Raw genomic sequence first — 115,343 nt, forward strand, 5'->3', positions numbered from 1 at the left:
GGTCCCGTGCGTCCAGGACCTCGCAGTGTTGGTGGAGTTGCGCGGCCAAGCCGCCCTGGCCGCCGTCGTCCGCAATTCCGATGTCCGTACCATCCTGGCCGGTCACCTGCATTACTCCACGACGGCGGGCTTCGCCGGCATCCCGGTATCAGTCGCCTCGGCGACGTGCTACACGCAGGACCTCGGCGTGCGCGCCGGAGGACAGCGGGGCCGGGACGGTGCCCAGTCCTACAACATGGTCCACGTCTACGAACACACGATCGTGCATTCGGTGGTTCCCATGTCCGGTGGCGTAACTGTTGGCGAGCCGGTGGACGCTGCCGAAGTGCAGCGCCGCCTCTCGGAAGCCGGCATCCGGATTCCGAGCCGTTCGCGGCGGGTACCAGTCCCGGCGTCGCAGGAACTCGTCTCCCAGTCGAACAACCGGGACTGACCCAGGCTTTCTATTTCTCCCAGGGGGCTTTGACGGGGAAGTATTTCTCCAGGAAGTCGGTTACCAGCTCCGCACGTTCGTCCGCTTCAACCTCCGGGAAGCTGCCATCGTTGAGGCAGAAGAGATCCATGTGCCGTTTGGCCAGCAGCTTTGGAAGGTAGTGCAGTCCGGACCACTGCGTTGTATCGACGTAGCGGACCTTGGCGTTGGTCTGGGTCACGGCCTTGCCAGTGAGCAGCGCGTAGTAGTGGTAGAACGAGTTGGTTACTGAGATGTTGTCTGCAGCGCGGAAGCGGCTCGCCGCGGTCTTGGAGAACTCAGCCGGGAATTCGTGCTCCATCTGGGCCACCACGCTCCGGCGCAGGGGAGCGGCCGTGTGTTCCAGGTGCCTGGTGGTGATCCGTCCGAAGCGTTCCCACAGCAGCTTGCGGTTGACGCGTGCAGCGTTTTCGAAGCCACTGCGTTCGGCATCGTTCTCGCCGAGCCCAATCCGGGTGTCAGCCTCGATGAACTTGGTGATTCCGCCGGGCGTGAAGAACATGTCCGGGCCAACGGGCCTGCCGAAGAACATGTCGTCGTTGGAGTAGAGGAAGTGTTCGGACAATCCCTCGATATGGTGCAGCTGGCACTCCACTGCTTGCGAGTTGTGGGTGGGCAGTACTGACGGATCGGCGAAGAACTCTTCGCTGCGCACGATCGTGACCGAGGGGTGGTCGGCAAGCCATGACGGGGTGGGCGAATCGGTGGCAATGAAGATCCGACGCACCCACGGTGCGAACATGTGGACCGAGCGCAGTGCATACTTCAGCTCGTTGATCTGCCGGAAGCGTGCCTCATGGTCATCGCCCTCGCCCAGGACTGCCCCAGCCTGCTGGGCGCGCCTCCTGGCGATGTATTCGGGGTCGCTGCCGTCCACCCACGAGAAGACGATGTCGATGTCGAAGTCAATGTCGCTGGCATGGTCCGCGAACATGTTCTCGATGGTCGGCCAAGTGAGGCCGTGGCGCTGCACGGTACCGCGAACGGCGTCCTGGCGCAGCATGGTGCGCCGGGTCAGGGAATTCTCCACGGGGAGTTCAAGGTGGTCGCCTTCGAACCTCCACAGTTCCAACTGGACACCGAGGGCAGGGCCGTACCAAAGGCCGCCGCCGAGTTCCACCCTGGGCCGGTACAGGCGGAAGATCCGTGCCTTCCGGTTGGCCGAGAGTTCGCCGTCTGCAACCAGGACAGAGGTCTTCTTCTTGGCGTCGACAGTCATGGAGTAGAACGGCTCATTGCGGAAGGCAGCAACCAGTGCCTCGCGAACGTCCTTGCGTGACTCCCAGTCGATGGCGATGACCGGCCTTTCGTCGTTGCCACGCACCAGGATGAAGTCCACGCCGGCGGCGTCCAAAGCGGCGCGGATGGCCAGCAGGTCCGCAACCATTGCCTGTTGGGGCGTGAGGTCACCGTTAAGGAGGGCGTACCGCCCGCGGTGACGGACGACGTCGGACCTGTGCTTCAGGTGGGCAACGACGGCAGGTGAGACCGCCTCGGCGATCGCATCTTCCTCTACGGTGGGGCTGCCGTGGTAAATCGGATCGACCTGTGCTTGCGTGATGGCTTTTCTCCGTACTGTTGTGAGTCGTTTCTGGGGAATGCGGGAGTCTAGATGGCGAGGGCCTCGCGCCAGCTGCGCAGGAAGGCTCCGCCGGCGTCGTCGTGAATGACGTCGTCCGCCAGCTCGAGGTCGGCGGCGGTGAGAATGGTGTAAGGCTTCACCGGAACGCCGTCTGCGGGCCGGACGTCCACGTGCTTCACATCGTGGTCGTTGTGGTGAAGCCAGTCTGCCATGGCGTAGTCCGTACGGGAATCACCCACGGTGCGCCAGGAGAGCGGGGTGATTCCCTGCGCGGCCAACATTTCCACTGCCCGGCTGGCGCCAAGGTCCTTGCCCAAGCGGACGGATTCGATGTCCGTGGAAATAATGGTGGGGTCCAGGCGGTAGTCCACCGTGTCATCGGACTCCGGGGCGTGGTGGTCCAGGATGGCTGCGTTGAGGCCGTGGCGGCCCATGATGTTCAGGGCATCTGCGTCGAAGAGTTTCTGCTCGGCCAGGTAATCCTCGCTGGCCACGTCAAGGTGCTGCTCAACGGAGACCATGGCGCGCTTGGTCTCATCGAAGAACATGTGCGCGGAATAGTCCTCGGCGACGAGCCTGCGGATGTCATCCCCGTAGGGCCTTGGGCACGGCGAGCTCGTGGTCCACGTGGATGGGTCCGGGGCCGGCAGCTGTGTAGCTGAACCAGACGGCGCCCTTCTCGCAGATGGCGTGGATGATGGTACCGGCCGGCATGCCGGCCTCGATCATCGGCCCCATGACCTGTTCGCTGATGAACGCGTCCGAGCGGCCCGTGTTGAAGATGACGGGGATGCCGGCCGAAGCCAGCGCGACGAGGTCCGCGATGATATCCGGCTTGACGTCACGCGTTACAGGGCTGGCGATGGGGCCGTCGACGTCCAGCAGCAGCGCGAGGGCTGGGGCCGTGTGGGCAGCGGTCCGGTCGGTACCTTGGAGCGATTGAGTCATGCCCCTATTCTGTCAGTCCCCGAGGTGTGCATCACAGCTATGACGCCTGACGTCGGATAGTCACCGTTTGGCCACAACCTGCGTGTGCCGGGGGTCACAAGTTCCGTTAGCGCAGCATCTTCCATAGGCTTGCAGGGTGATCTTCAAAGCTGTGGGCGAGGGACGCCCGTACCCTGACCATGGATATTCCGCGCCGCGTGACTGGGCTGCCCTTCCACCGCGGCCCGTTCGCCTCGATGAACTTGTTACCACCAAGCGCACCCTGGATCTGGAGGCATTGCTCGCAGAAGATTCAACATTTTTTGGGGATTTGTTCCCGCACGTGGTCCAGTACCAGGGCGTTCTGTACCTCGAAGATGGGCTCCATCGGGCAGTCCGGACCGCGCTCCACCAGAGGACGGCCATTCACGCACGCGTATTGGTAATCGATGGCTAGGCAGGGCAAGCGTCCCAAAGATGTGACGCAGTTGCACGGCCACCATGTGGTGACCGGCCCTGAGCTTCGCGCCACGTTCGCCGAGGACGCCCGTGCCCAACGCAGCCGCTTCCGGCGCCGCGTCTTCCACGCCATTGTCCTTGTCCTGCTGGTCGGCGTCATAGCAGCCGGAGCAGTTGGTGCCTGGGCCATCATGAATGGTGTCATCAGGATTCCCACGGCGATCGCCAGCAAAGCGCCAAGCAGCCTGTGCCCCACCACTACGTTCGACTACGTGCCGAACGAAACCGTGAACATCAACGTCTTCAATGCCACCTCGCGGGCAGGGCTGGCTAATACTGTCGCCGACGAGTTCACAGCACGGGGGTACAAGGTCCTTTCCGTGGACAACAGCGACACCGCGTACTCGGGAATCGGGGTGGTGGTCTCGGGAGTCAAGGGCCAGGCAGCCGCATTCAACGTCCAGCGGAATTTGGCCGGAACGGATTACTTCCAGGACAACCGCGAAGACGAATCAGTGGACGTGGTCCTCACCCGGGGCTTTCAGGGCTTGGTTGAACCGCAACTCGTGGACCAGACTCCGGGCAAACTCAGCTGTCCGCGCGAGGACCTGAGAATCGCGGACAACTCCCGGTGGCCGATCATCCCCACCCGCCCCGCGCAGTAGGTCGCAGGCCTGGTAGTTATAGCGTCAGTGCATCCAGGCGGACGGGCTTGCCCGCTTCGTCGAACTTCGCTCCCGCACCCAGTTGGATGAATCGAACCGTTTGCGCCGTCTGGGGCTCGACGTCGGAGGCTGGGGCAGGCGGGGGAGTCTCGCCGTCGGGCGTTCGGTTGCGTCGTGCGGCACTGGCAGACAGTGTGCCGTGAATGAGCCGCGCCAACTGGGCGACATCAGTGTCCGGGAGATAGCCCTGCTGGACGCCGTCAGTGAGGATGTCCTGGAGGAGGACGTTGAGCTCCCCTACGTGATCCGCGAGCTTCGCGAACGAGGCCGGGGAAAGAACGGCGGCCATCGCTGGCCCTGGCGGTAGGTGGCGGCGGCTGAGGTCCTCCACCTGGGCGCGGACGTAGAGTGCCAGCCTGTCCACTGGATTTTCAAGGGCTGCCAGCGAATCCCGAAGGTCCACGATGAAGCGCTCGGTTTCATCCAGCGCGTACGCGATGAGCAACTGCTCCATGTCTGCGTAGTAGTTGTAAACGGCGGTGCGGCCAACGCCTGCGTGGCGCGCGACGTCGGTCATGGTGAGGCCGGGCAGCCCGTGGGTGAAGAGGAGTTCACCGAAGGCGGTCAGAATACGGCGTTGGGTCTCGGCGCGTTGGGCAGCATTCGTGGCGGCCGTGATCCTGGGCATATAGACACTTTACAGTGATGTGTCACCAAGTCCTGCCAGCTTGTGTACGTGTATCCCGAACATGGGGGCCGGGTCTGAATGGACGGTAGGCGTGGCTACAGCTGTGCTGTAGCCACGCCTACCCAACCAGGAAAAGAATGATGGCTCTTAGCTCCTGCTCAAAGTCACCGCGCAGTCCGGGTGTCAGTGGGAGAAGTCTGCTGAGATCTCCGCGAGGGTGCGCCCCTTGGTCTCAGGCGCGAGCCATTGCGAGAGGGCTGCGCCGAGTAATGCGACGGCGGCGGCTATGACCATGGTTGCGCCCATGCCGATGTTGGCGATCGCCCAGGGCAGGGCGAAGGTGCCGAGTGCGGCTCCGATGCGGCTGAAGGACGCGGCGAAGCCCATGCCGACGCCACGCAGATGGCCGGGGAATACCTCGGCCGGATAGACCTGGGTCATTGTGGTGTAGCCGGCATTGAAGAAGGAGAAGGCGAGAAACAGGACGAGCACGAGGATTGCTGGTGCGTCCGCCCAGACTCCGATGACCAGCAGGATGCCCGCGCAGAGCCACTGCCCGGGCACAGTGAGGATTCGGCGACCGAGCTTGTCAATCAGAAGTACGCTGGTGACAACGCCCGCGACCGCAAGTGCGGACAGGCCGACTCCACCGGCCCAGCCGCCGCCGAAGCCGAATTGGTTGAGCACCTCGTCGGCGAAGGTCGCGATTGCGAAGTACGGAGTGACCGCGCAGAACCAAAAACCTGCAGTGAATACGGTGGCGCGCCAGTTCTGCCTCGAGAACAGCATTCCGAAGGAGGCGTTCTTGATTTTGGTCCCACTCTTCGCGGCTTCGGCCTCCTGGATCATCCTCAGATCCATCTCTCCGGTGATGCTGTCGTGCATCTGGGGCGATTCGACGTATCTGCGTGCGATCGCGAGTGCTTCCTGATGCCGGCCCTTCGTAATAAGCCAGCTCGGCGATTCGGGGAGGCCCATGCGGGCGAGGAACAGGACGAGTGCGAGTATCGTGCTCGTGCCGAGTACCAGGCGCCAGGGGGTGCCGGCGTCGTGCAGGAGCGTGCCGATGATGAATGCCATCATGAAACCGACGTACCAGGCGACCAAGGTCAGCCCGAGCAATCGCCCGCGGAGCTTCGGAGGGGAGAACTCTGATAGCAACGGCCCACCGATTGAGTATTCGCCACCGATGGCGACGCCCATGAGGAACCGGATGGCGGCAAGCTGGATCACGGCCCCGTCCCCGGAGGTTATGAAGAACTGGGCTGCTGAGGCGAACAGGAACAGGCCCATGTCCACGAGGAACATGGGTTTGCGTCCGAACTTGTCAGTAGCCCAGCCGGCCAGCGGGGAGCCGACGAAGATACCAACCAGCGGACCTGCGGCGATCATGCCCAGCGATAGTGCGTCGAGCTGGAGATCTGACCGCATGAGTCCGGTGACGGGGCCGATAATTCCGAGAATGTAGCCGTCGAGGAACATCCCGCCGATGAAGACCGCGACAAGCCGCACCATGAAGCGGCGTTTGAACTTGGAGCTGGTCTCTTTTGGTATGGGGGTGTCGACGGAGGCCGTCGTCCTGGTCGGATGGATCATTGAGATTTGTTCCCTTCTGGTTCAGCGCAGACCGCTGACGGCACCAGAGCGCCGTTGCTTAGATGCTCGGACAGCCGCAGCCCTTAGCGCCCGGTGGACGATACCGGCTGGCTCGATGCCAGCCGGTACGGCCGCAGGACGCGAGATGATTTCGGCGTCGTCATGTATCACTGCTCTTCGAGATGCATATGCCAAGGCCGTCGTTACCGGCACCCTCGCGCCGACCCATCGAGATCAAAACCTGGAATCGAGGTCGGCGACGTGTGACATATGACTCATATATCAGAAAACTCTAAGGGCGCGACCCGTCCCGGTCAAGAGCCTGAGAGGTTAATTCGTTGTATCCGTTAACTCACCGTGGTCTGCATGAATCCGGGGCAGGGTCCGGACCGCCGTCATACGAGTTGGGGGGGGAGCGTAGCGGACCGCCTGCGGAGAATCTTTGCGGAGGACAGGGCCGTCATTGGGCCCCATTGACTGGGGTGGGTTCGGCGCGGCAGGCTGTGTTGACATCCAGGGCAAGGGGGAGCACGGTGAAGTACTCGCCGTACATGGTCACCGTGGTGGCTGTGCTCGGGTTCGCCCTCGCTTGGTGCCAGCCGGCCGCCGGGCCGCCCGCAGTGGGGTCGTCCGAATCCGTGCCAGGCCCGTCGTCGTCCGAGCTCGCGGCCATCATCCAGGCTGCGGTCGAGGATCGAAACGGCACAGTCCTCGACACTCCCCCCGCCCCGCGCCTTGCCGAGGGGCAGATGACGGCGGCCTACCGGTCCAAGCGCGATCGGGACCTCGAAGTGGTGGCTCGGTCAAAGGCCGGATTCAAGTCAATGGGCTTCTGGTACACGTCCTTTTCGACGAAGGTAACGGTGGAGTCGGTCGAGGTGACCGGTTCGGAGGCAAGCGTCCGGTTCAAGGAATTGACCGAGGAACACCAATCCTCGACAGCGAATGGGCCGAGCAGCGTCCCATCGGGCTACTCGCTGCCGCAGATCGCGACATTCCGGGTATCTGGGGACGGCTGGCAGCTAGATAGCATCGCCCCTACCGTGCATGGGGGCGGCCTGCCGATGTCCGTCGTTGACGGATGAGAACAGCCCGCAGGCTGAACGCTGAGCGGGCGGCTGAAGGAGTGCCGCGTTGACCCGCACCAGTCATCCCCGAGCTGGCCATTTACGATGTGTGCTCATAGCAAATCGGTTGTGACCGTCGTTGGAACCCGCCCGTCCCCGGCGCATGAGGTATACGCAGACTCGCGTAACATCGTGTGAACCGGACACTAAATTCATGAGGGGGACTGTTGCGGGCAACGGTCAAGGATGTGGCGCGCCGCGCGGGAGTATCGCCGAAAACCGTCTCGAACGTCATGAACGGAATCGTGCCGGTCAGCGCTCCAACGCGGCTCAGGGTTGAGCAAGCAATGCAGGAGCTCGACTACGTGCCCAACCTTTCCGCGCGCGGACTCCGCAACGGCCCGCTCGGGTGTAATCGCCTTGGCCTTGCCGGATCTGGCCACCCCGTTCTCGGCTGAGATAGCCCAGAACATTGTGGAAGTAGCCCATGAGCAGGGCTGGAGCGTCCAGATCGAGGAAACAGGTTCGGATCCGCAGCGCGAGCATGAGCTGATGACCCGTGCGCGCTCCAACCTCATTGACGGCCTGATTCTCAACCCGGTGGTGCTGGATGAAAGTGCCGTCAAAGTTGGGGTGGCTTTGCCTCCTGTTGTGCTGTTGGGCGAAGTGACCCAGGAGCTTGCGGACAGGGTTTACGTGGACAGTTTCGCAGCGGCGCGAGATATGACGCTTGCCCTGGCCAAGCCCGGACGCCGGCGCATCGCCGTGCTGGGCATCAACAAGACCAGGCAGTCTGCCACCTCGATCCAACGGAGACAGGGTTACGAGGCTGCGCTTGCGGAGTTGGGGATTCCGCTGGATGAATCCTTGCTGATCTCCTGCGGTCAATGGACTCCTGGCTCCGCCGCCGAATCCCTGATGCATTACCTGGAATCCAACCCGCTGCCTGAGGCGTTGTTCTGCTTCACGGATTCGCTGGCCATTGGCGCCCTCAATGCGCTGTGGAAGAAGGGCGTCCGTGTTCCTGACGATATAGCGGTGGCTGGTTTCGACGACGTCATGGATGGGCGCTACGCGGTTCCCTCCCTGACCACGGTGTCTTTCGATAAACGAACCATCGCCACCGAAGCCCTGCGCCTCCTCACCGAGCGAATGGCGGACAGGGGCCAGGGGCAACGTGTTGTCACCGTTGACTACAGCATTGTGGAGCGGGACAGCAGCCGCTGAAGAGGCCTTCCACATTAAACTGTTCGCGCTAACAATTTTCTCTTGCCTCCACTATTACAACGATGTAATGTGAGAGCCGCGTCACCCCCGGGCCACCCTTTACCCGGCAGTGGGGATGCACCGAAGCCGGATTTTGCGCAGCAGTTGTGTCCTTTTCAGCCACCCTTCCAAAGGAGTTACGGGTGAAGCAGTTTGAATCATTGACCGGGAAACAGTTGTCCCGGAGACAGTTATTGACTGGATCGGCCCTCCTCGGCGGCGGGCTTCTGGCCACCAGCCTCACAGGCTGTGGAGGCGCGGCCCAAGCCGGCGAAGTCAGGGAGATCGGCTTCTGGCATCTCTTGTCCGGCGGCGACGGTACCAAGATGCAAGCGATGATCGCCAATGCCAACCAAGCCAATCCCGGTTTCAAGGTGCACCCCACCGTGTTGGCATGGGGCCCGCCCTATTACACCAAGCTGGCCATGGCATCTGCCGGGGGCCGGCCTCCAGAAGTAGCCATTATGCACGCCAGCCGAGTTCCCGGATATGCCCCGGGCGGCCTCATTGAGCCCTGGGATCTGGGGCTGCTCGCGGAGAATGGCATCACGCCGGAGAACTTCGCGCCGCGCATCTGGGAAAAGGGCCAGCAAGACGGAAAGGTCTTCTCCCTGGCGCTGGACTCGCACCCGTTCATCATGTTTTATAACACGGACATAGCCGGCAAAGCGGGTCTCCTGGAAAGCAACGGCCTCTTGCAGGAGGTGAATTCACCGGACGCATTCAAGGCCATGGCACTGGAGATGCAAAAAGTCACCAAGGCCCACGGTCTTTCCCTTGGATACCTGAACCTCGGCGCGCAGATGTGGCGGCTGTTCTACACCCTGTACAAGCAGCACGGCGCGGAAATTGTGCTGACTCCCGGCCAACCCATGCAGGCTGATCGGGACGCTGCCATAGAGTCACTGGAATTCATGGCCTCCCTCTTTGATGACACCATCGCAGCCAAGGGCAATGACATCAATACCGGCATCGCAGAGTTTGTCCGGGGCGACTCGGGAATGCTCTTCAGCGGGGGCTGGGAACTACCCACCATGAAGAAAGCGAAACTGCCTGTCGACGCTGCCACCATCCCCACCCTTTACGGGACACCGGCTTCCTACGCCGACTCGCATTCCTTCGTCCTTCCGCGGCAACTCGTGATGGATGAAGAGAAGCGTAAAGACGCATATAAGTTCGTCAGCGACATCCTCAAGGGTTCGCTGTTATGGGCTGAGGCAGGCCACATCCCGGCATACCAGCCTGTGGTTCAATCGCCGGCCTACGGGGAGCTCACGCCCCAGATCCACTACGCCAACGCGGCGGACATCATCAACTACGATCCCGAGGCCTGGTTCAGCGGATCCGGCTCGGACTGGCAAAACTATTTTGCCGAGTACATCCAGAACGTACTTCTGGGACGCACCAAAGCAGCTGAGGGGTGGGACGGCTTCGTGGCCCGCACCAACGACCTTCTATCCCGGCCCAATCCGGTCTGACCGGCACAGCACACCGAGCGACAAAGGAGTCCTTCATGAGTTCCTCTACACTGTCCCGGCAGACCAGCCAACCACGGACAACACGCAGCCCAGGCATCAAGGCCGGGCTATCTCTCCGAAGAAGCCGGGACACCCTGAACGGGTGGGCATTCGCAGCGCCCTTCCTGATTTTCTTCCTCGTATTCCTCATTTGGCCTATTCTGTACGGCTTTTACATGAGTCTCACGGGCAAATCCCTGACAGGCGCCAACGACACCCTCATCGGATTTTCCAACTACGCCGAAGCCTTTGCCGACGCCGGGATGTGGCGTTCACTGGGCAACACGTTGTACTTCACAGTCATCAGCACAGTTCCCCTGGTGCTGATTGCGTTGGTGATGGCGGCCCTCTTGAACATCGGCCTTCCAGCCCAGTGGCTGTGGCGGCTCTCCTACTTTGCGCCGTTCCTGCTGGCATCCACAGTTGTGTCGCTGTTCTTTGTCTGGATGTACAACCCGCAGCTCGGCCTGATCAACGATTTCCTGTCAAAGTTCGGCATAGCAAAAGTGGGGTGGCTCAACGATCCCAATGTGGCCATGTGGTCGATCGTGATCGCGACACTCTGGTGGACTGTTGGCTTCAACTTCCTGCTCTACCTGGCGGCAATGCAGAACATCCCCGTCCAGCACTATGAAGCAGCGTCATTGGACGGCGCAGGCGCTTGGCGGCAATTCTTCTCCATCACGATGCCGCAGCTCACGCCCACAACCGTGATGATTGTGTTGCTCCAGATCCTGGCTTCCCTGAAAGTCTTTGACCAGATTTACCAGATGACAGGCGGGGGTCCGGGCGGATCTACCCGTCCCGTGGTCCAGTACATCTTCGAAACCGGGTTCACCGGATACCGGCTGGGATATTCCGCAGCTATCTCCTACATCTTCTTCGGACTGATCGTGCTGGTTTCCGCGCTGCAGTTCGTCATCACCCGCCGCAGGAGCGTATAGCCATGGCAACCACCACCCTCACCCGTTCGACCCCAGCCAGCGGTAGCCGCCAAGTCATACGGCAGCCGCGCAAAAAGCTGACAGTGGGCAAGATCGCGGCAGTCACAGTGGCCGCCTTCATTGCGGTCCTCTGGCTGATTCCTTTCGCCTGGGCCACGGTTACTGCGTTCAAGTCCGAAGCTGATGCGTCAGCGTCCAAGGTCAGCTGGTTCCCGCCGTCGGGCTTTACCTTTGACGCTTTCGTCAATGTGTTCCAGGCAGGGAACATCCCGCTCTGGACGTGGAACTCGCTCTACACTTCCGCGGCCATCACGGCAATCACACTGGTGATCTCGGCTCTTATTGCTTACGCACTCTCCAGGATCGAGTTCAAAGGCAAGAAGGTCCTGATGGTCGTGATCATCGCAGCCATCATTGTCCCGCCACCCGTGCTGATGATTCCGCTCTTTTACCAAATGCTTGCGTTCAAAATGATCGATACCTCGTGGGCCATCATCCTGCCGCAGGTGATTCACCCCGCCATGGTGTTCGTGCTCAAGAAGTTCTTCGACCAGATCCCGCATGAACTTGAAGAAGCGGCAGTGATGGACGGTGCCAGCCGTCTCCGGATCTTCGTGCAGATCGTCCTGCCGTTGTCCCGGCCCATCCTGGCCGCCGTCGCGATCTTCGTGTTCATCGGTGCGTGGAACAACTTCCTCTGGCCGTTCATCTCCACCAACGACGACTCCCTGCTGACCCTCCCCGTGGGCCTGCAAACCATCAAGAGCGCGTACGGCGTCCAGTACGCGCAGAACATGGCGTCTGCCTTGCTGGCAGCTTTGCCGCTCATCGTTGTCTTCCTGTTCTTCCAACGCCAGATCATCAAGGGCGTCGCGACGACGGGACTCGCCGGAACCTGATCCGGCACCTTCGCCAACCAACTGTTTCAGAACACAACCAAGGAGATAAATGTCCCGCGCACGCATCACCCTCGATCGAGATTTCACCATCGGCGAGGTACCCAGGCGCCTCTTCGGCTCCTTCGTGGAGCACATGGGCCGCTGTGTCTACAGCGGCATCTACGAACCCGGCCACCCTGAGGCCGACGAGAACGGCTTCCGGCAAGACGTCCTGAAGCTGGTCAAGGAACTAGGTGCCACTGTCATCCGGTACCCCGGCGGCAACTTCGTCTCCGGCTATAACTGGGAAGACGGCATCGGCCCGCGCGAAACCCGGCCCCGCCGCCTGGACGGAGCCTGGCACACCGTCGAAACGAATGCTTTCGGCCTGCACGACTTCGTGGACTGGTCCAAGCAGGCCGGCACGGAAATCATGGAAGCCATCAACCTGGGCACCAGGGGAGTGGATGCTGCCCGCGAGATCGTCGAGTACGCCAACCACCCTGGCGGCAGCTACTGGTCCGATCTCCGCGCCAAGAACGGCCACAAGGACCCGTTCGATATCAAGCTGTGGTGCCTGGGCAACGAAATGGACGGTCCTTGGCAGATCGGCCACAAGACCGCCGAGGAGTACGGGCGGCTTGCCCAGGAAGCGGCCAAGGCCATGCGCTTCGTGGACCCGGACATTGAATTGGTGGCCTGCGGCAGTTCCAACTCCCGGATGCCTACGTTCGGTGCCTGGGAGCAGACGGTCCTCACCCACACCTACGACGAAGTGGATTACGTTTCCCTCCACGCCTACTACTTCGAAGAAGAAGGCGACGTCGGCAGCTTCCTGGCGTCCGCCGTCGATACTGACTACTTCATCGAGTCAGTGATCGCCACCGCGGACGCCGTTCGGGCGAAGGGCAAGCACAAGAAGCACATCAGCCTGTCCTTCGACGAATGGAACGTCTGGTACCAGCGTGGGCGGGACACCGAGGACCAGTTGAGCAACATCGTCAAGGCCCCGTGGCGCGAGCACCCCCGCGTTATCGAGGACAAGTACAACGTGACAGATGCAGTGGTGGTGGGGACGCTGCTCAACTCGCTGCTCCGCCACGGCGACCGCGTCAAGATCGCCAACCAGGCGCAGCTTGTCAACGTGATCGCACCGATCCTCTCGGAAGAGAACGGGCCGGCGTGGAAGCAGACCATCTTCCACCCGTTCGCCCGGATGGCCGAGCTTGCCAAGGGCCAGATCCTGCGGCTTTCCGTGGACTCGGACAAATACGAGAATGCGCGGTTCGGCGGCACGGACCTTGTGGATGTCAGCGCCACGTGGAACGAGGAAACGGGGCGCGTGGCGCTGTTCTTCGCCAACCGTGGGCTGGAGGAAGCGGCCGACGTCGAGGCAGCCCTTCGAGGTTTCGACGCGCGCCAGGTGCTCCGCGCCGAAGTCCTGGAGATCCCCGAGGGCGGTGACAGGTTCACCATCAACACGCAGGACCAGCAGGGTCGGGTCGGCATGAAGCCGCTGGAAGGCGTCAAGGCGACTGGTTCGGAACTCCGGCTGACGCTGCCCGCATTGTCCTGGGCCGTCGTCGAGCTTGAGGTTGTGAAAAACTAGCCGCTTAGAAACAACGCGGGGTCACTTAGGGCCCATGTTGACAGCCAACATGGGCCCTAAGTGACCCCGCGTTGCGTTAAATGCTGCAGCCGTCCGGGCCGCAGGCTTCGGCGTCGGATGCGCCCACGGGGATCAGGGGATTGGCTTCCTGCCACGCCTGGTTCAGCGCCTCGCTGAAGAGCTCCGCCGGCTGGGCTCCGGAGATGCCGTACTTGCGGTCGATCACGAAGAACGGAACACCGGTGACGCCGATGGCGCGGGCTTCATTGATGTCCTCGTTGACGGCGTCCGAATATTTGTCGGTGGTGAACAGCTCTGCGACCTCGTTGGGCGGCAGTTCCAGAGCGGCGCCAAGTTTCGTGAGGTATTCCTGGTTGCCGATGTCCTCACCGTGCTCAAAGTGATCGCTGAGCAACCGTTCCTTGGCGGCATCCTGGCGGCCATGGGCTGCGGCGAGGTGGATGAGGCGGTGGGCCGTGAAGCTGTTGGCAACTACTACCTTGTCGAAGTGATAGTCCAGGCCCTCGCCCTTGGCGGTCTCTGTAACGTGGGCGAACATCTGCTTGACCTGCTCCGGAGCCAGGCCCTTGCGTTTGCTCAGGTAGTCCAATTCCGTGCCGTCATAGTGCCCGGGGATTGAGGGATCCAGCTGGTAGCTCTTCCACTCGATGTCTACGGAATCACGGTGGGGGAACTGTGCCAGGGCAGTCTCAAAGCGGCGCTTGCCGATGTAGCACCAGGGACACGCGACGTCGGACCAGATCTCAATCTTCATGCTGTGGTCAACTTCGAGGGCCTCGCGCGCATTCCGGAAAAGTCTGTTATTTTCGTCACCCATTGCCGGGGCTGGCGTGCCCAGCCTAATGTGTGAAGCAGGTTATGCAGTCAGCCGGTGGGGCGCTCTTCGTCCCGAAGAATCGCGTGTGTCTGGGGCCGCGATGAACACGAGGTTGAACCCCGTGCGCGGGTTCGCATATTTGTGGAGGCCTTCAGCATGCGCGTTGGACTCATCGTTGGACCATGGTTCACAGTGCCCCCGGAACGGTATGGCGGCACGGAACGGGTTGTGGATGCCTTGGCCCGTGCCTTATCCGATGCAGGGCATGACGTACTCCTGGCGGCGGCGTCTGACAGCACCTGCCCAGTTCCGCTGCTGCGGGGCTTCGGGCCGAGCGAGCCTGAAGAGCTGGGGCTGACGCTCAGCGAGTTACACCACGTCATCAAGGCTTATGCCGGCATGAAGGACGTGGACATTATCCACGACCACACCCTTGCCGGACCTCTCTACGCCCACCGGCCGCCGGGTGTTCCCGTGGTGACCACCGTCCATGGCCCGCTGACACCGAGGTATGCAGGGCTCTACCGGGATATGGCCCAGGACACCGCGATCATTGGCATTTCGCATGATCAATGCAGCCGCATCTCCGACCTTCAAATTTCGGCCGTCATCCACCATGGCCTGGATCTGTCCACCGTTTCCGTCGGCGACGGCGCCGGCGGATATGCATGCTTTGTCGGACGCATGTGCCCGGACAAGGGCTTGCTGGAGGCGGTGGCTGTTGCCCGTGAGGCCGGGGTGCCGCTCCGCATCGCTGCCAAGATGCATGCCAAGGATGAGCAGGATTACTTCCACGACGTCGTGGAGCCGGTCCTTGGTTCCCAGGAAGAATTCCTGGGCGAACTCTCAGACCCGGAGAAGTACGAACTGATGGGCGAAGCGATGGCCATGATCAACCCCATCCAATGGCATGAACCGTTCGGGCTGGTCATGATCGAGTCGTTGGCCACCGGAACACCAGTACTGTCCACCCCTATGGGCGCGGCACCGGAAATAGTCCGGCATGGCGTCACAGGATACCTGGCGCAGACCAATGAACTCGCAGGGTTCGTACAGGACGTGCAAGGGCTTAGCCGTGCAGAGTGCCGGCGTACCGTGGATGAGTATTTCAACGCAGCACGGATGGCGGCGGACCATCTGGAGCTTTATGCCACGGTCATCGAAGAATTCAAGGCCGGAGGCCTTCCCGGCAACGGCAAGTTGCAAGACAATCAGAGGCAAGCCCCCATCAACCTGTGATCGATAAGCAGGACATTTCCCGAGGAAGGCTTCGTGGGCCATGACTGCTTGGAACGCTGATACGGAGGCAGGCGCTTCCGAGCTGGGTGCCGTGACCGTCGTCGAAGGTTCATCCTTTTGCATCTCCTCGCATTCCGGTGACATCCACGGCGGCGGCTCCCAGGGCACTTACTACCAGGACACCCGGATCGTCTCCCGCTGGATCCTGAGGATCAACGGAGCCCTCCGGGAGCCCCTGGTCACCACCAACCGCACCGCCTTCCAAGCCGAATACGTTGGCCGGGCGTGCTCCAGCGATGGTCGTTTTGACAGTCCCCTGGTGGTCCAGCACCACCGGCATGTGGGCGCTGGCCTGCGCGACGACCTCACTATCAGGAACTACTCGGGCCAGCCGGCGCCGTGCGAAATCGAGTTGCTCATCGACGCCGACCTCGCCGACCTTTTCGATGTCAAAGGTGGCCGGGCAAGCAGGGCAGGAGCCACCGAGAAAACGGCCCGCAAAAAGGAACTGCACATCGAGGCCGTGCACGCGAACGGGGAACGTCGCGGCGTGGCGTTCCGGGCTTCGGGAGCCAAAGCGAACCCGGAAGGACTGACATTCCACGTCACCATCCCGGCCCGCAGCCAATGGAGCACCAGCGTCATTGCCATTCCCCTGATCAATGGAAAGGGGCCGGACGAGCCGTTTACGGAAACCACGGCCCTGCACCACACGATTGGCGTCCGCCGGCATATGGCCTGGGCGGAGCACGTTCCCCGGATCGCCGTCACGGACAGGAATGTGGAGGAAGTCCTTGAACGAAGCCAGAGCGATCTTGGTTCGTTGCGGATCTTCGACCACGAGCACCCTGGTCGTGCTGCCGTCGCAGCAGGGGCGCCCTGGTTCATGGCGCTCTTTGGACGCGACTCGATCATGGCGTCCTACATGTCACTCATGGTGGACCCAGGACTCGCGGCCGGTTCGCTGCAAACACTGGCCGGGCTTCAAGGCAGCAAAGTGGACGCCGACTCCGAGGAAGAACCCGGCCGCATGCCCCACGAGGTGAGGCTGGGAGTCACGGCCGGACTCTCCTTGGGCGGAACCGCCTACTACGGAACCATCGATGCAACGCCACTTTTCGTCATGCTGCTTGGCGAGCTCAGCCGGTGGGGTCTGGGGACGGACATCATCGATTCCCTCCTTCCCCACGCAGACCGTGCTATCTCCTGGATGGAGAAATACGGCGACCGGGATGGCGACGGGTTCATCGAATACCAACGCCCCAACACCCACGGCCTGATCAATCAAGGGTGGAAGGACTCCTGGGACGGCATCAACTTCGCCGACGGCACGATCGCAGAAACACCCATCGCTTTATGTGAGGTCCAGGCTTACGCCTATGGAGCCTACGTTGGGCGTTCGCTGCTGGCGCGCGCCGCGGGCGATACCGCCGTCGAACGCCGTTGCGCGGACCGGGCGGAAGCGCTCAAGGAGGCATTCAACGAGTCTTTCTGGCTGCCGGACAAAGGCTATTTCGCCCTTGCCCTGGATAAGGACAAGAAACCCGTGGATTCCTGCACGTCCAACATGGGCCACTGTCTGTGGACGGGCATTGTGGACGAGGACAAGGCTGCACTTGTGGCCGAGCGGCTGATGTCACCTGAAATGTTCACGGGCTGGGGGATCCGCACCCTTGGTTCGGACATGGGTGCTTACAACCCTGTCAGCTACCACAACGGCTCGGTCTGGCCGCACGATACCGCGGTCGTGGCCACCGGACTCATGCGCTATGGCTTCGTGAAGGAAGCCAGCCGCGTGGCGAGCGGATTGTTCGACGCCGCGGAGCACTTCGGCGGTCAGCTTCCGGAACTTTTCTGCGGCTTTGACCGCTCGGACTTTCCGGAGCCGGTGCCGTATCCGACGGCGTGTTCCCCCCAGGCGTGGGCGGCTGCGGCCCCTATTCAGCTGGCTCGCATCCTCCTGCGGTTCGACCCCGATTTCACCAGGAAAGTACTCCACCTGGCGCCCATCCTCCCGGACTCGTTTGGGGAGTTCAAGGCAGAAAACGTGCTGCTGGGGCGCTCGCGGCTCACGATCCAGGCGTCCTCGGGAAACGGCACGGTGACGGGATTGCCAGCCGGCCTGCAGCTGCGCTCCGACCCCCGGCCGCCACTGGCTGGTGACTTGTTCGGCTAACTGCCCGGGTGCTGGGTATTGCCCGGCTGCTGGCTAGAACGGGTGCTGGCTAGAGCGTGTGCTCCATGACGAAGTCATGTTCCACGGTGTCGCCCAGTTTGAAGGACTTGGTGCCCACCCTCTGGAAACCGCTCTTTTCATAGAAGCGGATCGCCTTGGCGTTTTCACTGTTCACGCCAAGCCAGACTCCTGCCGCACCCCTTTCCGCAGCGTCCGCGACTGAGGCCTTCATGAGGCGGGATGCGGCTCCCTGGCCGTGGTGGTCCGGGTGGACGTAGCACTTGCTGAGTTCCGTGGAGGGGAGCGCCGAGAGCACAGAGGCTACATCCGGGTCGCTAGCAGGCTTGGCAATCAGCATGGTGTACCCGTTGAGCTGACCGTCGTCGTCGAGCACCAAAACCGTGATGTGCGGATCGGCGAGGTAATCCAGGAAGTTCGCCTCGGCGAGCGTCTTCTCGAGATGGGCCTGGATGTCAGCTGGTGAGGCGCCGGGCGGGCACGCCAGCGGGAAGGTGACGGCCGCAAGCTCGGCCAGCTTGCCGGCGTCGTCAGTTGTTGCTGTGCGGATGGTCTCGGCCACGTGGTCCCCCTTGGAGTTGTGTATAGCTAATGCCCCTAAGAACGAATCTTAAGGGCATTAGCCGGCACAATCTTCTGGTTTACGCTTAGTCTGCTTTCACGGCGAGCACAGGACAGTCCGCCTCCAGCAGGATCCTCTGCGAGACACTGCCCATAATCAGCTTGCCAACCGGGCTGCGGCGGCGGAGGCCAATCACAATCAGCTCCGCGTTGTGCTCGTCGGCCGCATCCAGTACCTCAGCAGCGGCATCATGGCCACGGACGGGCTGCTTGATGATGTGCTCGATGCCTTGGAGGGCAAGGCGTTCCTCGATGGTCTGGATCTCCGGTTCCTGGGCGTACCTGTTATCCACCAAGGCGTCCCCTTTGGAAGAGTTGATCACCAACAGGGTGTCGTTGTTTTTCTTCGCTTCGGCAATGGCTTGGGTCAATGCGGCTTCGCCCTCGGGCGTGGGGACGTAGCCCACCACGATGGTCATGGCTTCTCCTTGTTGTGGTGGCTGTTGTGGTGGATCCGGGTACTGTTTTCGTCAGCTTGGATGGCGGCGTCCTCCTTGAGGAGCACTTCGCTGGGGTGGGCCGGGACCACGCTGGCTGGCACCGGACGGTTGCGGCGGACCAGCTTGAAGAGCAGCGGCCAGAGGATAACGATAGCCACGATGATGTAGACGACGACGGCGATCGGCTCGCTCCACAGCCCGGCGGGGTCACCGGCGAACAGCTGGAGAGTCCTGCGCAGCTGGCCTTCGATGCGCGGACCGAGGATGACGCCCAGGATCAGGGGCAATACAGGTAGCCCGAAGCGCCGCATCATGAATCCCAAGGCTCCGAGCACCAGCAGGATCACCAGGTCGAACGCCTGCAGGTTCACCGAGTAGGCGCCCAACGTTGCGAAGAAGAGAATGCCGGCGTAGAGGTAGGGCCTGGGAAGCTGCAGCAGTTTTGCCCACAGGGGTGCCAGTGGCAGGTTGATGAGCAGGAGCAGCAGGTTGCCGATGAAGAGGCTGGCGATGAGCGCCCACACCAGGGGACCTTGGCTGGAGAACAGCTGCGGGCCGGGCTGGATGCCGTACGAGGTGAACGCTGCGAGCATGACGGCAGCTGTGGCGTTGGTGGGCAATCCGAGGGCAAGCATTGGGGTCAGGGTTCCGGCGGCTGCAGCGTTATTGGCTGCTTCCGGGCCCGCGACGCCTTCGATGGCTCCCTTGCCAAACTCCTCCGGATGCTTTGTCAGCCGTTTCTCGGTGACATAGGAGAGGAACGTGGGGATCTCGGCACCACCGGCGGGAAGTGCACCAAACGGGAAGCCGAAGGCCGTGCCACGCAACCAGGGTTTCCAGGAGCGGGCCCAGTCCTTCTTGCCCATCCAGGGCCGTCCGACAGGAATGATGTGAAGCGGTGAACGCCGCAAGTGCGCGGCGACCCACAATGCTTCACCCACGGCGAAGATGGCCACTGCCACCACCACGATATCCAGGCCGTCGGCCAGCATCGGCTGGCCGAATGTCAGGCGGCGCTGGCCGGTAACGGAGTCAATGCCCACCAAACCGATGGCCAGCCCCAGTCCCAAGGAGGCAAAGCCCCTGAGCCGGGAGGAACCCAGGACCGCGGTGACGGCCAGCAAGGCGAGGATCATGATGGCGAAGTAACTCGGTGCGCCCAGGCTCACGGCGAACTGAACCACCAACGGTGCAAGTCCTGCCAGCAGCGCCGTACCGATGGTGCCGGCAATAAAGGAACCAATGGCCGCAGTCGCGAGCGCTTGGGCTGCCCGCCCGGCTTTCGCCATCTTGTTGCCCTCGATGGCCGTGACAACAGACGAAGACTCGCCGGGCGTGTTCAGCAGGATGGAGGTTGTTGAGCCGCCATACATGCCGCCGTAATAGATGCCGGCGAACATAATGAAGGCGCTGGTGGGCTCAAGGGCGGCCGTAACCGGAAGCAGCAGTGCCACAGTCATGGCCGGGCCGAGCCCTGGCAGAACGCCAACGGCCGTTCCCAGGAGCACGCCGATCATTGCGTACAGAAGGTTCAGGGGGGTGAGGGCGGTGGCGAAACCGTCCATCAAAGAGGACCAGACGTCCATCAGAGGATTCCTTCCAGGAGTCCGGCCGGCAGTGCAATGCCAAGGCCAAGGTAGAAGCCGTAGAAGGTGGCCAGGGCCAGCGCAACGGAGATGATGCCGTCGCGGACATAGTGCCGGCTGCCAAGTGCCAGCACGCTGACCCAGAACAGGACAGTGCCGGAGATGACCCAGCCCGCCCAGTCGATGAGCAGGATATTCAGGATGAAGGCTCCTGCAAGGGGGAGCACGGTCTTCCAGTCGGCGGGGTGTGCGAGGTCAATGTCCTCGCCGCCTTCCACTTCTCCTTTGCCGCCACGCAGTACGTTGATGGCCAGCAAAATTGCGCAGACCACCAGAAGACCGGCAACGATGAAGGGAACCGCCTTGGGCCCTACGGGGTCCGACTTCGAATACGGGGTTACCAGGCCGTTGGCGTCAAGGAAGACAAGGACGCCTACCGCGCCGAGCAGGAGGGCTACCCCCAGCTCGGCGCGGCCTTTCAGGCCTGTTGCTATAGTGCTCACGCCAAGCCAAGCTTGGTGAGCACGTCCGCCACCCGCTTGTCCTGGTCCGTAAGGAACTTCTGGAACTCGTCACCGGTGATGAAGGCGTCGGTCCAGCTGTGGGTCTTCAGGGCCTCTTTCCAGCCAGCGGATTCGTGCATCTTCTCCAGGGCGGCAATCAGCGACTTCTTGTCATCCTCGCTGATGCCCGGAGGGGCCACCATTCCACGCCAGTTGGTGAAGACCAGATCGATGTTGGACTCCTTCAGGGTGGGAGCGTCAACACCTTCCAAACGCTTCTCGCCACTGGTGGCCAGGACGCGAACTTCACCGGACTTGATCTGCTGCAGGTACTCGCCTGCACCGGAAGCCGCGAATCCAAGCTTGTTGCCCAGGATGGCCGGAAGAAGATCTCCACCGCCGTCGTATGCCACATAGTTGACCTTCGTGGCGTCAATTCCAACTGCGCCCGCCAACTGCATGGGCAGGAGGTGATCAGGACCACCAGGCGAGGAACCGCCACCCACGGAGATCGAGCCGGGATCTGCCTTCCAGGCCTTCACGAGGTCATCGATGGTCTTGTACGGGGAGTCCTTGCTGACCATGATGGCGCCGGGCTCTTCAATGAGCCGTGCCAGCGGGGTGGTTTCGGTCAGCTTCGACTCGGACTTGTTGGTGTAACTGGCACCCACAACGCCCAGGCCCATGAGCATGGCGAGGTCCCCGTTGCCCTTTTCGTTGACCACCCGGGCCAGGCCCACTGTGCCGCCTGCACCTGCGAGGTTGAAGACCTCCGTGTTGTTGGCGATCTTCTCGTCGTCGAGGACCTTGGCGGCGGCCCGTGCCGTGGTGTCGTAACCGCCACCGGGAGTATTGGGAACCATGATCTGGAGGCCGGTGATGGGTCCGGCTGCGGCGCCGGAGCTGGACGAAGCAGTGGAGCTCTTACCTGTGGCGCCGCAACCGGTAGCCATCAGGGCGATGCCGGCGGCAACGGCGGCGATTCGCAATGCGCGGATCTGGCGCATGGTGTTCCTCTTCTCAGTATGGAAATTCTGTGCAGGGCGCTCAGCGTTGTGCCCCGTGAATTGATGCTAGGTCCCGGCGTGACGGTGATCACTCTTGTGTTCGCAGTGATCTTTAAGTTCATTGCGTTCACGCCTTTGCCGTCTTATGGCACCCGGCCCCGAAGGTGCTCAGCGTGCTTAGGGTATAGTTCCGATACGCCAAGGCGGACTGCTTTTGAAGCTGTTAGCGGCCCTTGCATAGTGGAATCACCAAAGGATCCAAACAGTGACTCGAAGAAGAGGAATGTCCCTGGCCGGGCAGTACCTTGTGCTGCAGTTGTTGATCGTCCTGGCGGTCCTGGTGGCTGTCGTAGCTATCTCCCTGGCCCAATCTGCCGCTGCATTCGAACGAACTGAAGGGCGCCGGGCCTTGTCCGCCGCGGAGGCCTTGGGCAACAACCCCACAGTGCGCGCCCTGTTGCCCACTGCCGAACCCCGAAACGGCTCCTCCCTCCCCGCCGTGGCCGAATCGATTCGGACTGTCTCCGGTTCCTCCCACGTGGCACTCGCTAAGTTGGACGGCACAGTGGTGACCTCCTCGGATCCCAGCCAGCTGGGCAAGCAGCTTCTGCTCGGTGACAGCAGGGTCAAGGAAGGCCGGGCATGGACCGGAGTCCTTGCCGGCAATGAAGGCAAAGTTCTCTCAGCACACGTACCAGTGCTCGACGACTCCGGAACCATGATCGGCATCGCCTCCATCAGCAGGAACTATCCGTCCGCCCTTGAACGGCTGGAAGACGTGGTGCCAAACCTCCTCACCTACCTGGGCGTTGCGAGTGTCCTGGGCGTGGCCGGCTCCCTCCTGCTCTCCCGCCGCGTCAAACGGCAAACCCTGGGAATGGAGCCCCGCGAGATCACCGGTCTCGTGGAAAACCGTGAAGCGATGCTGCAAGGCCTGAAGGAAGGGGTGGTTGCCCTTGATCCTCACGAGCGGATTACCGTGGCAAATGAGAGCGCCCGCCAGCTCCTGGGACTGCCCGCAGACTGTGTGGGCCGGAAACTAGCCTCACTTCACGTGGACCGTGCGCTGAAAGTGGTACTCACCCGGGAACAATCAGACCCGGACCAGTTGGTGCTCGTGGGGGACCGGTTGGTGGTCATGAACAGGGTGGCCCTCCGCTCCCGCGGGCGTGACATCGGATCGGTGACAACGCTCAGGGACCGCACCGAGTTGTCGTCCTTGGAACGTGAACTCGGTGCCACCAGAACGGTGACGGACACTTTGCGTGCCCAAGCCCACGAGTTCGCCAACCAACTCCACGTCATTTCCGGCCTGATCCAAATTGGCGAATACGATTCCGTGGTGCAGTTCGTCAACGGCGCCACCGTGGACCGGACCCGGCTCAACGACGAAGTGACCAGCCGCATCCAGGACCCTGCGCTCGCAGCCCTCCTGATAGCCAAAGCCAGTTTGGCCACCGAGCGCGGCGTGGAACTGCAGATCGACCCGCAGTCCGGGCTCCCGCGCGTCAACGAGGAACTGTCCCGGGACCTCACCACCGTGGTGGGCAACCTGGTGGATAACGCGTTCGACGCCGTTACCGGGCTGGTTGGGGCGGCGGTGAGTGTGTTGGTGGTCAACTCAGCGTACGGTGTTTCAGTCACCGTCCGGGATAACGGTCCAGGTGTGCCCTCCGACGCCGCTGAGGACATTTTCCGGCAGGGCTTTTCCACGAAGGAGCCAGGACCTGGCGATGCCCGCGGTTTCGGCCTGGCGCTCTCGCGGGTGATCTGCCGTCGGTCCGGTGGCGACCTGACAGTAGCGAACGATCACGGGGCAGTTTTCACCGCACGATTCAACAAGCACGATTCGGATTTCGAAGGGGCAGCGCAGCCGTGATCAAAGTACTGATTGTCGATGACGATTTCATGGTGGCCAAGGTCCACGCCGGTTTCATCCAGCGGACGCCTGGGTTCGGCGTCGTGGGTGTAGCGCACACCGGCGCCCAGGCCATCCTTGAGACGCAGCGGCTCCAACCGGACCTTGTGCTGTTGGATATCCATCTCCCGGACATCAACGGGCTGGACCTGATGCATCAGCTCCGGGACGTCGCCCCGGACCTTGACGTGTTGGTGATCAGCGCGGCCCGTGAAACCGAGACGGTGCGCAAGGCACTTCGCGGCGGCATTGTCCATTACCTGATTAAGCCTTTTTCGCAGGCTGATCTTCAGGAGCGCCTGCAGCACTACCTGAATGCCTACCAAGGGTTGGACGCCTCCAAGGACGTGGCTGAGCAATCGGATGTGAACAGGGTGTTTGGGCTCAGCGTATCTGAGCGCACCCTGCCCAAGGGCTGCAGTGTAGAGACGCTTGAGTTGGTGGAAGCTGCGCTGAAATCGGCTCACGGCGATGTCTCCGCTGCCGAAGTTGCCGAGCAATTGGGGACCTCCCGGGTGAGTGCCCGCCGTTACCTTGAGTACCTCCACGATGAAGGTGCGTTGGAAGTCAGGCTCAAGTACGGCGTCGGGCGTCCCGAAAGAAGGTATGTGCTGAAGGGGAGGTGACGAGTGCGGGCCCCCGGCAGCCTGGCCCAGGTGTCAATTGATAAACTGGATGCACGTCCACGATCAGGTTTTCTGACAAAGGAGCGTGAGTACTATGCCCAAGACCGGCAAGAACGATCATGCCCGCAAAGACGAACTTCCATCCACTCTGCAGCGCTCCGAGCAGAAGGCCCAGGATACTTTCGCCAAGACCTACGACTCCGCCATGGAGACCTACGACAACGATGAGAGTCGTGCGGCCCGCACCGCCTATGCCGCGCTGAAGCACAGCTACGAGAAGGTCGGCGACCACTGGGAGGCGAAGGAGGAACGGGGTCCTTCTGACCAGCACGCGGCAGAAGGCATTGAATCAACGAAACCTACCGCCGGGGGCGTGGACGCCAACGCCTCCAAGGAACATCTCTATCAGCGTGCCCGGGAAATGGACGTCAAGGGCCGTTCGAAAATGAGCAAGGACGAGCTGGTCGGAGCTCTGCAGAAAGCCAACGACGCCGCGACCCGGAAGGCGCGGGGCGGCTAGTCTTCGCCGCAGAAGTGCTGGCTAACCATGGCCCTCCATCAGAATTCGGCCCGGAAACGGTCATCGCACCTCGTCATCGGGACATCTCGTCATCCGGCGGCTTTCCACCCCAAGGCGGGCCCCAGGTTTGCTGCGATGTCGGTGAGGATCTGCACGTAGTCCTCATGTTCAAAGCTGAACGGCAGTGCGAAAGCTACCTCGTCGACTTCCCGGAACCCAGCATGGGCGTACAGCTGCTCGGCAATTTCAGCGCTGGTCCCGATCACATCCGGGGCGAACAGCATGCCTTTCGGCCCTTGGGGCGCCCGCGTCCGGGGAGTGCGTTCATCAACGTACTGCTGGTACTTCGCCCGCTGGGCGCTCGTAGCAGAATCGATGGGGATCACCACCAGGCCCTGTGAGACCCGGGGAGTGTTTCCGGACGCTGCGGCTGCCTGCCGGTATGCACGGATCTGTGTCTGCTGGACCTTGGCAAAGTCCGGTACCTGGTTCTCATCCGGGAAAATCACGCTGCTGGACAGGAGATTGAAGCCCTTTGCCCCGGCCCAGACGGCCGACTTCATGCTGCCCGCGCCGTACCAAAGGCGGCTTCGCAGGCCGGGAGAGTGTGGCTCCACCCGGTTGGAGAATTCCTCCACAACACCTTGCTTGCCGGAGAACTCCCGAACCTTTTCGCCGGCGACCAAGCGGGCAAAGCGCTCCACGCGGCTATAGGAGAAGTCCTCTGTTTCTGAGGAATCCGGGAACAGCTCATGCTTCACGGTGTCGTAGTGCATGGGTTCGCCCACGCTAAGCCCTGGATTGATCCGTCCCCCGGCGAGCAGATCCACGGTGGCCAGGTCCTCCGCAAGGCGCAAAGGATTTTCCCAACCCAGCGGGGTGACCGCGGTGCCAAGCTCGATCCTGGACGTGCGCTGGCTGGCGGCGGCCATCACCGCGACAGGGGAGGAGATCCCGAACTGCAAATGACGGTGCCTCAGCCACGCACTGTCGAACCCCAACTGCTCACCGAGCTCGATGATCTCCAACGTTGACCGGTGCCCCGCAGCCGGATCGGCGGGGTCGAAAAGGCCGATAGTGAGAAATCCAAGTTTGCGGAGGGGGAGTTCGGGGCTGGGCATGGACTTCCTTCGCGATCGATCGGCAGTTACTGCCCAGAATAGGTCCCGGTACCGGGGACGACGGCGGGACGTTACCTTTTGTGATGGGCTCGCTGAGGGTGCGTGCGCGGCAGGCCTGCGAAGACCTTTAGACCCACAGGCGGAGCCCCGCCGGAAGTCATCGGCCGTTCCGGGCTTCTGGACGAGTTCGAGTAGGGGTTGGAGCTCGGCTCGGCGCCGGGTTTGAAATGCGGTAGCAGGCGATTGAATGTGCGGGGCCGGGTGTGGGCATGGTATCCCCTGGCGGCTCATATGAACTAAATCGCCGCAACCAGAGGCTAAGCGGTTGGGGACTCGAAGTCCACAGCCAGAATCGCCCGGGACAAGGTGACGGCACGGTCCGCCAACTCTTCAAGCTCGGCGTCGGTGCAGTCGCGGGGGGCCCAGCGGGTGGCGCCCTCAAGCAGGGTCATGACCACCCTGACATGCTCCTCGGCGTCGGGGCAGCCTATATCGCGTGCCGCGGCCACATACATCTGTTCATGGAGCGTGACCCAGTTATCGACTTGGGCGCGCAGCTCCTTGGGGAGAACTCCGGCCATCCTGTCTGTCGCAACCAGGAGGTCCCACAGGTTACTTTCCGGCAATCGCACCTGCCGCGTGAAGTGGAGTTTGACCATAGCGTCCCAAAATTCGTCCGCGTTGCGGGCCGGCTCTATGGCTTCGAGCAAGGCTACGCCGAAACGGTGGAAATGCCAGCGGAGCGATTCGGCAACGATTTCGTCCCTGCCGTCAGGGAAGTGCGAGTAGAGGCTGGGCGGCTTGATGTTGACGGCGTTGGCGATGGTCCGCATCGAGACGGAGTTGAAACCGTTGGCGATGGCGAGCTGCAGGAAGGCCTCAAGGATGTTCTGGCGGCCCACCTTCTGGCCCGTCCAGTTCCATTCCTTCAGTTGCGATTCGAAGGCGCGGGAGGCGGCTTCGTAGGACGTCACGCTCATAATTCGCCATCCTAACACTCGTTAGGTAAATTGCCTCCAGCACTTCCCTAACGTCTGTTAGTTAGGTAGTCTGGAAGTGGCGCGGAGCACATGCACCCACCATCCCAATTCGTTTGAGCGGAGAGCAAGCAATGGTCACCGAAAACACGAGCCTGGGGGCCACTCGCAACAACAACGTCATCCTCGGAAGCGGGCTTTCCGGAATGGTTGCCGCGTACATCGGCGCACGGGCGCTGGAGGACAACGCGTCACTGATCGAGAACTGGAGCGCACGGCAGGCATTCCGTCCAATGCTGCCGCGGCGGCGCCCACGAAAGATCAAGCCAGGCGGCACCGGCCCGGCACTGGCATCCTGACCCGCATATACAAAGGGAGAACCTGCCCCAATGTCTGCAGAAGTACTGTCACCGTGGCCGAATGAAACCCCACGTGAAACCAACCGCGTCCGCGAGCTTTTCCTGATGCAACCCCACGCTGACCTCAGCGGTATCCGCCCCATCATCGCCCGCTCCTGGTACCGCAGCCGCGCTGCCGGCGTCGATGCATTCGCCGACCGCGGATTCTTTGACGAGGGACGGGTGGACGAGTACACCATCGTAGCGGCCGGCCCTCACCTGCAGAAACTGGATGAAGTGGCTGCCGACCTGGGCGGCTACGTCAACATCACGGCCCCGAACGGAGTGCTGGTCAAGGCCAATTTCCTGCGGGATGACGGGTTCCCCGCCGGGTACTCCCTGCTGGAGGAGAGCTGCGGAAGCAACGGCGAAGGACTGGCATTGGAAGAAGGGCGTGGTGTCTGGCTAGCCCCGGAAGAACACTTCAGGGAGGACATGCGCGGCAACTGGTGTTTCGCATCCTTGGTGCGGGATCCGTTCCATAACCGCGTTCGGGCGGTCATCGGACTGACGCTTCCTGCTAACCGGGTCAGCACCCTGGAACCTTCCTCCACGCTGCTCATGCTCGAAGGCGTTGCCTCACGGATCGAGCGCGACATTGAGGTGCGAACCTCGTCCAGGGAGCGGGCACTCCTCAGCGAGTACCTCAGGATCTCGCGCCGCAGGGGCAACCGGGCTGTTATCGCCGTCGACGGCAAGAACTCGCTCCAGAACGCTTCGGCGACAGCGACGTTGGTGGATGGCGATTTCTCCATTGTCTCGGGCTACGCCAAAGCCGTGATGTCCTCCGGCCGGGAGATGAATTGTGAAGTCATGCTGGAGGGCCCGGGACATTCTACGTTGGAAATTTCACCAGTGACGCTGTCTGCTGCAAACGTCGGAGCCATTGTTGTTGTTCGACCCCACGCTCCCGCCAAAGGTCGCACCGTCGCTTCCGGCAGCGCCCCGCTCCTCCTGGCATCATCGCCGGAAGGAACCGCTGAACGATTGCTGAAGCACGTGGATGGCACCAGCACGGAGTTCAAACGCACACTCAACCTGGCGCGTAAAGCCGTAGACCAGGACAGGTCCGTGGTGATGATCGGTGAGCTGGGCAGCGGGAAGCTGCGTCTGGCCGGTGCCATTGCATCGCTGCGTGGTGGACAGATGGTTGTGGACGCCCGCAACGGAGACCTCAGGAACGCCACCTTTAACGATGTCCTGCACAAGGTGGCCACCGAGCTTCCCGCGACGCTGATCGTGGAGCACGCCGATGAGCTCTCCCAGAACGAAGCCAGTGATTTTGCCCGCGACCTTCACGGCAACTCCGCAACCAGGATCATCTTCACCGTTACACGTCCCACGGATGCCACGTTGCTGTTGTCCGAGGCATTCGATGTTCTCGAGATCTCCGTGGCACCCCTGCGCAACCGGCGGGAAGACATCCCGCAACTGGCCAACGCCATAGCGCAAGAGTTGGGGGAGCGGCGCCTATCCCGGAGGCTCATCACCACCCTCACCCACGCCGACTGGCCACGCAACATCGACCAGCTTCGCGCCGCCGTCTCCAACGCCGTCGAACGTGCGGAAGGCGCCGAGGTAACAGTCGACGACCTGCCACAAGGGTTCCACCGCGCCCTGACGAAGGGCAGGCTCTCCCGCCTGGAAGACGCAGAATTGAGCGAGCTGCGCACTGCGCTGCAGGAAGCAAAAGGTAACCGCAGCCTGGCCGCGGAGACCTTGCAGATCGGGCGTTCCACGCTGTACCGGCGCATGGATTATTTCCGCAGCCGCGGCTTCGACCTCTGACGCCACGCAGGCAGCAGCAGCCGACCTCCAAAGGGGGCCGGCTGCTCCGCGCTGCCCGGCGGCGAACGCCCAGCCGACGCAACAGCGTGGGACAGTGTCCCACCCCGGTGTCTCGATATGGCACGGATGGCGGTTCCGATATCGCGTTGTACTGGAAATCACCCGACACCGGCACCCGTCCCAAGGAGTGTCCGGCAGCGACCGAGGGTACGAAGACGAACAGGACGACTGACTATGACCCGCGATGCCCAGGGAACCATTCTTGTGGCCCCCCACCATTTCCCGGACCTGGACCGTGAGCACGCGCTCGCGGAGGAGTTCGGCTACACACTCAACCCCGCGGCAGACACCGACGCCTTCCGTGAAGGGCTTCCCGAAGCCGACATTGTGATGATCACGCCCTACGCCAAGCTCACTGCCGCCGACTTCCCGCTGATGGGCAAGTGCCGGGCAGTGATCAGGTACGGAATCGGCTACGACAACATCGACGTCGCCGCGGCCACCGAAGCTGGCATCCCGGTCTCGATCGTTCCCGGCACCGCGTCGGAGGAAGTCGCCTCCCATGCCTTCGCGATGGGCCTCGCACTGGCCCGCCGCCTGCCCGCCGGAAACGCCGCCATTGACAACCTTGGCTGGGCCGGAACCATCGGCTACGACACCCCTGTCCTGTCCGAGCTTGAGGTCGGCGTCCTGGGCATGGGCCGCATCGGGCAGCATGTGGCCCGCATGTACTCGGCTGTAGGAGCCCGCGTCCGTGCCTATGACCCCTTTGTCACGGAGAGTTTCGTGGAGATGACCGGGCTGCAAGACATCCTGGAGAATTCCGATGTCGTTTCCCTCCATCTGCCGCTGAACGATGAAACGGCGAACCTCATCTCCACCGACGCGCTCGCGAAAATGCGCAAAGGCACAGTGATCGTCAACGTGTCCCGCGGCGGCCTCATCGATGAAGCCGCGCTCGCCTCGGCGCTGACCTCGGGTCACATTGCAGGCGCCGGAATCGACACCTTCGCCCAGGAGCCGCTCGGGGCTGATCACCCCCTGCGCACGGCACCCAACGCCATCCTCACGCCGCACATCGCATGGCGTTCCAACCGGTCAACGGGTGCGCTGCAGGACGGTGCCGTAGAGCGGGTACGCCTCGCGCTGACCGGCCAGCCGCTCATCGACCTCGTGAACTGAGAAGACTCGTCACCTGAAAAGACTTGTGAATCAACAGACTGGAGAAACCCGACTTGGCTACCACCAACCATTTGGAAGACCTCGCTGCATTGCAGAACCCCGCAGAGGATCCGCACCTGCGCCGTGGGCCGCGCGGCTTCCCGCTGCTGCCGGGCGGCTATGGCCGGTCAACCTATTACACCGGCGCACCGAGCCCCTACGCCATCAAGGGCGAGGGCTACCGGGTGTGGGACGACCGCGGCCGTGAACTGATCGACGCGAACAACAACTTCACCTCCTTGATCCACGGCAACGCCCACCCGGAAATCACCGAAGCCGCCACCAAGGCCCTCACCACCGGTGCCAGCTGGGGCATCCCAAACCTCTACGAATGGGAACTCGCCGAACTCCTGCTCGGCCGCCTTCCCGAGCTGGACCAGGTCCGTTTCGCGAACTCGGGCACCGAAGCCGTCATGTCCGCGATCCGCATCGCCCGCGCCAGCACCGGCCGTGAGCGCGTCATCGTCACCAAGGGCGGTTACCACGGAACGTCAGAGGTAGCCCTGGTTCCGGGCGGACCCTCCTACCAGCGCGGCGTGACCCGCGGCGTGATCGACGACGTCACAGCGGTGCCGCTGAACGACGTCGAATTCCTGCGCCAAGCGGTTGAATCCGCTCCGGACGCCTACGCCGCCATCATCCTGGACCTGCTGCCCAACCGCGCCGGCCTCCTCACGATCAACGAGGAATTCGTCCGGACCGCCAGGGAACTCGCCACCCGCTACGGCATCGTGCTGATCATCGACGAGGTCATCAGCCTCCGCCTCGGCTACAACGGCTTCAGCGGTGAATACGGTGTTTCCCCGGACCTGCTGACCACGGGAAAGCTCATCGGCGGCGGATTTCCCGTCGGAGCGGTCTGCGGGAAGGCCGAGCTCATGGCCGAAGTGGACCCCACCCGCCCGGGCAGCCTGCCCCACGGCGGTACGTTCTCCGGCAACCCGGTCAGCATGGCCGCCGGTTCCGTGGCCCTTCGCCTCTACACCGAGAATGAGGTCAAGCGCCTGAACCAGTTGGGCGACACGGCCCGCGAAACGGTCAACGCCAGGATCGCCGACGCCGGCTGGGAGATCCGTGGCATCGGCTCGCTCCTCCGCGCGGTTCCGGCCGGAGCGGAGAAGGTGGACGAGCACACCCAGCACAAGCTGTGGTGGGCCTCCTACGAGCGCGGACTGCTGGGCTCTCCGGCCAACCTGCTGTCCCTGTCCACGCCTATGGACGAAAAGGTGGTCGACGACATAGCTGATCGCCTGGCCGACGCCGTCCTGGCAGTCGCCTCGGAGGCTCCCACCACGGAAGGCGCAAACTAACCATGAAGATCGTTTCCTACGAACACGAATCCGGTATCCGCGGCGGCGTCCTGATCGACGACACTGTCTATGACCTGGAACTGCTGCTGCAGGGCTCCAGCCAGGCAGTGCACGGAGCCACCACCACCGTCCGGGAATTCCTGGAACTCTACGGCGACCGGCTTGAGGCCCTCTCGGCCGAGGTCAGCGCACTGGCCGGCCAGGACCCGGAAGCCCACGTGGGTGCCCGGGCCGATATCCGGCTGACAACACCTGTGCCCAATCCCTCCAAGGTGCTCTGCATCGGCCTGAACTACAAGGACCACGTTGCCGAGACCGGCCGCGCATTCCCGGAGTACCCGGACGTCTTCGCCAAGTTCGCCTCCACCATGGTCGGACCAGAGGACGAGATCGGCGGTGCGAAGGTCAGCGAGAACCTCGACTTTGAAGGTGAACTCGCTGTGGTGATCGGGCGCAAGGCCAGCGAGGTCCCCGAAGAAGAAGCATTGAACTACGTTGCCGGGCTTGCACCGCTGAACGATGTCACCGCCCGGGACCTGCAGTACCGCGGCACTCAGTGGCTGGCAGGCAAGGCCGTTGACGGGTCAACCCCGTGGGGCCCTGCACTGGTCACCTTGGACGAAGTGGGCGATCCCCAGAACCTGGACCTCGCCACTCGCGTGAACGGCATCGAAGTGCAGCGCTCCAACACGAGTTACCAGATCTTCCCGATCGCCCGCATCGTCTCTTATCTTTCAAGTTTCCTCACCCTGGAACCAGGCGACGTCATTGCCACGGGAACCCCGCAGGGCATCGGTGCCAAGCGGAACCCGCCTGTCTGGCTGGAACCGGGAGACACGGTGGAAATCGAGATCGACAAGGTTGGACTCCTCCGCAACACCGTTGGCAAACCCCAGCTCTAATCCCTTGCAAGCCCTACGAAAGTAATGAAGACCCATGAGTGAAGTACAGACACAACCAGGTGAGGCCCGGTACCGCATTGCCGTCGACACCGGCGGTACCTTTACCGACGTCGTGGTCGGTTCCAACAGCGGCGACATGGCGGTCGGCAAGGCGCTGACCACCTACGACCGCGTGTTCACCGGCTTCGAAGCGTCGGTCCGCCGCGCTGCCGAGTCCGTTGGCTGGAGCGGTGACGACGTGCTGCGCAACGCAGACGTTATTGTCTACGGCACAACCCACGCCACCAACGCAGTCCTGACAGGCAAAGTTGCCAAGACGGCGTTGCTGACCACGGACGGCTTTGCCGATACGCTTCTGCTCCGCGAAGGTGGACGTCGTGACGCCTTCGACTCGAAAGCCGCGTACCCGCCGCCCTACATTCCCCGCTACCTGACCTTCCAGATCACTGAACGCATCTCCTCCGAGGGCGACATCCTGGTGGCGCTGGACGAAGAGCAGGTACGGGAAGTCCTGGGTTCCTTCAAGGAACAGGGCATTGAAGCTGTGGCCGTCTCTTTCCTGTGGTCGATCATCAACGATGCCCACGAGAAGCGCGTTGCCGAGCTGATCCAGGAGATCCTGCCCGGCGTTCCGTACACGCTCTCCAATGCGGCAAACCCCACCATCCGTGAATACCGCCGCTCCTCGGCAGCCTCGATCGATGCTTCCCTGAAGCCATTGATGGCCGACCACCTGGGCAAGCTCCGCTCCGACCTCCAGAAGTACGGCTTCGCCGGCGACCTGCTGGTGGTTACCTCCGAGGGTGCCGTCCTCGACGTCGCCGATGTACTGGACCGCCCGGTACTGCTGCTGAACTCCGGCCCCTCCATGGCTCCACTGGTTGGCGCGGCGGCGGCTCCGGACCACGACACAGTGGTTGTCTGCGACATGGGCGGCACCACCTTCGATGTGTCCCTGGTCGAGAATGGCGTGGTCCGCCACACCCGTGAAGCCTGGCTGGGCGAGCCGTTCGTCGGGCACCTCACTGGCCTGTCCTCCGTGGCAGTCTCGAGCATCGGCGCCGGTGGCGGCAGCATCGCCTGGATCGACGGCGGTGGCCTCCTTCGCGTAGGCCCGCAGAGTGCGCGCAGCACCCCCGGCCCGGCAGCCTACGGCCGCGGCGGCGAAGAGCCGACTGTCACCGACGCCTGTGTGGCCCTTGGCTATCTCGACACAGAAGGCTTTGAAGGTGGGTTCACCTTGAACCGCGAGGCCGCCATTAAGGCCATCGATACCCGCATTGCCGGTCCCTTGAAGATGGACACTCTTCAGGCCGCCCAAGCCATCCTTGATGTCTCCGCCAACCACATGGCTACCGCCATCCGCCAGTCTGCTCTCGAACAGGGCGTTGACCCCCGGGGTGCGCTCATTGTTGCTGGAGGTGGCGCAGGCGCCATGGTCGCAGCGATCATCGGCAGGCTCCTGGAAGCCGACACCGTCCTGATCCCGGCTACCGCCGGCGTCCTGGCCGCCTACGGCGCCCACCGCGCACCGATCGCTACCGAGTTCCTCTCGCCGCTGCACAACGACACCCGCAGTTTCGACGCCGGTTCGGCCTCCCGGGCAGTCGAGGACCTGACGGCCAAGGCTGAAGTCTTCGTGAAGCGGTTCGACGGCGTGGGCGAAGCACCCAAGGTCACATACTTCGTGGACGCCCGTTACCCCGGGCAGGCCTGGGACCTCCGCGTCTACCTCGACGCCGCCCCGGACACCTCCGGCGATGCGGCAGGCATCATCGAGCGCGCCTTCCACGAGGAGCACGACCGCCGCAACGGCACCCACGATCCGGACAGCCGCGTGGAGATCATCACCTGGGGTGTCCGCGTGGAAATCCCCCGGTCGGAGCACACCAAGTCCGAAAGTGAACTCAGCCGCACCGCGGAAATCCACCGCACGGACAGCATTGTTTTTGGCGGCGAACCCTTCAGCACCCAGCGCTACCGCGGCGTGACGCTCGCCCCGCGCGACAAGATCGTAGGACCGGCCGTCATCGATCAGCCCACCACCACCATCGTCGTGCCGCCGGAGTGGGACGCCACGCTCGATGAACGATCCAACATCTACCTCACCCGTAAGGAGGCGTAACCGTGACCCGCGAATTCGATCCCGTAAAGCTCTCGGTCCTTGCCAACGCATTCGACGGCATTGTCCGCGAGATGACCAGCGGCCTGCTCCGCTCCGCCCGCTCATCCGTCATCAACACGGCCCGCGACTTCTCCTGTGCCGTGCTGACCGCGGACAACCAGCTGCTCGCTGCCGCCGAAGGTGTGCCCGTGCACGTCTTCGGTGCCGGCCCCCCTGGGCGAAGACATGGTTGAGCTGCACAAAGACATCAAGGAAGGCGACGCGTTCCTGCACAACGACCCCTACATGGGTAACTCGCACGCTGCAGACCACGTGATCCTGGTACCCATCTTCATCCAGGGACGCCACCTCTTCACCGCCGTGACCAAGGCCCACCAGGCCGACTGCGGCAACTCGCTTCCCACCACGTTCTTTGCCACCGCGCGGGACGTCTACGAGGAAGGCGCACTGATCTTCCCCTGCGTGCGGATCCAGCGCGACTACACGGACATCGACGACATCATCCGCATGTGCCGGTCCCGCATCCGTGTTCCCGACCAGTGGTACGGCGACTACCTGGCATCCGTTGGAGCCTCGCGCATCGCCGAGCGCCGCATCCACGAACTCGCTGAAAAGTTCGGTGTGGATGACCTGGTGGACTTCGTGGACGCCTGGTTCGACTACTCCGAGCGCCTGACGGCCAGCGCGATCGAGAAGCTGCCCGAATACGTCCTCCACGGCACCTCCACCCACGATCCCTTCCCCGGCACAGGCCCGGACGGCGTGCATTTGCAGGCAACCCTTGAGGTGAAGCCAAAGCAGGGCAAGGTTGTGATCGACCTCCGCGACAACCCGGACAACCTGCCTAACGGACTGAACCTCACCAAGGCAACGGCCACCGGCGCCGCGCTGGCCGGGATCCTTTCCGGCATCCCGGAGAACCTGCCGAGCAACGCCGGAACCTTCCGTCGCGTGGAGGTGCTGCTGCGTGACGGCTGCGCCGTGGGTGTTCCCAAACACCCCTACTCCTGCTCGTCGGGCACCACCAACCTCGCGGACCGAGTGGTCAACATCGTCCAGGCCGCTTTCTCCCAGATCGACGACGGTTACGGCACCGCCGAGGGCGCAGCCGGCCAGGCGCCTGCCAAGTCGGTCATCTCCGGGACGGACGAACGCAACGGCAACCCCTACGTCAACCAGATCCTGGTAGGCGGCGTCGGTGGTCCGGCCACCCCGTACGTTGATGGTTGGCCCACCTACCAGCGACCCGTGTGCGGGGCCCTCCTGTACCACGACAGCGTGGAAGTGGACGAGCAGCGTTACCCGATTCTGGTCCACGAACGCACCCTGGTGGCCGACTCCGGCGGTGCCGGCCGCCAGCGCGGCGGACTTGCCACGCGTGTCACTATGGAACCCCGCAGCGAGAGTGTCACCCTCACCTACGGCATCGAAGGCAAGATCAATCCGCCCAAGGGTGTCCGTGGCGGCCACGATGGCGCCGAGCCCTCAGCCTGGGTGGAAGACCTCAAGACCGGCGAACGCCACGAAATCCCCGTGGTGGGCCGCTACGACCTGCAGTCGGGCGAGAAGGTCGTCTCCATCACCCCCGGCGGTGGTGGCTACGGCGACCCGCTGGAACGCGACGTCCTGGCAGTGCTCGACGACTATCGCGAATCACGCGTGACCCTCGAAGCCGCGGCCGCACACTACGGCGTGGTCATCACCGACGGCGCCGTCGACGAAGCAGCAACGGCCCTGACCCGCCAGGAACGCCTGGCCGGCTAGCACCGAGCTATCGCCACTAGCACCGGCCTATCGCAACTCATCCCGGGGCGAGGTATATTCCTCGCCCCGGGATGTTCCAACAATCATTAAACGGAGATTCACATGGAACCCATTCGAGTCGGCATCATCGGCGTCGGAAACGTCCTCAACCAATACCTGGACAAGATCGGCGTCCACCCCGACGTCCAGATCGTGGCGCTCGCGGACGTGAACCCCGAGGCAGTCAGGAAGCGCGCTGCCGAGTACGACGTTCCCAAGGCTCTCACCCCGGACGAGCTACTGGCAGATCAGGACGTTGAGTTGGTCCTCAACCTCACGCCGCCCAAGCTCCATGCACCAGTCACGCTCCAGGCGATCGCTGCCGGCAAGCACGTCCTTTCCGAAAAACCCTTCGCAACCTCCCTTGAAGAAGCGAAGCAGATTCTGGACGCAGCCCGGGAAGCCGGCGTCAAGGTAGGTTCCGCGCCCACCACGTTCCTGGGTTCCGGCATGCAGACCAGCCGCAAGCTCATTGACGACGGCTGGATCGGCGAGCCGGTGGCAGCCTTCGCCTCGTTCGCCTGCCGCGGCTATGAGCACTGGCACCCGAACGTGGACCCTTTCTACAGCCCCGGCGCGGGCCCCATGCTGGACATCGGACCGTATCTGATCACCAACCTTGTGAACTTTTTCGGCCCGGTGAAGCGGGTTTCCGCGACCACGCCCCGTTCGTCCGAGACTCGTCCCCGCCCGGGCAAAGAGGGTGAAGTCATCCAGATCCAGACCCCCACGCACGTCACGGGCACCCTCGACTTCGAGTCCGGCGCTGCTGCCACCGTAATTGTCAGCTGGGACATCTGGAACCACAACCTGCCGCACCTGGAGATCTACGGCACCGGCGGCTCCCTGGCCGCGCCGAACCCGGACCACTTCTCCGGCGCTCCAGTGCTGCGCCGCGGCGAGCCGGGCGACCTCGCGCTGGACATGACCCCTCCCGGCGGTGGCGACTGGCGCGAAACGCCCATCACCCACCGTGACGACGCCTACCGCGGCATCGGCCTGGCCGAATTCGGCTACGCCATCCGCAACGGCGTGGAGCCCCGGACGGGCGGCGACTTCGCCTACCACGTGCTGGAGGTCCTCCTGGCCTTCGAGGCATCCTCGGAGCAGGGCAAGCACATCGAAATCGAAAGCACCTGCGAGCGTCCCCGGCCGCTGCCCTCGGTCGGCCCGCAGGAGCCTTACCGCTTCGACTAAGACAACAACTAAACAGCAGCCGACGGCGGTACTTGCGTGCCGCCGTCGGCTGCTGTTTTTGCGTGTCCGGGCAAAGGGGCTGCGTCCCAAACTGGGACACAACTTTGCTTCCCCACGGTGAAAACCTGATGTTCGGGCGAATCGGTTTGCAAATGCCGACGCACCTACGAATTTAGGAGAACGCATGACTAGCACAGCCGCTGCTGATCTCGGCACCGAGGTCAATATCGCAGCCGATAAAAAGGCCGTCCGCCGCCGCACTGTCGCACAAGCGATCGTCGAGTATTTGCAGGTCCAGTACAGCGAGCTGGACGGCGAGAAACGGCGCCTGATCGCCGGCATGTACGGCATCTTCGGCCATGGCAACTCCGTGGGCCTGGCCCAAGGCATCGACGAATACGGCGTGGACTTCCCGCACTACCAAGGAAAAAACGAGCAGTCCATGGTCCACGCGGCCATCGGCTTCGCCAAGGCTTCCAACCGAGCGGCCACGCTGGCCTGCACGGCCTCCGCCGGACCGGGATCCACTAACATGATCTCCGGCGCCGCCACAGCCACCACCAACCGACTCCCTGTGCTGCTGTTCCCCGCGGACATCATCAACAACCGGTTCGGCGACCCCGTGCTGCAGCAGATCGAACACCCCGTTGAGCGCGACGTGTCCGCCAACGACTGCTTCCGTCCCGTCAGCCGGTACTTCGACCGGATCACCCACCCGGCCCAGCTGCTGTCCACCCTCCCCGAGGCCATGCGCGTCCTCACCGATCCTGTGGAAACCGGCGCCGTGGTGGTTTGCCTGCCGCAGGACATCCAGGGCGCCGAATTCGACTTCCCGGAGTCCTTCTTCACCCCGCGCGTCTGGCACATCCGCCGGCGTCCCGCCGTCGAGGATGAGCTCCGCGACGCCGCAGAAATCATCCGCAACGCCAAGCGACCGCTGCTGATCGCCGGTGGCGGCGTCCGCTACTCCAAGGCACAGGAAGAACTGGCACGCTTCAGCGCCGAGTTCGGCATCCCGGTGTCCGAGACCTACGCCGGCAAGGGCAGCGGACCCATCACCGACCTTAACGTCGGGGCATTGGGTGTGACCGGAACTGTGGGCGCCAACGAGATTGCCGACGGTGCGGATGTTGTGGTCACCGTGGGCTCCCGCCTGCAGGACTTCATCACGGCCTCGCACTCGCTGTTCCAGAACCCGGACGTGAAGTTCGTGAACCTCAACGTGGGTTCGTTCGACGCCCACAAGATGGGCTCGTTCCCCGTCATCGGTGACGCCAGGCTGAACCTGGCCGCCCTGCGCGAGCGGCTCGCCGCCGTCGGGTACTCGACGTCGGACGAGTTCCGCAGCGACGTGGCGGACGCACGCAAGGCCACGCTGGAAGTTCGCAAGCACGATCTCCAGGATTTCGCCGGTGAACTGATGAGCCAGGCACAGGTGATCGACGTGCTCAACAGGCGCACCACCAACGAGGACGCCCTTATTTTGGGCTCTGGCGGCGTGGTTGAAGGCATCCACAAGGCGTGGGATCCCTCCAACGGCACCGAAATTCACTTTGAATACGCCAACTCCTGCATGGGCCATGAGATCCCGGCCGGCCTCGGCTACCGTTTGGCCCGTCCCGATGCGCCGGGCGAGGTATATGTCCTGATCGGTGACGGTACCTACTTCATGCAGCCAACCGAACTGGTCACGGCTGTCCAGGAACGCAAGAAGATCATCACCATCGTCATCGACAACCGCGGACACCAGTGCATCTGGCCCCTCCAGGTTGCCAAGGGCGGTCCGGGCCGCGAATTTGGCACCCAGTACCGGGAACGCAGCAAAGAGTCCGGCCGACTGGACGGGGCCATCCTCGACTTCGACATCGCGGCCAACGCGGCCAGCATGGGTTGTGCTGCTTGGTCCACGACGACGATCGAGGAGTTCTCGGCCGCCCTCACCGAGGCGAAGGAAGTCGAAGGTCCTGCTGTGATCGTGGCCCGGGTGGAGCCGTGGCGCTATCTTTCCGGCAACGGCGCCTTCTGGGACGTTGGAGCTCCGATGACCTCGGAGCGACCCGACACCCTGGAGGGTATCGCCAAGCACCTCAAGGGCCGTGAGCGTCAGCGCTTCTACGCTGCCACCACCGCACCTGAAACGCGCTAAGCGCACCGGGCGGGACCGCTCCATCCGGCGGTCCCGCCCGTCTCTTTTACGGGATTTATTGACCAAGGAGCATTCATCATGAGCGCATTTGCCGTTACTGATCCGGCCACCGGAACCATTCACGCCGAGTACCCCGCAGCCACCGACGCAGAAGTCGAGGCCGGACTCAGCGCAGCCCAGAAGACCTACCAGGACTGGTCACGCACCACTACGGTCGCCGAACGCGCGGCCATGGCCAAGCGCCTCGCGGACCTGTTCGTTGCGCGCAAGGACAAGCTTGCCGCCATCATCAACCGCGAAATGGGCAAGCCGCTGCAGCAGGCCGTAGGCGAAGCGGAGTTTTCCGGTTCCATCGCTTCGGCCTTCGCTGAAAACGCTGAAGAATGGCTGGCCGATGAGGAACTCGAGGTTGCTGACGGGCTGAGGAGCTTCTTCCGTTACCAGGGCCTCGGCGTGATCCTGGGCATCATGCCGTGGAACTACCCCTACTATCAGGTGGCACGGTTCGCGATTCCAAATATCATCCTGGGCAACACGGTGATCGTCCGCCACGCCAGCCAGTGCCCGGAGTCGGCGTTGGCCTTGGAGGAACTCTTCCGCGATGCAGGCTTCCCGGAGGGTGCCTACGTCAACCTCTTTGCCACGCACCAGCAGATCTCGGACATCATTGCCGATGACCGTGTGCAGGGTGTCTCGCTCACCGGTTCCGAGCAGGTGGGAGCGATCGTCGCTGAGCAGGCCGGACGCGCGTTGAAGAAGTGCGTCCTCGAGCTTGGTGGAGCCGACGTGTTCCTGGTTCTGGACACTGACGACGTGGACCTCGCGGTGAAGAAGGCCGTCATGGGCCGCATGGGCAACACGGGGCAGTCGTGCAACGGTTCCAAGAGGATCGTGGTGCTGGACAAGTACTTCGACGAGTTCTCGGAGAAGTTCAAGGCCGCCATTGCTGGCCAGTCCTACGAGAACGGCGATTTCGGCCCGATGTCCTCCGATTCAGCCACCAAGTTCCTGGCTTCCCAGGTGCAGGGTGCGCTGGACCAGGGCGCCGAAATCCTGGTGGGCAACAATGAGCCAAAGGGCAACGTGTTTACCCCGACGGTGATCACCAACATCACCCCGTCCATGGACGTCTACAGCGAGGAACTGTTCGGTCCCGTTGCACAGCTCTACAAGGTCAGCACCGACGATGAAGCGATCAAGCTCGCGAATTCCTCGCCGTATGGCCTTGGTTCCGTGGTGATTTGCGACGACGTCGACCGCGCCGAGCGCGTCGGCAATCAGCTCGACGTCGGCATGGTGTTCGTAGGTGCCTACGACCTCAGCGGTGCGGACGTGCCATTCGGTGGAGTCAAGAAGTCCGGTTACGGCCGGGAACTGGGCAAGGTGGGCATCCTGGAGTTTGCCAACAAGAAGCTGTTCCGCTTCGCCAAGTAGTTTTCAGCGCACAAGTTTCAGCGCAGCACAAAGGAGGCCGGATCATCGCGATCCGGCCTCCTTCCTGGCTTTTAGCAGCAAGCTGCCTTATTGCTCCTGCTCTGTGTACGGCATAGTGCCAGCCTCCATCGCTGCCAGCTGCAGCGCAAGCAGTTTGGAGTAGAACCTGCCGTCGCCGATGCCGAGGGAAACCATGAACCACAGCTGGTCCACCGCGGTTCGCCGCCACAACCGGCCATATTCGCGGTCCGCACCCACCTTGGCGAACTCTCCGACCCGGTCAGCGATGTCATCACCGAGGACCTGGCGGACCACCGATGGAGCACCTTGGTAACCAGTAGCGAATACAACGACGTCAGCCTCCAGGCTGCGATCACCGTCCAGCAGGACCCCGCTGGAGCTGAGGCCCTCCACGCTGCCGTGACGCAACTTGATGGTTCCATCGATGATCAGTTCGGAAGCGCCGGCGTTGTAGTAATAGCCGGTTCCGTTAAGGCCAAAGATCAACCCCAAGACTCCTTGTCCGTCCGGGCCGTCGCTCAGTTCGAAGCCGGCTTCAATCAGGCCGTCCAACAGTTCCCGGTCCATCGCCTTGACCAGCTCAACATGTTTAGGTCCGTGTGCGGGGAGTGCTCCGAAAGGCGTTGAAGCGTTGATGAGGTCGGCTTCTTCGGTGCTGTATTTTCCGCTGACGTGGTTCGCATGCATCACCTTGTGGAAAGTGGAGGTGTTCATGACAAAGGTTCCGGACCGCTGGATCATGGTGACGTCGACGCCGTGCTCGGCCAGATCCTGTGCGATGTCGTGCCCGCTGACGCCGGAGCCGACAACCACGGCACGCTTTCCCTGCCATTCTGCATGGCCCCTGTAGTCCACGGCGTGCATGACGGTGCCTTCGAACTCCGATCGTCCGGGTACCTCCGGAATGTTTGGTGCAGCGTTCATCCCGGTGGCGAAAACCAGGTGCCTGGGGTTGATCCTGCGCTGCTTCCCTTGCCGGTTGAGGTCGACGATCCACCGCCGGGATGGTTCATCGAACTCCGCGGCGTCTACTGTGGTGCCGGTCCAGACGGCCAAATCCAGGAGTGTCGCGTAGCTCTCCAGGAAGTCTCCCAACTTGTCCTTGGGAGTGAAGCGGGGCCACGTCGATGGGAATGGAAGATACGGCAAATGGTCGGAAGCCAGCGGAGTGTGGAGCGCCAGCGAACTGTACCGTTTACGCCAGTTGTCCCCAACGCGCTCGTTCGGTTCCAGAACCAAGGCGGGAATCCCAAGGGCCCTCAGGCGTGCTGCCAGCATGAGCCCGTTGTGCCCTGCGCCGAGGATGACAACGTCAGGCTCCTGCTGGGTGAACTCGGGGTCGAGTCCGTCCTGCCAGCCAACGCGGTTCCGGACCGGCCCGTGGGTTTTTCCGCTCGGTCGGGCGTCGAGATGGCACTCGGGGTGGCTGTCCACGGCGTCGAGGGCCAACACGAGGGTCGCCGCGAGCCAGGTTCCGTCGTCGTCCTGCTGCACCAAGCGGACGTGGCCGAACCCGTTGCCTGCGCTGTTCCTGAACTGCAGGAAAGCGGAGATGGCGCCGGGAGTTCCCTCCTCGACAACCACCGATGCGTTGCCCGGCCGCACCTGGATCGACGTCGGCCGGTCTGCTGCGGGAACGGTGAGGCAGGTGGAGATCTCCTGGTGTCCGATTGCATTGCGGAAATCCCAGGACAGGGCCAGGAGGTCACGGACAACGCCGTCGGGCAGGAAAAGGTCCGCAGCGGCGGCGACGTCCTGCGAGGACAAAGCATTCGTGAGCTGTCCCACCCATTCATGCACGATCATGCGGGGTGTTGTGGTGGAGCCCGGCTCCATTGCCGGGGCTATGGCTACATCAGTCATGAGTGCCGATTCCTTTGTGTGTGTCATGTGTATGGTCTCTTTCACTGTGGCGTCCGTAGACGAGCCGCCCTCATTACTGCGCGGTGTATCCGCCGTCGATCAGCAGGTCCGCCCCGGTGATGTAGCTGGCTTCGTCGCTTGCCAGGTACAGGACGCCATAGCTCACCTCTATGGGCTGAGCGGCCCGCTTCATGGGGGTAGCGTTGCTGAACTCCTTGTTGGACTCCTCGCCCTCTTCCTCAGCCATGGGCGTCATCACAAGTCCCGGCGAAACGGAATTGATACGCACGCCACGGTGCGCGTATTCCATGGCAGCGGCACGGGTCATCATCTTCACGGCCCCTTTCGAGGCCTGGTAGGAGAAGCCTCCGGGGTTGCCGACGGTGCCATTGATGGAGCACGTGTTGACGATTGCGCCGCCGCCGCTTCGCTCAATCGCAGGTGCACCATGCTTAAGGCCAAGAAAGACGCCCTGTTGGTTGATCGCGGTGGTCTTGGACCAGCCGTCCAGGCCTTCATCTTCGACAGACTTCATGGTTCCGACGATTCCGGCGTTGTTGATCAGGATGTCGACGCGCCCCCACCGCTCTTCCGCTGCCGCTACTACGGATTTCCATTCGTCTTCGGAAGCAACGTTCAGATGCAGGTAATGGACATCGTGCCCGGAGTTTCGGAGATCATTGGCTACTGCCTCGCCGACGTCGTCCAGCATGTCGGTGACGAGTACCGAAGCGCCTTCTTGTGCGAAGAGGCGTGCGTGGGACTCGCCCTGTCCTCTGGCGCCGCCAGTGATGATGGTTACCTTGCCTTGCACACGGCCCATGAGTCTCTCCTTTGGTTTGGATGATGTGAAGTGCTTCACGCTTGGGAAGACGTTACTGCTGCCACTTGACGGGATTTGTGTCAGAAAGAGACATTTTCGCCTCAGGATCCGGGCAGGGCATGGCGACAGTGCGCGCTCTGGCGGGCGAGGGGCAAATGTCGTTGCGGCAGACATTGATGAAGCCGGGCTGGATCGACTGGAAAGAGAGAACGTGCAAATCTCCACCCATCGTTGTGACATGAGCAAACCTGCTGACGTGGAGCGGCTCGTTGCCACGGCAGAAGAGACATTCTGGGGCTCGGTCAACTCGATGGTGGCCGAACCCGACATCGCCGCATATTCCGCATCTAAAGGAGCGGTGCTGATGCTCACTAAATCCGTGGCGGTCGAATACGCCAAGGACAACATCAGGGCTAACTGCCTGTGCCCCGGCGGCGTCCGTACTCCCATGGTTGCCGGTTTTTTCGACGAGGAGTTCCTCAAGGACGAACAAGCCCAGCGCGCCTACCAGCCGCTCGGCCTGATCAGCCCGGAGGAAGTAGCGGACGTCGCAGTGTTCCTGGTTTCGGACGAATCACGAAAGATGACGGGTTCTGCCGTCATGGTCGATGCGGGCTATAGGCCATCTGAACAGATGTCCCACCTTGGGACAGTAGGCGCTGCCCTGGCTGCGTAATCTCGACAGAACCATCCCGCCCGTCGGGGCGCAAACAATCCATAGAGGAGCAATCACGCGATGACGATTGACCAGCAACAGGCCTTCGCAGCCCGGATGACGGAACAACGACGCAGCCGCCACACAACAGTTCCCCACGTCATCGCGGGACAGGAATATTTTGAAGGCGCGCTCCTGCAGCGGGAAGACCCCAGCAACCCCAGCTCGGTGGTCAGTGCCTGCCACGACGCACCGGATGAACTCGTCAAGCTGGCTGTTCAGTCGAGCCGTGATGCCCAGCGTGAATGGTCCCGGGTTCCGGCCGCACAGCGCATTGAACACGTTCGTCGGGCCATTCCCTTCATTGAGGAGCGCCTCGAGGAGTGGGCGGTCCGGGTGGCCCTTGAGATCGGCAAGCCCTACGCGGGTGCAAGGGCCGAAGGCGCAGAAGTTCTTGAAATCCTCCGGCAGTACGCCGATTACGCGTCGGCTCCAGGAGCCTTTGAGGATCAACGCGAAGACGACTCGTCCGGACTGGCCAACGAATCCGTGCTTCGGCCCTACGGCGTGTTCGGCGTCATCACACCGTTCAACTACCCGATTGTCCAGGCTGCAGGTCCAGCCATTGCTGCGCTGATCGCGGGCAACGGAGTGGTGGTCAAGACATCGCATGATGGTCCGTGGTCCGGGCACGCCGTATATGAGCTCTGCGAGGCAATGGGACTCCCTCGGGGGTTGGTGAACGTGGTCCACGGAGGCGACAGTCCCGGACGGGCGTTGGTCGCCTCGGACATCGACGGCATCTGCTTCACGGGTTCGGTGGTCGTAGGGAAGTCGATCCTGGGGGACTTCGCCTCCGGGCCGTATCCCCGCCCCGTCATTGCCGAAATGGGCGGCAAGAATCCGGTAATTGTCACTGATACGGCTGATTTGGAACAGGCCGCCGACGGCATCGTCTTCTCGGCATTCGACCTCAGTGGGCAAAAGTGCAGCGCGCTGTCCCGGGTGTTGGTTACCCCTTCCGCCCACGACAAACTGGTGGAGCTCGTAGGGGAGAGAGTCAGGGACCTGAAGGCCGGCGACCCTGTGGATGCAGGTGTGTTCGCGGGTCCCGTTGTTTCTGCCGAGGCCGTGGATCGCTACGCCGGACTGCTGGCAACGGCCCGCGGTGAAGAATTCCACGTGGAGACCGGCAAGGCCCAGGATGGCGGCTACTTTGTTCCGGCCACTGTGGTCTCCGGAGTGCCCGCAACTCATCACTTGGCCACCAAGGAGCACTTCCTGCCCTTCCTGACCATCAGCAAGGTGCCCACTTTCGAAGCGGCCTTGGCGGCCGCCAACAACACAGAAATGGGTCTGACGGCGGGAATCTACACCGGTGACGAGGCAGAAGCGCGGGAGTTCCTTGACCGTGTCGAGGCCGGCTGTGTGGACGTGAACGTCCCGGGCCATGCCACGACCGGGTGGTGGCCGGGACCGCAGACCTTTGGCGGTTGGAAGGCGAGCGGTACGACCGGGAAACAGACACTCGGGAAGTGGTACTTCCAGCTGTTCGGCCGCCAGCAGGCGCGGAAACTTCCCGCTCACCTGCAGCACCTGCTCCAGCACTGACATCAGCCCAGCCACTATCGGGAAAGCAGGCACGGCATGGCTTCGAAGGACGTTTCATGGCTCCCTACGGCTTCTTCGCTGCGCGTGGGCGGGACGCCCAACGCGGAAATTCAGTCGCTCAGGGAACGTTTCCTGACAGAACCCGGAGCGACGGACCTGAGCAGTCTGAGGCCGGTCATTGCCAGATCCTGGCAGCGGAGCCTGGCCTGCAATGTAACGGCCACCTCGCCGTTTCTGCAGGCTGCTGTCCACCAGGCCGACGAGCAGTTGCTCGCTGCTGCCGAACCCGTCCTGACCGAACTCGAACGTCTGTGCAGCGACTCCGGGGGGCTGGTGGTGCTTACTGACGCAGAAGGCACATTGGCCGTCTTTCGCGGAGATGCCACAGAACGTCGAAAGGCGGAGCTGTTGTTTCCGAGCCTGGGAGCGCAGATGGCCGAGGACCTGATTGGAACCAACTCCGACGGAACTGTCCTTGAGGAAGGCGAAGCAGTACAGGTCTGGGGCGCCGAACACTTCAATGAGGCGCTCCAGAACAGTTACTGCACGTCTGCTCCCATCCGTGATCCGATACGCCGCTCCGTCAGGGGTGTCCTGGGCTTGATGTTGCCCGAGAAGCTGGCACGCAACACGGACCCCGGCTCTGTTCTCCTGACCGTCCATGGGGCGGCCGCGGACATCACCAGGAGGCTGGCGGAACGACTCGCGGCGCGGGAGCAGGCGCTGATGTCCGAATACCTGAAGGAGATCCGGAAACGCGGAGCAGATGCTGTGGTGGCGATGGATGAACGCACCACCATCGCAAGCCGGAGTGCCCTGCGCATGCTGGATCCCAGCGATTTCGCGGTACTCGCGGCCCTGGCGCGGGAAGCCGAACAGCGGGACGGCCTGTCCCAGCACCGCCTGAATGTCAGCACTGGCAGGGAGGTGCAGCTTCACATCCGTCCCATGGATTTCCGCGAATCAGGCTCTGGCGGAGCGTCCGTGATGCGCGTCCAGGTGCCGTCCGTCTCGCTAGGTGTGCGGGCGGCGCCAACTGCCCGTGAACCCCAAGCGCAGTTCGACGGGATGGTTGGAACCAGCCGGGCCTTCAAGAGGGCCCTTGGTGCTGCGGCTGCAGCCGTGAGCAGGCGGATGCCTGCTCACATCATCGGCGAACAAGGAAGCGGTAAGCGAACTTTGGCGGAGGCCATGGCCGGTCGCCTGTCGAGGGAGACGCGAGTATTCGACTTTACCCAAAGGCCTGCCCGGGCCACTGTTGACGACGTTGATGCTGCCCTTGAGCAAGGGGCGGCGGTTATCCTCCACAGGGCAGACAAGTGCCCGCCGCATTTCCTGGACGACTTGGGAGGTCTGCTCCACGTCCTGGAGCAACCCCAACTTATCCTGACTGCCGGCGCCGTCGGCGATGATCTCCTGCCGGTGCTGTCTGCGTTGAGAGGCATTGAGGTTGCCATGCCACCTCTTCGTGACCGGCGTGAGGATATCGTCGGGCTGGCGTCGCATCTGCTAAGGAGAGCGGTCGGCAGGGAGGTCCGAATGTCACCGAAGTTGCGGGATGCACTGGTGGCCGCGGACTGGCCGGGCAACGTGCGGCAACTCCGCGACCTGGTTGAATCCGCTGCCTCACGGTCCCTCAGCGGAGAACTGCACCTGTCGGATCTCAACGCAGTGCAGCTGCGTGGACTCGGCACCATGCCGCTTACCCGTTTGGAAGAAGCGGAGCTTCAGCAGATCAGGGCCGCGCTCGCCGAGGCATCAGGTAACCGCGTTCGGGCCGCCTCACTGCTGGGGATCGGAAGGTCCACGCTTTACCGCAAGATCGAGTCATATGAAGCCAAGGGGTTCGATCTGGCGCTGGGCTGATGTCCCTATCTGACGGTTGCGTGGTCCGGAATGCATCATCCTGGCACAGTTCCAGTGCCGTTCGAAGATCACAATCTAGGAACTGACCCGAATCCGGTTGAATCTACCCTCTGGTCATAGCAGCACGGCCAATCGGCCGCTCTTTCACCCAACACAGCGCGAGTCAACGGTGACTCCACTCCTCCGAGGAGAAAACACGTGAAACAAGAACTCCCCGTCCAACGCGAAGCAGCGGACGAACCAGAAGTCAGTGAAACCCGATCGTCGACATATCAGCTCAGGGGCCGGATGGGAACCACCGGACTCCTCTTCACAGTGCTGGCCTTCACAGCTCCCCTGGGCGTCGTCTTCGGCTTTGTCTCTGTGAACATCTCCTTTGGGATAGGAGTCCCGATCGCTTTCGTCGCGGTCGCTGTCCTGATGGCACTATTTGCGATGGGATTCACTGGAATGACCAAGGCCATACCGCGGCCTGGAGCTTTTTACACCTACATCCGCGAGGGTTTGGGCCGTCCCTTCGGCTTGGGGGGATCTTTCCTTGCACTGGTCACCTACGGCTTCAACGTGACATCCTGCATTGTTGTTTCCGGCATTGCCGTGAACAACCTGCTTGGTGCTTTCGTCGATGGCGTGTCAACGCCGTGGTGGCTGTGGAGCATGGTGATGTTCGGCATCGCTTGGGTGCTGAGCTACTTCAATGTGGAGCTCTCCGCCAAGGTCCTCTCAGTCATCCTGGCCGTCGAAGTCCTTTCGGTAGCTGTCTTTGACATCGTCATCATTTCCAACGGAGGACCAGAGGGCCCGTCCTTCGAACCTTGGAACCCCTCCAACCTCTTCACCCCAACCATCGGCGTCCTCCTGTTGTTCAGCATCGGAGTGTTTAACGGGTTTGAAGCCACGGCCATCTACAGGGATGAGGTCAAGAAGCCGGCCATCACCATTCCCCGGGCCACCTTCCTGGCCGTTGCCTTCCTGGGAATCTTCTACGCTGTTTCAGCCTTTGCCCTCATCCTGTCAGCGGGAACATCACAGGCAGTGGCGGTCGCTGGGGCGGACCCCACGGCCATGATGCCAGACGCGCTACTGCGCTACTTCGGAGCCTTCGCCAACCAGGTCATCGCCATCCTGCTGGTCACCAGCTTCTTTGCCTCAGGCCTGTCCCTCCAGAACATCCTTTCCCGTTACACCCACTCCCTTGCCGTCGATGGCATCTTTCCGAGGTCCATCGCGGCAGTGCACCTCAAGCATGGGTCTCCGCACCGCGCCGCTGTGACAGTTGGTGCCGTTCTCCTGCTTGTCCTGCTGGTCCTGGTCCTCTCGGGCGGTGACGAGAATTCCCTGTATGCCGCGGCGGCCGGCGTTGCGTTCTATGGGATGCTGCTTTTGCTCTGCCTGACGGCCATTGCGGTCATAGTGTATTTTCGCAGGAACAAGTCCTCGATGTCGTTCTGGCGGACGCTGATCGCCCCGATCGTGGCGCTGGCAGGGATTGGGTTCGCTTTGTTGACAGCTTCCTTCAATATGGAGCTGTTAGTGGCCGGGGATCCGCTCCTGCTGACGGTTCTGCTTCTGATCCCCTACGCGTCGATAGTCGCCGGGATCTTCCTGGCGCTGGTCCTCAGAAGCCGGAAGCCGAATACGTACGTTCGGATTGGACGCGCTCTGGACTAAGGCGGCCCGCCCTAAACAGGCTCGAAAAACTTAATCACAAGAGGAGGCCGGATCATCGCGATCCGGCCTCCTCCTTGTCCCAGGGGCTTAGGCTCCGTAGGTCGTGTTTCCGGAGACTTCCGGAATCTCCACCCAGTCACCGGAACCGGCGCTCTTCAGCGAGGCATCCACCAGTTCGGATGCCGACCACCCGTCAGCCACCGAGGGGCCTAGCTGCTTGCCTTCGGCCACGGACCGCAGGAAGAGCGCGGGCCCTCGATGGTCTTGAGGTCGTTGAAGCCAATGCCCGGACCGGGACCCGGCTGGAAGCGCCCGAATTCGCCGTAGGACGGCGGAGTCATGATGGTCCGGTATCCACTGCGGTCCGTGGCGAGTTCCAACTGGTTCATCCGTTCGAAGTTCCAGCGCAGCGAGCCCTCCGTGCCATACACCTCGATGATGTACTCGGCGTGCGGGCCAATGGCTACACGGGTGGATTCGAACATGCCGATCGCGCCGCCTTCAAAACGGGCCAGCATGGCGGTGTAGTCCTCGTTCTCCACTTCGCGGGTCACGTCCGAGGCCTTGCCCATGTCGAAGGAGTTGGAGGAGTTGCCGTCGGGCAGCGGGCGATCCTTGATGAATGTTTCGGTGACGGCGTTGAGCGACGTGATCCGGCCCACCAGGAACTGCGCCAGGTCGAAGCCGTGGCTCAGGACGTCGCCGAGGACTCCCGAACCGGCCCGAGCCTGCTCGTAACGCCACGTGAACACCTGCGTGGGGTCGGAGGCATAGCCGGTGAGCAGGCGGATCTGCACGTTGGTGATACGGCCGAGCGCGCCGGAGCGGATAAGCCGCCTGGCTTCTGCCACCGCAGGCGCATGCCGGTAATTGAAGCCCACCGAGGTGATCAGCCCAGCGGCTTCTGCGCCCTGGGCAATTTCGCGGGATTCCTGGGCGCTCCGGCCCATGGGCTTCTCGATCCAGAAATGCTTGCCAGCCTCGATGGTGGCCAAGGCGATTTCGTGGTGCAGGAAGTTCGGGGAACAGATCGAAACGACGTCAACGTCCGGGTTCTCGAGCACCTTGCGGTAGTCCGTGGCCGTTTCCTTGTAACCGAGCGCGTCCTCGGCGTGGTGACGGCCGGCGTCGTCGGGGTCTGCGGCGATCACAAGCTCAGGGTGGCGTGGCAGTTCAGGGAAGAACTGCTTGGTGGCGAGGTAGGCGCGGGAATGCAGGCGCCCCATCCACCCCACCGAGATGAGGCCAACGCCAATGCGGTTCTGGTCTTTCAAAGTGGACTCCTTAGTTTTGCCGCTCTCCGGCGGTGCTGTGCCGCACAGAAAGGCGGCATCTGCGCATCAGCCTATGGAGGCAAGGTGTTTGTGCTGTGTCTCAATCTGAGACATCCGGCGAGGGCCTACGGCTGTTTGAGTAGAACGTATAGTCCAGCAACGCCAACCAAGAGGAGCCCGTCGACGATGATGGACCGCAACAAACGGATTCGGACGGAACCCCTGCGGGTGCTCGTCACGGGCGCAACGTCCGGCGTCGGAGAAGCGACCGCAAAACTCTTCGCAGCGCGGGGCGCGCGGGTCGCACTCATAGGGCGTCGCGCCGGCGAGCTGCAACGGGTTGCGGACGCGATCGACGGCGTTGCGCACCGGGTGGTCGCCGACGTCGCTGACGCCGAATCAGTCCGGAACGGCGTCCGGGGAGCGATCCACTCCCTCGGTGGCCTCGACGTGGCCGTCAACGCCGCCGGGGTTGCCGGTTACGCGCCCCTGGAGGACCTGGACGAGCACCGCTGGAGCGAGGTGCTGGACACCAACCTCTCCGGCACGTTTTACGTTGCCCGGGAAGCGGGCCTTCATATGCGCAGAGCCGGGGGAGGGGCAATCGTCAACGTCGCCTCGGATCTCGCAACCATGGGCGTAGCCGGGCTGGCCCATTACTGCGCAGCCAAGGCCGGCGTCGTGGGGCTTACCAAGGCGCTCGCCGTGGAGTTGGCGCCCCATGTCCGCGTCAATGCTGTCTGCCCTGGTCCGATTGATACGCCCATGCTGCGCTCGGGCCTGGAGTCCGAACCGGACCCCGTCCTGGCCCTCCAGCAGAAGGAAAGCACCGTCCCGCTGAACCGCCTCGCCGATCCGGAAGAAGTGGCAGCGGCTATCTACTTCCTGGCGGTTGACGGCACCTTCGCCACCGGCACCAGCATGGCGTTCGACGGCGGCACTTCCGCCGCGTAGCTGCCTCACCCACGACCTCATAAAGACAAACAAGCCAAGGAGCTTTGAAGGATATGTCCGAGTTGAACTACAACGATCTCCGCAGCGCACGCTGGTTCGCGCCGCACGACCTCACCGGATTCGTGCACCGCACCGCCATCCAGGCCGAAGGCTTCTCGCGCTTCGCCATCAAGGACCGTCCAGTGATCGGCATTGCCAACTCCTGGTCCGAACTGGTCAACTGCAACATCCACTTCAAGCTGCTTGCCGAGGCCGTGAAGCGTGGCGTCCTGATGGCCGGGGGATTGCCGCTGGAGTTTCCCACCATCTCCTTGGGCGAGAGCCTGATGAAGCCCTCGGCCATGCAGTTCCGCAACCTGATGGCCATGGACGTTGAGGAATCCATCCGGGCCTACCCGCTGGACGCGATCGTGTTGCTCGGTGGCTGTGACAAGACCGTTCCGGCCCAGCTCATGGGCGCGGCCAGCGCCGACATCCCGACCATCATGCTTACGGGTGGCCCGCAGGAGCCGGCGCACTTCCGGGGCAAGCAATTGGGCGTCGGCACGGACACGTGGAAGTACGCAGACGAACTGCGGGCGGGCAAGATCACCGAGGCGGACTTCGACGAACTCGAGTCCGCTGCCAAGCCCTCCGCCGGCCACTGCAGCGAGATGGGTACGGCTTCCACTATGACGTCCCTCGTGGAGGCGTTGGGCATGTGCCTTCCCGGCACTGCGTCCATTCCCGCCGTCGATTCACGCCGCGGGCAGGCAGCGGAAGCCACCGGACGCCGGGCGGTGGAAATGGCGTTGTCAGGTCCGAAGCCCAGCGAGATCCTGACCAAGGAAGCGTTCGATAACGCCATCACGTTGCTCATGGCCGTGGGTGGCTCGACTAACGCAGTGGTTCACCTTTTGGCGTTGGCCCGCAGGGTTGGCTACGAACTGGAGTTGGACCGCTTCCACGAAATTTCGCAGCGGACGCCGCGGATCGTTAATGTCCGTCCTTCCGGCGAGTACCTGGTGCAGCAACTGTTCCAGGTCGGTGGGATTCCCACTGTGCTAAAAGCGTTGGACCCGTTGCTGAACAGGAATGCCGTCACGGTCACCGGCCAGTCCCTCGAAAAGGGCTACAGCTCGGCACCCGAGCCGGACGGCGTCGTCGTGAGCACGCTCGAGGCGCCCTTCGACGCCTCAGGCGGCATCGCCGTCGTCCGTGGTTCCCTGGCCCCCAACGGTGCGGTGATCAAGCGGAGCGCAGCCTCCAAGGACCTGCTGCAGCATAAGGGATCGGCAGTTGTCTTTGACGACATTTACGATCTCGGACGACGGATAGACGACCCGGACCTGGACATCACCGAGGACTCGGTCCTGGTGCTCCGCAACAGCGGCCCCGTGGGTGCGCCTGGTATGCCGGAATGGGGCATGCTTCCCATTCCGGAGAAGCTGCTGCGCAGGGGAATCCGCGACATTGTGCGCATCTCCGATGCGCGAATGAGTGGCACGGCCTTCGGCACCACAGTCCTGCATGTTTCGCCGGAGGCTGCGGTGGGCGGCCCGCTGGCCATTGTCCGCGATGGCGATCCGATTGTGCTGGACGTGGAAAACCAGCGCCTTGACCTCGATATTCCTGAGGAAGAGATCGAGGCCCGGCTCGCTGAGCTCAAGCTGCCCGAGCCGAAGTACCGCCGTGGCTACGGACGGCTCTTTATCGACCACGTCAACCAGGCACATGAAGGTTGCGACTTCGACTTCCTCAAGGGCCTGCCGGACGAGGAGCCCCAGCGGCTGCCCTACGGCCTGATGAGCGGTTGGCAGGGCGGCTGGTAGGCCGCGGCGAGCCCTAAGCACGGATGGTGGGGCCGTTCCCGTCTGGGAGCGGCCCCTTGAAAGGAGAAGGTGTGTCACGACCCAAAGTAATTGCAATTGTCCAGGAGGGCCGCCCGGTTCCTCCCGTGGAACGTCTGGAGGCCGAAGCCGAAGTGGTGGTGGTCCGGACGGCGGATGAGTTCCGGGCAGCGCTGCCGGGAACGGAGATCCTGTTCCTCAACGATTTCCGGACCAAACTCCTGCGCGAAGTGGGCCCCGGGGACTTGCGCTGGATCCACACCTCCAGCATTGGCGTGGACAGTCTCATGACCGAGGAGATCATCAACAGCGACATCGTGGTCAGCAACTCCCGTGGAGTGTGTGAACGCCCCATCGCTGAATGGGTCCTGGGCGTGCTGTTGATGTTCACCAAGGACCTGCGCCGCACCATCGAGTTACAGCAGGCACGGACTTGGCAGCACCGCGAGACCGAACCGCTTTTGGGCCGCAAGGTGCTGGTGGTCGGTCCGGGCCCGGTGGGGCGCGAAACTGTGCTGCTGTTGCGGGCAGCGGGCATGGACGTGACCGTCGTCGGCAGGTCTGCCCGTGAGGATTCCCAACTGGGCGCGATCGCCTCCTTTGACGAACTGGACGTGCTCCTCGGAGAAGCCCAGGACGTTGTGCTGACCGTGCCACTCACCGAGGAGACCCGCGGTCTGTTCAACGCTGACCGCTTTGACAAAATGCGTCCGGGTGCCCGCTTGGTCAATGTTGGCCGTGGAGCGGTTGTGGTGGAGCAGGACCTCCTTGATGCCATCGATGCGGGCCACTTGGGTGCAGCGGCCTTGGATGTCTTCGAGAACGAGCCGCTGGCGGCCGAAAATCCGCTGTGGAGCCGCAACAATATCCTGGTCTCGCCCCACGCATCCGGAGACCTGATCGGATGGCGTGGCCGGGTTGTGGACTGCTTCGAGAGGAACCTGCAGCGGTGGAAAGCGGACCAGCCGCTGAACGACATTGTTGACCTGAAGAAGTTGGGCGGAACCGCTCCAAAGCCCGTGTCTCAGGCTGGTACAGTACTCCCACAATCCGCGTCGGTAGTGTGATTCAGCACTCTAAATTTCGCGACGAGGATTACATGTCTAGCTCAACAAAAGGGAAGCTGATAACGCCTACCCAGACCCAGGAACACAAGCTCAGCGGCAACATGGGGGTCGGCGAGCTCGTGATGAACGTGCTCGCGTTCTCCTCCCCCCTGACCACCGTTGCGGGCACCTTACCCGTGATGCTTCTTTTCAGTGGCCACACTGCTCCGGGGATTTATCTCCTGGTCACTCTGATGCTGCTGATTTTCTCGGTGGGGTTCGTCAAGATGAGCCGGAGCGTCGAAGCTCCCGGCGGCTTCTACTCCTTCGTCACGGCAGGCCTGGGCAAGCCGGCCGGCTTGGGCGGGGCGCTCCTGGCCTTGGTTGGGTATGTGTTCATCGGCTTCTTTGCTCCGTCACTGTTCGCCCTCACGCTGCAGAACTTCGTGGTCAATACCCTGGGCGGTCCGGATATCCCGTGGTACTGGTACGGCCTGGGCATCATTGTCGTCACCACGTTGCTGGCCTACAACCGGATCGATCTCTCCGCGAAGGTGCTGACGGTGGTCATGCTGCTCGAGTCGACCGTCGTCATCATCTTCGATGTCGCGGCGTTCGTCTCAGGTGACGTCTCACAAGGCGTCGGTTTTTCGATGCCGTCGATTACCGACGCCGGGTTGGGCCTCGCGCTGCTGTTTGCCGTTGGGAACTTCTTCGGTTTCGAAGCGACGGTCATCTACCGCGACGAGGTCAAGAGCCCGGACAGGACCATCCCCAGGGCAACCTACCTGGCCGTGGTGGGCATCGGCCTGTTCTACGCGGTGGCTGCGTGGGCTTACACCGCGTTCCTGGGAGCGGACAACGTCCAGGAAGCGGCCAAGGCCAACACCGTGAACTTGTTCAACGACGGCGCCACGGCGCTGGTGGGCAAGATCTTCGCTGACATCGGGGTAGTCCTGCTCATCACCTCGATCCTGGCCTCGATGCTCTCGATCCAGAACATCGCGGCCCGTTACAGTTTCTCGCTGGCCGCTGATGGGGCACTCCCCAAGGCTTTGGGTCGGGTGCATCCGCGGCACAAGTCCCCCTACGTTTCAGCAGTAGGCGTTGGCTTGCTCTGGGCCGTGGCCACGGTGGTGTTCACTGTGGTGGGGGTTGCTCCTGAAGCCCTCTACCCGATCGCCAGCGGAAGCGGCACTTTCTCCGTCCTGCTCCTGATGTTCATCACGAGCTTCGCCGTCCTGGTTTACTTTGTCCGCCGCCGCAGTTTCGCTCCTGAATCTGTGTGGAAGACGATTGTGGCGCCCATCGTCAGCGTGATCTTCCTTGGCTTGATTACCTACCTGGCCATCGCGAATTATCCGGAACTGATCGGCGGATCGGCCGTTATGACTGCCATCTTCATGACCTTCACGTTCGCGCTGTTCTTCGGCGGGATTGTTTATGCCTACTTCCTGCGCTCAAAGCGTCCGGATGTTTATGCCAGATTGGGCCGGCAAAAGATCGACTAAAACATCACTTCAACATCTGGAGACCTGCAATGACGCAACAGATCAGAGTTGGCCTGTTCGGGACCGGCAGGATCGGTCAAGTGCATGCCATGAGCCTGGCAACCCTGGAAGAAGCGACGTTGGCCTGGGTGTGCGACCCCTTTATAGAGGGTGCCAAGCGAACAGCCGCCGAATATGGTGGGCGTGTGAGTGACGACCCGGAAGAGGTTTTTGCCTCCGGGGAGGTCGATGCCGTTATCGTGGCGTCTCCCACGGCCACTCACGTGGACCTCATGGAGCAGTCGATCGACGCCGGGATCCCGGTTCTGTGCGAGAAGCCGATCGACCTGGAAATTGCGCGGGTTGATGCACTCCGGGCCAAGGCGGCTGCTACGGATATCCCGATCGCCCTGGGCTTCAACAAGCGCTTTGACAGGCATTTCGTGGAGCTCAGGCGGCGTGTGGGGGCTGGCGAGATCGGAGTCTTGGAGCAACTGGTCATCACCAGTCGCGATCCCGGGGAGCCGCCGGCGGCCTATCTGCCCCAGTCCGGCGGGATCTTCCGGGACATGACTATTCACGATCTGGACATGGCCCGCTACTTCATTCCGGACATCGTGGAGGTGTCGGCCACAGGCGCGAACGTCTTCAGTGACGGCATCCTGCAGGCGGGCGACTTCGATTCGACGGTGGTGACCTTGCGGGGTTCGAAAGATGAGCTTGTGACCATCTTCAACTCGCGGCATTCCGCATATGGCTATGACCAGCGCATCGAGGCCTTCGGATCCGCGGGCTTGCTTCAGGTGGCCAACAAGAACGACAGCCTGGTCCGGCACTGGGGTGCCAGGACGGTGGAGGGGATGGGGCCGTACCAGAGCTTCTTCCTGGAGCGCTACGCGGAGGCGTACCGGCTTGAAGTCGCAGAGTTCCTGCGCGCTGTCCGCGGGCTTCCCTCGCGGAGTCCTGGCTTCGAGGACGGCCGTGCTGCCCTGATCCTGGCTGACGCGGCAGAGAAGTCCGCCCGGACAGGTGCTGCGATAGCCGTGGAGCTGTCAGCGTAGCCCTTTGACTGCCCGGCCCGGGCACGGATTATTTCGCAACAATCCGTGCCGGGCCGGGCTTTGTTTTTTAAGGGAAGGGAATTGTGTCCCGCGGCAACAATTCACGTCAGGTTGGTGTTTCAAAGTGGCACATCTCCCGCATTCTCCAATCCGCCAAAGTTCAAGTAAGTGAAACAGTGTGGCGAAGGTCACGCAGTTGCGGGACTTTCTTCGAATTGCCCCGGATTCTGCAAAGTCAAACAACGTTGTTTGATGGCCCATCGCTAAAGGTGTTTCACCGGTTCATTTGCATGGCCCTATCAAACGAGGATGAGATGACCGACGCACCACCGGCGACAGCTCCACTGGTCGCCCTTAAGGACATACACAAGACATTCGGGGCGGTGTCCGCATTGCGCGGAGTCAGCATCGATGTCATGCCCGGCGAAACCTTCGCTCTTCTTGGAGACAACGCCGCCGGCAAATCCACGCTCATGAAAGTGCTGACGGGCGTCTACCAGCCCGACCGTGGCGCGATCGAGCTGGACGGAAAGAAAACCGAGTTTCCCACGCCATCTGCATCCCGGGACCAAGGTGTCGAGATGGTCTACCAGGACTTCGCCCTGGCCGACAATCTCGATGTCCGGACCAACATCTTCTTGGGCCGCGAGCCCCAGAAGAACATCCTGGGTCCCCTGTTGAGGATCATCGACAGGAAGAAAATGGAAGCGGAAACCAAGCGCGTGCTGGAACGCCTGGACATCCCCATCAACCCGCGCCTCAAGGTCAAGCGGCTCTCCGGCGGCCAGCGGCAGGCCGTGGCAATCGGCCGGGCATTGGCCTTCGATGCCCGCTTGATCATCATGGACGAGCCCACCGCAAACCTCTCGGTGGCCAAGGTGGACAAGCTTATTGAAGTAACCCAGCGGCTCAAGGACCTGGGCATCGCGGTCATCATCATTACGCACCGCCTGGACGAAGCCTTCGCCGTCGCGGACCGCTTCGCCGTCATGCGCCAGGGGCAGGTAGTGGGACGTTTCCGCGTGGGAGATGTCTCCGAAGCCCAAGTGGCCCACCTGATTTCGCACGGCACCTTGGACGACTACGTCGACACCGGCAGCGGCATTCCGGAGGAGCGCCGCAAAATCGGAAGCACATCAGCAATGGAAACCGTGGATGCACTGGCCGCGCGCGGTACTACCACCGGGAGCGACTCATGAGCATCACCATGGACAACATCAAGACCAAGTTGGGGCCAGCCGACCTCAAGGAAGGCCTGACCGCCACCAAGGTCAAGCGATTCATTGGCGATTACGGAATCATCATCCTGTTCGTGGTGATCCTCGTCTTCCTCGCCGCGGCGGCACCGAACTTCCTGACCCTCAACAACATCGTGAACGTCGTCAGGCAGTCATCCATCATCGGACTGATCGCGCTGGGAATGACCTTCATCATGATCACGGCAGGTATCGACCTGTCTGTGGGCTCCGTTGTTGGCCTTGCCGGCATGACCTTCGCCCTGCTTGCCCCTGCCAGTGGAGGCGCCTTCTGGCTTCCGCTGATCGCCGGCCTGGGCGTCGGCCTCCTGGTGGGCTTCCTCAGCGCAGCCATGGTGGTTTGGGGAGCCATCCTCCCCTTCCTTGCGACCTTGGCCACCATGGCCATAGCCCGTACGGCGGCACTGGTGATCACTGACGGGCAGGTTGTCTCCGGCCTGAGCGGACCAGCCGAGTGGCTGGGATCCGGTTTCCTCGGCCCCATTCCGGTTCCCGTGATCATCTTCCTGGTGGCTGCCGTCATCTGCGAATTTGTGCTCAGCCGAACCAAGTTCGGCTCCCACGTCTACGCCGTAGGTGGCAACGAGGAATCGGCCAAGAAGGTTGGCATCTCAACCAGCCGCGTGCTGTTCACCGTTTACCTCATCGGCGGCGTCACTGCTGCCCTTGGCGGACTCGTCCTAACAGCCCGTCTGGACGGGGCCGCACCCGTGGCCGGTACCGGTTACGAGCTCCAGGTGATTGCCGCCGTCGTGATTGGCGGAACGAGCCTCTTTGGCGGCGTCGGCACCATCCGCGGGACCGTCATCGGCGTGCTCCTGCTGGGCGTGGTGATGAACGGCATGAACCTGATGGGCGTTTCCTCCTACTTCCAGCAAGGCGTGCAGGGCGTGATCCTGGTACTCGCCGTCCTGCTGAACCGCTGGAAGTCCGACTGACCCAGCAACAAACAATGCATCACAACAATCTCCAAGCGCACAGACAAACCACTGAAAGGAACAACCATGGGTATGCGACGTAAGATCGCCGCGGCGGTCGCCATGATGGCAGCGGGGGCACTCACCCTCACCGGCTGCGCAGGAAGCAGCAACGCAACCAGCAGCGGCGGAGCGGCCAAGACCTACAACATCGGCGTTGTGGTCCTTGACCTGCAGGACCCGGACCTGGCCCACATGACGGACGCCATGAAGAAGACGGCGGACGAGAAGGGCGTCAAGCTCAACATCACCGACTCCAAAAAGGATGTCGGCAGCGAACTGAACCAGGTTGAGGACCTCCTCACCCGCCAGGTGGATGCGGTCATCATGCAGCCGCTGGACGGCGATGCCAGCCAGAACGCGGCAAAGAGGGTCATTGCGGCCAACATTCCGCTGTTCATCTTGTCCACCGAGTTCGCCGACGGATCGGACGTCGGCTACAAGAGCTACATCGGCGTGGATGACACCGTGGCCGGCCAGATGCAGGCCGAATACCTCAACAAGCTGATGCCCAACGGCGGCAACCTCGTGTTCGCGGCAGGCATCTACGGTGCATCGTGGACGGACCGCCGCAAGTCCGGCTTCGACAAGACCATCAATAAGAACTTCAAGATCGTGGCCGAATTCCAGGCCAAGGGCAGCCGGGATGACGCCAAGCGCAACATGGAGGACACCCTTCAGCGCTTCCCGTCCGGCCAGATTGACGCGGTTGTGGCCAACAACGACGAAATGGCCATCGGTGCGGCTTCCGCCATTGCCGATGCGGGACGCACCGCGGAGTTCAAGGCAGTGGTTGGCGTCGACGGTACCGATCCCGCGTTGCAGGACATCAAGGCGGGCACCATGTCCGCAACGGTCCGCCAGGACTCCGCGGGTCAGGGCGTCAAGGCCGTTGAGGTAGTGACCGACTTCCTGAACGGCGCAAACGTGGACAACCGCTACACGCTGCCGTTCACGCTCATCACCAAGGACAACCTGTCTGAGTTCCTGAAGTAACCACTTCCGGACAAAAGTACGGGCACAGCGGGTCTCCCCGCTGTGCCCGTACTGTTTTGGCACACTCCGCCGGGGTTCCAGCCTGCCTAGAATTCCAGCGGACCACTACGAATTGGAGAAGGCGAACATGCCCCATGGTGACGACGGAGACACGAAAGTAGAGCAGCTGCTTGTCGCGTTGCGCGGACAGGGCATCGAGGTGGATGACTCTCCGCGACGGCGCTCCGAGTACTCCTACGATGCGTCCAACTACCGTGTCCGGCCTGCCGCCGTCGTCTTTCCCGCAAGCGTCGACGACGTCAGGGCCATCGTGCGCGGATGTTCGGCTTTCGGCGTTCCCATCACCCCGCGCGGCGGCGGAACGTCCATGGCGGGCAACGCGATCGGTGAGTCCTTGGTGATCGACCTTTCGCGCCGCTTGACGAACGTGGAAGCGCTCGACGGCGGTACTGCGGCGGTCTGGGCGGACGCCGGCGTCGTGCTTGGCGAGCTGCGCTCCTACGTCGAGAAAGCGAGTGGCGGTGAGCTGACCTTCGCCCCGGACCCATCTTCGATGACGCGGGCCACGATCGGCGGATCGATCGGCAACGACGCCTGCGGCAACCATTCGGTGGCCTACGGACGAATGACCCAGCATGTGCAGGAATTGGAGGTCGTCACGGCGGACGGCGCCCACCTGCATGCCGGACGGGACTTCCTGCGGGCCGTTGACGCAGGTGACCAGCACTCCGTCACCCGGGCGGAGGAAATTCTCGAAGGATTGAAGGCGTTGGCCCAGGCCAACCTCGCCCCACTGCGGGTCGAACTGGGGAACATTCCCCGGCAGGTCTCCGGCTACCATCTGGGACACCTTTTGCCGGAGAACAACCAGGACATCGCCGGGGCCTTGGCAGGCAGCGAAGGCACGTGCGCCATTGTGGTGCGGGCCAAGGTCCTGCTGGTGCCGAAGCCCCGGACCACGGCCCTCCTGTGCCTTGGCTATGCAAATACCATCGACTCGGCCCGTGATGTGATGACCATCCTCCCTGCCAAGCCGAGTGCCATCGAGGGGCTGGATGCATCGATCGTGGACATCATGCGCCACCGACGGGGTGCCGCCAGCGTCGACACCCTCCCGCAGGGCAAGGCCTTCCTGATGGTTGAGTTCCCCGGGGACACCACGGAACAGGCGGCCTCCGATTGCGAACAGCTGCTGGAGAAACTCAAAGCCGACGGCCGGGTTGTTGACCAAGCCCTTGTCACGGAGCCCCAGGAGCGCGCCAAACTCTGGCGGGTGCGCGAAGACGGTGCGGGACTCTCATCCCGGCGGATCGATGGTGTTCAGACCTGGCCCGGCTGGGAAGACTCGGCGGTCGCCCCGGAGCGTTTGGCCGACTACCTGGCGGAGCTTCTGCCCCTCGTGGAGAAACACGGCTACACCGCCTCCCTGTATGGACACTTCGGGGCCGGCTGCGTGCACATGCGCCTGGACTACGACCTCCGCAGCGACACCGGCCGGGAGGCCTTCGAGAACTTCACCCGCGAAGCAGCGGCACTCGTGGTGGCCCACTGCGGCTCCCTGTCCGGCGAGCATGGCGACGGCCGGGCACGCAGCGAACTGCTGGAAGTGATGTACTCACCGGCCATGGTGGGCATCTTCAAAGCGTTCAAACACCTCTGGGATCCAGCCGGAATCCTCAACCCGGGGATCATCGTGGACCCGGAGCCCTTCGCTGCTTCGCTGGCTCTGGAGGGCGTGCCCCAGCCGGGCCCCGCGCACGGTGAACCGGCCGCGGTGCCGGGTGCCGCCGTCGTACCCTCTTCCGAGGACCGCAGCCTCCTGCCCGTGGTGAGCCCCTTCGTCGGCAATACGCATGCATGCATTGGTGTTGGGCGCTGCCGGGCAACCGCGGGCGGCTTCATGTGCCCCAGCTACCGAGCCACCAAAGACGAGAAAGACTCGACCCGCGGCCGTGCCCGCGTCCTGCAGGAACTGACGCGGACCAAGGGCACGGGCCACGGAGGTTGGTCCAGTCCGGAAGTCAGGGAAGCCCTTGACCTGTGCCTGTCCTGCAAGGCCTGCTCCGCCGACTGTCCCACGGGCGTGGATATCGCTGAAGCCAAGTCGCAGCTGGTGGATGAGCACTACCGCGGCAAAATCCGGCCGTTCACGCACTATTCGATCGGTTGGCTGCCGCGGTGGCTGCCACTGTTGACGCGTATTGCGCCCATCGCCAACGCGGGGACCGGTTTCCGTCCGTTCCGTTGGGTGGGCGAAAAGTTGGGCGTGAGCGCACGACGACGGCTCCCGGCCTTCGCGGCGTCCGGCCGCATCCGGAGGCGGGTGGGAGAGGCAGGCTTCACCGACAAAGCCGACGTCCTGCTGTTCATCGACAGCTTCACCCGCGCCTTCCGGCCTGAAGTGGTCCCGGCAGCGGCTCGGGTGCTGCGGGACTCGGGCAGTTCCGTGGGTTGCACGCCGGACGCCTGTTGCGGGCTGTCGTGGATCTCCACCGGTCAACGCGAGGGAGCACGACGGCGGCTGGCGAGGCTGATCAACAAACTCGATGACGGCACGGATCGGGACATCGTGGTCCTGGAACCCAGCTGCGCGGCCACTATCCGTGACGAAGGTCCCAAATTGGTGGGCGGTGCCGCGGCTACGCGGGTTGCGGCCAGGGTCCGCTCGTTCTCCGTTGCGGTTGATGAAGCCATCAAACGCGGCTGGAAACCGAAGACGCTGCCGCCGGAAACGGCCGTGCTGCAAACCCATTGCCACGAGCACGCTGTATTCGGTTCAGGTGCCCAGAAACGGGTCCTGGAAGCCTGGGGCGTGCCGAACCTCGTGGAGTCGTCATCCTGCTGTGGCGTGGCCGGAAACTTTGGTTTCGAGGCCGAGCACTTCGATATGTCCATGAAGGTCGCCGAACACTCCATTGTCCCGGCGCTCGATGGTGGGGCGCAGCTGGTCCTCACGGATGGGTTCAGCTGCGCCATGCAGGTCTCACAGATCGATCCGGAACGCTCCAGCAAGCACCTGGCGATTGCCCTGGATCCACTGAGTGCCCGTTGGACGGAGGATTAGGGTGGCATACGTCGGTATTTTCCTCATCCTGGTGGCGGCTGGACTGCGCTTGGCGGGGAGGCATCTTGGCGCCTCACAGAAAGCGCATTCAATGGCCAGCTTCCGCGGGGTGCATGCGGTTCCTTTGGGAGCCGCCGCTTTCCTGGTGGCCGCAAGCGGCATTTTCATCTTCGCTGTGGGCATCAACCTGGAGTGATAAGCCCTGTCCCAAACTGACACGGTTGGCCCAAGCCCCCGGGACGGATGCTTGAAGGGACCCAATAGCCCCATTACTTTTGAGAGTTGATCTCGATGATGAACAGGAAGCTCGCACAAGGACGGCACGTCGAATGGCTGCAGGCATCGGCACACTTCAACGAAACCGATCTTGGCGAACGGACTGACCTTCAGCTGAAGCGCTCGGGGAAACTCGTTCACCGACTCCTCCAGGACATGGCGGAAGGCCGCGACATCCGCGATGCCTCGCCGTGGCCGACACCGGGCGCCTAGCCCCCAAGCCGCGGTCCGTAGCGTTTGTTCCTGGCACTGGTCCAAGCGCTACGGCCCGCTTCCTTTTACGCCAGGAGGCAGAGTTGGCCAGTCTTGGATTGGCGGGCATGGCGGCTTCGTCCCAGACCCGGTACGGGACGTGGGAGGACTCCCCAGCCAGCTACGAGTTGCCCGTGGCATTTGGTGGTGCTGCAGGTCCGGACCTGGCGACAGCCTGCCTGCTGCTCGATATGCCGGCGCGAACTTTGATCAGGAGGCTTTGCCGGACCAAACACACCGTCAGGTCCTTCGCAGCGCCTGCGGCCTCTGCCGTGATTGAGGTTCCCTGGGGGAGCGACTGGCACCAAATGGCCTACGCCGGGCGGCGGATCAAAGCCGTGCCCCAAGGTTCCCTCACACTCTCGGCGGTTGGCGTGACTCTCACCAGCTGCGATGCGTACACGGACGATCTCGTGGTGGGCCGCGTCCGGGAGTGTTTTGCTGACTGCCTTATAGGGAGAGGCGACTCTGTGTGGCTAAGGTCTTCTCAACCTAACGACTGTTAGTTAGACTCATTCCGTCACGACCCTTTTGAGGATGAAATGAGTCCATCTCCGCGTGAGCAGGCGAACGCTGCTGTATGGGAATTCCTGTCCAAACGCGACTGGTCGGCACAGACGCCCGCCAGGAAGCGAATCCTCGTGGCTTTCCTCCGGCTGGCCGCCACCAACGGCTACAACTCAGTGAGCATGCGTACGCTGGGCCGCGAACTTGGGCTGAAGGCGCCAAGTCTCTATTCGACTTTTCCGCAGGGCAGGGAGCAGATCGTGGCCGAATCGCTCCTCTGGTTCACCCACGGATTCGCCCGCGACCTTCTCAAAGCGGTGCAGGAAACCCCGTGCGCGGGTGACTACTGGGCAGCCCTTGTCCGTTTCCACGTCACCCAGCAATTGAGCCGGCCCGAGGCAGATCTCTGGAACCTACTGGTTGCCTCGGATAGGGTGGCGGGGTTCCTGGGTGATGACCTCCGTGAAGAGCTGGCCTTTTGGCAGATCCTGCACCAGGAGATGTACGCCGCTGCGGCCGAAGAAATGGGACTCGCGGTCACGCGGCAAGCCATCCAGGCTATTTTTACGCTGCTCGACGGCTCCGCGCGTTGGTCTGCATGGGATGGCAGCCAGGCTCAGCTTGAAAGCGTAGTGGACCACGGGGTGGCCCTGTCCCGTTCCTTGCTTGAAGTCGGCGCCGGGACCCGCGCCGGCGCGTAGCCGGCGTTGTCCCAACATGGCACACCACCCTTCTGTGCCCTGTCGATACTGTGATTCAGAACTCAATATTCGGTGATGAGGATTACATGAATAACACCACCCTTGACGCACCACAGGTGGCGCGTCAGACAAGTCAAAACCGGCTCAGCGGCAACATGGGAGTCGGAGAACTCGTCATGAACGTGCTGGCCTTTTCGTCACCCTTGGCCACGGTGGCCGGCACCCTTCCGGTCCTGCTGATGTTCAGCGGGCAGACAGCGCCTGCCATCTATCTGCTGGTTACGCTCATGCTGCTTATCTTCTCCGTGGGATTCGTCAAGATGAGCCGGAGTGTCCAAGGTGCTGGCGGTTTCTACTCCTTTGTCACGGCGGGCCTGGGCAAGCCGGCAGGTCTTGGTGGCGCCTTCCTCGCGCTGTTTGGGTACATCTTTATCGGCTTTTTCGCGCCATCATTCTTCGGGGTGACGCTTCAGGGGTTTGTGGTTAATACCCTCGGCGGGCCGGACATACCGTGGTACTGGTATGCGCTGGCCATTACGGCCGTAACCACCGTGCTGGCGTACAACCGCATCGACTTGTCGGCCAAGCTGCTCACTATCGTCATGCTGCTTGAAGTGGCAATCATCGTGGTGTTTGACGTCGTTTCGTTCTCGGCCAACGGACTAGGGGCAGTGCAGAGTGCAGGGTTCGCCCTGCCGTCCATCACCGACGCAACCCTTGGCCTGGCACTGCTTTTCGCCGTTGGCAACTTCTTCGGGTTCGAAGCCACCGTTATTTACCGGGACGAGGTCAAGAACCCGGACAAGACCATCTCTCGCGCCACGTATTTGGCCGTGGCAGGCATCGGCATCTTCTATGCAGTGGCAGCGTGGGCCTTCATCGCCTTCTTCGGTGCGGATAAGATCCAGGCCGAGGCTGAGAACAACACGGTGAATCTCTTCAATGATGCACTCGTCGGCCTCGCGGGCAGGATCTTTGCCGATATCGCCGTCATCCTGCTCATCACATCGGTGCTCGCGTGCATGCTGTCCATCCAGAACATCGCAGCCAGGTACAGCTTCGCCCTCGCTTCAGACCACGCGCTGCCCAGATTCCTGGGCAGGGTCCATCCGAAGCACAAGTCGCCGTACGTTTCGGCGTTGGCTGTGGGCCTCATTTGGGCTGCGGCCACCGTGCTCTTCACTGTTTTGGGTGTTGCACCGGAAGCCTTGTATCCCATAGCTAGTGGAAGCGGCACCTTCGCTGTGCTGCTCTTGATGTTCATCACCAGCTTCGCCGTTCTGGTGTACTTCATCCGCCGCCGTGGCTTGGCTCCGGAATCAATCTGGAAGACGGTCATCGCACCTATCATCAGCGTTCTGTTCCTTGGTGCCATCACCTTTCTGGCAATCGCCAACTACCCGGAACTCATCGGTGGATCGGCGGTCCTGACCGTCATCTTCATGACTTTCACCTTCGCGCTTTTCTTCGGCGGAATCGTCTATGCCTTCTTCCTGCGGACAAAGCGTCCCGACATCTACGCCCGCTTGGGGCGCCAGAGGATCGACTAAGCCGGAACGGGCGGGCCCGGCAGCGGCAAGAACTGATTGTGCAGCTTCGCCGAGCTTGCCCTAAACCGCCACCGTCTTCAGGTAACTCCGGATGCCATCAACCACCAGTTGGTGGTCCTCATCTGAGCTCAGCCCGGACACCGTGACAGCCCCGATCACGCCAGCGCCCCGCACCCGGATGGGGAACGAGCCGCCTGCGAGCGTGTAATCCTCATGGGCAAGCCAGCCACCTCCCAGAGGGCTGTGGGTGCGGGCTGAGAATTGTTCAGTCAGCAGGGCAGTGCTGTGCTCGAACCGCAGCACGGAGGCGGACTTCCGGCGGATCCACTCCTCCTGGTCGGCTGTGGCTCCGGGCAGGATGCAACGGAAGAGCACAAGGTTGTGCCGGCGGATATCAATAGCCACTCCGAATTCCGAGGCGATCGCGTGGTTGGCGATCAGTGAGCCGAGCCGCCAGGCGTCGTGGTGGTCAAAGCTTGCGAACACCAGCTCTTCTTCCTGCTGGCGCAACTCCACAAGGCGGGCAGATTCAGTCATTTCTTTGCACCTTCTTCTGAAACAACGGTGTCGGCGTCGTAGCGGAGCCCGATCTGTCGGCGGATCTCGTCCATAGCCGCCATGATCGCCACGCTCTCACCCGGCGGCAGGATGCTTCCAGCAGACTCACCGGCACGAATAAGGCGTTCCATCTCAGCTGCCTGGAACTGCATTCCCCGGCTCTTCACGGGCTGGTCGTAGCGCTCCACAACGGTGCCATCAACCCCAAAGACAGTAAACGGAACCGGGTTGTACCAGGTGTGCTCGATGTCGATCCAGCCCTCTGTTCCGATGACCATGGCCCGATTGGCGCTGGCGGCGTCGAGTTCACAGTCAACCAGGGCCTGCCGGCCACCAGAGTACTCAAAGATGGCTGCGGTCTGCCGGTCAACACCGGTCGCCGTCATGGAAGCGCTGGCGCGAATGGTTTCCGGAGCACCCAGGATGTCGAAGGCAAAGGAGATCGGGTAGATGCCCAGATCCAGCAGCGCCCCACCGCCCAGGGCAGGATCGTTCAACCGGTGCGCAGGGTCCTTGGGCAGGCTCTGGTTGTGGCTGGCCACTACCTTCCGGACCTCGCCGATGGCGCCTTCCTGGAGGAGTTCGCGGATGCGGACCATGTGCGGAAGGAAGCGGGTCCACATGGCTTCCAACGCCACAAGGCCTTTGGATTCGGCCAGATCCACGATTTCCTGGGCTTCGCGGGCATTCATCGTGAAGGCCTTCTCCACCAGTACGTGCTTTCCGGCGTTCAGGGCCAAGAGCGCGTTGCCGTGATGGAACGGGTGCGGCGTAGCGATGTAGACCACGTCAACCATCGGGTCCGCCACCAAGTCCTCATAGCTGCCGTGGGCGGTCATCACCCCATGCAGCTCAGCGAAGGCTTTGCTCGATTCCAATGAACGCGAGCCAACGGCCTGCACAGTAAAGCCGTTTTCGTTCAGATCGCGCGTCTGGAGACCGGCAATAAATCCTGTGCCGAGGATGCCCCAGCGGATCGTTCCATCGGAAGTGCCATTGCTGAGGGTCACGTGCTTAGTCCTTCGTCGAGTCAGAAAGCGGGTAGGCCACATACGCAAAACGCCGGGAGTCCGGCGACCAGCTGTTGACGTTGAGGGTACCTTGGCCGCCGAAAAGTGGCCATGAATGGAGGGCAGTGGTCCAGTCCTCGGTCGAAACAAGCACGACGGCGACCCTCAGGTCCGCGGGGTGTCCTACGGTTCCGCCGGGGAACCGGATGTAACTGGCGTACCGGCCATCGGGGGAGAGATGGGGAAACCAGTCCACTGATTCGGATTCGAGGAGCCGCTCGAAGCCAGTGCCGTCCACGCGAATCCGGGCGAGCTGCGCGTGGCCCTGCGTGGACGTAAAGGATTCTGTGTTCAGGTAAAGCCATTTCCCGTCGGGCGAATATTCCGGGCCGTCGCAGTGGGCTGAGCCGACATCAAAGCGGTCGACATCAACGCCGGCGGGAGCACCGCCGTCGGACGCTATTGTCATCAGCCTGCCGGGCTGTGTGAAGTCTCCCGCTTCGATGCCCACGTACGCCAACTGCGCACCGTCGGGGCTGACGCCATGGAGGAAATGGAAGAAGCCGTCGTCCTCGGTGATGCGCGTCGCCGGTCCGCCGGCCAGTAAAGCACGGTAGATGTGGCCGTCGTTCGCGGAGACAAAGATGCCCTGGCCGTCAGGTGCCAGGACGTGATCGTTGTTCAGGTGCGGGACGCCGGTGAGGTAGATAGGCTCCAAGGAGCCCGCGTCCAGATCGAGACGCCACAGCTTCCCATCCCCGTTGAGGATGAGTGAGCCTCCGTCCAGGGTCCAGTTGGGTGCTTCAAACAACACGTCGTCCGAGCTGTAGAGCAGCTCAGCCTGGCCGTTGACCGACGCGATCCACACCTCGCAGCGCTGGCCGGATTGAAGGGTGCGGATCACGTCGGTCCTTTCTTAATCCTTGCTGCTGAAGGCGGCGTCGAAGCTGGTTTGGGAGGCGGGGAAGTCGAATTTCTTCAGGGCGGCGAGGGCTTCGGGGGCGCCGTGCAGGCGGTCCATTCCGGCGTCTTCCCATTCGACGGAGATGGGGCCGTCGTAGCCGATCGCGGCGAGGGCCCGGAAGGAGGATTCCCAGGGCACGTCCCCGCGTCCGGCGGAGACGAAGTCCCAGCCCCGGCGGGGGTCGCCCCAGGGCAAATGTGAGCCCAAGACGGTGTTCCGGCCAGTGGGCCGGAGCTTGGTGTCCTTGCAGTCCACATGGTAGATCCGGTCCTTGAAGTCCCAGATAAAGGAGACAGGGTCAATGCCTTGCCACATGAAGTGCGAGGGATCCCAGTTCAGGCCGAACGCGGGTCGGTGGCCGATGGCTTCGAGGGTGCGGACGGTGGTCCAGTAGTCGTAGGCGATCTCGGAGGGGTGGACTTCGTGGGCGAAGCGGACACCGCATTCATCGAAGACGTCCAGGATGGGGTTCCAGCGGTCGGCGAAGTCCTGGTAGCCGGCGTCGATGACCTTTTCGGGGACGGGCGGGAACATGGCGACGTACTGCCAGATGGAGGAACCGGTGAAGCCGACGACGGTGTCCACTCCCAGCGCGCGAGCCAGCCGGGCGGTGTGTTTCATTTCTTCGGCGGCGCGTTGGCGGACGCCTTCGGGTTCGCCGTCACCCCACACGCGCGAGCCGACGATTGCTTCGTGGCGGAAGTCGATGGGGTCATCGCAGACGGCCTGGCCTTTGAGGTGGTTGGAGATGGCCCACACTTTGAGGTTGTATTTTTCTAGGATGGCGAGTTTGGATTCGGCATAGCCGGGTTCGTCCCAGCGCCAGGCGTCCAGGTGGTCTCCGGAGACGGCGATTTCCAGGCCGTCGTAGCCCCAGCCTGAGGCAAGGCGGGCGACTTCCTCGAAGGGGAGGTCGGCCCACTGGCCGGTGAACAGGGTGTACGGGCGGGGCATGTCAGGCTCCTTCAGTAGTGGTGCTGTTTGGCTTCGGGGAAAGTTGGATCAGTGAGCTTTTGGCTGCGGCGGATTCTTCGATCGCCGCGAGGACGTGCTGGACGTTCAGGCCTTCTTCGAACGACGGCGACGGCTGGCTTCCGTCCCGAATGGCCAACAGGAAGTCCCGGATCTGGTGCGTGAAAGTGTGTTCCCAACCGATGATGTGACCCTGCGGCCACCATGCGCCCATGTAGGGGTGTTCGGGTTCGTTGACCAGGATCCGGCGGAAGCCCTGCTCCCGGACAGGGACCGTGGCATCAAGGAAGCCGAGCTCGTTCAGGTTCTCGAGGTCGAACAGGATGGTGCCTTTGTCGCCGTAGATTTCGAGTCTGAGGGAGTTCTTCTGGCCGGTCGCTAGGCGGCTGACTTCCACCGAGGCGATTGCTCCGGAGGCGAGTGTCAGCGTAGCCCAGGCGGCGTCGTCGACCGTGACATCTTCCGGGCCATTTGGCCCGGGGCGGCGGTCCACGAAGGTGTGCAGGCGGCCCGTGACCTCGGTGACGGCGTCACCCAGGAGGAACAGGACTTGGTCGATGGCGTGCGAGGCGATGTCGCCCAGCGCCCCGGAGCCGGCGGTTTCCTTGCGGAGCCGCCAGGTCATGGGGGATTCGGCGTCGGAGAGCCAGTCCTGGAGGTAGGCGGCGCGGACGTGGCGGACCGTGCCGAGCCGGCCTTCGGCGATCAGTTCTTTCGCGAGCGCCAAAGCGGGGACCCGGCGGTAGTTGAAACCGATCATCGACTGCACGCCCTTCTCACGGGCGGCTGCGGCGGCAGTGGTCATGGCTTCTGCCTCGGCGATCGTGTTCGCCAGCGGCTTTTCCACGAGGACGTGCTTGCCGGCTTGGAGGGCAGCGATGGCGATTTCGGCGTGCATCCAGCCCGGGGCGCAGATATCGACGATGTGGATGTCGTCCCGGGCAATGACGGACCGCCAGTCGGTGGCGGACTCGGTCCAGCCGTACTTTGCTGCGGCTTCAGCGACGGCATCGGCGTCCCGGCCGACGAGGACTTTTTGTTCGATGGCCGGGACGTCGAAGAAGCTGGCCACGTTCCGCCACGCGTTCGAGTGGGCCTTTCCCATGAAGGCGTAGCCGATGGCGGCCACCCCCAATGTGCGGGTAGGTTGCGGGTTGCCCTGGCTCTGGTCAGTGTGGGCGGGGGTGCTCATGGTGTGGTTCCTCGTTACTTACGGAGTTGCGGTTGCCTGGAGAGTTGCGGTTTCCGGCGCCCAGTCCTCCGGGACTGGTTCGGAGGCGGGCGCGTTGCTGGTGACGTCCACGAAAGAGCCGGATTCCACGGATTCGGAAATCGAGACCATGGTGTCCAACACGTGGTAGGCCAGTTCGCCGGTGGCGCGGTGCGGGGCGCCTGAGCGGACGGCACGGGCCATGTCCAGCACGCCCAGGCCGCGGCCGTTGGCCGGTCCTGTGGAGGGAATGATCTCGGGCTCTTCTGCGCCGGGGCGCCACAGCTTGAGGTCGCCGTCGAAATAGTTCGGGTCAGGCAGCGAGAGCGTGGCCTCCGAGCCGGTGATTTCCACGAAACCCATCCGCTGGCGCGGGGACTCGAAGGAGAACACGCTGTGCGAGGACGCGCCGCTTTCGAACTGCGCCATCGCGGAGACATGCGTGGGAACCTCGACGGCGAATTCCTCCCCGGCCTTCGGACCCGAACCAATGATCCGGGTCGCTTTGGCGGAGGAGCCGACGGCGGCCACCCTGCGGACCGAGCCGAAGGTCTGGATCAGTGCGGTGAGGTAATAAGGGCCCATGTCGAACAGCGGGCCCGCGCCGTGCTGGAACAAGAACGCCGGGTTCGGGTGCCAGGATTCAGGGCCCGGCGTCTGGAACGTGGTCATGCCCGTTAGCGGTGTGCCGATATCACCGCGCTCGATGATGCGGCGGGCGGTCTGCAGGCCGGCGCCGAGGAACGTGTCCGGGGCCGTGCCTAGGCGCATCCCCGCGGCGTCGGCGGCTTTGAGCAGGCCAAGTCCGGATTCACGGTCCAGCGAGAACGGCTTCTCGGTCCAGACATGCTTGCCGGCAGTGACCGCGGCCGTTGCAACCTCGACGTGCGCTGCCGGGATGGTCAGGTTCACGATGATTTCGACGTCGGGATGGTTCAGTGCCAGCTCCGGCGCGCCGAACTCGGCGATCCCGTATTCCTTGGCCCGTACTTCGGCAGCCTCTTCGAAGAGATCCGCGATCACCAGGACCTTCAAATCCGGGAAGGTGGTGAGGTTGTCAAGGTATTGCTTGCTGATGTTGCCCGCACCGATGACCGCGACACCGACGGGCCCTTTCCGGGTGGAGGGAGAGAAGCTCATGCCCCAGCCTCCTGGGAAATAGTTCCCTCGGCTGCCTGCGCGCTGGCTGCTGCGGTCAGGAATGCCAGGCTCTCGGTGATGCCCTCAAAAATATCGCCGGAGTAGTCATCGAACTCCACCACGCCAACTTCCAGCGATTTGGCTGCGGCGATGACGTCCAGCACCGGGATGGTGCCCTGGCCGGCGGGCTGCTGGGCCTTGGTTTCCGTGGTGGCCGGTCCGTCCTTGATGTGGATGAGTTTCACCCGGTCACCCAGACGAGTTAGGAGTTCAACGGGATCCTGGCCACCCACGGCAACCCAGTAGGTGTCCACTTCAAGGACTACCTCCGGGTCCAGCAGACCCTCGAAGTACTCCAAGGCAGTCTGGCCTTCGATGGTGGACTCCAGCTCCCACGCATGGTTGTGGTAACCCACGCGGATGCCGTATTCAGCGCCCTTCTTCGCAGCTGCGTTGAGTTTCGCCGCCGTGCCCTGGATAGTCCCGGCATCCTGCCAGTGCTCCGCCGGGAGGAAGGGATCAATCACGGTCGTGATGCCCAGTTCCTTGGCGGCGGCGAAGATCTCGTCCTGGTCCTGGCTCAAAAGCGGTGCGTGCCCGGAAGGAGCAGTAAGGCCGTTCTCCTTCAAGGCGGCCCCGAGTTCCTTGGCGGTGGCCACGAAGTTGTACGGTTCAACCTGCCTGAAGCCGATCTCGGCGACTCTCTTGATGGTTCCAGACAGGTCCTCTTGGATGGCGTTGCGAACCGTGTAGAGCTGGAGTGAATACGACATTTGCGTTCCTCTTGATGATCGCCCGGTGTTGCCCTGTGTTGCTCGGTGTTGGTTGTACTGGCCGTTGGCTCTACTTAACAGTGAACCTACTTAACTGCTCCTGACGAGAGCCCTGCCACCAGATGTTTCTGGACCAGGATGAATCCGATCAAGACGGGCAGGCTGACCACAACCGAAGCAGCCATGAGTTGGTTCCAAAACACGTCCGATTCACTGGCGTAGGCCTTGAGCCCCAAGGACAGCGTTTTTGTGGCCTCGTTGGTGAGCACGGATGCGAACAAAACCTCGCCCCAGGCGGAGATGAATGAATACACGGCAACTGCGATGATGCCTGGCTTGGCCACAGGGAGGATCACACGGAACAGTGCTCCCATCCTGCCGGTGCCATCGATCATCGAAGCCTCTTCCAGTTCCTTTGGAATCGAGGCAAAGTAGCCGCTCAGCATCCAGATGGCGAAAGGCAAGGTGAACGTCATGTACGTGATGATCAGCCCGAGGTAGGAGCCCTGCAGCTGCAAGCCGGTCATGTTGCGGATCTGGGTGAAGATCAGGTACAGCGGCAGGAGGAACAGGATGCCGGGGAACATCTGGGTGGAGAGGACAGTCAGGCTGAAAGCGCGCTTCCCCTTGAACTGCAATCGGGCAATGGCGTAGGCGGCAAGGACGGCGACCGTCACTGAGCACGCTGTTGCGCAGACGGTGATGATGAGGCTGTTCTGGAAGTACTTGGCCAGCGGAACCGTGGTCCAGATGTCCAGGTACGGTGAGGCGGTGATTTCCCGGGGAATCCACTGGAAGAGCCCTGAGACATCCTTAAGGGGTTTCAATGAGGTGGAGACCACCACGAAGAGTGGAACCGCCACCCAGAGGGACAGGATGGTCAGGACCACGTTCCTGAGGATCCGGAAGTTGCGTGTCTCAATCATTGTCGGCTCCCTTTGGCAGCACCATGCGGATGTAGAAAGCGGAGGCAATGAACAGAGCGATCAGCAGCAGCACGCTCATTGCGCCGCCGAGGCCGAAGTTCCAACTGCCGAAGGAGTTTTGGTAGATCAGAGGGGAAATAAGGGTGGCTTCCTTGGGAGACGTGGCTCCAAACAGGACGAAGGGGACGTTGAACTGGTTGAAAGTCCATAGCGACATGACCATGAGCAGCACGCCGTTGGCCGGGCGGACCATTGGCAAGGTGATGCGGCGGAACTGCTGCCAGAGCGTAGCGCCGTCAATGGCTGCTGCCTCGTAGACATCCGTCGGGACGTTCTGTAAGGCTGCCATCAGCATGAGGAAGGCGAACGGCCACAACTGCCAGACGTTGACTATCACCATGGCTCCGAAGGAGTTCTCGCCCAGCAGCCAGAAGGGGCGATCGTCGCCGAAGAGGTGAAGCGTGTCCACCAGGATTTGGTTCACGGCACCATCGCGCTGATTGAACATGAAGGCCCAGGCGATGGTTCCTACGTAGGCCGGGAGTGCGTAAGGGACCAGGAAGAACGTGCGAAGAAGGGCACGCCCTCTGAAGTTGGAGGACAGGAAAACCGCGCCTGCCATACCGAGGACCCAGGAGAAGCCGACCACCAGGATGGTGTAGCCCAGCGTGCGGCCAACCGTGCTGAAGAAGGCCTGACCGATGGTGCTGTCCGGGTTTAGCCCGTTGATGAAGTTCTGGAGCCCCACGAACGGCGCGTTGAGCCAGTTGGTGAGGTTGAGCTGCGTCAGGGAGATGAACGCGATCCAGATCCCAAGGAGCATCGGGCCGATGTGGATCAGGAGTTCAAGTATCGCGGCCGGAAGGATCAAGCCGTAAGGGAGGAATGAGCGACGCCTTTTACGTACAGGCGGTGTGCTTGCTGCCCGTGCTTGGCCGGGCTCGGGATCAACGGCAGGGGTGCTGCCTGCAGCGGCCGGGCCGCTGTCCAATGCTGAATGGGACATGGAAACTCCTTTGCCGGAGCGGGGACGCCACTTTTGTGGTGGCGTCCCCACTCACTGGGCCTGGTTACTGGGCCGCGGCCATCTGGTTGTTGGCGTCCTTGAGGGCCGCCCGGATGTCGTCTTCGGAAACAGTTCCCGTTGCCGCTTTGGCAAAGAGGTTCTTGATTGCCGTGCCGGTGAGGGTCTCCATCTGACCTTCTTTGGCGATCAGCGGCATGGGCAGGGAGTGGTTGGCCAGGGCGTCATTCTTGGCCTTGACTTCTTCGGTCTGGAAGGCTGCATCGCTCGACGCTGCGGTGACTACAGGCAGGGAGGAGTAGGCCTTGTTGAGGGCAATCTGCTCTTCGTCACTGGTCAGGAACGCGGCCAGCTTAATGGCATTTGCCTTGTTGTCGCTGTTCTTGAAGACACTGAGGTTGATACCGGCCACGTGGCTCTGGGTGCCACGGTCACCGGTAGCTCCGGCGGTCATCATGGGGATAGGGGCTACACCCCAGTCCTTGAAGTCGCGCGCAGCGAAGTTCTTCAGCGGGCTCTGGTCGAACATCATGGCGGCCTTGCCGTTGATGAGGTTGTCCACCTTCTGGCTGCCCTGGCTCAGTTCAGCGTCCGACGGCGACATCACCTTCTCCGTGGCCATCAGGTCCACGAACTGCTTGACACCCTCTACCTGGGGATCGCTGTCAAAAGTGGGCTTTCCGTCCTTATCGAACAAGGTGCCACCGTTTTGCAGGCCACGAACGAAGGCTTGGTGCGAGTTGGCGGAAACGGATGCTCCGGCGGCGGTGAAGCCCCACTGATCGGGCTTGCCGTCACCGTTGGTGTCCTTGGTGAGCTTCTTGGCATCAGCTACAAACTCGTCCCAGGTTGTGGGGGCCTTCTCGATCCCGGCTTCCTTGAACAGCTTGGTGTTGTAATACATGTTGTAGGCCAAACCGTAGAGCGGCACGGACGTGGGCGTCTTGCCCTCCGCGCCACCGGTGGACCAGCTGGTCTTCAGGAAGCGGTCTTTGCCGCCTACGGCCTCGAGCAGTTCACCTTCCACGGGCTCGAAAGCGCCCGTCTCCTGAAGGGTGACGGCCCACGTGTTGCCGATGTTGAGGACGTCAGGACCGTCGCCACTGGTAACGGCCGTAAGAATGCGGTTGTAGAGGTCGGTCCAGCTGATGACTTCCAGCTGTACCTTTACTCCGGTCTTTTCGGTAAAACGATCCAGCGTCGGCTTCAGCTTGGCTGCGGTGTCGTCCAGGCTGTTGCCCTGGTCCGATGCCCAGTAGGTGATGGTGTCACTGCTTGCTTGTGGACTGCCGCCGCCACCGCAGGCGCTGAGACCCAGTGCCAAGGCTGCCGTCGCGGCAACCGCCGATAGGACTTTCAGGGGATTCTTCATGATGCTCCGGTTTTCTCGTCGTCGAGCTGGTGCTGGCTGAAACTAGGCTGAAAGCGTTGCTGCCGTGGGATCCCAATCCTCGGGCAGCGCAGGGACCTGTGCTGCGGAACTTTCCACATCCACGAAGGCCCGGTTGTCGATTGACTCCGCGATGGAGGCCATCGTGTCCAGGATGTGGAACGCAAGTTCACCCTGGGCGCGGTGTGGCCGGCCCTCACGGATGGCGCGGGCCATTTCCAGGACGCCCGCTCCACGGCTGGCAGTTGAGCCGACCGAAGGGACGGTTGTCCAATCGTCGGAGCCGAGGGCGCAAATCCTGATGTCGCCGTCGAAGTTGTTCGGGTCCGGCAACGCGATGGTGGCGTCGGAACCGGTGATTTCCACGAACCCTGCGCGTTTGAGCGGGGAATCGAAGCTGAAGATGCTCTGGGCAGATTCGCCATTCTCGAACTCCAGGATGGAGCTGACGTGGGTGGGGACCGTGACGTCGAACGTCTCGCCTGCCTTGGGGCCCGAGCCGATCACCCGTGTTTCGCGGGACTTGGAGCCGAAAGCACCCACCTTGCGGATGCTACCGAAGGTCTGCACAAGCGTGGTCAGGTAGTAAGGGCCGATGTCGAACAGAGGGCCCGCACCGTCCTGAAAGAGGAAGGCGGGATTCGGGTGCCAGGATTCCGGACCCGGCGACTGCATCAAGGTCAGTGCTGTCAGTGGAGTGCCGATGTCGCCGCGTTCGATCATCCGGCGGGCAGTTTGGAGGCCGGCCCCGAGGAACGTGTCCGGGGCGCAACCCAGCCTGACGCCGGCTGCGTCGGCTGCCTTGAGCAGGCCCAAGCCACTTTCCCGATCCAGGGAGAACGGCTTTTCGCTCCAGACGTGCTTGCCTGCGTTCACAGCCTGCGTGGCAACTTCCACGTGGGCAGCGGGGATGGTCAGGTTAATGACAATCTCCACCTCCGGGTGGCCGAGGACAGCATCAATGCCGCCGTGCACGGGAATGCCGTACTCGTTGGCCCGGGTGGCTGCGGCCTCCTCGAACAAGTCGCCGATCGCCACAACGCGGACATCAGGGAAGCTTGTGAGGTTGTCGAGGTACTGCTTGCTGATGACACCTGCGCCGATGATGCCGACGCCCACCGGGGCCTGAACCGACAGGGCTTGATGTCAGAGAACCGAAGGCGGCTCCTGCTGCGTGGCTCATGCGGACACCTTCCCGGCGTTGAGGTAGTTGTAGCTGTCTTCCACGGCATCGAACATGTCGCCCTGGAAGTCGTCCAGTTCCACGACCGCTGCTTCAAGTGAGCCGGCGGCGTTCAAGACGTCCCAGATAGGCATCTGGCCGGCACCAACGGCGAGCTGGCTCGAGGGGTCCGAGGTCACGGGACCATCCTTGACGTGAATGAACTTCACGCGGTCACCAAGCCGGGCCAGGAGTTCAGCGGGGTTCTGCCCACCTACTGCCGCCCAATACGTGTCGAGCTCCAGGACGACCTCAGGATCGAGGTGGTCGGCCAGGTGTTCGATCGCAGTTTTGCCATCGATGACGGATTCAACTTCCCACCAGTGGTTGTGATAACCGACGCGCACGCCGTACTCGGATCCCTTGGCAGCGGCCGCGTTGAGCTGTTCGGCGGTGGCCTTGATGTCCTCGATGGTGTTCCAGCGCTCGATCGGAACATGCGGGTCAATGACAGTTCCGATACCCAGCTGCTGCGCAGCGGCAAAGATTGCGTCCTGGTCATCGCTAAGCAAGGGAGCGTGGCCGGACGGGGCGGTGAGGTTGTTCTCCGTCAATACCCGCTTAAGTTCTTCGGCCTTGGCAACAAAACGGTAGGGCTCAACCATCGTGAAGCCGATGTCGGCCAGGCGCCGGATGGTTCCCGCCAGATCCTCTTCAAGGGCCTTTCGGACCGTGTAGAGCTGGATCGAATATGACACTGTCTCTCCTCGTCGTTGTGGGTGGAGGCAAATCGATGCCGCTGATTTCCGGCATCCAAGGGGGTGATGTGCTGCTCCTCACAACCTAGGGGGACTTTTGCCGAGCGTCAAGCAAAAGTTGAAATATGGCCGACAAACTTCTGCTGCATGACACGCATAAGCAATCGTGCTTCACTAATGGCATGACCTCAGGACCCGGACACCAAGGCGGAAAAGACGCCCCCGCGCAGGACGCAGGTAACCTTTCACGTGCCGGGGACCTCTTCCAGCTCCTGCGGGACGGCCAGGCCCGGACCCGTGCTGAACTGGCACTCACCACAGGACTCGCCCGCTCCACCGTCGCTTCCCGCATCGACGCCCTGATCGGATCCGGCCTCGTGGGCCCTGCCGGTGAGGCCACGTCCAGCGGCGGCAGGCCGCCGTCGCGCTTTGCCTTCAACCCCGCCGCGCGCGTAGTCCTGGCCGTCGACGTCGGAGCGACCCACGTGATTGTCGCCGTCACAGACCTCAGCGGAAGTGTCCTCGCCGAACGGCGCCTCTCGCAGGAAGTCGCGGACGGCCCGGAGGTCGTGCTGGGCAAGGTCATCAGCGCGGGCCGCGAATTGCTCGCCGAAGCGGGACGGGAACCGGGCGACCTCGCAGGAATGGGTATCGGCCTTCCGGGCCCCGTGGAACACGCCACCGGACGGCCGGTCAAGCCGCCCATCATGCCCGGTTGGGACGGGTTCGACGTCGTCCCTTACGTCCAGCGCTCACTGCCCGTACCCGTGCTGGTGGACAACGACGTCAACATCATGGCGCTCGGCGAACGGACCGCCTACTGGCCTGATCACGAGAATTTCCTGTTCATCAAAGTCGCCACCGGCATCGGCGCAGGGATCATCAGCAGCGGCCAGCTGCAACGCGGCGCCAACGGCACTGCAGGGGACCTCGGCCACGTGAGGGTGCCCCGCGGCGACGACGTCCTCTGCCGTTGTGGCAACTATGGATGCCTCGAAGCGCTCGCCTCAGGTCCCGCCGTCGCGCAACAACTCAAGGCGCAAGGCCTCGAAGCCGCCACGGGAGCGGATGTTCTCCGGCTGGTAGCCGAAGGAAATTTGCAGGCCATCCAGGCGCTGCGGCAGGCGGGACGGGACGTCGGCGATGTGCTGGCCACAGTGGTCAACCTGCTCAATCCGTCCATGATCATCATCGGCGGCAGCGTGGGGGAGGCTGGCGAACACCTGGTTGCCGGCATTCGCGAGGTTGTGTACCGGCGCTCGCTGCCGTTGGCCACCACGCACCTGCGGATCGGCATTTCCATGGCCGGTGACCGCGCCGCAATTCTGGGCGCCAGCCAGATGGTGACGCAGTACGTGCTCTCACCGGCAGTGATTGAAGCCACGCTCCAAGCAGCTGGATAGACGCCGATTGTGACCGGATGGCCGGTGGCGGCGTGATAGCAATGAAGGTGATGAAAACGTTTCCCGCCACCTTCCAGCGCACGCCATGAGCCAGTTCCTCGCCAAAGTTCCCCGGGGATGGTTGATCCTTGCCTGCATCGGGCTGATCGCGCTCAACATGCGTGGGCCGTTCGTAGCAGTGGCCCCCGTGGTGGATTCGCTGCAGGCCGACCTCGGATTCTCGCCTGTTGAACTGGGTCTGTTGACTGGTATCCCGGTGCTCTGCTTCTCGCTTGCCTCGCCGCTGGCATCGATGGCCGGCCGCAGGCTGGGTGCCGAATTCGCGGTGATGCTCACGCTGCTCGGCGTGCTGGCCGGCGTCGTGATCCGCTCCAGCGGCGGTGGTATTCCGGTGATGGTGGGAACGGTGATCATCGGTGTGGCTATTACGATCGGCAATATCGCCGTGCCGCTCATCATCCGGCGCGACTTTGCGCCGCGGCGGCAGGCAACCGCAATGGGTGTCTACACGGCGGCGCTGAACATCGGGTCCTTCCTTACCTCGGTGGCCACTGCGCCGCTTGCTGAATTGGTGGGCTGGCGGCTTTCCCTCGCGGCGAGTGCACTTCTGGCCTTGGCCGCAATCCTGTTCTGGGTGCCAACTGTTGGTGCGCGCCGGGCGTTTGTGCCAGCCGCGGTTCCGGCTGCTTCTCCCTCCGGGCCGGGGAAGGTTGCCGGCGTGGGCTGGCTAACCGCTGGCCTGACGCTTGGCTTCGCAGGCCAAGCGTTCTCCTACTACGGCGTCACCGCTTGGCTGCCAAGCTTCCTGTCCGACGAACTCGCCATGGGCGCCGCCGAGGCCGGCGCAGGCTCATCGCTGTTCCAGATCTTCGCGATTGTGGGCGGGCTGGGTGTACCGCTCCTTGCCCGCTTTGCCAGTACGACGACGGTGGCCGTCACCTTGAGTGCGTTGTGGCTGACCGTTCCCGTGGGCTTGCTCCTGGCGCCTGGTTTGTGGTGGATGTGGTCTTCCATGGGCGGCATTGCGCAGGGTGGCGGCATCACGGTTGTGTTCATCGCCATCATCAAGTTCGCCAAGGACCAGGCCTCGGCAGGGAAGATGTCCGCCGTCGTCCAAGGTGTGGGCTACCTGGTCGCAGCCCTGGCGCCAACCGTCATCGGGTACGTCCATGGAGTGTCCGAGGGCTGGACCGTGCCGCTGCTTGTGATCCTTGGTTCGGTGCTCGCGTTCTGTGTGTGCGTTACGTTGTCCGTGCGCTGGGTGGCCCGGCAGCGGTAGGTGAGTGCCGCCGCCGGGTTTACCCAACTGAGTCGCGGTTAAGCGCGTTTTGAGCCGTCAAAACGCGCTTAACTGCGACCTAGTTGGGTGGATACCCCGCTGCTGGGCTGCCTCCCCGACCATCGGGGTCACTTGTTGCGAAGAGTGCAGGCAGCCCAGCGTCGGGGCTCGGTGTGTCGCTCGACCCAGGGCTAGGCGGCGACGAGTTCCTCTTCCGTGGCCTCTTCACGGGCTTCGGTGAGGAAACGGGCGTAGGCCGGGATTGTCAGGAAGGTGGGGAATTCCTCGGCAAGGGTGACTTCTTCGAAGATGGCGCGGGCGTCAGCGAAGCGGTCTCCGTCGAAGCGTTCCAGTCGGGCGTATTCCTCGTCCAGCATGTCCTGGACCCATTCACGGGTGATGATGTCGCCGTGATCGGTGATGGCGTGGGAGTGGATCCATTGCCAGAGCTGGGAGCGGGAGATCTCGGCGGTGGCGGCGTCTTCCATGAGGTTGTGGATGGCCACGGCTCCGTTGCCACGGAGCCAGGACTCGATGTAGCGGATGCCTACCTCGATGTTCAGGCGAACCCCGGCCTCGGTGATGGTGCCTTCGGTGCTGGCGATGTCGATCAGCGCGCGGTCATCCGGGGTGACGTCCTCGCGGCTGCGGTCCAGCTGGTTCGGCTTGTCACCGAGCACGGAGTCGAACACTTCGCGGGCCACGGGCACGAGGTCCGGGTGGGCAACCCAGGAGCCGTCGAAGCCGTCGTTGGCTTCACGGGTTTTGTCTGCACGGACCTTCTCGAACGAGGCCTGGTTGGCTGCTTCGTCCTTGCGGTTTGGGACAGCGGCAGCCATGCCACCGATGGCCATGGCACCGCGGCGGTGGCAGGCCCGGACGAGTTGTTCGGTGTAGGCGCGCATGAACGGCTGCGTCATGGTTACCTGGCCGCGGTCCGGGAGCACGAAGCGCGGGCCGCGGGTGCGGAAGTTCTTGATCAGGGAGAAGATGTAGTCCCAGCGTCCGGCGTTCAAACCGCTCGCGTGGTCACGGAGTTCGTAGAGGATCTCTTCCATCTCGAACGCGGCGGTGATGGTTTCGATCAGCACGGTGGCGCGGATGGTGCCCTGAGGGATGCCGAGCAGGTCCTGGGCCAGGACGAAGATGTCGTTCCACAGGCGGGCTTCGAGGTGGTTCTCGATCTTGGGCAGGTAGAAGTACGGGCCCTTGCCCTGGGCGAGAAGGCGGCGGGCGTTGTGGAAGAAGAAGAGCCCGAAGTCCACTACGCCACCGGCGATCGGCTTGCTGTCGATGAGCATGTGCTTCTCGGGCAGGTGCCAGCCGCGGGGACGGACCACGATGGTGGGCAGGTCCCCTGCAGGCTTGAGCTTGTATTCCTTGCCCTCAGGGGACGTGAAGTCGATGCGCCGTTCCAGCGCGTCAGTCAGGTTCAGCTGGCCCTGGATGACGTTGCGCCACGTCGGTGTGGAGGAATCTTCCATGTCGGCCAGCCATACCTTCGCACCCGAGTTCAGGGCGTTGATGGTCATCTTCTTATCCACCGGGCCCGTGATCTCCACGCGGCGGTCCTCCAGGCCCGGTGCCGGGGGAGCGACGCGCCACGACGGGTCATTCCGGATGGCCTCGGTCTGCGGCAGGAAACGGGGATCCTGGCCACTGGAAATCTGGTTGCGGCGGGCATGCCGTGCCTGCATCAGCTCCTGACGACGATCAGCCGTAGCCCGGTGCAACTTGCCGATGAACTCAAGGGCGTCCGGCGTGAGGACCTCGTTCTGCCGGCAAATGGGCTGCGCGGTGATGGTGATGCCGTTGATAGTGAAGTTGTCGGTGAAGCTGTTCATGGGAGTGTCCTTTCAGGGACCCAACTGAGTCGCAGTCGATGCCGTTTTGGACGTTCATAACGGCATCTACTGCTACTTACTTGGGCAAGTTTTAGTGGAATTGGCCCTCTTCGGTCGATCCGACCAGTGCGAGGGTGGATGCGTTCGGGTTGAGCGCGGTGGCGATGTCGTCGAAGTAGCCGGTGCCGACTTCGCGCTGGTGCTTGGTGGCGGTGTAGCCGCGGGACTCGGAGGCGAATTCCTTCTCCTGGAGTTCGACGTATGCGCTCATGCCTTCACGGGCGTAGCCGTGGGCGAGGTCGAACATCGAGTAGTTCAGGGCGTGGAAGCCAGCCAGGGTGATGAACTGGAACGTGAAGCCCATGGCGCCGAGTTCGCGCTGGAACTTGGCAATGGTGGTGTCGTCCAGGTGCTTGCGCCAGTTGAACGACGGGGAGCAGTTGTAGGAAAGCATCTGGTCGGGGAACTCTGCCTTGACCGATTCGGCAAACTTGCGGGCCAACTCCAGGTCCGGTGTGCCGGTCTCCATCCAGATGAGGTCGGAGTAGGGCGCGTAGGCCTTGGCGCGGGCGATGCACGGTTCGATGCCGTTGCGGACCTTGTAGAAGCCCTCGGCGGTACGTTCGCCGGTGATGAATTCCTGGTCTCGCTCGTCGACGTCGGAGGTGATCAACGTTGCGGCTTCGGCGTCGGTGCGGGCGATGACGACGGTCGGGGTACCGGCGACGTCGGCTGCCAGGCGTGCTGCGTTGAGGGTCCGGATGTGCTGCTGGGTGGGGATCAGGACCTTGCCGCCGAGGTGGCCGCACTTCTTTTCGGAGGCCAGCTGATCTTCCCAGTGAACGCCCGAGGCGCCGGCGGTGATCATGGACTTCATGAGTTCGTAGGCGTTCAGCGGGCCACCGAAGCCGGCTTCGGCGTCGGCGACGATCGGAACCAACCAGTCCTCAACAGTCTTGACGCCCTCGGCATATTCGATCTGGTCTGCGCGGAGCAGGGCGTTGTTGATGCGGCGGACAACCTGGGGGACCGAATTGGCCGGGTAGAGAGACTGGTCAGGGTACGTCTGGCCCGAGAGGTTGGCGTCCGCGGCAACCTGCCAGCCGGAAAGATAGATGGCACGGAGGCCGGCCTTGACCTGCTGCACAGCCTGGTTGCCGGTCAGGGCACCCAGGGCGTTGGTGTAGCCGCCGGTGGGAGCTTCCTCGGTGAGCTGCTTCCACAGCTTCTCGGATCCGCGGCGTGCCAGGGTGTGCTCTTCAGAAACGCGACCGCGGAGGCGGACGACGTCGGTGGCCGAGTAATCACGGGTGACGCCTTCCCAACGCGGGTTGGCGGACCACTCAAGTTCCAGCGCTGCTGCCTGCTGCTCTGCAGTCTGTGCGGACTCTGCTGGTTCAAATGATGCGGTCATTGCATATCTCCTAATTTCCAAGCGGGGCTCCCCGGGCCGGCCTCCGCTGCGTCTTTGCTGCGTCGGCCCGGCTTACCGGGGGTCTGTGTTTCTTTTCGTGAGACCTACTTTTCTGCACTTTCAATAGCCTTTCTAGGGGAAAACTATGGAAAGAAACGCAGTTCTTCGCGTATTCTCAAGAAATGTCGCCTGTGAGCTGGAACCGCGAAGTCGCGTCGCCGTCGTCGTCCCCTACGTCCCCCGAACTGGACGTCATCAGCCTTGGCCGCCGCGTGCGCCACTTGCGCAAGCAGGCCGGCCTGACGCTGGACGACTTGAGTGCCGCCGTCGGGACCGCGCCCAGCCAGTTGAGCCTGATCGAAAACGGCAAGCGCGAGCCCAAACTCGGGCTGCTGCAGTCGCTGGCAAGCTCGCTTAATGTGAGCATCGACCAGCTGCTCGGTGCCGAGCCGCCGAGCCGTCGAGCGGCCTTGGAGATCGAGCTGGAACGGTACCAGCGCGGACCCCTTTATGAGTCGCTGAACCTGCCCAAAATCCGCATCAGCTCGCGGCTTCCGCTGGATGTGCTGGAGTCGCAGGTTGGGCTGCTTCAGGAGCTCGAACGCAAACTTAACGAGCAGGTTGCGACGCCGGAAGAAGCCCGCCGCGCGAACGGCGAGTTGCGTGCCATGATGCGTGAGCGCGGCAACTATTTCCCCGAGTATGAGGCCGAGGCGCAGAAGGTCCTCAAAGGGGTCGGCTACACCACCGGGCCGCTGAGCCAGCACGTCATTGCGGACATCGCCGAGAACCTCGGATTCACCCTCCACCACGTAGGTGATTTGCCCCATTCCACGCGCTCCGTGACGGATTTGAAGAACCGCAGAATTTATCTAACGCAGAACCAGCGGCAGGATCACGACCCGCGTTCAGTGCTCCTGCAGGCGCTTGGCCACTACGTCCTGGGGCACGAGACTCCACGCAACTACGGCGATTTCCTGGCCCAGCGCGTGGCCACCAACTATTTCGCTGCTGCGCTGCTCCTGCCGGAGCATGCCACCGTTGAGTTCCTCCAAAAGGCCAAGGCCGCCAAGGAAATCGCCGTGGAAGACATCCGCGACGCCTTCGCTGTGTCCTATGAGACCGCTGCGCACCGCTTCACCAACCTGGCCACCAAGCACCTCGGCATCACCACACACTTCCAGAAGACCCACCAGAGCGGCATCATCTACAAGGCCTACGAGAACGACGGCGTGACCTTTCCACAGGACCACACGGGCGCCATCGAAGGTCAGCCGTCGTGCAAGGCCTGGACGTCGCGGGCAGTGTTCGACGTGCCGGACAAGTTCAGCGCATACAGCCAATACACGGACACGCCTTCGGGTACCTACTGGTGCACGGCCCGCACAGAGCGTTCGGCCAGTGGCGAATTCTCGCTGAGCATCGGCGTGCCGTACCAGCATGTGAAGTGGTTCCGTGGGCGCGAGACGACTGCCCGGGCAACCTCGACCTGCCCGGATCCGAACTGCTGCAAGCGGCCCCCGGCGTCCCTGGCCAACGAGTGGGCCGGCAATGCGTGGCCCTCCGCCCGCGCCCACTCACACTTGCTCGCCGCCATGCCGCCCGGCGCGTTCCCTGGCGTGGACGAGACCGAGGTGTACAGCTTCCTGGCGGCGCACTCGGCGCGCTAACCCGATGCTCGCTCACTTCCTGACTGCTTTTCCGTGATGCTCGCTCACATTCCGGCCACATTCGGCAATCCCTCTCTCAGATCGCGTGAGTTCCGAAGGCAAAGCGTGCAGCATGTGAGGAGAACACCAAATGGGGGGATCGGCATGTATCGAGTTCGGAAAGTGGTCGCGGTCGTAGCGGCAGCCATGTTGGCGAGCGGTTCGGCGACAATCAGTGCCTGCGCGCCGCAACCAGCCGACGTCGGGCTCTTAAAGGCCGACGGCGTTACGCGGGTTTCGGTCCAAGCGGCGGATTACCCTGCCCAACGCGAGGCGCTGAATGCCTCTGCGCGCAAGCTCGGCGCGACACTGCTCGCGGACGGAGGGGATGCCGCGAACGGGAACGTTGTTTCGTCGCCCGCCAGCCTGTTGTTCGCGCTCAGCATGCTGCGAGCCGGAGCATCCGGAGAAACGGCCGCTGAGATGGATTCAGTCCTGGCGTTGCCCATCGAGGGTCGCGACGAAGCCATGAACGCCGTACTCGCGGCGCTGGAAAAGTATGACGGCGACCCCGGAAGCGTGGACGAGGACGACCCGCCACGCAAACCCGTCATGCACGCAGCCAACGGACTGTTCGTCGACAAGGGCATCCCCACCGGAAAGGACTTTCTGGCCACGCTCGCAAAGCACTATGGCACGGGTGTGTACCCGGTGTCCTTCCAGGATGAGGCGGCGACCAAACCTGCCATCGACCAGTGGGTCAGCAGGAACACGGGTGGCAGGATCAAGGAAGCACCCGCAAAGTACGATCCCGATAACACCTTCAGTCTGCTCAACGCGCTTTACTTCGCCGCGGCTTGGCAGACGCCCTTCGATGCCAACGACACGTCGGATCAGCCCTTCCGCAAGGCCGGCGGGGAAGTCGTCTCCGTTCCTACTATGCACGGAGGCCTCAGCATGGCGTACGCCGAAGGCGTCGGGTGGAAAGCTGTGGACTTGCCTTACGCCGAAGGTTTCGTCATGCGGCTGGTACTGCCCGACGGCGGTACTCCGGGTTCCGAAAGTCCGGCTGCGGTTTCGCCGGAGGTGCTTTCGGACGCGGCAGCACGGTTGGGACGCGCGGCGCAGGACACGGTCCGGATCAGCCTGCCAAAGTGGGACCACAAAACCACGTTCGACTTGCGAAAGGTCTTCGAAACGCTCGGACTCAGGGAGACCCTCGACACGGACACGGATTTCGATGTGATCCAACAGGGCATGAAACTGACGCAGGCGGCGCAAGCAGCCAACGTTACCGTTGCTGAAAAGGGAACCATCGCATCCGCGGTGACCCAGATCAACGCCAAAGATTCCGCAGCCCTGATTCCGGATCGTGAAATCGTCCTTGACCACCCGTTCCACTACCAGATTGTGCACGTTGAAACCGGCATGCCGTTGTTCACGGGTTGGGTTGCTGATCCACGCTGAGGGACGGGAAGTGAGAGAGCGATGGGGGAAACGCGCCGGGATGTGAGAGAGCGATGGGGAATGCGGCCGTATGGTTTTCTGAGACAGCTTGATGGGAGATTCGTTTCAGATGACCACGCCCAGAAGAAAATATGATGCCGCTTTCCGTGAGGAAGCGGTGCGGCTGGTGCTGTCCACGAACCGTTCGGTGAAGCAGGTCGCCGAGGAGATCGGGGTGAAGGAAAGCACGCTGGGGAACTGGCTTCACCGACATCGGGAACGTCAACCAAATGCCCCTGTCCCGTCCGAGGACAGGGGCCCGGTTGCCTGGGAAGAACACCAAAAGGCCTTGGCCGAGAACGCCAGGTTGAAGGCCGAGGTCGAGTTCCTGGGAAAAGTCAGCGCCTTCTTTGCCGCGAAGCAAAAGTAGAGGATTTCTACGAGTTCATCGAAGCGGAGAAGGCCAACCATTCAGTGGTGTGGCTGTGCCGGGCATTGAAGGTCTCACGGGCCTCGTTCTATCGGTGGCGCAACCCCGCCGGGCCCTCACCACGTGCCGTGCGGCATGAGGATCTGGTCACCGCGGTCACCGACCTCTATACGAAGGAGGAAGGCCGTGCCGGACGGGACCAGTTGGCCTTGTTGCTGAACGCGGCCGGGACCAAGGTCTCCGCCCCAACCGTCGGAGCCATCATGCGCGAGACCGGTCTGCGTGCCATCCGAACTCGGGCCTGGAAACAGACCACGGTCCAGGACCCGCAGGCCAAGACCGCCCACATCGAGAACCACATGCTCGACACCGACGGCAAACGCGACTTCACCTCCACCGTGCCCGGGACCCGTCTGGTCGGCAATATCACCTACCTGCGCACCGGCGAAGGCTGGCTCTACCTGGCCACCGTCATCGATCTGTTTTCCGGCATGGTCATTGGCTGGTCCATGGCCGGACACATGCGTGCGAGCCTGTGCACCGCGGCTCTGCAGATGGCCCGGAACCACGGGCGCTTCGCCGAGGATTCTGTGGTCTTCCACTCCGACCGCGGCGCCCAGTACACCTCTGAGGAATTCCAGCAATGGTGCGGCACGAACGCGGTCACTCAGTCCATGGGCAAGGTAGGGGTGTGCTGGGACAACGCGGTCGCCGAGAACTTCTTCTCCCACCTCAAAACCGAGTTCTACCACCACCACCGCTTCGGTTCCAGGCTCGCCGCCCGGACCGCGGTGATGGACTACATCGAGGGCTGGTACAACCGTCGCCGACCCAATCGCAGGGCCGGCGGCGCACCACCCGTAACAGCCCACACCGCTTACCAAACCACCGTTCAGGGACCCCTGGCCGCCTAACCAACAACAACGAGAACTGTCTCAAAAACTTGACGAGCGCAGAAAAGGCGGCGGGGAGTGAGAGAGCGATGAGGAAACGGGTCGGGATGTGAGAGAGCGTTGGCTATTGAACCAGCCGTCCCACCAGCACTGCCGCAGCCTCAACGACGTCGTCCGCCTCCCGTTTGGACGAACTCAAGGCGACCTCGTTCCCGGCCAGAGTGACGATGTCCGTGATAACCGCGACCGTGAGCTTTCCCAGAGTGTCATCGCTGGCTCCCAGCAGCACGGAATTTTGCCGAACCCACTCGCGTCCACGTTCGCGCCGCAGTACCTCGAACCCAGGGGGAGTATCACCTTCGATGAAGACCCGCTCCAGGTCCCGGTGTTTCCAGGTGTAGTCGAAGTAGCTGTGGCTGCCCACGTTGAACAGGGCCAGCGGATCGTTCTCGCCTGACCTCCTGGCCTTTGCTACAGCCGCGGCGACGAGCCTTTCATGTTCGTTTTGATAATCGTCCCAGAGTGCCAGGAAGAGTTCGGTCTTGCCCCCGAAGTGGTGATACAGGCTGCCGACGCTTGACCCGGAACGGGCCACGACATCCGAAATGCTGGCGTCGGTGAAGCCGTGCTCGCAGAAAACGTCCCTCGCCGCATCCAGGAGGTTTCGTCGGGTGGCGGGTGTCCGGGTCCATTGCCACGAGCCGGCATGGACTGCCGCGTTGGATGTCTTCCGAACCAAGGATGCTCCCTTCGCCGCGACATGCAGTTTTGCCGGAGTGTCGTCGGGCTTCTTTCTGGAATCGTACCTTCACCAATCTGAAACTTTAAGCAATCAAACCCCTTGACCGTCAATCAACTAAAGGAAACAATCTTAGAAGCTCGTTCTAGAAATATGTGTTGCGGTATGTATCCGAATGCTGCGATTTTTGACGTCAAACGCCTCGAAACCCGGGTGCCGTTTTTACCGTCGCGCTGCAACTGGTTGAATCGCTATGAGAGAGCGCCAACTGGTCGCACGCCAAACAAGCCAGAGAGGAACGCGGCCTGATGTCCGTTTCAAGCAAGTCGTCCGGGATCACGTCGAACAGGTGGTTCAAGCCCGTCGTCGTTACCGCCATAGCGTTGGTGGTGGCGCTGGTCCTGGTGCTCATCGCGCAGTGGCTGCGGACGCTGCAACCCGTCCAGCAGTTCCTCGTGGACTACCCTGGACATTCAGCGATCCCCGAAGGCACGCCCACAGGTTTCCCTGCCTGGCTCGGCTGGCAGCACTTCCTCAACATGTTCTTCCTGGTCCTGATCATCCGATCCGGCTGGCAGGTCCGCACCACCACGCGACCCGCCGCGAACTGGACCCGGAACAACAAAGGCTTCATCAAGACGAAGAATCCGCCCACAAAGATCAGCCTGGATCTCTGGTTCCATCTCACGCTGGATGCCTTGTGGGTGTTGAACGGCATCATTTTCATCGTCCTGCTGTTCGCGACCGGCCAATGGCTGCGGATCATCCCCACCAACTGGGACGTCTTCCCCAACGCTCTGTCCGCCGCCTTGCAGTACGCCTCGCTGAACTGGCCGGTTGAGAACGGCTGGAACAACTACAACAGCCTGCAGTTGCTGACGTACTTTGTCACCGTCTTCATCGCCGCGCCGCTGGCAATCATCACCGGCCTTCGGATGTCCGGTGCGTGGCCGAAAAAGGCAGCGATCAACAAGTTCTACCCCATCGAGCTCGCCCGCCAGATCCACTTCCCGGTGATGATCTACTTTGTGGCGTTCGTGATCGTCCACGTCACCCTGGTCCTGGCCACCGGTGCGCTGAACAACCTGAACCACATGTACGCCTCGAACAACGACTACAGCTGGTGGGGCTTCGGCATTTTCGCGGCCTCAATCGTCTTTACTGCGGCCGCCTGGTTCCTGGCCCGCCCGCTGTTCCTGCGTCCGATAGCCTCGCTCATGGGCAAGGTCTCGCGCTAGCGGGATCCGCCCTGCCACAGGGCATCAAACGGAGCACCTGACGCCACGCGATTCGCAATACCAGCGGTAACGAACGCCTTCGCGGTGCGGGCAGCTTCCAACGGCGTGGCACCCTTGGCCAACTCAGCCGTCACTGCCGCTGCCAGGGAGCAGCCAGCACCGGACACGGCCACGTCGCCAACCTTCGGAGCGCGGAGGACTTCCAGCGTTTCGCCGTCGTAGTAAACGTCGACGGCGTCCGCGCCTTCCAGCCGCACCCCACCTTTGGCGAGGACTGCTGCTCCGCTGATCTCGTGAATGCGAATGGCAGCGTCCTTCAGGCTTTCCTCATCCGTGATCTGAAGCCCGGACAGTGATTCGGCCTCGAAATGGTTTGGTGTCACGAACGTCGCCAGAGGCAGGATCTGCGCTTCCAAGGCTTGGTCGGTATCCAAGGCGTGGCCAGGCTCCTGTCCTTTGCAGATCAGGACCGGGTCAAGGACCACGTTCGCGAAAACGCCATCGGCCAACGCCCGCTCAACAGTGCAGATGGTTGCAGGGCTGCCGAGCATGCCGATCTTCACCGTATCCAGAACCGAAGGTGCGCCGGAAGCGGGACCGTAGGCCGCCGTCGTCGCTTCCAATTGGTCCGCAATGACTTGCTGGTCAACCGGCACAAAGCGGTGGTTCCAATTGTCTTGGGGATCAAAGGAAACAATGCACGTGAGGTTCGCGATACCGAACACTCCCAGTTCCTGGAAGGTCTTGAGGTCGGCCTGCGCGCCGGCACCGCCGGTCGCTTCGGAGCCGGCGATGGTCAGTGCAATGGCAGGTGCAACGGCTGAAGTCATGTCTTACATCTTGCCATTTGCCCGGTGGTGCCCCGATTTTTGGGGCACGGCGGCAGCGCGCGCGTTAGCCGTGAAGTGTCCGATAGGCGGTTTCGGCCGCCGGGTGAAGGGGCACGCCCGCGGTGTTGATGAGCGTCTCAGGGCTGAGGAATTGCACTCCGGTGCTCGTCTTCGGGACCAGCTCCTGAGCCCGTTGCACCAGCAGTTTCACGGACTCAGAAACCAGGTGGTCGGCCAGGTCGCTGCGGCACAGGAGCAGGTTGGCCACACCCACGGTCCACGTTGCAGAGGCGTCCCCGTAGCTCTTGGCGGGGATCAGGACACGGTCGTAGAACACTCCGTATTGTTCGCGCATGGCTTTGATGTGTTCGGATAGGTCGATCAGGCGGAGGCCAATTTCATTGGCCGTGGATGCGATGGCAGCGGTTGGCACGCCGCCGGACCAGAAGAGGGCATCGATGGAGCCATCGCGCAACGCTGCCAACCCTTGGTTCAGCCCGAGATTCACCTGCGTGAGACCCATTCCCGCCGGTGCTGCGGAGATGATGCGCGGCACGGTCAGTGACGTTCCCGAGCCCACCTCGCCAACACCGGCCGTCTTCCCGGCCAGATCGGCGAAAGAGCGGAGGCCGCTGTCCTCCCGCACGATGCAATGAACATAGTTTTGGTACACCTTTCCGAGCGCCACAAGATTCCCGCCAGGCTGCGGGGTGGCTGCAGCCTGGGCAGCTGCGTCGGCAAGCGCGACGGCGAACGTCGCCTCGCCGGACAACACCCGCCGGATGTTCTCCAGGCTTCCGCCAGTGGTCAGCGGCACGGCCGTTTCGGCTACACCCTCGCGTTGGAGCAACTCCGCGAACAAGGTTGCGAACTCCAGGTAAAAGCCACCTGGTTCACCCCCGGCGACCGTTAGCTTTTGCGGCTTCTCGTCAGGGGTGCAGGAGGTGGATACCGGCAGCAGTACGCCAGCCAAACCAGCCGACAGCCCGGCTCTAAGAACTGCCCTTCTTGGCATGATCCTGCTACTCATCCCGGCCACCCTGCGGGTGTTGGAACTCAAGACGGGCCGTCAGTCCGTGCGGTTCTCTTCCCTCAAGCACAAGCTCACCGTCGTTCGCATGCGCCAAACGGTCCACGATCGTCATGCCCAAGCCGTTCCCGGCGATCTTGCTGTGCTGCGGCGCCCGCCAAAACCGCGTTGTGGAGGCGGTGCGCTGCTCGGCGGAAAGCCCGGGACCGTCGTCGGAAATCTCGACGGCGACCCCTCCTTCTGTCTGATTCGTTGCCACCGTGATCCGGGCGCCAGGGGCGTACTTGATGGCGTTGGCCAGAAGCTCACCCACCATGTGCGCCAATTCGTCCGGATTGCATGCGAGGTGGAGCGGTTGCTCCGGCTGCATCAGCATGATGGTCGAACCAGCCCGTTCAGCAGCAGGCATCGCCCGCTCCACCTCCCCCTGCAGGACAGGGAAGGGGTCGATGACCGTGTGGTGTTTGTGCCCGGTTGCACGATCTGCGCGGGCAGATCCCTCGAAAGCGCGGTGCTCGGCCGTAGCCAGCTTCAGCACGCCGTCGAGAATTGCCTCCACACGCTCAAGCTCAGCAACCACGCCGGCCGCGGCGGCTTTCTCGGGCTCCGACTTCAGCGCCAGTTGCAGCAGATCGATCCGGAGCCGCAACGCACCCACCGGGTTCCGTAGTTCGTGCGATGTGTCGGCGATCAGTTGGCGCTGCGAATCGATGCTCTCCGTGACGGTGTTGGCCATCGCGGTGAACGAACGACTCAGCTCCCGCAGCTCGGGCGGACCGGCGTCGGGGAGGTGGCTCGTCTTGCCCGTCGTCTCAAGTTCGTGGACGGCGTTGCTCAGGCGATGGACCGGCCGCAGAACCCAGGCGGTGACGCGGGCCGCTGCCAGAAGCAGGAGCGCCCCGAGCGCCACCGCGGCAAGCCCGACGACGAGCCACCGCTCCCGCAATTTCTGCCGGGCCGCCTCGGGATTGACTTCAAGGACGGCCTCCCCAAGTACCTGGCTGGCTGTGCCGAAGGACCTCGAGATGACCTCCGTGCCGGATCCGAAGGGCCTGAGCGGGCTGAGCGTGGTGTCGCTGAGGTTCAAGCTCGCCCGGTTCAATGCCTCACGGACTTCGGCCCGGTCCTCACTAAGGCCGCCTGAACGTACTGTCTGCGGCTGCAGGCGGATCAGGATCCCCTCGCCGTAGAGCTCGGAATAGCGGTCCATTTCGCGTTGCAGCTGGGTGGTGTCATTGTCCAAAGACGCGTCATTGGCAAGCTGGGCGAAGCGGTTCAATGACGTGACGCGGTTGATCTGGAGTTCCTGTGTGAGCTCCCTGCCGGCCGACGTCAGGATCACGCTGGACACGGTGACCACAATGAGCACTGCGATCACGCTCAGGATGGCCAGGACGCGGAGTTTCATCCCTGCTCCACGCGGTATCCCACGCCGCGGACGTTGATGATGAAACCGGGCAGCTGGAGTTTGGACCGGAGGCCGGTGAGGTGGACGTCGAGGGACCTTGAGTTGGCTACGAAGGCATCACCCCAGAGGGCATCGAGGATCTGTTCCCTTGTCACTACTGATCCTGCATTCCTTGCCAGGAGGCTGAGAAGTTCGAACTCTGTTGCAGTAAGGGAGAGTTCCCTTTCGCCAACAGATGCGATCCTGCGGTCCAGGTCCACCCTGACGTCTCCCACTTGGATGCTGTGGGGTGCTGCATGCCCGGCACGGTGGGTCCGGCGCGTCACAGCTTCGATCCTTGCCAGCAATTCCACAAGCTTCACAGGCTTGACCAGATAGTCATCGGCACCGGAACGAAGACCCAGGACCACGCTTCGTTCGTCGTCGCGCGCAGTGAGGATCAGAATGGGGACCTGCGTGACCTGTCGCAGCTTCCGTAGCACTTCCAGACCGTCCAAGTCCGGCAAACCGAGATCGAGCAGGATCACTTCGTGATGCCGATGCCCCAGGAGCGCGTCCTCGCCACGGGACACCCTTGTGGCTTTGTGGCCAGCGGATGCAACGGCAGCGCTCAAAGCGGACGCCATGGCGTCGTCATCCTCGACGATGAGCACGTGCACGGTCTGATCCTTTTGGGCTGATGGGCTGGTTCGCTACTAGAGCTTAACGTTGTGAGTCACGCTCTGCGCCCTTCGGAGTGACCTAAGGGCGCAGAACGGGCCTCACAACCCAGCTGATTCAGGCGCGGGCGAGATCCTTCTTGTCCTCGTCGGCATCCCGCGAGCCAAGGTCCTTCGCGGCGAACGCGCTTCCCTGCTCGGTATCCAGGTGCGTGGCCTTCTTGTTCTTCAGCGCGAAGATGTACACCAGCAGCGAGATGAAGATCGCCGCAGTTACGTAGGTGAAGAACATGTCCACCTGCCCGGATTTCTGCAGGGCGGCACCAATCAGCGGAACCGTGCCACCGAAGAGCGAGTTTGCGATCGCATATCCCAGGCCAACGCCCAGGGCACGGATCGATGCCGGGAACAGCTCGGCCTTCACCAGTGCGTTGATCGAGGTGTAGCCGCCAACCATGAGCAGGCCGCCGAGCATCAGGAGAAACGCAACGAACGGATCCTTGGTTCCGGACAATGTGGAGAGCAGCGGCCAAGTGAACAGCACACCGGTGACGCCGAACCAGATCAGCAACGGTTTGCGGCCGATCTTGTCGGAAATCAGGCCATAAACCGGCTGGAGCAGCATGAAGATGAACAAAGCCCAGAAGTTGATGACGGAGGTATCGGTCTTTGCGATGCCGGACGTATCGTTCATGAACTTCAGGATGAAGTTGGTGTACGTGTAGAACGCCACCGTGCCACCGAGCGTGATGCCAATGCAGATGAGCAGCGGCTTCCAGTGCTTGGTGAACAGGAGCTTCATGGTGCCCGGCTGTGCCTCGCCTTCAACCTTGACGTGCGCGGCGCGGAGCTGATCGGCGGAAAGGGTTTCTTCCATGGACCGGCGAAGCCAGAGGACAACCAACGCAGCCACGCCACCGATCGCGAAAGGAATCCGCCAGCCCCACGCGGTCAGGTCTTCCTTGTTCATGGTGTTTTGCAGGATCACCAACACCAGCAACGCCAGCATCTGCCCGCCGATGAGCGTCACGTACTGGAAGCTGGAGAAGAAACCGCGGCGCTTGGCAGTCGCGGCCTCGGACATGTAAGTGGCGCTGGTGCCGTATTCGCCGCCCACCGAGAAACCCTGCACAACACGGATAAACACCAGCAGGATCAGTGCCCAGAGGCCAATCACGTCCTGCGTCGGGAGGATGGCGATGGCGAACGATCCGGCCGACATCATGGTGACGCTGAGGGTCAGCGCAGCCTTGCGGCCCTTCCGGTCTGCATAGCGGCCGAAGAACCAGCTGCCGATCGGACGCATGAGGAACGACGTCGAGAAGACAGCCATCGCCTCAAGCCCGGCCTGCAGATCGTCCGAGGAGTTGAAGAAGTGCGACTGGAAATAAGCCGCGAAAACCGTGTAGACGTACAGATCAAACCACTCCACGAGGTTGCCCGCGGAGCCTTTAAGAATGTTGCTCACGGCCTTGCGTGTCTGTGCGGCCTCGCTGAGGGGCGCAGCTTGTTGGGTGCTCATCAATGAACCTTCCTGGACGGCCTGCGACAGCAGCCGTGTCTTGCATGAGTTCGTTCTGTCCATGAAGCTCGTGCTCATGGCGTCCTTGCGCATGGCTCTTCGTCGACTAAGAAAGGTCCTCCATGGGTGAAGAGGACATATTCCAAACTATTGGTGATGCACGGCACAACCAACGCCGGAACGGATTTCCTAACACTTCCTTAGGTTTCAAAAGGCCTGGACGCACGACGGCGGTACCCGGCTGCCGCCGTCGTGGGAGCCTTGTGTGCCGCCCACCCACACTAGCCGGTTGCTCTCTCACATCGTGCGGGGTTTTGACGATCCTTCTCTCACGTCCGGACGGGTTTTGGCGGTCGTTCTCTCACGTCCGGGCGGGTTTTGGCGGTCGTTCTCTCACGTCCGGACGGGTTTTGGCGGTCGTTCTCTCAGATCCTGTCCCTTGTTGCGGACAAGAACGGGCCACGGGATTACTGTTCAGGCATGGGTACTTGGACCGCACTAAGGAGCGTGTTCGGCAACCTGCCCCTTCCTCCGGGACAGGTGACCGGTTTGATTGTCGACGTGGTCCTGAAGCGACGGTTCCCCTGGCCATTGCCAGGATCTGAAGCACTTCAAAAGATTGCGGGTTCTGGCCTGCTGGTGATCGGTGGAGGGCTGAATGCTTGGGCTTTGGCTGAGCGGGCCCGCCGTTCGGCGAGCCGCTTCGAGTTGGAGCGGCCGCAGGAATTGGTGACCAGCGGGCCATACGCACTAACCCGCCATCCAATGTATGTGGGGTGGTGGCTCATCCACTTGGGTGGGGGGATCCTCGCCGGTTCATCGTGGGTGCTCATGACTTTGCCGGCTGGAATCCTAGTGGAACACAAGGGCGTGCTCCGCGAAGAAGGCGAACTTTCGGAATATTTCCGTGAGTACGCCGAATACGCGACAAAGACTCCTCGCTACCTCGGATTCCGGCGTCGCCACCCGGTGAACCGCTGACACCACCGTGTGATGTGGCCGAGCGTTCCCCGGAAAGGGGGATTAGCTGAGTGAGGATCGGTGGAAGCGGGTCAGGATGTGAGTGAGGATCGGTGGAAGCGGGTCAGGATGTGAGTGAGGATCGGTGGGGTGGGACAATAAGACCGGTGTTGGGCCAGCGGCCCCACCAACCACAGTGCTAATACAGCCGGGTGCCTGAACCAACAGCGCCCGCGCGAACCACTACGAAATGGATGACCCATGCCCTCGCCTTCCGGCTCCAGCACCTTGAGCAAGCCTGCACCCCGCTTCGCCTCGATCGGCTCCCCGTACTTTGGCATCATGCTCGCCATCATGGCCGTGGTGCTGATCCTGTCCAATATCGGCGCATCCAAGGGCGTCGTGCTTGGTCCCATCATCACTGATGGCGGATTCTTCCTGTTCCCGCTGGCCTACATCCTGGGCGACGTCATGAGCGAGGTCTACGGCTTCAAAGTGGCCCGCAAGGCCATCATTACCTCGTTCGCCCTCTCCGTCTTCGCCTCGCTCTGCTACTGGGTGATCATCGTGCTTCCCGGTTTCACGGACGAGTATGGAACCGCCAAGCAGGCCGCTATCGAAGGCGCACTGGGACCGGTCCCCCAGATCGTGCTCGCTTCTCTTCTGGCCTTCCTCGCCGGCCAGACCATCAACTCCTGGATCTTGGTAAAGATGAAGGAGCGCACGGGCGAAAAGACCCTGTGGGCCCGGCTCATGGGCTCCTCCGTGGTGGGCGAATTCGTGGACACTCTGATCTTCTGCAGCATCGCGGCCTCGGTCATTGGCATCACGGACTTTGGAATGTTCGCGAACTACGTCCTGGTGGGCTTCGTGTACAAGACCGCCGTCGAGTTCCTCTTTGTCCCGATCACAGTCCTGGTAGTTGGCTACATCAAGAAGCGCGAGCCGAGCTACGGGGTAGCCGCAGCCTAGCCTCGGGCCGAGATCGCCGGAACCGTGTGAGTTCGCCGGAAGTTTCCGCACGCTCACGCAGGCTTCCGGCGATCTCGACGCCTACGAGTAGTACCGGCCCAGGGTCTCCGCCTTGAACTCGAAGAAATCCCCGGACTCGATGGCCAGCCGGGCGTCGTCCACCATCTTCACCACGAAGCGCTCGTTGTGGATCGAAATGAGCGTTGCTGAAAGCATTTCCTTGGCCTTGTACAGGTGATGGATGTACGCGCGGGAGTAGTTCTGGCAGGCGTAGCAGTCACAACCCTCCTGCAGCGGCCCGAAATCGGCCTTGTAGCGGGCACCGGACAAGTTGAAGCGTCCGGACGGCGTGTAGAAGGCTGAGTTCCTGGCCACACGCGTGGGTGAGACGCAGTCGAACGTGTCAGCGCCGTTTTCGATTGCCGTGAAGATATCGTCCGGCTCGGAAATACCCAGCAGGTGCCGGGGCTTGTCCTCGGGAAGTTCCTCGTTGCACCACCGCACGATGGTGCCCAGGTTCTCCTTCTCCAACGCACCGCCGATCCCGTACCCGTCAAATGGCATGGCGCCGAGGTCCCGGCATGCTTTGCGGCGCAGGTCCTCATACTGGGCACCCTGGATCACACCGAACAGCGCCTGGTAGGGCTTCCCCACCCGGGAAACCGTCAAACGGGCATGCTCTTCCAAGCACCGCAGCGCCCATAGCCGGGTCCGCTCCAACGACTCTTCCTGATACGCCCGGGAGTTCTGCAGGGTTGTCAGTTCGTCGAACGCGAACATGATGTCCGCGCCGATTTGGTGCTGGACCTGCATGGAAATTTCGGGGGAGAAGCGGTGCCGGTCGCCGTTGAGGTGCGACTTGAACCAGACGCCGTCGTCATCGATATGCGCCAGCCGTTCCTTGCCGGGCGCCACCGCGTCGTCGGGCCCGGAAGTGTCCACGTTCTTCATGTCGATGACCTTCTTGAAGCCCGAACCAAGACTCATCACCTGGAACCCGCCTGAATCCGTGAACGTCGGCCCGGACCAGTTCATGAAAGCACCCAGCCCGCCCGCGGCGTCGAGGATTTCGGGGCCTGGCTGCAGGTACAAATGGTAGGCGTTGGCCAGCACAGCCTGCGCGCCGAGTGCGGCAATCGACTCGGGCAGGACGGCTTTGACTGTGGCTTTGGTCCCGACGGCGATGAACGCGGGCGTCTGGATGGTTCCGTGCGGCGTGGTGATGGTTCCGGTCCGGCCCAGGAAAGTGCCGCCGTTGGCCTCGACCAAGGCGCCCGACGGCGAACACGTTTCAGTCAGCCGCTGGCCCACTGAAAAGGAGAACCCGGATTGTTGGGATGAAAGATCCGGCAGGGCACGGGCGGGTGTGGACGGGGGCGACGAGGGCAGGAAAGCGGAAGCTGGCACGCTACCAAGTGTGCCAGCTTTACCGCGGGTAACCTGCGGAACCCGGCCTAGGAACTGTAGTTCTCAGCCTTCCACTTGTCCCAGGAGGACCTAATGTCCGCCAAGGTGTGGGCCCCCAAATCGTAGGTGGAGGCAATCACCATTGAACCGCCGTCGGGCCTTTTCTCGGGGATCGGCAGTTGCTCTGCAACGATCAGCAAACCATCGCCGTGCTCTGCGTAGCTATGTACGGTGAGGCCCACCTGGTGACGGCTCTTGAACCACACCCGGCCGGAGATCTCCTCGCCGGTTCCAAGTGTGAGGGAGTAGTCATCGCCCACCGGCGGGAGATCGCCCAGCCCCAGCTTTTGAATGGCCGGACCACCACTTCCCGGAAGGGACACGAAGTGGGTTCGCCGTTGACCGTGTGGGTGTCTCTCGAGGGCGAAACGGAGTTGGTGCAGGAACGTGAGCCAGCCCTGGGTGATGTCCTCGTCCCATTCCGCCCACTCGGAATCGTGGTCCAGCGCGGCGCGCGTGACCTTCACTTCCGTGCCGCCGGAAACAGGGTGGAGCTCGAACTCGTCCCCGCCATGCACAGTCAACTTGGTGTGATCGGGATTTTCCACCACATCCGGGTGGAAGTAGATCTGCTTGATTTCGTCGGCCAGGTCATCGGCCTCCCATCCGTGCCATTGAGCCACCAGGGAGGGTTCGCGCAGCATTGTCCAAACCTGCTGCGCGTCGGCATTAACCACAACGCTCAGATTGTTCGTCATGGCCCCGAATCTACCGCCGTTCCCGTCTCTAAAACAGGTCTTGAAGTTTAGAAGTGCCGGGATTAGGCGGACGTATCAGGACACGGCTGGTTCAGGCGCGCACTGCATCCAGTTCGATGCCGATCCGACGGCCCAATTCCTCTTCTCCCAGTGTCTCGGATCCGCCGTGGGCTCGCAGGAACAGCAGCGATTCGAGGCGAAGGAAACGCCATTCCCGCTCCGCTTCGTGGTTGCCGTTGTCGATCGCGCGGAAAATTTCCTTGTCGTACAGATTCGGTTCGTTAAGCGCGCGCTGGCGGACCTTGGCGGCGATGCGTGCCTTGAAGGGGTCTGTTTCCTCCGACTCGTGCGCGCGCAGCAATTTCTCGTACACGGCAGCTCGTTCGGTTTGCCCGCCTTCACGGCAGATGAAGCTGGAGAGCGCAAGCGCGCGTTCGATCGACGCCCAGCGGTCCGGGTTGCCGTCAAAGGGCAGCACGTTCAGGAGATCCGCGACCGCAAGGGCGTTGTCCGGATCGCGCAGCACGATGCAGAGATCGAACGCCAGGTTGCTGAGGTCCCGGAGGCAGCTGCCGGACTTGGTGTTGATGCCCTTCGCCAGCCTTTCGGCGAGCACCTGAACGCCGTTCTTGCCCTTGTGATTGGCGACGGCGGCCCGCACCACAGCTTCAGGCGTCCCGTCCGGCTCGGGGATCAGCGCGAGTTCTTCGGGGGCCGGAGTGGTCACGGCTGGTGGCGTTTGTGGGCGTGGGGGGACGACGACGGCGGAGCCCGCGGCTGCTTGCACCTCGTCTTCAGTGGAGGTGCTGGAGTCCGCGTCGGCTTCGGATCCAGGCGGCAGGACGACTGCGGAGCCTGGCGCGGCCGAGCCATCCGAAGCTCCGGCACCCACGGGCACGCTGGAGCCGGCAGCGATACGCGCGATGCCGCCGTCGACCGTTGTCACCACCAACAGCGCGGCAACGCCGTAATCATCGTCCTGGACCTCGATACTGGCGATTTCCTCTGCGGGCCCGTCTCCGGGAAGGAACACAAAGTCTCCGGGTTGCAGGTCCCCAGCCTGCTTTTCGCGGTATTGCTGTGAGGCTGGGCTGTGAGTCATCGGAAGTCCTTTGGTTCTCTTGCGGTCCGCCGTCCAGTCTACAAACTCCGGCCGCCGCCAGAGGCGGGACCCGCTAAAGGACGCCGCCTAACTACAGGACGCCGCCTAGCTGCAGGGCCGAACTAAAGGACGATGCCCGAGAAAGCCAGCGCCTGGCGCACGAGGTTGCCGCGGCCGCCCTCGAACTCCTGCTGCACATCGTCACTCAGGACTTCCCGTGGCGTCATCCAGGTGAGTTCCAAGGCGTCCTGGCGCGGCTCGCATTCGCCTGTGACCGGAATGATGAACACAAGCGACACGGCGTGTTGGCGGTCGTCGGTGAATCCGGTCTGCGAGGGCGCGGGGAAGTATTCGGCCACGGTGAAGGGAACGGGGCTGATGGGCAGTTGCGGGAATGCGAGGGGGCCGAGGTCCTTTTCCATGTGCCGCAGCAGGGCTGCCCGGATGGTTTCACGGTAAAGGACGCGGCCGGAGACGAGGTAGCGAACCATGTTGCCGTCGGCGTCGCCCTGCAGGAGGGAGCCGACTTCATTGACGTATCCGAGCGGATCCAGGCGGACGGGGACTGCCTCCACGTAGACCATGGGAAGGCGGCCGCGGGCTTCGAAGAGGTCTTCGTCGGAAAGCCAGCCTGGATACGGGTCGGGTGTACGTACGCTCATGGTTAAGTTCTACCGCATCCCCGGCCGAAGTTCCTTGGCAGCGAGGCCGTGGCCGCGGGGTTACGCTCTTGGCGGCATTAGCCGGCCAGGATGGACTGGAGCGGCTCCCCGGATGCTATGCGTGCAAGGATGGCAGGCTCCGCCGCGTCCGATGCGAGCGCCTTCCCCAGAATGTCGCGTGCGGCTTCGGGCGCCAGGACGATCAGACCGTTGTCGTCGCCCAGGACCAGGTCACCTGGGTTGACCTGCACGTCTCCAACCAGCACCGGGACGTTTACGGCGGAGCCGGTTCCGTACAGGCGTTTAGTGGTGAGGCACGACGTCCCGCGGGCGAATACGGGCAAGCCGGTCTGCCGCAGTTCCAGGACATCGGTCGCCACACCGTCAACCACGACGGCGGCCGCACCCTGGGCGAGTGCTGCGGCTGCGGTTACGGCCCCCACGGGCGCGTGTTGGTGGTCACCGCACATGTCCACCACGAGGACATCGCCGGGCTGCAGTGCGAGGAGCGCACGGTTCATGGCGATGGCGTCGTGGTCTGCGATCCGGACGGTGACGGCGGGTCCGGCGATCTTCACGTTTGCCAGCAGGGACTGGATGGTCGGGGAGACGAAGCCGTCTTCGAGGAAGTGGCCGATGGTGGGGTAGCTGACGGCTGTCAGGTCTTCAAGGAGTGTTGAATTCACGTGGGATCCTCTTCTTTCCGCTGAACAACTGCCACGCACTCGATCTCCAACGACACGCCCCACAGGCCCACGCACACGGTGGTCCTGGCAGGCTTGGCGGTGCCGAAGTACTCCACGTAAACGCGGTTGTATTCCTCCAGTTGGTCCTGGTTGGTCAGGTACGTGTTGACCTTGACCACGTGCTCAAGGCTGGATCCCGCTGCTTCCAACACGCCCGCGAGGTTTTCGATGGTCTGCCGGACCTGCCCTTCGAAGGTGTCCGGCTGATCGTCCAGGCCCGTGATCGCGGGGATCTGTCCAGAGGTGAACACGAAACCGTTGGCAATGACCGCCGGGGAGAAGGGCCCGACGGCGGGCGCCTGGCCGGGGATACCGGCCAGGCGCTCGATGGCGGTGACGGTCACCGCGCTGCCGCGGCTTCCGTGGAGGGGGCTTCTGCGGGTGCTTCGTCGACGGCGTCGATGTTGCCGTACCGGGTCTCTGTGAGCAGGAAGAGGGCAACCAGGGACAACCCGGCGGCGGCCATGATGTACCAGGCGATCGAGGAGCTTTGGTGTGTCATGCCCAGGAGCCACGTGGTGACGAACGGGGTGGCGGCACTGCCCAGCAGGCCTGACAGCATGTAGGCCACGGACAGGCCCGAGTAGCGGACCTTGGATCCAAAGAGCTCGGCAAGGAACGTGGCTATCGGTCCGTAGTTGGCGCAGAACGCGGTCATCATGGCGAGGTAGGCAACGAAGAGCAGTGCCACCGACTTGGTGTCCATGAGCCAGAACATCGGGAAGGCCAGGGCGGCCTCGGCTGCGACACCGGCGAAGATGATCGGTTTGCGTCCGTACTTGTCCGAAAGCCGGCCGAAGAACGGGATGAGGAAGAGTCCCAGGATGCAGGAGGCCAGAACCACCCAGAGCATGAGGCTCTCGGAGTGACCAAGTTCCTTCTTGCCGTAGGAGACGCCGGAGGCAACCAACAGGGTGAACGTGCTGCCCGTGGAAAGGGTGGCGATGCCGCCCAGGACCACCTGCTTCCAGTACTTGGCCATCAAAGCGGCGAACGGCATCTTGGCCTTGGCGCCAGCGGTCTTGACTGCCTGGAAGGACGGGGTTTCCTCAATGTTCAGGCGGATGTAGATGCCCACCGTGACCAGGAGGACGGAGGCGAGGAACGGGATACGCCAGCCCCATGAATACAGTGCTTCGGTGCTGACCGTGGAGGCCACGATCAGGAATGCGACATTGGCGATCAACGTACCGGCGGGCACGCCAACCTGCACCAGGGAACCGTAGAAACCACGCCGGGTGGGAGGTGCATGTTCAACCGTCATGAGCACCGCCCCGCCCCATTCGCCGCCGAGGGCCAGGCCCTGGATGACGCGGAGCAGAAGAAGCAGCAACGGGGCCATGATGCCGATGCTGTTGTAGTCAGGCAGCAGACCGATGGCGAACGTTGCCGCTCCCATGGTCAGTAGCGAGACCAGGAGCATGGATTTGCGTCCCAGCCGGTCGCCGAAGTGACCGAAGATGATGGCGCCCACCATGCGGGCAATGTAGGCGGAAGCGAAGGTGCCGAAGGCCAGCATGGTGCCGACGATCGGATCGAAGCTGGGGAAGAAGATCTTGTTGAAGACGAGGGCCGACGCCGTCCCGAAGACGAAAAGGTCGTACCACTCGACGGTGGTGCCAATAACGCTGGCAAGGGCAATCTTGCGCATCTTGGTCAGGTCCAACCTGGCTGTGGATGCGGAGGAAGTATCTACCGTGGGGGCCATCTGATTCTCCGGATGGGGTGCGGGGACGAATGTCCGGTGCAAAGTAGCTACAACTATGGTGTGTGCCCGATCACACCATCAATGGCATTACTTCCATCAAAACGCGGCTGGGAATGTGAAAACACACAGCGGAGCGATGCAGCAACGCTCGGCATCAACTCCCGACGGCGGCACCTCGTCGCTTAGGCCCACGCCACCACCAGTCGTGCCGTCTTCGCGGGAACGGCGAGGTCGATCCCGGTCAGCTCCTGAAAGCGGTTGAGCCGGTTGAGGATGGTGTTCCGGTGGCAGAAGAGTTGCTCGGAAGTGACGGTGACGTTGCCGGTGGCCAGGTAGTTTCGAACCGTTTCCAACAGGCGCTCGCGCTCGCCGCCCCGGCACTCCGCCAGTGCTTCTTCAAGTTCGGCGGCGAGGTCCAGGCCGGCGTCCTGCAGGTTCTGCTGGGCCAATCGCGCCCAAGCAGAATCAGCGGACAGTGGGCCGGCGTCGCGGGGGCGGAGGAGTGCGGCGAGGCTCTCAGCCGTGCGGGCGGCCGCGGGAAGGGAGCGAAGGCCAAGGACCTCGGGAACGTAGCCGCACGGGACATTGACGACGCCGGGAGGCAGTTGCTGCGCGTCGGTTTCGGTTCCGTGAGCCTCGCCTCGGGATTCGGGACCACGGGTCCGCCGTGCAGGCAAGGCCCAGAAAACATAGGTGTTGCCGCCGGATTCATGGAGGAACAATCGTTGCCGGGTGTGCTGGCCTGATCCGAATTGGGATGCCGCTGCGCGCAGCCGTGCGCCTGGATCGCCGCTCGCAGCAACCAGTGCAAAGCGTGATTCGGGGTTGATACCCAATGCCGAAGCAACCTGCGCGGAGGTCTCCTGGGACGGCGTGCTCTGGTTGAACAGGCGGGCAATGAACTCGCGTTGGATGCTCGATTCTTCCTGGGCCATCCGGACGCGTTCGGTCAGGTAGCTCGTGTGCGTGCGGGTGGCGAATTCGTCTACGACGCGCCACACCTGATCCACGCGGGTAGCCAGCAGTGCGGCGTCCTCGGTGTGCGCGATCTCCAGCAGTTCAGCCCAGAGGATGCTGAAGTCCAAGCGGACAGCTGAGGTCAGGGACTCCGGCGGGATCCCGGCCCTGGCCCGCTTGGATCCGAGGTCGGAAGCGAAGTCGAGCAGGCCATCCTGGCTGTCGATACGCCCGTTCCTGAGGCCGCTGATCAGGCGCCGGAAAGTCTCCCGCGCCGTCTCCTGGATCTCCAGGACAGTCACCTGGCTTTCGCCGTACTCCGGGATCTCACGGACCCTCGTGGTGAAGGCCTGCGCCAGGGTGTCCAGCCGGCCTTCAAGCTGGTCCACCAGCTCAGTCCAACGAACGGCATGCCCCGAGGTTTCAGAATTGTGCATTCACACATTCTAACGGCATGATTCCGTGGTGGATTGCTAGTCTTTTTGGGAAAAACTACTGGCACTATGGAACGAGTCACACAAAAATCGCCCGGGCATCCCCAACGTCCGGTCCCGTTCGCACTCATGGAGCAACAATGGCAAGCACCGTCAGCGGAGCCACGGACGCCAGTCCCACGGCAGTACGCATCGTCGATGAAAGCGTCACCAAGAAGGTAGCCCTGGCTGCCCTCGTGGGCACTGCGCTGGAATGGTACGACTTCTTCCTTTTCACCACAGCCGCTGCTCTGGTGTTCAACGCACAGTTCTTCGTATCCCAGGATCCCTTCGTCGCTGCCATGGGCTCCTTCGCCACACTCGCCGTTGGCTTCGTGGCCCGCCCGATCGGCGGCTTCATCTTCGGCGCCCTCGGTGACAAGGTGGGCCGCAAGAAGATCCTCATGGTCACGATCGTGGGCATTGGCATTGTCACCGGGCTCATCGGCCTGCTGCCGAACTACATGACCATCGGCTTGGCCGCCCCCATCCTGCTGGTTGCCTTGCGCATCGTCCAGGGCCTCGCCGTCGGTGGCGAGTGGAGCGGGGCGGTGATTATCGCCGTCGAAAATGCGCCGGTGGAAAAGCGTGCACGCTACGCCGCGCTTCCACAGATCGGTTCCCCGATCGGTACCATCCTGTCCTCCGGTGGCTTCTTCGGCATGCTGTTCCTGGTAGGCCAGACCAACTTTGACGCCTGGGGCTGGCGCATCCCCTTCATTGCCGCCATCCCGCTTCTGGCTATCTCGCTGTGGATCCGCAGCCGCCTCAGTGAATCCCCGGAATTTGAAGCTCTCATGGAGTCCGGCGAAACGGAACATGCTCCCATCCGCGGCGTCCTGAAGAACAGCTGGCGCCAGATCCTGGTGGGCATGTGCTCGGCACTGCTCGGCATCGGCGGTTTCTACCTCATCACCAGCTTCGTGGTCTTCTACGGCACCAAGGTCCTCAAGCTGCCCTCCGAACTCCTGCTCCTGGGAACCTTGCTGGCCGCAGCCCTCGAAATCGGCGCCCTGATCTGGGCAGGGCCGCCTGGGTGAAAGGTTCGGCGCCAGCAAAGTCATCCTTTGGGGCGGTGTGGCCTCGGCACTTATCGCAGTTCCTGTGTTCCTGGCCATCGACTCCCGCAACCCCGTCCTGGTGGTCCTGGGCATGATGATCGGCGTCGCCGTCCTTTCCATCCCGTACGCAGTCTCCGGCACCGCGCTGACCGCGCTGTTCGCCACGAAGGTCCGCTACACCGGCGTCGCCATCACGTCCAACACGGCGGGTGTCATCTCCGGCTTCGTGCCGCTGATCGCCACCGCGCTCGTGGCAGCCAATAACTCCTTCTGGCCGGGCGCCATCATCCTGCTGGTCGTCTCAGCATTGACCGCGCTGTCCGGCCTGTTCCTCCCACGCCTTTCCATCGAAGAAGAAGGAATGAAGCATTGAGCACAACCACGGCTGGCCATCTGATTGTTGGCCAACTCGAACGGGCAGGCGTCAAGCGCGTCTACACCGTCCCGGGCGAGAGCTTCCTGGACGTCCTTGACGGCCTGCACGGCTCGCCGATCCAGAACGTGGTGGCCCGCCAGGAAGGCGGCGCGGGATTCATGGCACTCGCCGAAGGCCGCCTGACCGGGCTTCCCGGTGTAGCGATGGTGACCCGTGGACCGGGTGCTGCAAATGCCTTCATTGCCATCCACACAGCCCATCAGGACGCCACGCCGCTGATCCTGTTCGTTGGACTGATTCCGGTTGCCGACCGCGGCCGTGAGTCCTTCCAGGAGTTCGACATCAACGCCTGGTTCGGCAGCACCGCCAAGAAAGTCGTAACGCTCGACGACGCCGCTTCCGCCGCCCGCGTGGTGGACGACGCCATCTTCACGGCCCTCAGCGGACGCCCCGGCCCGGTAGTGATCGGCCTCCCGGAGGACGTGCTGGTGCACGTCGTCCCGGACGCCACGGTGGAACCGCGCAAGTTTGCCCGTCCCGAGCCCGCTGCCGCGGACCTGGACGAGCTGAACCAAAAGCTCAGCACCGCACGCAAGCCGCTCGTCGTCGTCGGCGGCGAAGGCTGGACTCAGGAGTCCGGCGAGCAGTTGGCCGCGTGGGCGAGCCGCAACAGCGTCCCGGTGGTGGCCGACTTCCGTGCTTACGACGCCGTCCCGCACCGGAGCGACGCCTACGCCGGCTTCCTGGGGTACGGCCGCAGCGACGCCAACGCTGAACGCCTCGACGACGCCGACCTCCTCGTCTTTGTGGGTTGCGTCCGCGGCGACGTCCTCTCCGATGGCTACAAACGCGGACTCGACGCCGAGACCGTGGTGGTCAACGCCGACGCCAACCTCCTGGGCCACTTTGGCCGGGTGGACCAGCACATCATTGCCGACGTGACGGCATTCGCCAGCGCGCTGGCAGCCACCAACACCACCGGCGAACGTGCGGAAGGCTGGTTCGCCAGCGCCCGCGCCGACCAGCTCAAGTTCTCCACGCCACAGCCCGACGGCGGCATCGGCGTCGACCTTGGCGTCGCCATGGAGGTCCTCAAGAAGGAAATGGCCGCCGACGCCGTCCTCACGTTCGGCGCCGGTAACCACGCGCTGTGGCCTGCACGCTACCTGGACCACAACTCGGCCGACTCCTTGGCCGCACCCCGCAACGGCGCCATGGGTATGGGAATCCCCGCAGCCGTGGCAGCATCCCTCGCGTACCCCGGGCGCCAGGTCATTTCCGTTGCCGGTGACGGCTGCTTCATGATGAACGGCCAGGAAATCGCCACGGCCATGGGCTACGGCGCCAAGTTCATCGTCCTGGTGGTGGACAACGGCATTTTCGCCACCATCCGCGAGCACCAGGAAGCGCACTACCCGGACCGCCCTTCGGGCACGCATATGACCAACCCGGACTTCGCCGCACTCGCCCGTTCTTACGGCGGTTACGGCGAGCGCGTGGACCGCACGGAAGACTTCGCAGCCGCGTTCCGCCGGGCCGTCGACTCCGGTCTCCCGGCCTTGCTGCACCTGCCACAGGACCCCACCACGCGTTCCCCCAAGACTTCAACAAACTGACCGGAGCCCTCACAGTGATCCAGCTTCAGAACATCATCAACGGCGAGTCCGTTGACGCCGCTGCCAGCCTGCCGTTCTTCGACCCCGCCACGGGCCAGCAGATCGGCACCGCGCCGGACAGCGACGCTGCCGCCGTCGACGCCGCCTTCCAAGCCGCTGCCGCAGCTTTCAAGAGCTACAAGCGCACGACGCCGGGTACGCGGCAGTCGCTGCTGTTGCAGTTGGCCGACCTCATCGAGGCGAATGTTGACCGGCTCCTCGAGGCCGAGGTTGCTTGCACCGGCAAGCCCGCAGCCTTGACCCGTGAGCTCGAAATCCTGCGCGGCGCGGACCAACTCCGTTTCTTCGCGGGAGCTTGCCGTGTGGTCTCGGGGACTGCGCAGACGGAGTATGTGGAGGGTTTCTCTTCGACGATCCGGCGCGAGCCCATTGGCGTGGTCGCACAGATCACGCCGTGGAATTACCCGTTCATGATGGCTATCTGGAAGATTGGTCCGGCTCTTGCCGCGGGCAACACCCTGGTCCTTAAGCCTGCAGACACGACTCCCTGGTCCACGGTGGTCCTGGGCGAACTGGCGCAGCAGGTCTACCCGGCCGGCGTAGTGAATATCGTTTGTGGCGGGCGTGAAGCCGGCGCTGCGATGGTGGAGCACGACATCCCTGAAATGGTCTCCATCACAGGTTCCACCCGTGCCGGTGCGCAGGTCATGTCCGCTGCGGCTAAGACGCTCAAGGACGTCCATCTGGAGCTTGGCGGCAAGGCACCCGCAGTGGTGTTTGCCGACGTCGATATCCAGCGCACCGCCGGCGAGATCGCCTTGGCTGCTTTCTTCAATGCCGGGCAGGACTGCACCGCCGTGACGCGGGTCCTGGTCCACCAGGACATCCATACGGAGTTCGCGGCTGCACTGGCCGACGCTGCTTCGGCGCTGAAGGTGGGCGGTTCCGATGCGGATCTCGGCCCGCTCAACAGTGCCGCACAGCTGGAGCGTGTGGAGGGCTTCATGTCCCGCCTCCCGGCCAACGCCAGGGTCCTTTCCGGTGGCAAGCGCACCGGAACCGGCTTCCATTTTGAACCCACGGTCATCGACGGCGTGTTCCAGACTGACGAAGTGGTGTGCGACGAGATCTTCGGCCCCGTGTTGACGGTCCAGCCGTTCGCCACGGAGGAAGAAGCAATCGAACTCGCCAACGGCACCAAGTACGCCCTTGCCTCCAGCGTCTGGTCCGAGAACCATGGCGTGGTGACCCGTGTTTCCAACGAGCTCGATTTCGGTGCCGTGTGGATCAACTGCCATCAGGTGATTCCGGCCGAGGCCCCGCACGGTGGCTTCAAGCACTCGGGCACCGGCAAGGACCTGTCCGTGTACGGCCTTGAGGACTACACGCGCATCAAGTCCGTCACCACGTCCCACCGCTAGACACATCATGAAACTTGATCTCCTGCTGCGGAACGCAGATATCATCACGATGGATCCGGCCCGTCCTATGGCCAGTTCGCTGGGCATTTGGCAGGGACGCATCGTGGGCCTCGACGAGGACCTGGACGGGTTGGATGCCCGCGAGGTTTTGGACCTTGGCGGCGCCACCGTCACTCCCGGCTTCATCGATGCCCATTGCCACACGACGTGGTTCGGGCTGGGGCTCGCGGAACTGGACGTGTCCGGTGCCCGTGGTTTGGACGAGCTGTATGAGCTTCTCCGCGGTGCTGTGATCAACGCCGGAGCCGAAGGTCAGGGCTGGCTTTTCGCCACCGGCTTCAGCCAGACCCAGCACGGCGGTTCCTTCCCGGACATCGCCGAGCTGGACCGCATCACGGGGGAGCGGCCGCTGTTCATGCGGCATAACTCCGGGCACATGGCCGTGGTCAACACTGCCGCGCTGCGGCTGGCAGGTGCCGAGTCGCCGTCGTTCCCCGATCCCGACGGCGGAGCGATAGTCCGCGACGCAGCGGGACGTCCCACCGGACTCGTCCAGGAGACGGCACAGGAACTGATCCAGCAGCTGATCCTGCCGTATTCGTTGGACGACATCGAGGACGCTCTTGAACGGGCCACCCTGTACTACGCTTCCGAGGGCATCACGAGTTTCACCGAAGCCGGGGTAGGCGGGGGCTGGATCGGGCACAGCCCGGCCGAGCTCGCCGCCTACCAGCGCGCTGCCGCCAACGGCCGGTTGCACGCCCGCGCACAGGTGATGCCGGTGCTGGATGTGCTGCACGGATTGGACGGGCATTCCTCGGACAGCCCTGGAGCTGCACCTGCGGGGCTGGACCTCGGGATCACCAGCGGATTCGGGAACGAGTACCTGTCCCTCGGCCCCGCAAAGGTCTTCCTGGACGGATCACTCCTGGGCGAAACCGCAGCCGTGAGCCATGAGTTCTGCAGCCACGGACACCGGGACAACACCGGCAACGTGGGCTACTTCCAAGCCGATCCCGCCCAGCTGCGCGAACGCATCGAGGCCGCCTACGCCGCGGGCTGGTCCATCGCGGCCCACGCCATCGGTGACCGGGCGATCGACCTCGCCGTGGACATCATCACGGATTGCCAGGCCGTGTATGGGCCGCGTCGCCTGCCCAACAGGATCGAGCACGCCTCCATGACGCGTCCTGAGCAGTTGGCCAAGCTCGCCGACGCAGGCATCGCTGTCACGCCGCAGGCCAGTTTCTTCCGTGATGGCGGGGACGGGATGACCGCTTCCCTCGGACCGGACCGCTTGCCATGGGCCTACCGTGCGGCCAGTTTCCTGGAAGCCGGCGTGACGCTTGCGGGAAGCTCGGACCGGCCGGTCGCCGACGGAAACGTTCTCCGCGGAATGCAGGCGTTCGTGGACCGCCGGACCGAATCGGGGGCCGTTTTTGGAAACCCAGCGGAACGCCTCACCCCACAGCAGGCACTGGCCGCCTACACCAGCGGCGCCGCGGCAGCCACTGGGACGCTTGCCGGAAAAGGGACCCTTGAGCCGGGCAAACTTGCCGACTTCGTTGTCCTATCCGCCTCGCCCTTGGACGCACCCAACATCAGCGAACTGCAGGTCCTGGCCACCGCCGTCGGAGGCCGCTTTACCTACGAATCAACCGACTTCCACGCTGAACTTTCCCCTGAAAGTTCCTTCGCGGCCCACCGTTAATAGGGGAGACCATGACAACCACCACACGTTTCACCGCCCAGGACACCGCCTTCGTGCAGGACTTTCAAACCATGAGTGCGTTCGGCGCCACGGAGAACGGCGGCGTGGACCGCCAAGCCGCGACCATTCCCGACGGCGAACAGCGGCGCTGGCTGGCAGGACTCCTGGAAGACCACGGCTTCACAGTCAAGTTCGACCACGCTGGCAATCAGTGGGGCCTGTACGAGGCTGTACCCGGTGCGCCCTTCGTGGTGGTCGGTTCGCACATGGATTCACAGCCGACGGCGGGACGTTACGACGGCGCGTACGGCGTCCTCGCCGCGGCCCACGCCGCGTTCCGCTTGGCTGCACGCTGGGGAGCCGGCGCCGCAGCACCCAGGTTCAATCTCGCCGTCGTCAACTGGTTCAACGAGGAAGGCAGCCGCTTCAAGCCCTCCATGATGGGCTCGTCCGTCTACACGGGGAAGCTGGAACTGGAAGACGCGCTCAACACCAAGGACGCTGCCGGGATTACGGTGCGCGACGCCCTGGACGCGATCGGTTGCCGGGGAACCTTTGAAGGGCCCGAGGCTGCTTACTGCGCCGAGATCCACATCGAGCAGGGCCGCAGCATGGAGCGCGAAGGCATCACGATCGGTCTGGTCAGCTCCAACTGGGCAGCGAACAAGTACGAGTTCGTGGTCCATGGCGAGCAGGCGCACACCGGTTCCACCGTGATTGCGGATCGCAAGGATGCCCTCCTGGGTGCTTCCATGCTGGTGGTTGCGGCGCGCGAACTCGCGGATCGTTTCCCCGGTGTACTCCACACGTCCGTGGGGCAGCTCAACGTGTACCCGAACTCGCCCGTAGTGGTGCCCTCCCGCGTGAACCTGCTCCTGGACCTGCGCAGCGCCGACGAAGCCGTCCTTGCCGAGGCCGACGCCCTGCTGCATGCCCGCATCACGGAAATCGAACGGCTAGCCAACGTCTCGGTGGAGAAGCACCACTCGCACTCCTGGGCCGTGACTCCGTACCAGCCCGAAGGAGTGGAGCTGGCCGCCAAAGTCGCCGCCGACCTGGGGCTGTCCAACAAAGAAGTCATGACCTTGGCCGGACACGACTCCACGAACATGAAGGACCTTGTTCCAACCGTGATGCTGTTCGTGCCCAGCGTGGACGGCATCTCCCACAACGAACACGAATACACTACGGACGAAGACATCGTGGCCGGGCTCACCATGCTCACCGAGGTTGTCAGCCGGCTCTGTGATGGGGTATTGGCGGACTAAATTCCTGCCCGCCGCACGGAAGCACCCCCGCCGCAGTGGGGGTGCTTCCTGGTTTAGGTGAATGACGGCCTTGGATCGGCCGGGATATCCGCTCCTGTTACTGAGGGATGTTCACGTTGGCCGGGTGGTCGCCGACCTTCTTGTCGTCGTAGGCAGCGCCACCGAGGGCGCAAACCTGTGCGGCGGTGAAGCCTGCCGGGGCTGTACCCAGCGAGGTGAGGTCGACGCCGTCGACCGTTACTGTGCTCGGATACAGTGAGCTGTCCGCGGACTTGCAGACAAGCACGATAATCCTGAAGTCACGGGGATCGGTAAAGGTCAGACTGACGGTACCGCCAGCTCCAACTGTTGCCCGTTGGTCCGCCGCTGTGTCATAGCCCGCAGGCGTGGTGGTTTCAACAACCCAGTACTCTCCAGCCAACACGTCCGTGAAGGAGCAGTTTCCGCTGGCATCCGTGGTGCAGGTGACTCCTGTAGTGGTGTCTTCCGCTCCACGCGTTTCAAGCGGGGCCGCGTTGTTGAACAGTGTGAAGACGGCACCGGCCAGCGATGCTCCGCTGCCTGTTCCGTCGTCCCTCTTGTGGACGTTGATGGTTCCCTTAGCCGTGTTGGTGTAGGTGCAGTCAACACTGCCCTGGAAGCCCAGGACGATGTTCACCGTTGCTCCGCTACGGCTTGTGGACGTGCCTGTTCCGGATGAGGTGCATTGCAGGTCCGTCAGCGTCCAGCCCGAGGGCAAGGTGCTTTCAGTGACGCTGTAGTTTCCCGCCGCCACCGAGGTGCCGTAGTCACGGGTTCCGCCGTTGCTCAGGCTGAAGGTCGACGGCGTCAGCCCACCGGTGGTGGTGTAGCCGAACGTTCCGTCGCCGCCTACGGTGACCTTATGGATCTTGATGGAACCGCACTTGCTGAAGTTCAGCGGCACAGGTGCAATGAAGTCCTTCAAAGCCGCAGTGAAGGAGTCGGAGGACCGGCTCTTCAGGTAGGCGCCGCTGAAGGTTTCGCATGAACCGGCCGGGATGATGCCGGCATCGGTCAGGTTGATGGCGGCCTCGCCGAAGGTGCGGGCAGAGAGGTTGCGTGGTGCATTCGGCGCGATCGGGTCAACTACCGTACCGGACGGTGGGTTGTTGGCAGGATCGTTGAT

At 62.8% G+C, this 115,343-nt stretch carries 96 protein-coding genes and 4 pseudogenes (2 of these 100 only partly in view); 56 read left to right on the plus strand and 44 right to left on the minus strand.

The annotated features are described in order from the left end of the window. Positions 1–433: the end of a phosphodiesterase gene (locus tag LDP01_RS21820; RefSeq protein ID WP_224094178.1), read on the plus strand. It extends 521 nt beyond the left edge of the window; 433 of the gene's 954 nt are visible here — the last part of the coding sequence; its start codon lies off the left edge, out of view; it ends in the stop codon at positions 431–433. 10 nt (positions 434–443) lie between these two features. Here the strand turns inward: LDP01_RS21820 and LDP01_RS21825 are convergent, their stop codons facing one another. Beyond that, a complete protein-coding gene (locus LDP01_RS21825) occupies positions 444–2,033 on the minus strand; it encodes a stealth family protein (protein WP_527249114.1) in 1,590 nt (529 codons plus the stop codon). 47 nt (positions 2,034–2,080) lie between these two features. Further along, positions 2,081–3,002: pseudogene (locus tag LDP01_RS21830) on the minus strand (Cof-type HAD-IIB family hydrolase). 136 nt (positions 3,003–3,138) lie between these two features. Between LDP01_RS21830 and LDP01_RS21835 the strand changes: the two are divergent. Beyond that, positions 3,139–3,438, plus strand: coding sequence for a type II toxin-antitoxin system VapB family antitoxin (locus tag LDP01_RS21835; RefSeq protein WP_062069994.1), 300 nt, complete (start codon positions 3,139–3,141; stop codon positions 3,436–3,438). Further along, positions 3,431–4,105: a LytR C-terminal domain-containing protein gene (locus LDP01_RS21840; protein WP_224094179.1), complete on the plus strand. Its 675-nt coding sequence runs from the start codon at positions 3,431–3,433 to the stop codon at positions 4,103–4,105. Before LDP01_RS21835 ends, LDP01_RS21840 begins: the two co-directional genes overlap by 8 nt. 16 nt (positions 4,106–4,121) lie before the next feature. Here the strand turns inward: LDP01_RS21840 and LDP01_RS21845 are convergent, their stop codons facing one another. Then, positions 4,122–4,793 (minus strand): TetR/AcrR family transcriptional regulator, encoded by a 672-nt coding sequence (locus LDP01_RS21845; protein WP_224094180.1) that lies wholly within the window; start codon positions 4,791–4,793, stop codon positions 4,122–4,124. A gap of 183 nt (positions 4,794–4,976) precedes the next feature. Further along, the gene (locus LDP01_RS21850) at positions 4,977–6,389 is read right to left on the minus strand and encodes an MFS transporter (RefSeq protein WP_224094181.1); all 1,413 of its coding nucleotides are present in this window, start codon (positions 6,387–6,389) and stop codon (positions 4,977–4,979) included. A 533-nt stretch (positions 6,390–6,922) separates the two neighbouring features. Here LDP01_RS21850 and LDP01_RS21855 point away from each other — a divergent pair. From LDP01_RS21855 to arfA, 6 genes and pseudogenes are all read left to right on the plus strand, one after another. Beyond that, positions 6,923–7,474: a hypothetical protein gene (locus tag LDP01_RS21855; RefSeq protein ID WP_224094183.1), complete on the plus strand. Its 552-nt coding sequence runs from the start codon at positions 6,923–6,925 to the stop codon at positions 7,472–7,474. 209 nt (positions 7,475–7,683) lie between these two features. After that, a pseudogene (locus LDP01_RS21860) lies at positions 7,684–8,683 on the plus strand (LacI family DNA-binding transcriptional regulator). A gap of 182 nt (positions 8,684–8,865) precedes the next feature. Continuing rightward, a complete protein-coding gene (locus LDP01_RS21865) occupies positions 8,866–10,200 on the plus strand; it encodes an extracellular solute-binding protein (RefSeq protein ID WP_224094185.1) in 1,335 nt (444 codons plus the stop codon). Positions 10,201–10,235: 35 nt separating this feature from the next. Beyond that, complete coding sequence (locus LDP01_RS21870) at positions 10,236–11,183, plus strand: carbohydrate ABC transporter permease (RefSeq protein WP_224094187.1); 948 nt, start codon at positions 10,236–10,238, stop codon at positions 11,181–11,183. Between the two features lie 2 nt (positions 11,184–11,185). Continuing rightward, positions 11,186–12,082 (plus strand): carbohydrate ABC transporter permease, encoded by an 897-nt coding sequence (locus LDP01_RS21875; RefSeq protein WP_224094188.1) that lies wholly within the window; start codon positions 11,186–11,188, stop codon positions 12,080–12,082. Between the two features lie 49 nt (positions 12,083–12,131). Then, complete coding sequence (gene arfA / locus LDP01_RS21880) at positions 12,132–13,670, plus strand: arabinosylfuranosidase ArfA (RefSeq protein WP_224094189.1); 1,539 nt, start codon at positions 12,132–12,134, stop codon at positions 13,668–13,670. Between the two features lie 76 nt (positions 13,671–13,746). On the opposite strand, the gene LDP01_RS21885 is transcribed toward arfA, so the two are convergent. Then, positions 13,747–14,445: a DsbA family oxidoreductase gene (locus LDP01_RS21885; RefSeq protein ID WP_224094190.1), complete on the minus strand. Its 699-nt coding sequence runs from the start codon at positions 14,443–14,445 to the stop codon at positions 13,747–13,749. Positions 14,446–14,664: 219 nt separating this feature from the next. On the opposite strand from LDP01_RS21885, the gene LDP01_RS21890 reads away from it, so the two are divergent. Both LDP01_RS21890 and LDP01_RS21895 read left to right on the plus strand, forming a co-directional pair. Continuing rightward, a complete protein-coding gene (locus tag LDP01_RS21890; protein WP_224094191.1) occupies positions 14,665–15,747 on the plus strand; it encodes a glycosyltransferase family 4 protein in 1,083 nt (360 codons plus the stop codon). Between the two features lie 40 nt (positions 15,748–15,787). Beyond that, positions 15,788–17,923: an amylo-alpha-1,6-glucosidase gene (locus LDP01_RS21895; protein WP_224094192.1), complete on the plus strand. Its 2,136-nt coding sequence runs from the start codon at positions 15,788–15,790 to the stop codon at positions 17,921–17,923. A gap of 49 nt (positions 17,924–17,972) precedes the next feature. Here LDP01_RS21895 and LDP01_RS21900 read toward each other — a convergent pair whose 3' ends face one another. The 5 genes from LDP01_RS21900 to LDP01_RS21920 form a co-directional block, all read right to left on the minus strand. Then, the gene (locus LDP01_RS21900) at positions 17,973–18,503 is read right to left on the minus strand and encodes a GNAT family N-acetyltransferase (protein ID WP_224094193.1); all 531 of its coding nucleotides are present in this window, start codon (positions 18,501–18,503) and stop codon (positions 17,973–17,975) included. Positions 18,504–18,588: 85 nt separating this feature from the next. After that, positions 18,589–18,981 carry a universal stress protein gene (locus LDP01_RS21905; protein WP_224094195.1) on the minus strand — a complete coding sequence of 131 codons (393 nt, stop codon included), beginning with the start codon at positions 18,979–18,981 and terminating at the stop codon, positions 18,589–18,591. After that, positions 18,978–20,588 carry a tripartite tricarboxylate transporter permease gene (locus tag LDP01_RS21910; RefSeq protein WP_224094196.1) on the minus strand — a complete coding sequence of 537 codons (1,611 nt, stop codon included), beginning with the start codon at positions 20,586–20,588 and terminating at the stop codon, positions 18,978–18,980. Before LDP01_RS21910 ends, LDP01_RS21905 begins: the two co-directional genes overlap by 4 nt. Beyond that, positions 20,588–21,091: a tripartite tricarboxylate transporter TctB family protein gene (locus LDP01_RS21915; protein WP_224094197.1), complete on the minus strand. Its 504-nt coding sequence runs from the start codon at positions 21,089–21,091 to the stop codon at positions 20,588–20,590. Before LDP01_RS21915 ends, LDP01_RS21910 begins: the two co-directional genes overlap by 1 nt. Beyond that, the gene (locus tag LDP01_RS21920; RefSeq protein ID WP_224094198.1) at positions 21,088–22,098 is read right to left on the minus strand and encodes a Bug family tripartite tricarboxylate transporter substrate binding protein; all 1,011 of its coding nucleotides are present in this window, start codon (positions 22,096–22,098) and stop codon (positions 21,088–21,090) included. The genes LDP01_RS21915 and LDP01_RS21920 overlap by 4 nt, the downstream gene beginning before the upstream one ends. A 283-nt stretch (positions 22,099–22,381) precedes the next feature. Here LDP01_RS21920 and LDP01_RS21925 point away from each other — a divergent pair, with 283 nt between their 5' ends. The 3 genes from LDP01_RS21925 (at position 22,382) to LDP01_RS21935 (ending at position 25,162) form a co-directional block, all read left to right on the plus strand. Then, entirely contained in the window at positions 22,382–23,977 is a 1,596-nt protein-coding gene (locus LDP01_RS21925; RefSeq protein ID WP_224095123.1) for a sensor histidine kinase, read from the plus strand. Beyond that, complete coding sequence (locus tag LDP01_RS21930) at positions 23,974–24,642, plus strand: response regulator (protein WP_224094199.1); 669 nt, start codon at positions 23,974–23,976, stop codon at positions 24,640–24,642. Before LDP01_RS21925 ends, LDP01_RS21930 begins: the two co-directional genes overlap by 4 nt. 94 nt (positions 24,643–24,736) lie before the next feature. After that, positions 24,737–25,162: a ChaB family protein gene (locus LDP01_RS21935; RefSeq protein WP_224095124.1), complete on the plus strand. Its 426-nt coding sequence runs from the start codon at positions 24,737–24,739 to the stop codon at positions 25,160–25,162. Between the two features lie 89 nt (positions 25,163–25,251). Here LDP01_RS21935 and LDP01_RS21940 read toward each other — a convergent pair whose 3' ends face one another. After that, on the minus strand, positions 25,252–26,283 hold the full coding sequence (locus LDP01_RS21940) for an LLM class flavin-dependent oxidoreductase (RefSeq protein WP_224094200.1): 1,032 nt from the start codon (positions 26,281–26,283) through the stop codon (positions 25,252–25,254). Positions 26,284–26,600: 317 nt separating this feature from the next. Beyond that, positions 26,601–27,263, minus strand: a complete 663-nt coding sequence (locus LDP01_RS21945) for a TetR/AcrR family transcriptional regulator (RefSeq protein WP_224094201.1) — start codon at positions 27,261–27,263, stop codon at positions 26,601–26,603. Between the two features lie 131 nt (positions 27,264–27,394). Between LDP01_RS21945 and LDP01_RS21950 the strand changes: the two genes are divergently transcribed. The 11 genes from LDP01_RS21950 to LDP01_RS21995 all read left to right on the plus strand — a co-directional run bounded on the left by LDP01_RS21950 (position 27,395) and on the right by LDP01_RS21995 (position 41,584). Further along, positions 27,395–27,619: a hypothetical protein gene (locus LDP01_RS21950; RefSeq protein ID WP_224094202.1), complete on the plus strand. Its 225-nt coding sequence runs from the start codon at positions 27,395–27,397 to the stop codon at positions 27,617–27,619. A 30-nt stretch (positions 27,620–27,649) separates the two neighbouring features. Beyond that, positions 27,650–29,446, plus strand: coding sequence for a sigma-54-dependent Fis family transcriptional regulator (locus tag LDP01_RS21955; protein ID WP_224094203.1), 1,797 nt, complete (start codon positions 27,650–27,652; stop codon positions 29,444–29,446). Positions 29,447–29,680: 234 nt separating this feature from the next. Next, positions 29,681–30,628, plus strand: coding sequence for a C-terminal binding protein (locus LDP01_RS21960; RefSeq protein WP_224094204.1), 948 nt, complete (start codon positions 29,681–29,683; stop codon positions 30,626–30,628). Positions 30,629–30,681: 53 nt separating this feature from the next. Then, positions 30,682–31,977 carry an aspartate aminotransferase family protein gene (locus LDP01_RS21965; protein ID WP_224094205.1) on the plus strand — a complete coding sequence of 432 codons (1,296 nt, stop codon included), beginning with the start codon at positions 30,682–30,684 and terminating at the stop codon, positions 31,975–31,977. Between the two features lie 2 nt (positions 31,978–31,979). Then, positions 31,980–32,879, plus strand: a complete 900-nt coding sequence (locus LDP01_RS21970; RefSeq protein WP_224094206.1) for a fumarylacetoacetate hydrolase family protein — start codon at positions 31,980–31,982, stop codon at positions 32,877–32,879. A 34-nt stretch (positions 32,880–32,913) separates the two neighbouring features. Then, on the plus strand, positions 32,914–35,004 hold the full coding sequence (locus LDP01_RS21975) for a hydantoinase/oxoprolinase family protein (protein ID WP_224094207.1): 2,091 nt from the start codon (positions 32,914–32,916) through the stop codon (positions 35,002–35,004). Between the two features lie 2 nt (positions 35,005–35,006). Next, positions 35,007–35,237, plus strand: a complete 231-nt coding sequence (locus LDP01_RS23535; protein WP_263433797.1) for a hydantoinase B/oxoprolinase family protein — start codon at positions 35,007–35,009, stop codon at positions 35,235–35,237. Then, positions 35,230–36,768, plus strand: coding sequence for a hydantoinase B/oxoprolinase family protein (locus tag LDP01_RS21980; protein ID WP_263433798.1), 1,539 nt, complete (start codon positions 35,230–35,232; stop codon positions 36,766–36,768). The genes LDP01_RS23535 and LDP01_RS21980 overlap by 8 nt, the downstream gene beginning before the upstream one ends. Before the next feature lie 102 nt (positions 36,769–36,870). Continuing rightward, positions 36,871–38,004: a Gfo/Idh/MocA family protein gene (locus tag LDP01_RS21985; protein ID WP_224094209.1), complete on the plus strand. Its 1,134-nt coding sequence runs from the start codon at positions 36,871–36,873 to the stop codon at positions 38,002–38,004. Positions 38,005–38,188: 184 nt separating this feature from the next. Then, positions 38,189–40,150, plus strand: a complete 1,962-nt coding sequence (iolD, locus tag LDP01_RS21990) for a 3D-(3,5/4)-trihydroxycyclohexane-1,2-dione acylhydrolase (decyclizing) (RefSeq protein WP_224094210.1) — start codon at positions 38,189–38,191, stop codon at positions 40,148–40,150. A gap of 78 nt (positions 40,151–40,228) precedes the next feature. Next, positions 40,229–41,584 carry an NAD-dependent succinate-semialdehyde dehydrogenase gene (locus LDP01_RS21995; RefSeq protein WP_224094211.1) on the plus strand — a complete coding sequence of 452 codons (1,356 nt, stop codon included), beginning with the start codon at positions 40,229–40,231 and terminating at the stop codon, positions 41,582–41,584. 87 nt (positions 41,585–41,671) lie between these two features. Here the strand turns inward: LDP01_RS21995 and LDP01_RS22000 are convergent, their stop codons facing one another. Then, entirely contained in the window at positions 41,672–43,468 is a 1,797-nt protein-coding gene (locus tag LDP01_RS22000; RefSeq protein WP_224094212.1) for a flavin-containing monooxygenase, read from the minus strand. Between the two features lie 73 nt (positions 43,469–43,541). Then, positions 43,542–44,291: a glucose 1-dehydrogenase gene (locus LDP01_RS22005; protein WP_224094213.1), complete on the minus strand. Its 750-nt coding sequence runs from the start codon at positions 44,289–44,291 to the stop codon at positions 43,542–43,544. Between the two features lie 238 nt (positions 44,292–44,529). Here LDP01_RS22005 and LDP01_RS22010 point away from each other — a divergent pair, with 238 nt between their 5' ends. The 4 genes from LDP01_RS22010 to LDP01_RS22025 all read left to right on the plus strand — a co-directional run bounded on the left by LDP01_RS22010 (position 44,530) and on the right by LDP01_RS22025 (position 50,094). Then, a complete protein-coding gene (locus LDP01_RS22010; protein WP_224094214.1) occupies positions 44,530–44,967 on the plus strand; it encodes an SDR family oxidoreductase in 438 nt (145 codons plus the stop codon). A gap of 60 nt (positions 44,968–45,027) precedes the next feature. Then, the gene (locus LDP01_RS22015; RefSeq protein WP_224094215.1) at positions 45,028–46,557 is read left to right on the plus strand and encodes an aldehyde dehydrogenase family protein; all 1,530 of its coding nucleotides are present in this window, start codon (positions 45,028–45,030) and stop codon (positions 46,555–46,557) included. A gap of 36 nt (positions 46,558–46,593) precedes the next feature. Then, entirely contained in the window at positions 46,594–48,423 is a 1,830-nt protein-coding gene (locus LDP01_RS22020) for a sigma-54-dependent Fis family transcriptional regulator (protein WP_224094216.1), read from the plus strand. A gap of 198 nt (positions 48,424–48,621) precedes the next feature. Further along, the gene (locus LDP01_RS22025; protein WP_224094217.1) at positions 48,622–50,094 is read left to right on the plus strand and encodes an APC family permease; all 1,473 of its coding nucleotides are present in this window, start codon (positions 48,622–48,624) and stop codon (positions 50,092–50,094) included. A gap of 87 nt (positions 50,095–50,181) precedes the next feature. On the opposite strand, the pseudogene LDP01_RS22030 reads toward LDP01_RS22025, so the two are convergent. Next, a pseudogene (locus LDP01_RS22030) lies at positions 50,182–51,320 on the minus strand (Gfo/Idh/MocA family protein). Positions 51,321–51,554: 234 nt separating this feature from the next. Between LDP01_RS22030 and LDP01_RS22035 the strand changes: the two are divergent. From LDP01_RS22035 to LDP01_RS22100, 14 genes are all read left to right on the plus strand, one after another. Further along, positions 51,555–52,322, plus strand: coding sequence for an SDR family NAD(P)-dependent oxidoreductase (locus LDP01_RS22035; protein WP_224094219.1), 768 nt, complete (start codon positions 51,555–51,557; stop codon positions 52,320–52,322). Between the two features lie 53 nt (positions 52,323–52,375). Beyond that, complete coding sequence (locus LDP01_RS22040; protein WP_224094220.1) at positions 52,376–54,133, plus strand: IlvD/Edd family dehydratase; 1,758 nt, start codon at positions 52,376–52,378, stop codon at positions 54,131–54,133. Between the two features lie 71 nt (positions 54,134–54,204). Next, entirely contained in the window at positions 54,205–55,218 is a 1,014-nt protein-coding gene (locus LDP01_RS22045; RefSeq protein ID WP_224094221.1) for a D-2-hydroxyacid dehydrogenase, read from the plus strand. Positions 55,219–55,250: 32 nt separating this feature from the next. Continuing rightward, complete coding sequence (locus tag LDP01_RS22050) at positions 55,251–56,708, plus strand: APC family permease (RefSeq protein ID WP_224094222.1); 1,458 nt, start codon at positions 55,251–55,253, stop codon at positions 56,706–56,708. Positions 56,709–56,737: 29 nt separating this feature from the next. Next, the gene (locus LDP01_RS22055) at positions 56,738–57,748 is read left to right on the plus strand and encodes a Gfo/Idh/MocA family oxidoreductase (protein ID WP_224094223.1); all 1,011 of its coding nucleotides are present in this window, start codon (positions 56,738–56,740) and stop codon (positions 57,746–57,748) included. 314 nt (positions 57,749–58,062) lie between these two features. After that, positions 58,063–58,947: an ATP-binding cassette domain-containing protein gene (locus LDP01_RS22060; RefSeq protein WP_224094224.1), complete on the plus strand. Its 885-nt coding sequence runs from the start codon at positions 58,063–58,065 to the stop codon at positions 58,945–58,947. Continuing rightward, positions 58,944–59,942 (plus strand): ABC transporter permease, encoded by a 999-nt coding sequence (locus LDP01_RS22065; RefSeq protein ID WP_224094225.1) that lies wholly within the window; start codon positions 58,944–58,946, stop codon positions 59,940–59,942. Before LDP01_RS22060 ends, LDP01_RS22065 begins: the two co-directional genes overlap by 4 nt. Positions 59,943–60,008: 66 nt before the next feature. Next, the gene (locus LDP01_RS22070; protein ID WP_224094226.1) at positions 60,009–60,977 is read left to right on the plus strand and encodes a sugar ABC transporter substrate-binding protein; all 969 of its coding nucleotides are present in this window, start codon (positions 60,009–60,011) and stop codon (positions 60,975–60,977) included. 127 nt (positions 60,978–61,104) lie between these two features. Further along, positions 61,105–64,041 (plus strand): FAD-binding and (Fe-S)-binding domain-containing protein, encoded by a 2,937-nt coding sequence (locus LDP01_RS22075; RefSeq protein ID WP_224094229.1) that lies wholly within the window; start codon positions 61,105–61,107, stop codon positions 64,039–64,041. Position 64,042: 1 nt separating this feature from the next. Then, on the plus strand, positions 64,043–64,237 hold the full coding sequence (locus tag LDP01_RS22080) for a hypothetical protein (RefSeq protein WP_224094231.1): 195 nt from the start codon (positions 64,043–64,045) through the stop codon (positions 64,235–64,237). A 95-nt stretch (positions 64,238–64,332) separates the two neighbouring features. After that, on the plus strand, positions 64,333–64,530 hold the full coding sequence (locus LDP01_RS22085) for a hypothetical protein (protein WP_224094233.1): 198 nt from the start codon (positions 64,333–64,335) through the stop codon (positions 64,528–64,530). Between the two features lie 107 nt (positions 64,531–64,637). Next, entirely contained in the window at positions 64,638–65,075 is a 438-nt protein-coding gene (locus tag LDP01_RS24045) for a carboxyltransferase domain-containing protein (RefSeq protein ID WP_224095126.1), read from the plus strand. Positions 65,076–65,111: 36 nt separating this feature from the next. Beyond that, positions 65,112–65,777 carry a TetR/AcrR family transcriptional regulator gene (locus LDP01_RS22095; protein WP_224094234.1) on the plus strand — a complete coding sequence of 222 codons (666 nt, stop codon included), beginning with the start codon at positions 65,112–65,114 and terminating at the stop codon, positions 65,775–65,777. Positions 65,778–65,863: 86 nt separating this feature from the next. Next, a complete protein-coding gene (locus LDP01_RS22100) occupies positions 65,864–67,327 on the plus strand; it encodes an APC family permease (RefSeq protein ID WP_224094235.1) in 1,464 nt (487 codons plus the stop codon). Positions 67,328–67,387: 60 nt separating this feature from the next. Here the strand turns inward: LDP01_RS22100 and LDP01_RS22105 are convergent, their stop codons facing one another. The 12 genes from LDP01_RS22105 to LDP01_RS22160 form a co-directional block, all read right to left on the minus strand. Next, positions 67,388–67,864 carry a heme-degrading domain-containing protein gene (locus tag LDP01_RS22105; protein ID WP_224094236.1) on the minus strand — a complete coding sequence of 159 codons (477 nt, stop codon included), beginning with the start codon at positions 67,862–67,864 and terminating at the stop codon, positions 67,388–67,390. Then, the gene (locus LDP01_RS22110) at positions 67,861–68,895 is read right to left on the minus strand and encodes a Gfo/Idh/MocA family protein (protein WP_224094237.1); all 1,035 of its coding nucleotides are present in this window, start codon (positions 68,893–68,895) and stop codon (positions 67,861–67,863) included. Before LDP01_RS22110 ends, LDP01_RS22105 begins: the two co-directional genes overlap by 4 nt. A 4-nt stretch (positions 68,896–68,899) precedes the next feature. After that, complete coding sequence (locus LDP01_RS22115) at positions 68,900–69,799, minus strand: TolB family protein (protein ID WP_224094238.1); 900 nt, start codon at positions 69,797–69,799, stop codon at positions 68,900–68,902. A 12-nt stretch (positions 69,800–69,811) separates the two neighbouring features. Continuing rightward, positions 69,812–70,813 carry a sugar phosphate isomerase/epimerase family protein gene (locus tag LDP01_RS22120; protein WP_224094239.1) on the minus strand — a complete coding sequence of 334 codons (1,002 nt, stop codon included), beginning with the start codon at positions 70,811–70,813 and terminating at the stop codon, positions 69,812–69,814. 1 nt (position 70,814) lies between these two features. Beyond that, positions 70,815–72,023, minus strand: coding sequence for a Gfo/Idh/MocA family protein (locus LDP01_RS22125; RefSeq protein ID WP_224094240.1), 1,209 nt, complete (start codon positions 72,021–72,023; stop codon positions 70,815–70,817). A gap of 18 nt (positions 72,024–72,041) precedes the next feature. Beyond that, on the minus strand, positions 72,042–73,181 hold the full coding sequence (locus tag LDP01_RS22130; protein WP_224094242.1) for a Gfo/Idh/MocA family protein: 1,140 nt from the start codon (positions 73,179–73,181) through the stop codon (positions 72,042–72,044). Then, a complete protein-coding gene (locus LDP01_RS22135; RefSeq protein WP_224094244.1) occupies positions 73,178–73,954 on the minus strand; it encodes a sugar phosphate isomerase/epimerase family protein in 777 nt (258 codons plus the stop codon). The genes LDP01_RS22130 and LDP01_RS22135 overlap by 4 nt, the downstream gene beginning before the upstream one ends. 86 nt (positions 73,955–74,040) lie before the next feature. Further along, the gene (locus LDP01_RS22140) at positions 74,041–74,880 is read right to left on the minus strand and encodes a carbohydrate ABC transporter permease (RefSeq protein ID WP_224094246.1); all 840 of its coding nucleotides are present in this window, start codon (positions 74,878–74,880) and stop codon (positions 74,041–74,043) included. Beyond that, positions 74,873–75,886: a carbohydrate ABC transporter permease gene (locus tag LDP01_RS22145; protein WP_224094247.1), complete on the minus strand. Its 1,014-nt coding sequence runs from the start codon at positions 75,884–75,886 to the stop codon at positions 74,873–74,875. The genes LDP01_RS22140 and LDP01_RS22145 overlap by 8 nt, the downstream gene beginning before the upstream one ends. 64 nt (positions 75,887–75,950) lie before the next feature. Continuing rightward, positions 75,951–77,276 (minus strand): ABC transporter substrate-binding protein, encoded by a 1,326-nt coding sequence (locus LDP01_RS22150; RefSeq protein ID WP_224094248.1) that lies wholly within the window; start codon positions 77,274–77,276, stop codon positions 75,951–75,953. 42 nt (positions 77,277–77,318) lie between these two features. Next, positions 77,319–78,431, minus strand: coding sequence for a Gfo/Idh/MocA family protein (locus tag LDP01_RS22155; protein WP_527249115.1), 1,113 nt, complete (start codon positions 78,429–78,431; stop codon positions 77,319–77,321). A gap of 42 nt (positions 78,432–78,473) precedes the next feature. Then, positions 78,474–79,214, minus strand: a complete 741-nt coding sequence (locus LDP01_RS22160) for a sugar phosphate isomerase/epimerase family protein (protein ID WP_224094250.1) — start codon at positions 79,212–79,214, stop codon at positions 78,474–78,476. A 182-nt stretch (positions 79,215–79,396) separates the two neighbouring features. Between LDP01_RS22160 and LDP01_RS22165 the strand changes: the two genes are divergently transcribed. Both LDP01_RS22165 and LDP01_RS22170 read left to right on the plus strand, forming a co-directional pair. Beyond that, positions 79,397–80,617 (plus strand): ROK family transcriptional regulator, encoded by a 1,221-nt coding sequence (locus tag LDP01_RS22165; protein ID WP_224095128.1) that lies wholly within the window; start codon positions 79,397–79,399, stop codon positions 80,615–80,617. Positions 80,618–80,702: 85 nt separating this feature from the next. Beyond that, positions 80,703–81,896, plus strand: a complete 1,194-nt coding sequence (locus tag LDP01_RS22170; protein WP_224094251.1) for an MFS transporter — start codon at positions 80,703–80,705, stop codon at positions 81,894–81,896. 191 nt (positions 81,897–82,087) lie between these two features. Here LDP01_RS22170 and aceB read toward each other — a convergent pair whose 3' ends face one another. After that, the gene (gene aceB, locus LDP01_RS22175; protein ID WP_224094252.1) at positions 82,088–83,740 is read right to left on the minus strand and encodes a malate synthase A; all 1,653 of its coding nucleotides are present in this window, start codon (positions 83,738–83,740) and stop codon (positions 82,088–82,090) included. Positions 83,741–83,831: 91 nt separating this feature from the next. Next, the gene (gene aceA, locus LDP01_RS22180) at positions 83,832–85,154 is read right to left on the minus strand and encodes an isocitrate lyase (RefSeq protein ID WP_224094253.1); all 1,323 of its coding nucleotides are present in this window, start codon (positions 85,152–85,154) and stop codon (positions 83,832–83,834) included. Positions 85,155–85,336: 182 nt separating this feature from the next. On the opposite strand from aceA, the gene LDP01_RS22185 reads away from it, so the two are divergent. From LDP01_RS22185 to LDP01_RS22200, 3 genes are all read left to right on the plus strand, one after another. Beyond that, a complete protein-coding gene (locus LDP01_RS22185; RefSeq protein WP_224094254.1) occupies positions 85,337–86,824 on the plus strand; it encodes an XRE family transcriptional regulator in 1,488 nt (495 codons plus the stop codon). 144 nt (positions 86,825–86,968) lie between these two features. Beyond that, positions 86,969–88,270 (plus strand): serpin family protein, encoded by a 1,302-nt coding sequence (locus LDP01_RS22190; RefSeq protein ID WP_224094255.1) that lies wholly within the window; start codon positions 86,969–86,971, stop codon positions 88,268–88,270. 109 nt (positions 88,271–88,379) lie between these two features. Next, positions 88,380–89,593, plus strand: a protein-coding gene (locus LDP01_RS22200; RefSeq protein WP_527249054.1) for an IS3 family transposase whose coding sequence is annotated in 2 segments (ribosomal slippage) — positions 88,380–88,641 and positions 88,641–89,593 — 1,215 coding nt in all. Because the reading frame shifts where the segments join, the coding sequence is not laid out codon by codon here. Between the two features lie 103 nt (positions 89,594–89,696). Here the strand turns inward: LDP01_RS22200 and LDP01_RS22205 are convergent. Next, positions 89,697–90,311 (minus strand): TetR/AcrR family transcriptional regulator, encoded by a 615-nt coding sequence (locus tag LDP01_RS22205; RefSeq protein WP_224094256.1) that lies wholly within the window; start codon positions 90,309–90,311, stop codon positions 89,697–89,699. A gap of 308 nt (positions 90,312–90,619) precedes the next feature. On the opposite strand from LDP01_RS22205, the gene LDP01_RS22210 reads away from it, so the two are divergent. Further along, positions 90,620–91,549 (plus strand): cytochrome b/b6 domain-containing protein, encoded by a 930-nt coding sequence (locus LDP01_RS22210; protein WP_224094258.1) that lies wholly within the window; start codon positions 90,620–90,622, stop codon positions 91,547–91,549. Here LDP01_RS22210 and thiD read toward each other — a convergent pair. The 5 genes from thiD to LDP01_RS22235 form a co-directional block, all read right to left on the minus strand. Continuing rightward, on the minus strand, positions 91,546–92,379 hold the full coding sequence (thiD, locus tag LDP01_RS22215) for a hydroxymethylpyrimidine/phosphomethylpyrimidine kinase (protein WP_224094260.1): 834 nt from the start codon (positions 92,377–92,379) through the stop codon (positions 91,546–91,548). The genes LDP01_RS22210 and thiD overlap by 4 nt on opposite strands. Positions 92,380–92,443: 64 nt before the next feature. Continuing rightward, the gene (locus LDP01_RS22220; protein ID WP_224094263.1) at positions 92,444–93,409 is read right to left on the minus strand and encodes a TAXI family TRAP transporter solute-binding subunit; all 966 of its coding nucleotides are present in this window, start codon (positions 93,407–93,409) and stop codon (positions 92,444–92,446) included. After that, on the minus strand, positions 93,402–94,817 hold the full coding sequence (locus LDP01_RS22225; RefSeq protein ID WP_224094265.1) for a sensor histidine kinase: 1,416 nt from the start codon (positions 94,815–94,817) through the stop codon (positions 93,402–93,404). The genes LDP01_RS22220 and LDP01_RS22225 overlap by 8 nt, the downstream gene beginning before the upstream one ends. Next, positions 94,814–95,476, minus strand: coding sequence for a response regulator transcription factor (locus LDP01_RS22230; RefSeq protein ID WP_224094267.1), 663 nt, complete (start codon positions 95,474–95,476; stop codon positions 94,814–94,816). Before LDP01_RS22230 ends, LDP01_RS22225 begins: the two co-directional genes overlap by 4 nt. 118 nt (positions 95,477–95,594) lie before the next feature. Then, positions 95,595–96,998: an MFS transporter gene (locus LDP01_RS22235; RefSeq protein WP_224094268.1), complete on the minus strand. Its 1,404-nt coding sequence runs from the start codon at positions 96,996–96,998 to the stop codon at positions 95,595–95,597. Positions 96,999–97,478: 480 nt separating this feature from the next. Here LDP01_RS22235 and LDP01_RS22240 point away from each other — a divergent pair, with 480 nt between their 5' ends. Both LDP01_RS22240 and LDP01_RS22245 read left to right on the plus strand, forming a co-directional pair. Beyond that, complete coding sequence (locus LDP01_RS22240) at positions 97,479–97,979, plus strand: methyltransferase family protein (protein WP_224094269.1); 501 nt, start codon at positions 97,479–97,481, stop codon at positions 97,977–97,979. Between the two features lie 240 nt (positions 97,980–98,219). Further along, positions 98,220–98,930: a queuosine precursor transporter gene (locus tag LDP01_RS22245; RefSeq protein ID WP_224094270.1), complete on the plus strand. Its 711-nt coding sequence runs from the start codon at positions 98,220–98,222 to the stop codon at positions 98,928–98,930. Between the two features lie 81 nt (positions 98,931–99,011). On the opposite strand, the gene tgt is transcribed toward LDP01_RS22245, so the two are convergent. From tgt to LDP01_RS22285, 8 genes are all read right to left on the minus strand, one after another. Continuing rightward, entirely contained in the window at positions 99,012–100,337 is a 1,326-nt protein-coding gene (gene tgt, locus LDP01_RS22250; protein ID WP_224094271.1) for a tRNA guanosine(34) transglycosylase Tgt, read from the minus strand. A 47-nt stretch (positions 100,338–100,384) separates the two neighbouring features. After that, positions 100,385–101,095, minus strand: a complete 711-nt coding sequence (locus LDP01_RS22255; protein WP_224094272.1) for an SRPBCC family protein — start codon at positions 101,093–101,095, stop codon at positions 100,385–100,387. Positions 101,096–101,186: 91 nt separating this feature from the next. After that, on the minus strand, positions 101,187–102,197 hold the full coding sequence (locus LDP01_RS22260; RefSeq protein ID WP_224094274.1) for a DUF6707 family protein: 1,011 nt from the start codon (positions 102,195–102,197) through the stop codon (positions 101,187–101,189). Between the two features lie 122 nt (positions 102,198–102,319). Then, positions 102,320–102,859, minus strand: a complete 540-nt coding sequence (locus tag LDP01_RS22265; RefSeq protein ID WP_224094275.1) for an NUDIX hydrolase family protein — start codon at positions 102,857–102,859, stop codon at positions 102,320–102,322. 77 nt (positions 102,860–102,936) lie between these two features. After that, entirely contained in the window at positions 102,937–103,545 is a 609-nt protein-coding gene (locus LDP01_RS22270) for an RraA family protein (protein WP_224094276.1), read from the minus strand. Next, entirely contained in the window at positions 103,542–103,949 is a 408-nt protein-coding gene (locus LDP01_RS22275; RefSeq protein ID WP_224094277.1) for a RidA family protein, read from the minus strand. The genes LDP01_RS22270 and LDP01_RS22275 overlap by 4 nt, the downstream gene beginning before the upstream one ends. Then, entirely contained in the window at positions 103,946–105,313 is a 1,368-nt protein-coding gene (locus tag LDP01_RS22280; protein ID WP_224094278.1) for an MFS transporter, read from the minus strand. The genes LDP01_RS22275 and LDP01_RS22280 overlap by 4 nt, the downstream gene beginning before the upstream one ends. Before the next feature lie 182 nt (positions 105,314–105,495). Continuing rightward, positions 105,496–106,707: a PucR family transcriptional regulator gene (locus LDP01_RS22285; RefSeq protein ID WP_224094279.1), complete on the minus strand. Its 1,212-nt coding sequence runs from the start codon at positions 106,705–106,707 to the stop codon at positions 105,496–105,498. Between the two features lie 137 nt (positions 106,708–106,844). Between LDP01_RS22285 and LDP01_RS22290 the strand changes: the two are divergent. The 5 genes and pseudogenes from LDP01_RS22290 (at position 106,845) to LDP01_RS22310 (ending at position 114,196) form a co-directional block, all read left to right on the plus strand. After that, positions 106,845–108,177: pseudogene (locus LDP01_RS22290) on the plus strand (MFS transporter). Further along, on the plus strand, positions 108,174–109,796 hold the full coding sequence (locus LDP01_RS22295) for a thiamine pyrophosphate-dependent enzyme (protein ID WP_224094280.1): 1,623 nt from the start codon (positions 108,174–108,176) through the stop codon (positions 109,794–109,796). Before LDP01_RS22290 ends, LDP01_RS22295 begins: the two are co-directional and overlap by 4 nt. A gap of 14 nt (positions 109,797–109,810) precedes the next feature. Beyond that, a complete protein-coding gene (locus tag LDP01_RS22300; protein WP_224094281.1) occupies positions 109,811–111,217 on the plus strand; it encodes a gamma-aminobutyraldehyde dehydrogenase in 1,407 nt (468 codons plus the stop codon). Positions 111,218–111,224: 7 nt separating this feature from the next. Continuing rightward, positions 111,225–112,928, plus strand: coding sequence for an amidohydrolase (locus tag LDP01_RS22305; RefSeq protein ID WP_224094283.1), 1,704 nt, complete (start codon positions 111,225–111,227; stop codon positions 112,926–112,928). 11 nt (positions 112,929–112,939) lie between these two features. Then, entirely contained in the window at positions 112,940–114,196 is a 1,257-nt protein-coding gene (locus LDP01_RS22310) for a M20 family metallo-hydrolase (protein WP_224094284.1), read from the plus strand. 97 nt (positions 114,197–114,293) lie between these two features. On the opposite strand, the gene LDP01_RS22315 is transcribed toward LDP01_RS22310, so the two are convergent. Next, positions 114,294–115,343 carry the 3' portion of an MSCRAMM family protein gene (locus LDP01_RS22315; protein WP_224094287.1) on the minus strand. 630 nt of this gene lie beyond the right edge of the window, so 1,050 of the gene's 1,680 nt are visible here — the last part of the coding sequence; the start codon falls outside the window, past its right edge — the gene reads right to left on this strand; the stop codon is at positions 114,294–114,296.

It is taken from the genome of Arthrobacter sp. StoSoilB13 (assembly GCF_019977255.1).
Classification (GTDB): Bacteria; Actinomycetota; Actinomycetes; order Actinomycetales; family Micrococcaceae; genus Arthrobacter.

Bases quoted from the DNA above. Each gene is read 5' to 3' on its own strand.
- LDP01_RS21840 (WP_224094179.1), top strand. From the start codon at position 3,431: ATGGCTAGGCAGGGCAAGCGTCCCAAAGATGTGACGCAGTTGCACGGC.
- LDP01_RS21845 (WP_224094180.1), bottom strand. From the start codon at position 4,793: ATGCCCAGGATCACGGCCGCCACGAATGCTGCCCAACGCGCCGAGACC.
- LDP01_RS21850 (WP_224094181.1), bottom strand. From the start codon at position 6,389: ATGATCCATCCGACCAGGACGACGGCCTCCGTCGACACCCCCATACCA.
- LDP01_RS21870 (WP_224094187.1), top strand. From the start codon at position 10,236: ATGAGTTCCTCTACACTGTCCCGGCAGACCAGCCAACCACGGACAACA.
- LDP01_RS21875 (WP_224094188.1), top strand. From the start codon at position 11,186: ATGGCAACCACCACCCTCACCCGTTCGACCCCAGCCAGCGGTAGCCGC.
- arfA (WP_224094189.1), top strand. From the start codon at position 12,132: ATGTCCCGCGCACGCATCACCCTCGATCGAGATTTCACCATCGGCGAG.
- LDP01_RS21885 (WP_224094190.1), bottom strand. From the start codon at position 14,445: ATGAAGATTGAGATCTGGTCCGACGTCGCGTGTCCCTGGTGCTACATC.
- LDP01_RS21890 (WP_224094191.1), top strand. From the start codon at position 14,665: ATGCGCGTTGGACTCATCGTTGGACCATGGTTCACAGTGCCCCCGGAA.
- LDP01_RS21895 (WP_224094192.1), top strand. From the start codon at position 15,788: ATGACTGCTTGGAACGCTGATACGGAGGCAGGCGCTTCCGAGCTGGGT.
- LDP01_RS21905 (WP_224094195.1), bottom strand. From the start codon at position 18,981: ATGACCATCGTGGTGGGCTACGTCCCCACGCCCGAGGGCGAAGCCGCA.
- LDP01_RS21910 (WP_224094196.1), bottom strand. From the start codon at position 20,588: ATGGACGTCTGGTCCTCTTTGATGGACGGTTTCGCCACCGCCCTCACC.
- LDP01_RS21920 (WP_224094198.1), bottom strand. From the start codon at position 22,098: ATGCGCCAGATCCGCGCATTGCGAATCGCCGCCGTTGCCGCCGGCATC.
- LDP01_RS21925 (WP_224095123.1), top strand. From the start codon at position 22,382: ATGTCCCTGGCCGGGCAGTACCTTGTGCTGCAGTTGTTGATCGTCCTG.
- LDP01_RS21935 (WP_224095124.1), top strand. From the start codon at position 24,737: ATGCCCAAGACCGGCAAGAACGATCATGCCCGCAAAGACGAACTTCCA.
- LDP01_RS21940 (WP_224094200.1), bottom strand. From the start codon at position 26,283: ATGCCCAGCCCCGAACTCCCCCTCCGCAAACTTGGATTTCTCACTATC.
- LDP01_RS21945 (WP_224094201.1), bottom strand. From the start codon at position 27,263: ATGAGCGTGACGTCCTACGAAGCCGCCTCCCGCGCCTTCGAATCGCAA.
- LDP01_RS21950 (WP_224094202.1), top strand. From the start codon at position 27,395: ATGGTCACCGAAAACACGAGCCTGGGGGCCACTCGCAACAACAACGTC.
- LDP01_RS21955 (WP_224094203.1), top strand. From the start codon at position 27,650: ATGTCTGCAGAAGTACTGTCACCGTGGCCGAATGAAACCCCACGTGAA.
- LDP01_RS21960 (WP_224094204.1), top strand. From the start codon at position 29,681: ATGACCCGCGATGCCCAGGGAACCATTCTTGTGGCCCCCCACCATTTC.
- LDP01_RS21970 (WP_224094206.1), top strand. From the start codon at position 31,980: ATGAAGATCGTTTCCTACGAACACGAATCCGGTATCCGCGGCGGCGTC.
- LDP01_RS21975 (WP_224094207.1), top strand. From the start codon at position 32,914: ATGAGTGAAGTACAGACACAACCAGGTGAGGCCCGGTACCGCATTGCC.
- LDP01_RS21980 (WP_263433798.1), top strand. From the start codon at position 35,230: ATGGTTGAGCTGCACAAAGACATCAAGGAAGGCGACGCGTTCCTGCAC.
- LDP01_RS21985 (WP_224094209.1), top strand. From the start codon at position 36,871: ATGGAACCCATTCGAGTCGGCATCATCGGCGTCGGAAACGTCCTCAAC.
- iolD (WP_224094210.1), top strand. From the start codon at position 38,189: ATGACTAGCACAGCCGCTGCTGATCTCGGCACCGAGGTCAATATCGCA.
- LDP01_RS21995 (WP_224094211.1), top strand. From the start codon at position 40,229: ATGAGCGCATTTGCCGTTACTGATCCGGCCACCGGAACCATTCACGCC.
- LDP01_RS22000 (WP_224094212.1), bottom strand. From the start codon at position 43,468: ATGACTGATGTAGCCATAGCCCCGGCAATGGAGCCGGGCTCCACCACA.
- LDP01_RS22005 (WP_224094213.1), bottom strand. From the start codon at position 44,291: ATGGGCCGTGTGCAAGGCAAGGTAACCATCATCACTGGCGGCGCCAGA.
- LDP01_RS22010 (WP_224094214.1), top strand. From the start codon at position 44,530: ATGAGCAAACCTGCTGACGTGGAGCGGCTCGTTGCCACGGCAGAAGAG.
- LDP01_RS22015 (WP_224094215.1), top strand. From the start codon at position 45,028: ATGACGATTGACCAGCAACAGGCCTTCGCAGCCCGGATGACGGAACAA.
- LDP01_RS22020 (WP_224094216.1), top strand. From the start codon at position 46,594: ATGGCTTCGAAGGACGTTTCATGGCTCCCTACGGCTTCTTCGCTGCGC.
- LDP01_RS22035 (WP_224094219.1), top strand. From the start codon at position 51,555: ATGATGGACCGCAACAAACGGATTCGGACGGAACCCCTGCGGGTGCTC.
- LDP01_RS22040 (WP_224094220.1), top strand. From the start codon at position 52,376: ATGTCCGAGTTGAACTACAACGATCTCCGCAGCGCACGCTGGTTCGCG.
- LDP01_RS22050 (WP_224094222.1), top strand. From the start codon at position 55,251: ATGTCTAGCTCAACAAAAGGGAAGCTGATAACGCCTACCCAGACCCAG.
- LDP01_RS22055 (WP_224094223.1), top strand. From the start codon at position 56,738: ATGACGCAACAGATCAGAGTTGGCCTGTTCGGGACCGGCAGGATCGGT.
- LDP01_RS22060 (WP_224094224.1), top strand. From the start codon at position 58,063: ATGACCGACGCACCACCGGCGACAGCTCCACTGGTCGCCCTTAAGGAC.
- LDP01_RS22065 (WP_224094225.1), top strand. From the start codon at position 58,944: ATGAGCATCACCATGGACAACATCAAGACCAAGTTGGGGCCAGCCGAC.
- LDP01_RS22070 (WP_224094226.1), top strand. From the start codon at position 60,009: ATGGGTATGCGACGTAAGATCGCCGCGGCGGTCGCCATGATGGCAGCG.
- LDP01_RS22075 (WP_224094229.1), top strand. From the start codon at position 61,105: ATGCCCCATGGTGACGACGGAGACACGAAAGTAGAGCAGCTGCTTGTC.
- LDP01_RS22085 (WP_224094233.1), top strand. From the start codon at position 64,333: ATGATGAACAGGAAGCTCGCACAAGGACGGCACGTCGAATGGCTGCAG.
- LDP01_RS24045 (WP_224095126.1), top strand. From the start codon at position 64,638: ATGGCGGCTTCGTCCCAGACCCGGTACGGGACGTGGGAGGACTCCCCA.
- LDP01_RS22095 (WP_224094234.1), top strand. From the start codon at position 65,112: ATGAGTCCATCTCCGCGTGAGCAGGCGAACGCTGCTGTATGGGAATTC.
- LDP01_RS22100 (WP_224094235.1), top strand. From the start codon at position 65,864: ATGAATAACACCACCCTTGACGCACCACAGGTGGCGCGTCAGACAAGT.
- LDP01_RS22105 (WP_224094236.1), bottom strand. From the start codon at position 67,864: ATGACTGAATCTGCCCGCCTTGTGGAGTTGCGCCAGCAGGAAGAAGAG.
- LDP01_RS22120 (WP_224094239.1), bottom strand. From the start codon at position 70,813: ATGCCCCGCCCGTACACCCTGTTCACCGGCCAGTGGGCCGACCTCCCC.
- LDP01_RS22125 (WP_224094240.1), bottom strand. From the start codon at position 72,023: ATGAGCACCCCCGCCCACACTGACCAGAGCCAGGGCAACCCGCAACCT.
- LDP01_RS22130 (WP_224094242.1), bottom strand. From the start codon at position 73,181: ATGAGCTTCTCTCCCTCCACCCGGAAAGGGCCCGTCGGTGTCGCGGTC.
- LDP01_RS22135 (WP_224094244.1), bottom strand. From the start codon at position 73,954: ATGTCGTATTCACTCCAGCTCTACACGGTTCGCAACGCCATCCAAGAG.
- LDP01_RS22140 (WP_224094246.1), bottom strand. From the start codon at position 74,880: ATGATTGAGACACGCAACTTCCGGATCCTCAGGAACGTGGTCCTGACC.
- LDP01_RS22145 (WP_224094247.1), bottom strand. From the start codon at position 75,886: ATGTCCCATTCAGCATTGGACAGCGGCCCGGCCGCTGCAGGCAGCACC.
- LDP01_RS22150 (WP_224094248.1), bottom strand. From the start codon at position 77,276: ATGAAGAATCCCCTGAAAGTCCTATCGGCGGTTGCCGCGACGGCAGCC.
- LDP01_RS22165 (WP_224095128.1), top strand. From the start codon at position 79,397: ATGACCTCAGGACCCGGACACCAAGGCGGAAAAGACGCCCCCGCGCAG.
- LDP01_RS22170 (WP_224094251.1), top strand. From the start codon at position 80,703: ATGAGCCAGTTCCTCGCCAAAGTTCCCCGGGGATGGTTGATCCTTGCC.
- aceB (WP_224094252.1), bottom strand. From the start codon at position 83,740: ATGAACAGCTTCACCGACAACTTCACTATCAACGGCATCACCATCACC.
- aceA (WP_224094253.1), bottom strand. From the start codon at position 85,154: ATGACCGCATCATTTGAACCAGCAGAGTCCGCACAGACTGCAGAGCAG.
- LDP01_RS22185 (WP_224094254.1), top strand. From the start codon at position 85,337: ATGTCGCCTGTGAGCTGGAACCGCGAAGTCGCGTCGCCGTCGTCGTCC.
- LDP01_RS22190 (WP_224094255.1), top strand. From the start codon at position 86,969: ATGTATCGAGTTCGGAAAGTGGTCGCGGTCGTAGCGGCAGCCATGTTG.
- LDP01_RS22210 (WP_224094258.1), top strand. From the start codon at position 90,620: ATGTCCGTTTCAAGCAAGTCGTCCGGGATCACGTCGAACAGGTGGTTC.
- thiD (WP_224094260.1), bottom strand. From the start codon at position 92,379: ATGACTTCAGCCGTTGCACCTGCCATTGCACTGACCATCGCCGGCTCC.
- LDP01_RS22220 (WP_224094263.1), bottom strand. From the start codon at position 93,409: ATGAGTAGCAGGATCATGCCAAGAAGGGCAGTTCTTAGAGCCGGGCTG.
- LDP01_RS22225 (WP_224094265.1), bottom strand. From the start codon at position 94,817: ATGAAACTCCGCGTCCTGGCCATCCTGAGCGTGATCGCAGTGCTCATT.
- LDP01_RS22235 (WP_224094268.1), bottom strand. From the start codon at position 96,998: ATGAGCACCCAACAAGCTGCGCCCCTCAGCGAGGCCGCACAGACACGC.
- LDP01_RS22240 (WP_224094269.1), top strand. From the start codon at position 97,479: ATGGGTACTTGGACCGCACTAAGGAGCGTGTTCGGCAACCTGCCCCTT.
- LDP01_RS22245 (WP_224094270.1), top strand. From the start codon at position 98,220: ATGCCCTCGCCTTCCGGCTCCAGCACCTTGAGCAAGCCTGCACCCCGC.
- LDP01_RS22255 (WP_224094272.1), bottom strand. From the start codon at position 101,095: ATGACGAACAATCTGAGCGTTGTGGTTAATGCCGACGCGCAGCAGGTT.
- LDP01_RS22260 (WP_224094274.1), bottom strand. From the start codon at position 102,197: ATGACTCACAGCCCAGCCTCACAGCAATACCGCGAAAAGCAGGCTGGG.
- LDP01_RS22265 (WP_224094275.1), bottom strand. From the start codon at position 102,859: ATGAGCGTACGTACACCCGACCCGTATCCAGGCTGGCTTTCCGACGAA.
- LDP01_RS22280 (WP_224094278.1), bottom strand. From the start codon at position 105,313: ATGGCCCCCACGGTAGATACTTCCTCCGCATCCACAGCCAGGTTGGAC.
- LDP01_RS22285 (WP_224094279.1), bottom strand. From the start codon at position 106,707: ATGCACAATTCTGAAACCTCGGGGCATGCCGTTCGTTGGACTGAGCTG.
- LDP01_RS22305 (WP_224094283.1), top strand. From the start codon at position 111,225: ATGAAACTTGATCTCCTGCTGCGGAACGCAGATATCATCACGATGGAT.
- LDP01_RS22310 (WP_224094284.1), top strand. From the start codon at position 112,940: ATGACAACCACCACACGTTTCACCGCCCAGGACACCGCCTTCGTGCAG.